General features: G+C 60.2%; 94 protein-coding genes and 8 pseudogenes (1 of these 102 running past the window's edge). 43 read left to right on the top strand and 59 right to left on the bottom strand.

The features are described from left to right. Positions 1–336: the 5' portion of an ABC transporter permease gene (locus FQ664_RS13555; protein WP_144172433.1), read on the bottom strand. Its footprint begins 516 nt before the window's first position; the window shows 336 of its 852 coding nt (coding positions 1–336); it begins with the start codon at positions 334–336; its stop codon lies beyond the left edge, outside the window. Between the two features lie 75 nt (positions 337–411). After that, a complete protein-coding gene (locus tag FQ664_RS13550) occupies positions 412–1,380 on the bottom strand; it encodes an ABC transporter substrate-binding protein (protein ID WP_144172431.1) in 969 nt (322 codons plus the stop codon). A gap of 164 nt (positions 1,381–1,544) precedes the next feature. Here FQ664_RS13550 and FQ664_RS13545 point away from each other — a divergent pair, with 164 nt between their 5' ends. From FQ664_RS13545 to FQ664_RS13525, 5 genes are all read left to right on the top strand, one after another. Then, positions 1,545–2,459, top strand: coding sequence for a LysR family transcriptional regulator (locus tag FQ664_RS13545; protein WP_144172429.1), 915 nt, complete (start codon positions 1,545–1,547; stop codon positions 2,457–2,459). A 264-nt stretch (positions 2,460–2,723) separates the two neighbouring features. After that, positions 2,724–4,565 carry a potassium transporter Kup gene (locus FQ664_RS13540; RefSeq protein ID WP_256675946.1) on the top strand — a complete coding sequence of 614 codons (1,842 nt, stop codon included), beginning with the start codon at positions 2,724–2,726 and terminating at the stop codon, positions 4,563–4,565. A 105-nt stretch (positions 4,566–4,670) separates the two neighbouring features. Beyond that, positions 4,671–5,126 (top strand): hypothetical protein, encoded by a 456-nt coding sequence (locus FQ664_RS27830; RefSeq protein WP_256675944.1) that lies wholly within the window; start codon positions 4,671–4,673, stop codon positions 5,124–5,126. Between the two features lie 132 nt (positions 5,127–5,258). Beyond that, positions 5,259–5,591: a hypothetical protein gene (locus tag FQ664_RS13530; protein WP_144172425.1), complete on the top strand. Its 333-nt coding sequence runs from the start codon at positions 5,259–5,261 to the stop codon at positions 5,589–5,591. A gap of 113 nt (positions 5,592–5,704) precedes the next feature. Next, positions 5,705–6,103 carry a tetratricopeptide repeat protein gene (locus FQ664_RS13525; protein WP_144172423.1) on the top strand — a complete coding sequence of 133 codons (399 nt, stop codon included), beginning with the start codon at positions 5,705–5,707 and terminating at the stop codon, positions 6,101–6,103. 6 nt (positions 6,104–6,109) lie between these two features. Here the strand turns inward: FQ664_RS13525 and FQ664_RS13520 are convergent, their stop codons facing one another. The 3 genes and pseudogenes from FQ664_RS13520 to pdxR form a co-directional block, all read right to left on the bottom strand. Next, positions 6,110–6,814 carry an SDR family oxidoreductase gene (locus FQ664_RS13520; RefSeq protein WP_144172422.1) on the bottom strand — a complete coding sequence of 235 codons (705 nt, stop codon included), beginning with the start codon at positions 6,812–6,814 and terminating at the stop codon, positions 6,110–6,112. An 89-nt stretch (positions 6,815–6,903) separates the two neighbouring features. Continuing rightward, a pseudogene (locus FQ664_RS13515) lies at positions 6,904–7,808 on the bottom strand (LysR substrate-binding domain-containing protein). A 325-nt stretch (positions 7,809–8,133) separates the two neighbouring features. After that, positions 8,134–9,633: a MocR-like pyridoxine biosynthesis transcription factor PdxR gene (gene pdxR, locus FQ664_RS13505; protein ID WP_144172418.1), complete on the bottom strand. Its 1,500-nt coding sequence runs from the start codon at positions 9,631–9,633 to the stop codon at positions 8,134–8,136. Positions 9,634–9,711: 78 nt separating this feature from the next. On the opposite strand from pdxR, the gene FQ664_RS13500 reads away from it, so the two are divergent. Continuing rightward, positions 9,712–11,400 carry a M24 family metallopeptidase gene (locus tag FQ664_RS13500; RefSeq protein ID WP_144172416.1) on the top strand — a complete coding sequence of 563 codons (1,689 nt, stop codon included), beginning with the start codon at positions 9,712–9,714 and terminating at the stop codon, positions 11,398–11,400. A gap of 8 nt (positions 11,401–11,408) precedes the next feature. Here the strand turns inward: FQ664_RS13500 and FQ664_RS13495 are convergent, their stop codons facing one another. Further along, positions 11,409–12,077: an alpha/beta fold hydrolase gene (locus FQ664_RS13495; protein WP_256675943.1), complete on the bottom strand. Its 669-nt coding sequence runs from the start codon at positions 12,075–12,077 to the stop codon at positions 11,409–11,411. 11 nt (positions 12,078–12,088) lie between these two features. Between FQ664_RS13495 and FQ664_RS13490 the strand changes: the two genes are divergently transcribed. Beyond that, positions 12,089–12,565, top strand: coding sequence for a GNAT family N-acetyltransferase (locus tag FQ664_RS13490; protein WP_144172414.1), 477 nt, complete (start codon positions 12,089–12,091; stop codon positions 12,563–12,565). Here the strand turns inward: FQ664_RS13490 and dapA are convergent. From dapA to FQ664_RS13435, 10 genes are all read right to left on the bottom strand, one after another. Further along, positions 12,551–13,417 (bottom strand): 4-hydroxy-tetrahydrodipicolinate synthase, encoded by an 867-nt coding sequence (gene dapA, locus FQ664_RS13485; protein WP_144172412.1) that lies wholly within the window; start codon positions 13,415–13,417, stop codon positions 12,551–12,553. The genes FQ664_RS13490 and dapA overlap by 15 nt on opposite strands. 642 nt (positions 13,418–14,059) lie before the next feature. Further along, a complete protein-coding gene (gene bcsC, locus FQ664_RS13475; protein WP_144172408.1) occupies positions 14,060–17,578 on the bottom strand; it encodes a cellulose synthase complex outer membrane protein BcsC in 3,519 nt (1,172 codons plus the stop codon). Beyond that, positions 17,566–18,681, bottom strand: a complete 1,116-nt coding sequence (bcsZ, locus tag FQ664_RS13470; protein WP_144172406.1) for a cellulose synthase complex periplasmic endoglucanase BcsZ — start codon at positions 18,679–18,681, stop codon at positions 17,566–17,568. The genes bcsC and bcsZ overlap by 13 nt, the downstream gene beginning before the upstream one ends. Continuing rightward, positions 18,681–20,963: a cellulose biosynthesis cyclic di-GMP-binding regulatory protein BcsB gene (gene bcsB / locus FQ664_RS13465; RefSeq protein WP_144172404.1), complete on the bottom strand. Its 2,283-nt coding sequence runs from the start codon at positions 20,961–20,963 to the stop codon at positions 18,681–18,683. Before bcsB ends, bcsZ begins: the two co-directional genes overlap by 1 nt. After that, positions 20,960–23,569, bottom strand: coding sequence for a UDP-forming cellulose synthase catalytic subunit (gene bcsA / locus FQ664_RS13460; protein ID WP_144172402.1), 2,610 nt, complete (start codon positions 23,567–23,569; stop codon positions 20,960–20,962). The genes bcsB and bcsA overlap by 4 nt, the downstream gene beginning before the upstream one ends. Then, positions 23,566–24,273: a cellulose biosynthesis protein BcsQ gene (gene bcsQ, locus FQ664_RS13455; protein ID WP_144172400.1), complete on the bottom strand. Its 708-nt coding sequence runs from the start codon at positions 24,271–24,273 to the stop codon at positions 23,566–23,568. Before bcsQ ends, bcsA begins: the two co-directional genes overlap by 4 nt. Continuing rightward, positions 24,270–24,488, bottom strand: a complete 219-nt coding sequence (gene bcsR / locus FQ664_RS13450; protein WP_144172398.1) for a cellulose biosynthesis protein BcsR — start codon at positions 24,486–24,488, stop codon at positions 24,270–24,272. Before bcsR ends, bcsQ begins: the two co-directional genes overlap by 4 nt. Beyond that, on the bottom strand, positions 24,485–26,104 hold the full coding sequence (gene bcsG, locus FQ664_RS13445) for a cellulose biosynthesis protein BcsG (protein ID WP_144172396.1): 1,620 nt from the start codon (positions 26,102–26,104) through the stop codon (positions 24,485–24,487). Before bcsG ends, bcsR begins: the two co-directional genes overlap by 4 nt. After that, positions 26,097–26,282 (bottom strand): cellulose biosynthesis protein BcsF, encoded by a 186-nt coding sequence (gene bcsF, locus FQ664_RS13440; protein ID WP_144172394.1) that lies wholly within the window; start codon positions 26,280–26,282, stop codon positions 26,097–26,099. The genes bcsG and bcsF overlap by 8 nt, the downstream gene beginning before the upstream one ends. Beyond that, entirely contained in the window at positions 26,279–27,769 is a 1,491-nt protein-coding gene (locus tag FQ664_RS13435; protein WP_144172392.1) for a BcsE family c-di-GMP-binding protein, read from the bottom strand. Before FQ664_RS13435 ends, bcsF begins: the two co-directional genes overlap by 4 nt. A 438-nt stretch (positions 27,770–28,207) precedes the next feature. Here FQ664_RS13435 and FQ664_RS13430 point away from each other — a divergent pair, with 438 nt between their 5' ends. The 4 genes and pseudogenes from FQ664_RS13430 to FQ664_RS13410 all read left to right on the top strand — a co-directional run bounded on the left by FQ664_RS13430 (position 28,208) and on the right by FQ664_RS13410 (position 31,519). Next, complete coding sequence (locus FQ664_RS13430) at positions 28,208–30,061, top strand: ABC transporter ATP-binding protein (protein ID WP_144172390.1); 1,854 nt, start codon at positions 28,208–28,210, stop codon at positions 30,059–30,061. Between the two features lie 75 nt (positions 30,062–30,136). Then, positions 30,137–30,226, top strand: a pseudogene (locus FQ664_RS28050) (helix-turn-helix domain-containing protein); the annotation flags it as partial. A 228-nt stretch (positions 30,227–30,454) separates the two neighbouring features. After that, complete coding sequence (locus tag FQ664_RS13415) at positions 30,455–30,850, top strand: hypothetical protein (protein ID WP_178090990.1); 396 nt, start codon at positions 30,455–30,457, stop codon at positions 30,848–30,850. 126 nt (positions 30,851–30,976) lie between these two features. Next, positions 30,977–31,519 (top strand): WYL domain-containing protein, encoded by a 543-nt coding sequence (locus tag FQ664_RS13410; protein WP_144172388.1) that lies wholly within the window; start codon positions 30,977–30,979, stop codon positions 31,517–31,519. A gap of 245 nt (positions 31,520–31,764) precedes the next feature. Here FQ664_RS13410 and FQ664_RS13405 read toward each other — a convergent pair whose 3' ends face one another. Together FQ664_RS13405 and FQ664_RS13400 are read right to left on the bottom strand one after the other, a co-directional pair. Next, a complete protein-coding gene (locus FQ664_RS13405; protein ID WP_144172386.1) occupies positions 31,765–32,487 on the bottom strand; it encodes a hypothetical protein in 723 nt (240 codons plus the stop codon). Between the two features lie 79 nt (positions 32,488–32,566). Beyond that, positions 32,567–32,869, bottom strand: coding sequence for a DUF3077 domain-containing protein (locus FQ664_RS13400; RefSeq protein ID WP_144172384.1), 303 nt, complete (start codon positions 32,867–32,869; stop codon positions 32,567–32,569). Between the two features lie 198 nt (positions 32,870–33,067). On the opposite strand from FQ664_RS13400, the gene FQ664_RS13395 reads away from it, so the two are divergent. After that, positions 33,068–33,691: a glutathione S-transferase family protein gene (locus FQ664_RS13395; protein ID WP_144172382.1), complete on the top strand. Its 624-nt coding sequence runs from the start codon at positions 33,068–33,070 to the stop codon at positions 33,689–33,691. Positions 33,692–33,774: 83 nt separating this feature from the next. Here the strand turns inward: FQ664_RS13395 and FQ664_RS13390 are convergent, their stop codons facing one another. Then, positions 33,775–34,950: an MFS transporter gene (locus tag FQ664_RS13390; RefSeq protein WP_144172380.1), complete on the bottom strand. Its 1,176-nt coding sequence runs from the start codon at positions 34,948–34,950 to the stop codon at positions 33,775–33,777. Between the two features lie 94 nt (positions 34,951–35,044). On the opposite strand from FQ664_RS13390, the gene FQ664_RS13385 reads away from it, so the two are divergent. The 3 genes from FQ664_RS13385 to FQ664_RS13375 all read left to right on the top strand — a co-directional run bounded on the left by FQ664_RS13385 (position 35,045) and on the right by FQ664_RS13375 (position 37,709). Then, a complete protein-coding gene (locus FQ664_RS13385; protein WP_144172378.1) occupies positions 35,045–35,959 on the top strand; it encodes a LysR family transcriptional regulator in 915 nt (304 codons plus the stop codon). 209 nt (positions 35,960–36,168) lie between these two features. Beyond that, entirely contained in the window at positions 36,169–36,660 is a 492-nt protein-coding gene (locus tag FQ664_RS13380) for a DUF1543 domain-containing protein (RefSeq protein WP_144172376.1), read from the top strand. A gap of 62 nt (positions 36,661–36,722) precedes the next feature. Then, positions 36,723–37,709 carry a 5'-nucleotidase gene (locus FQ664_RS13375; protein ID WP_144172374.1) on the top strand — a complete coding sequence of 329 codons (987 nt, stop codon included), beginning with the start codon at positions 36,723–36,725 and terminating at the stop codon, positions 37,707–37,709. 114 nt (positions 37,710–37,823) lie between these two features. Here FQ664_RS13375 and FQ664_RS13370 read toward each other — a convergent pair whose 3' ends face one another. The 3 genes from FQ664_RS13370 to FQ664_RS13360 are packed head-to-tail and all read right to left on the bottom strand — an operon-like array spanning position 37,824 to position 40,956. Then, positions 37,824–38,768, bottom strand: a complete 945-nt coding sequence (locus FQ664_RS13370; protein ID WP_144172372.1) for a hypothetical protein — start codon at positions 38,766–38,768, stop codon at positions 37,824–37,826. Between the two features lie 4 nt (positions 38,769–38,772). Then, positions 38,773–40,440, bottom strand: coding sequence for a hypothetical protein (locus FQ664_RS13365; protein WP_144172370.1), 1,668 nt, complete (start codon positions 40,438–40,440; stop codon positions 38,773–38,775). Between the two features lie 6 nt (positions 40,441–40,446). Further along, positions 40,447–40,956 carry an SMI1/KNR4 family protein gene (locus FQ664_RS13360; RefSeq protein ID WP_178090989.1) on the bottom strand — a complete coding sequence of 170 codons (510 nt, stop codon included), beginning with the start codon at positions 40,954–40,956 and terminating at the stop codon, positions 40,447–40,449. A 216-nt stretch (positions 40,957–41,172) separates the two neighbouring features. On the opposite strand from FQ664_RS13360, the pseudogene FQ664_RS13355 reads away from it, so the two are divergent. Next, a pseudogene (locus FQ664_RS13355) lies at positions 41,173–41,367 on the top strand (bifunctional O-acetylhomoserine aminocarboxypropyltransferase/cysteine synthase); the annotation flags it as partial. 277 nt (positions 41,368–41,644) lie between these two features. Here FQ664_RS13355 and FQ664_RS13350 read toward each other — a convergent pair. Further along, positions 41,645–42,463, bottom strand: coding sequence for a hypothetical protein (locus FQ664_RS13350; RefSeq protein WP_256675938.1), 819 nt, complete (start codon positions 42,461–42,463; stop codon positions 41,645–41,647). A gap of 417 nt (positions 42,464–42,880) precedes the next feature. Between FQ664_RS13350 and FQ664_RS13345 the strand changes: the two genes are divergently transcribed. The 8 genes from FQ664_RS13345 to FQ664_RS13310 all read left to right on the top strand — a co-directional run bounded on the left by FQ664_RS13345 (position 42,881) and on the right by FQ664_RS13310 (position 51,554). Then, complete coding sequence (locus FQ664_RS13345; protein WP_144172366.1) at positions 42,881–45,139, top strand: sigma-54-dependent transcriptional regulator; 2,259 nt, start codon at positions 42,881–42,883, stop codon at positions 45,137–45,139. A gap of 30 nt (positions 45,140–45,169) precedes the next feature. Continuing rightward, positions 45,170–46,366, top strand: a complete 1,197-nt coding sequence (locus tag FQ664_RS13340) for an S-methyl thiohydantoin desulfurase domain-containing protein (RefSeq protein WP_144172364.1) — start codon at positions 45,170–45,172, stop codon at positions 46,364–46,366. Then, a complete protein-coding gene (locus FQ664_RS13335; RefSeq protein ID WP_144172362.1) occupies positions 46,363–47,079 on the top strand; it encodes an aspartate/glutamate racemase family protein in 717 nt (238 codons plus the stop codon). Before FQ664_RS13340 ends, FQ664_RS13335 begins: the two co-directional genes overlap by 4 nt. 180 nt (positions 47,080–47,259) lie before the next feature. Beyond that, positions 47,260–47,949: a hypothetical protein gene (locus tag FQ664_RS13330; protein ID WP_144172360.1), complete on the top strand. Its 690-nt coding sequence runs from the start codon at positions 47,260–47,262 to the stop codon at positions 47,947–47,949. A gap of 63 nt (positions 47,950–48,012) precedes the next feature. Then, positions 48,013–48,450, top strand: coding sequence for a hypothetical protein (locus FQ664_RS13325; RefSeq protein WP_144172358.1), 438 nt, complete (start codon positions 48,013–48,015; stop codon positions 48,448–48,450). A 117-nt stretch (positions 48,451–48,567) separates the two neighbouring features. Continuing rightward, a complete protein-coding gene (locus FQ664_RS13320; protein ID WP_144172355.1) occupies positions 48,568–49,845 on the top strand; it encodes a bifunctional O-acetylhomoserine aminocarboxypropyltransferase/cysteine synthase in 1,278 nt (425 codons plus the stop codon). Between the two features lie 64 nt (positions 49,846–49,909). Next, the gene (locus tag FQ664_RS13315; RefSeq protein ID WP_144172353.1) at positions 49,910–50,674 is read left to right on the top strand and encodes a hypothetical protein; all 765 of its coding nucleotides are present in this window, start codon (positions 49,910–49,912) and stop codon (positions 50,672–50,674) included. A gap of 295 nt (positions 50,675–50,969) precedes the next feature. Next, entirely contained in the window at positions 50,970–51,554 is a 585-nt protein-coding gene (locus FQ664_RS13310; RefSeq protein WP_144172351.1) for a GNAT family N-acetyltransferase, read from the top strand. Here FQ664_RS13310 and FQ664_RS13305 read toward each other — a convergent pair. Continuing rightward, positions 51,529–52,167, bottom strand: coding sequence for a LysE family translocator (locus FQ664_RS13305; protein ID WP_144172349.1), 639 nt, complete (start codon positions 52,165–52,167; stop codon positions 51,529–51,531). The genes FQ664_RS13310 and FQ664_RS13305 overlap by 26 nt on opposite strands. Positions 52,168–52,280: 113 nt before the next feature. Between FQ664_RS13305 and FQ664_RS13300 the strand changes: the two genes are divergently transcribed. Further along, positions 52,281–52,724: an Lrp/AsnC family transcriptional regulator gene (locus FQ664_RS13300; RefSeq protein WP_144172347.1), complete on the top strand. Its 444-nt coding sequence runs from the start codon at positions 52,281–52,283 to the stop codon at positions 52,722–52,724. A gap of 210 nt (positions 52,725–52,934) precedes the next feature. Here the strand turns inward: FQ664_RS13300 and glsB are convergent, their stop codons facing one another. Continuing rightward, on the bottom strand, positions 52,935–53,843 hold the full coding sequence (gene glsB / locus FQ664_RS13290; RefSeq protein ID WP_144172345.1) for a glutaminase B: 909 nt from the start codon (positions 53,841–53,843) through the stop codon (positions 52,935–52,937). 215 nt (positions 53,844–54,058) lie between these two features. Between glsB and FQ664_RS13285 the strand changes: the two are divergent. Continuing rightward, positions 54,059–54,762 (top strand): annotated as a pseudogene (locus FQ664_RS13285) (GGDEF domain-containing protein). A gap of 52 nt (positions 54,763–54,814) precedes the next feature. Here FQ664_RS13285 and FQ664_RS13280 read toward each other — a convergent pair. Both FQ664_RS13280 and FQ664_RS28270 read right to left on the bottom strand, forming a co-directional pair. Then, the gene (locus tag FQ664_RS13280) at positions 54,815–55,609 is read right to left on the bottom strand and encodes an NYN domain-containing protein (RefSeq protein WP_144172343.1); all 795 of its coding nucleotides are present in this window, start codon (positions 55,607–55,609) and stop codon (positions 54,815–54,817) included. Positions 55,610–55,696: 87 nt separating this feature from the next. Then, on the bottom strand, positions 55,697–55,993 hold the full coding sequence (locus FQ664_RS28270) for a hypothetical protein (protein WP_256675936.1): 297 nt from the start codon (positions 55,991–55,993) through the stop codon (positions 55,697–55,699). A 264-nt stretch (positions 55,994–56,257) separates the two neighbouring features. Here FQ664_RS28270 and FQ664_RS13270 point away from each other — a divergent pair, with 264 nt between their 5' ends. Beyond that, a complete protein-coding gene (locus FQ664_RS13270) occupies positions 56,258–56,500 on the top strand; it encodes a hypothetical protein (RefSeq protein ID WP_144172341.1) in 243 nt (80 codons plus the stop codon). A gap of 165 nt (positions 56,501–56,665) precedes the next feature. Then, positions 56,666–56,929: a DUF3077 domain-containing protein gene (locus FQ664_RS13265; protein ID WP_039615163.1), complete on the top strand. Its 264-nt coding sequence runs from the start codon at positions 56,666–56,668 to the stop codon at positions 56,927–56,929. A 115-nt stretch (positions 56,930–57,044) separates the two neighbouring features. Here the strand turns inward: FQ664_RS13265 and FQ664_RS13260 are convergent, their stop codons facing one another. After that, positions 57,045–57,851: an HNH endonuclease gene (locus FQ664_RS13260; protein ID WP_144172339.1), complete on the bottom strand. Its 807-nt coding sequence runs from the start codon at positions 57,849–57,851 to the stop codon at positions 57,045–57,047. A gap of 408 nt (positions 57,852–58,259) precedes the next feature. Here FQ664_RS13260 and FQ664_RS13255 point away from each other — a divergent pair. The 3 genes and pseudogenes from FQ664_RS13255 to FQ664_RS13240 form a co-directional block, all read left to right on the top strand. Beyond that, positions 58,260–58,439: pseudogene (locus FQ664_RS13255) on the top strand (integrase arm-type DNA-binding domain-containing protein); the annotation flags it as partial. Between the two features lie 151 nt (positions 58,440–58,590). Beyond that, complete coding sequence (locus FQ664_RS13245) at positions 58,591–58,866, top strand: hypothetical protein (protein WP_144172337.1); 276 nt, start codon at positions 58,591–58,593, stop codon at positions 58,864–58,866. 259 nt (positions 58,867–59,125) lie between these two features. Further along, positions 59,126–61,186, top strand: coding sequence for a hypothetical protein (locus FQ664_RS13240; protein ID WP_144172335.1), 2,061 nt, complete (start codon positions 59,126–59,128; stop codon positions 61,184–61,186). Positions 61,187–61,282: 96 nt separating this feature from the next. Here FQ664_RS13240 and FQ664_RS28040 read toward each other — a convergent pair. Beyond that, positions 61,283–64,223: pseudogene (locus tag FQ664_RS28040) on the bottom strand (DEAD/DEAH box helicase). A 296-nt stretch (positions 64,224–64,519) separates the two neighbouring features. Between FQ664_RS28040 and FQ664_RS13230 the strand changes: the two are divergent. After that, positions 64,520–64,903, top strand: a complete 384-nt coding sequence (locus tag FQ664_RS13230; protein ID WP_144172333.1) for a nucleotide pyrophosphohydrolase — start codon at positions 64,520–64,522, stop codon at positions 64,901–64,903. A gap of 24 nt (positions 64,904–64,927) precedes the next feature. Then, a complete protein-coding gene (locus FQ664_RS13225) occupies positions 64,928–66,796 on the top strand; it encodes a DUF2075 domain-containing protein (RefSeq protein WP_144172331.1) in 1,869 nt (622 codons plus the stop codon). Between the two features lie 393 nt (positions 66,797–67,189). On the opposite strand, the gene FQ664_RS13220 is transcribed toward FQ664_RS13225, so the two are convergent. Genes FQ664_RS13220 through FQ664_RS13200 form a run of 5 tightly spaced genes read right to left on the bottom strand, consistent with a single transcriptional unit; the run spans position 67,190 to position 72,802 of the window. After that, positions 67,190–68,275: a hypothetical protein gene (locus FQ664_RS13220; RefSeq protein ID WP_144172329.1), complete on the bottom strand. Its 1,086-nt coding sequence runs from the start codon at positions 68,273–68,275 to the stop codon at positions 67,190–67,192. Between the two features lie 24 nt (positions 68,276–68,299). Then, positions 68,300–69,880, bottom strand: coding sequence for a methyl-accepting chemotaxis protein (locus FQ664_RS13215; RefSeq protein ID WP_144172327.1), 1,581 nt, complete (start codon positions 69,878–69,880; stop codon positions 68,300–68,302). A 3-nt stretch (positions 69,881–69,883) separates the two neighbouring features. Further along, positions 69,884–70,687 (bottom strand): hypothetical protein, encoded by an 804-nt coding sequence (locus tag FQ664_RS13210; protein WP_144172325.1) that lies wholly within the window; start codon positions 70,685–70,687, stop codon positions 69,884–69,886. 15 nt (positions 70,688–70,702) lie between these two features. Continuing rightward, the gene (locus FQ664_RS13205) at positions 70,703–72,139 is read right to left on the bottom strand and encodes a hypothetical protein (RefSeq protein ID WP_144172324.1); all 1,437 of its coding nucleotides are present in this window, start codon (positions 72,137–72,139) and stop codon (positions 70,703–70,705) included. 24 nt (positions 72,140–72,163) lie between these two features. Beyond that, positions 72,164–72,802, bottom strand: a complete 639-nt coding sequence (locus FQ664_RS13200; protein WP_178090988.1) for a thermonuclease family protein — start codon at positions 72,800–72,802, stop codon at positions 72,164–72,166. A gap of 810 nt (positions 72,803–73,612) precedes the next feature. Between FQ664_RS13200 and FQ664_RS13195 the strand changes: the two are divergent. Together FQ664_RS13195 and FQ664_RS13190 are read left to right on the top strand one after the other, a co-directional pair. Further along, positions 73,613–73,927 (top strand): annotated as a pseudogene (locus FQ664_RS13195) (Arm DNA-binding domain-containing protein); the annotation flags it as partial. Positions 73,928–73,975: 48 nt separating this feature from the next. Then, positions 73,976–74,482, top strand: coding sequence for a P-loop nucleotide/nucleoside kinase family protein (locus tag FQ664_RS13190; protein WP_144172319.1), 507 nt, complete (start codon positions 73,976–73,978; stop codon positions 74,480–74,482). Between the two features lie 475 nt (positions 74,483–74,957). On the opposite strand, the gene acs is transcribed toward FQ664_RS13190, so the two are convergent. The 4 genes from acs to gabT all read right to left on the bottom strand — a co-directional run bounded on the left by acs (position 74,958) and on the right by gabT (position 79,742). Then, positions 74,958–76,910: an acetate--CoA ligase gene (gene acs / locus FQ664_RS13185; protein ID WP_144172317.1), complete on the bottom strand. Its 1,953-nt coding sequence runs from the start codon at positions 76,908–76,910 to the stop codon at positions 74,958–74,960. Between the two features lie 255 nt (positions 76,911–77,165). Then, the gene (locus tag FQ664_RS13180) at positions 77,166–77,654 is read right to left on the bottom strand and encodes an Lrp/AsnC family transcriptional regulator (RefSeq protein WP_144172315.1); all 489 of its coding nucleotides are present in this window, start codon (positions 77,652–77,654) and stop codon (positions 77,166–77,168) included. 41 nt (positions 77,655–77,695) lie between these two features. Next, positions 77,696–78,352, bottom strand: a complete 657-nt coding sequence (locus FQ664_RS13175) for a 2-haloalkanoic acid dehalogenase (RefSeq protein WP_144172313.1) — start codon at positions 78,350–78,352, stop codon at positions 77,696–77,698. Between the two features lie 94 nt (positions 78,353–78,446). Further along, a complete protein-coding gene (gabT, locus tag FQ664_RS13170) occupies positions 78,447–79,742 on the bottom strand; it encodes a 4-aminobutyrate--2-oxoglutarate transaminase (RefSeq protein WP_144172312.1) in 1,296 nt (431 codons plus the stop codon). Positions 79,743–80,023: 281 nt separating this feature from the next. Here gabT and FQ664_RS13165 point away from each other — a divergent pair, with 281 nt between their 5' ends. After that, positions 80,024–80,950, top strand: coding sequence for a 2-hydroxyacid dehydrogenase (locus FQ664_RS13165; RefSeq protein WP_144172311.1), 927 nt, complete (start codon positions 80,024–80,026; stop codon positions 80,948–80,950). 25 nt (positions 80,951–80,975) lie between these two features. Here the strand turns inward: FQ664_RS13165 and FQ664_RS13160 are convergent, their stop codons facing one another. The 21 genes and pseudogenes from FQ664_RS13160 to FQ664_RS13055 form a co-directional block, all read right to left on the bottom strand. Further along, on the bottom strand, positions 80,976–81,821 hold the full coding sequence (locus tag FQ664_RS13160) for a substrate-binding periplasmic protein (protein ID WP_144172309.1): 846 nt from the start codon (positions 81,819–81,821) through the stop codon (positions 80,976–80,978). Positions 81,822–81,899: 78 nt separating this feature from the next. Further along, entirely contained in the window at positions 81,900–82,979 is a 1,080-nt protein-coding gene (locus FQ664_RS13155; protein WP_144172307.1) for a tartrate dehydrogenase, read from the bottom strand. Between the two features lie 51 nt (positions 82,980–83,030). Then, positions 83,031–84,488 (bottom strand): NAD-dependent succinate-semialdehyde dehydrogenase, encoded by a 1,458-nt coding sequence (locus tag FQ664_RS13150; RefSeq protein ID WP_144172305.1) that lies wholly within the window; start codon positions 84,486–84,488, stop codon positions 83,031–83,033. Between the two features lie 203 nt (positions 84,489–84,691). Continuing rightward, positions 84,692–85,555, bottom strand: a complete 864-nt coding sequence (locus FQ664_RS28265) for a methyl-accepting chemotaxis protein (RefSeq protein WP_409295512.1) — start codon at positions 85,553–85,555, stop codon at positions 84,692–84,694. After that, positions 85,550–85,921: pseudogene (locus FQ664_RS28260) on the bottom strand (HAMP domain-containing protein); the annotation flags it as partial. The pseudogene FQ664_RS28260 and the gene FQ664_RS28265, both read right to left, overlap by 6 nt. 1,014 nt (positions 85,922–86,935) lie before the next feature. Continuing rightward, positions 86,936–88,093, bottom strand: coding sequence for an acetylornithine deacetylase (gene argE, locus FQ664_RS13140; protein ID WP_144172301.1), 1,158 nt, complete (start codon positions 88,091–88,093; stop codon positions 86,936–86,938). Further along, positions 88,090–89,244 (bottom strand): NAD(P)/FAD-dependent oxidoreductase, encoded by a 1,155-nt coding sequence (locus tag FQ664_RS13135; protein WP_144172299.1) that lies wholly within the window; start codon positions 89,242–89,244, stop codon positions 88,090–88,092. Before FQ664_RS13135 ends, argE begins: the two co-directional genes overlap by 4 nt. Next, positions 89,241–90,665 (bottom strand): FAD/NAD(P)-dependent oxidoreductase, encoded by a 1,425-nt coding sequence (locus tag FQ664_RS13130; protein ID WP_144172297.1) that lies wholly within the window; start codon positions 90,663–90,665, stop codon positions 89,241–89,243. Before FQ664_RS13130 ends, FQ664_RS13135 begins: the two co-directional genes overlap by 4 nt. Continuing rightward, entirely contained in the window at positions 90,647–90,955 is a 309-nt protein-coding gene (locus FQ664_RS13125) for a (2Fe-2S)-binding protein (protein ID WP_144172295.1), read from the bottom strand. Before FQ664_RS13125 ends, FQ664_RS13130 begins: the two co-directional genes overlap by 19 nt. Further along, positions 90,952–92,784, bottom strand: coding sequence for an ABC transporter ATP-binding protein (locus FQ664_RS13120; protein ID WP_144172293.1), 1,833 nt, complete (start codon positions 92,782–92,784; stop codon positions 90,952–90,954). Before FQ664_RS13120 ends, FQ664_RS13125 begins: the two co-directional genes overlap by 4 nt. A 1-nt stretch (position 92,785) precedes the next feature. Beyond that, positions 92,786–93,691 (bottom strand): ABC transporter permease, encoded by a 906-nt coding sequence (locus FQ664_RS13115; RefSeq protein ID WP_218570405.1) that lies wholly within the window; start codon positions 93,689–93,691, stop codon positions 92,786–92,788. Then, complete coding sequence (locus FQ664_RS13110; RefSeq protein WP_144172291.1) at positions 93,688–94,641, bottom strand: ABC transporter permease; 954 nt, start codon at positions 94,639–94,641, stop codon at positions 93,688–93,690. Before FQ664_RS13110 ends, FQ664_RS13115 begins: the two co-directional genes overlap by 4 nt. An 82-nt stretch (positions 94,642–94,723) precedes the next feature. Continuing rightward, positions 94,724–96,379, bottom strand: a complete 1,656-nt coding sequence (locus tag FQ664_RS13105) for an ABC transporter substrate-binding protein (RefSeq protein ID WP_144172290.1) — start codon at positions 96,377–96,379, stop codon at positions 94,724–94,726. A gap of 148 nt (positions 96,380–96,527) precedes the next feature. Beyond that, positions 96,528–97,802 (bottom strand): NAD(P)/FAD-dependent oxidoreductase, encoded by a 1,275-nt coding sequence (locus FQ664_RS13100; RefSeq protein ID WP_144172288.1) that lies wholly within the window; start codon positions 97,800–97,802, stop codon positions 96,528–96,530. Positions 97,803–97,840: 38 nt separating this feature from the next. Then, positions 97,841–98,509 carry a haloacid dehalogenase type II gene (locus FQ664_RS13095; RefSeq protein ID WP_144172284.1) on the bottom strand — a complete coding sequence of 223 codons (669 nt, stop codon included), beginning with the start codon at positions 98,507–98,509 and terminating at the stop codon, positions 97,841–97,843. A 458-nt stretch (positions 98,510–98,967) separates the two neighbouring features. Then, the gene (locus tag FQ664_RS13090) at positions 98,968–99,894 is read right to left on the bottom strand and encodes a 2-hydroxyacid dehydrogenase (protein WP_144172286.1); all 927 of its coding nucleotides are present in this window, start codon (positions 99,892–99,894) and stop codon (positions 98,968–98,970) included. Between the two features lie 8 nt (positions 99,895–99,902). Then, positions 99,903–101,660, bottom strand: coding sequence for a dihydroxy-acid dehydratase (locus tag FQ664_RS13085; RefSeq protein ID WP_144172285.1), 1,758 nt, complete (start codon positions 101,658–101,660; stop codon positions 99,903–99,905). A gap of 115 nt (positions 101,661–101,775) precedes the next feature. Further along, on the bottom strand, positions 101,776–102,444 hold the full coding sequence (locus FQ664_RS13080; protein ID WP_144172284.1) for a haloacid dehalogenase type II: 669 nt from the start codon (positions 102,442–102,444) through the stop codon (positions 101,776–101,778). 258 nt (positions 102,445–102,702) lie between these two features. Further along, positions 102,703–104,172, bottom strand: coding sequence for an aldehyde dehydrogenase family protein (locus FQ664_RS13075; protein WP_144172283.1), 1,470 nt, complete (start codon positions 104,170–104,172; stop codon positions 102,703–102,705). 645 nt (positions 104,173–104,817) lie between these two features. After that, the gene (locus tag FQ664_RS13060) at positions 104,818–105,789 is read right to left on the bottom strand and encodes a threonine/serine dehydratase family protein (RefSeq protein WP_144172281.1); all 972 of its coding nucleotides are present in this window, start codon (positions 105,787–105,789) and stop codon (positions 104,818–104,820) included. Positions 105,790–105,824: 35 nt separating this feature from the next. Then, positions 105,825–106,814, bottom strand: coding sequence for an ornithine cyclodeaminase family protein (locus FQ664_RS13055; protein ID WP_144172280.1), 990 nt, complete (start codon positions 106,812–106,814; stop codon positions 105,825–105,827). A gap of 616 nt (positions 106,815–107,430) precedes the next feature. Here FQ664_RS13055 and FQ664_RS13050 point away from each other — a divergent pair. The 7 genes from FQ664_RS13050 to tatB form a co-directional block, all read left to right on the top strand. Then, entirely contained in the window at positions 107,431–108,756 is a 1,326-nt protein-coding gene (locus tag FQ664_RS13050; protein WP_144172279.1) for an NAD(P)/FAD-dependent oxidoreductase, read from the top strand. Between the two features lie 454 nt (positions 108,757–109,210). Then, positions 109,211–110,551, top strand: a complete 1,341-nt coding sequence (locus FQ664_RS13045; RefSeq protein WP_144172278.1) for an OprD family porin — start codon at positions 109,211–109,213, stop codon at positions 110,549–110,551. Between the two features lie 312 nt (positions 110,552–110,863). Then, positions 110,864–111,721 carry a GNAT family N-acetyltransferase gene (locus FQ664_RS13040; RefSeq protein WP_144172277.1) on the top strand — a complete coding sequence of 286 codons (858 nt, stop codon included), beginning with the start codon at positions 110,864–110,866 and terminating at the stop codon, positions 111,719–111,721. 46 nt (positions 111,722–111,767) lie between these two features. Next, on the top strand, positions 111,768–112,481 hold the full coding sequence (locus FQ664_RS13035) for a cupin domain-containing protein (RefSeq protein WP_144172276.1): 714 nt from the start codon (positions 111,768–111,770) through the stop codon (positions 112,479–112,481). A gap of 532 nt (positions 112,482–113,013) precedes the next feature. Then, entirely contained in the window at positions 113,014–114,474 is a 1,461-nt protein-coding gene (locus tag FQ664_RS13030) for an aldehyde dehydrogenase family protein (RefSeq protein ID WP_144172275.1), read from the top strand. Between the two features lie 216 nt (positions 114,475–114,690). Next, the gene (locus tag FQ664_RS13025; RefSeq protein ID WP_144172274.1) at positions 114,691–114,972 is read left to right on the top strand and encodes a twin-arginine translocase TatA/TatE family subunit; all 282 of its coding nucleotides are present in this window, start codon (positions 114,691–114,693) and stop codon (positions 114,970–114,972) included. Positions 114,973–114,975: 3 nt separating this feature from the next. Next, a partial coding sequence (gene tatB / locus FQ664_RS13020; protein WP_144172273.1) for a Sec-independent protein translocase protein TatB occupies positions 114,976–115,343 on the top strand: 368 nt, incomplete at its 3' end.

Below are 115,343 nucleotides of genomic sequence, written 5' to 3'. Positions count from 1 at the left end.
CGGAATGCCGACCAGGACCGATATCAGCGTTGCTACCAGCATCAGCGCCAGGGTCTGCATCAGCTTGTCCCACAGACCGACCGCACCGACCAGGAAGAGCAAGCCGACGATCACGGCAGTGGGCACGATTTTACGGGTGGCATGCCAGGCAATCGCAGCGACGATGGCCAGCATCAGCCACCAGGGTGTTGCGCGCAGCAGGCCTTCGAGGTTGACGATGGCCCACAACAGGGTGTCGGAGATGTGCCGGAACACGTCACCGTAGTTGGTTACCAGCGCATCGACCCAGCCATTGACCCAGTCGGCGATGGAAAACGTGAAGTTTTTGGGAAACATGGAATTCTCTCGAGCAAGTGTATGAAGCGGACTGTCGTGCAACTTGACCGCCAGGAGCCGGACGAGCCCATACGCTCAGAGTGCCGCGTCTACCTTTTTGGCTGCGTCCTCACTGACCCAGCTGTGCCAGACTTCAGGGTGCTCCTTGAGGAACAACTTGGCCAGCTCCGGCGACTCGATGCGATCTTTGGCCATGCGCCCCAGGTTCTGGTTCAGCAGATCGATCGGCAGATTGACCTTTTCCAGCACCGCCACCAGTTCCGGCGCCTGCTCGTGGAAGGCCTTCGACAGCCCCACTTTGATGGTCAGGGATTTATCCACGCCGGGTTTCTCGTCCAGCTTGACCAGGTCGACCTGGCCCATTAGCGGCGTCGGCGACCAGTAGTAGAACAGGATCGGCTCGCCACGCTTGTAGCTCGATAGTACGGCGGCATCCAGGGCCGGGCCGGTGCCCGGGCGGAAGTTGGTGTAGGTGCTTTCCAGGCCGTAGCGCTTGAGCATCTCGCTGTTGTCCAGCTCGCAGGTCCAGCCGGCCGGGCAATTGTAGAAGCGCCCCTTGTCCGGTTCTTCCGGGTCCTTGAATACCTGGGCGTATTGCCCCAGATCGGCGATGCTCTTGAGGTTCGGTGCCTTGGCTTCGAGTTGGCGTTTGGCGTCGCCTTCGATCACATAACGTGGCACATACCAGCCTTCGACCGCGCCAACGACCGGCGAGCCGACGCCGACAACCTTGCCGGCAGCCGCAGCCTTGTTCCAGACCTCGCTGCGCCCCACCCACTCTTCGGCAAACACCTGAATATCGTTGCTGCTCAGGGCGTTTTCCATGGAGATGGAGTTACCCGGCAGGCTATCGGTATCACAGCCATAACCATTTTTCAGCACGAACTGCATCAGGTCAGTGAGCAGCATCCCGCTTTCCCAATTCAAACCGGCGAATTTCACCGGTTTGCCGGATTCGCACCAACCGGCCGCCTGGCTGACGCCAGCGGACGTCAGCAGGCCGAAAGAAAGTGTCGTGGTCAGCAGAGCCTTTGTAATTTTCATTGTGACGCTCCCAAACAAGAACGTTGATTGCAGTAGTCGAGGGCATCCGGCCCGAAGAGGGTCGCCAGGCTGGCTGACGAGCCATGCCACAAGCAGAAGAAATATTTCACAACCTCAACAAAGGATAAAATAATATGTCCTGATGCATCACAAAGGAAAAACCTATGAAGTTCACACTGCGGCAACTTCGCTATGCACTCGCAGCGGCCAAGCACGGAAACCTGACGACTGCCGCCATGGAACTTCATGTTTCACAACCCTCCATCTCGGCGGCCATCACCGAATTGGAGGAGGTGCTGGGTCAATCGATTTTCATACGCCAACGTGGCCTGGGCATATCGCTGACCCCATTCGGTCGTACCGTCATGGTCCAGGCCCGTCGCGTGCTGGCAGAGGCTCGGACCTTTGCCGAGATCAATGCCAATGCAGGAGAGTGTGTCGGAGAGTTGGTGGTCGGATGTTTTGAAGATCTGGCGCCCTATTGTCTGCCTCAAATCGTGCGACGGATGCAGGAGTCCTGCCCAAGGGTCACTGTCGATATGCGCGATGGCAGCTTCGATTATGTTGGCAAGCGCCTGAGTGAGGGGGCTATAGAGTTGGCGATCACTTACGATCTGGGTTTACCGCCGAACACTCAATGCACTCAGCTGTGCCAGCTGACCGCTCAGGTACTGCTGGCGGCCAATCACCCGTTGGCCAAAGAGCCGCGCGTCAGTCTCAAAGCGCTATCGGAATACACCTTGGTCGTCACCGATCAGGCCCACAGTTGGCAGCATGTGCTGGATCTGTTCAGCTTTTACGATCTTGCACCCGCCATTGTGCACCGTGTGCGTACATTCGAGTTGCAGCGTAGCCTCGTCGCCAATGGGTTTGGAGTGGCACTGATTTATACCCGGCCATTTGGCGACCGCAGTTATGATGGCCAAGCGCTGGTATGTCGGCCGACTCAGGAGAAATTGCCAACGCATAGCATCGTCCTGGCGCATGATCAGCGCTATCCGCTGACGCCTTCGGCTGAGGCGTTCAAGGAGTTGGCGGTGGCATGGTTCGCGGAACGACCGTCGTTTGCATCCGAATGAACAATACGTGGGGCGAATGTCATAGAGATGCTGACCTGGTACTTGTCGGGTTCGCACTCACAGCTGCGACTCACGCGCCCGGGCATGGCGCATGCTGATTTTTTACACTCTTTTTACGACTGAGCCGACAACCAGAAGGAATACTGGGCGCGCGATGCCCAGGGATGGCATGCATTTCTACCCGCCAGTCCAGAGAAGCCCTTCGTGAGCCAGTCCGCCGTCATCACAAATCAATCCCTTCCCGGCAAGTCCAACCCCATCGGCATGCTCGTCGCCGCCGTCGGCGTGGTGTATGGCGACATCGGCACCAGCCCGCTGTACACCCTCAAGGAGGTGTTCGCCGGGCACTACGGCGTGCAGGCCAACACCACCGGTGTACTCGGTGTGCTGTCACTGGTGTTCTGGTCGTTGCTCTGGGTGGTGTCACTGAAGTACGTACTGTTCATCCTGCGTGCCGACAACCAGGGCGAGGGCGGCATCATGGCCCTGACCGCCTTGGCACATCGGGCGGCGGCGCCCTACCAGCGGCTGGGCAAGGTGTTGGTGCTGCTCGGCTTGTTCGGCGCTGCACTGTTCTACGGCGACAGCATGATCACGCCGGCGATCTCCGTGCTATCGGCCGTCGAGGGGCTGCAACTGGCCTTCGATGGCATCGAACACTGGGTCGTACCGCTGTCACTGGTGGTGCTGGTGGCACTGTTCCTGATCCAGAAGCACGGCACCGCGCGCATCGGTATCCTCTTCGGGCCGATCATGGTGCTGTGGTTCATCGTGCTGGGGGCGCTGGGCCTGCACGGCATCGTCCAGCGCCCGGAAGTGCTACAGGCGCTCAACCCGCTCTGGGCGGTGAAGTTCTTCCTGCTGCACCCGGGCATGGGGGTGGCGATTCTGGGCGCGGTGGTGCTGGCACTGACCGGCGCCGAAGCGCTCTACGCCGACATGGGGCACTTTGGTCGCAAGCCCATTGCCCGCGCCTGGTTCCTGCTGGTGTTGCCCGGCCTGGTACTGAACTACTTCGGCCAGGGCGCGTTGATCCTCGGCGACCCACAGTCGGTGCGCAACCCGTTCTATCTGCTGGCGCCCGAATGGGCCTTGTTGCCAATGGTCGGGCTGGCCACGCTGGCCACCATCATCGCGTCCCAGGCCGTGATCTCCGGTGCGTTCTCGCTGACGCGCCAGGCCATCCAGCTGGGATACGTACCGCGCATGTTCATCCAGCACACTTCCAGCGAGGAACAGGGGCAGATCTACATTGGCATGGTGAACTGGGCACTGATGGTCGGCGTGGTGTTGCTGGTGGTCGGCTTCGAGTCATCCGGGGCGCTTGCGGCAGCCTATGGTGTGGCCGTGACCGGGACCATGCTGATCACCACCCTGCTGGCCTCGGCAGTGGTGCTGTTGTTGTGGAAAGCTCCACGCTGGCTGGCAGTGCCGATGCTGCTGGCGTTCCTGCTGGTCGACAGCCTGTATTTTGCCGCCAATGCGCCGAAAATCCTTGAGGGTGGTGCATTTCCGGTGATTGCGGGCCTGGCGCTGTTCGTCCTGATGACCACCTGGAAGCGCGGACGAAGGATGATCGTCGAGCGGCTGGACGAGAGTTCGCTGCCGCTGGAGTTGTTCATTGACAGCCTCAGGGCCCAGCCGCCTCACCGCGTGGGCGGTACTGCCGTGTTCCTGTCTGCCAGGCCCGAAGCGGTGCCTCACGCCTTGCTGCATAACCTGCTGCATAACCAGGTACTGCATGAACAGGTGGTGCTGTTGACCGTCGTGTTCGCGGATGAACCGCGGGTCAGCGCCAGCAAGCGCTGTGAGGTCGAAGCCTTTGGTGACGGTTTCTTCCGTGTGAGCCTGCATTTCGGCTTCACGGAGGAGCCCGACGTGCCGTTGGCGTTAAGCCGCTGTCAGTATGCGGACCTGGAGTTCGGCCCCATGCGCACCACCTATTTTCTCAGCCGGGAGACGGTCATTGCAGGCAAGCAGATGGGCATGGCCCGCTGGCGGGAGCACCTGTTTGCCTTCCTGCTGAAGAATGCCAACAGCAACCTCAAATACTTCCAGCTGCCGCTGAACCGAGTGATCGAGCTTGGCACCCAGGTCGAGATCTGAGCAGGCATGGAGCACAGTTCTTCTGTCGGGACACCAGAACTTGCAAGGCAGCCACATGTCTTAGAAGCACCTGAGCTCTACCTGCGCCGTTGGAGGCGAAAAAACATGAAAAAAACCCTGGTGGCCGTCTTTGCCTGTGCTCTGGCATTCGGCGCAACGGCATTGTTACCTGCCGATATCTCGCCGATGGGTTCCGCGTATGCCAAAGGCGGTGGCGGTGGCGGTGGCGGTGGCGGTGGCGGTGGCGGTCATGGTGGTGGTCACGGCGGCGGCAATGGCGGTGGACATGGCGCCGGCATGGGTGGGCGCAATGGCAATGGCGCGGGCCTCGCGGGTGATCATGCCGGCAAGGCTACGCGCGATCATGGTCTGAGCGGCAATCATTATGGAAGTTCACGCAACCAGGATAGCGGCCATGGAACGACCACTTCAGGCATTGCCCAATCCAAGGATACTCGCGGCTTGACGAAATCTAGCGCTATCTCGGGGACTACGCCCGGTGATCATAATGCCAAGGGGCTGAGCGGCGCGGTACAAAACTCCACGAAGAATGATCGATGAGGTGAAGGCTGCCAGGTACTGAAGGGGCCTGGCAGCCACTTCGTCGAACGGCGGCGCACTGCGGAACTTAAAAGGCAACCTTATGTCGTATCCGCACCCAAGCTCCCCTGCGCCTTCTGGAGGCGAACAAACATGAACAACACCCTGGTAGCCGTCTTTACTTGTGCCCTGGCGCTCGGCGCAACCGCATTGTTGCCTGCCGATGTCTCGCCGATCGGTTCCGCGTATGCCAAAGGTGGTGGCAACGGCGGTGGACATGGTGGCGGTAAGGGTGGGTTCAACGGCAATGGCGCCGGCTACGAGAGTGATCATGCCGGCAAGGCCACGCGCAACCATGGCGAGAGCGGCAATCACTATGGAAGCTTGCGCAACGATGACAACGGCCGTGGTACCACCCGGTCAGCCATCGCCAACTCCAAGGAGCACAACAAGGCAGGGCGTTCCTCTTCGAAGCATGATCGATAACTGAAGGCGCGCGCCGGCCACTCCTACAACGACTTCGCACTCGCCAAGGGCGGCGTCATACCTTCGGTAAGACAGTTACTCCCCCCGCCCAAGCCCTGCCGAGTCTCCCGCCGATGCCCAGCACACCTGTTCTGTCAGCCTTGCTCCTGTTGTTCAGCGCAATCACGGCATCAGGCGCACTGGCCGGGGAGCGCTCCGCGCCCGCACGCAGCAACAATGCCTCGACCGTGCTGATCGAAACCGCCTCGCAACAGTATGCCGACGGCCAACTGGACCAGGCGGCGGCCACCCTGGAGCGCGCGCTGCACATTCAGCCGAACAACCCGGCAACCCTGCACTACCTTGGCGTCCTGCGCCTTCAGCAAGGGCAGTATGCACAGGCCGAAACCCTGGCGCTGCGCTCCAACCTGCGTGTTGGCAACAATCACGCACTGCGCAGCCGCAACCTGCAGCTGATAGAAGCCGCGCACAAGGCCCAGGGCTCCGGCATGCTGCCGACGGTCGCGCACTGACGGCGGTCAGACACTGCGCGTCAGGCCACCATCGACCTTGATGTTCTGCCCGGTGATATAAGCAGCCCCGTCGCTGGCCAGGAATGCAATGGTGGCGGCGATTTCCTCGCTGGAGCCATAGCGCTTGAGCGGTACGCTGTCACGACGCTGTTCGGTAGCCGGCAGGCTGTCGATCCAGCCCGGCAATACATTGTTGATACGCACGTTGTCCGCGGCATAGGTGTCGGCGAAGATTTTGCTGAACGCCGCCAGTCCCGCGCGGAACACTGCCGATGTGGGGAACATTTCGTTGGGTTCGAATGCCCAGGCGGTAGAGATGTTGATGATCACTCCGCCCTTCTGCCGTTGCATGATTGGCGCCACCAGGCGTGCCGGGCGGATGACATTGAGCAGGTAGGTGTCCATGCCCTTGTGCCAGTCTTCGTCGCTGATCTCCAGGATCGGCGCGCGCGGGCCGTGGCCGGCGCTGTTGACCAGCACATCGACGCGCCCCCACTTCCCGACCACGGCATCCACCAGGCGCTGCAGGTCCGCGACCGACTGGTTGCTACCGGTAACACCGATACCGCCCAGTTCCCTGGCCAGCGCTTCGCCCTTGCCCGAAGATGACAGGATGCCGACCTTGAAGCCGTCGGCAGCCAGACGACGTGCCGCTGCTGCGCCCATGCCGCTGCCACCGGCGGTGATGATGGCGACTTTTTCCACAGACATATTGCCTCCTTCGGCGATGGAACCCTGTGTTTGCAAGTGCATTCACACTAGCAGCCACGCAGATGCGGAGGGAGGCAGCCGGACTTCGCCTAGCCAGTAGATTTTCTTTCGTCAGCCTGAGCCTTGAGCCACGCCCTGACGATTTGCAGGGCCGCCGGCGGCTGCCCCTTGCGCGGCCATACCAGGTAGAACGCCTTGTCCTGCCACAGTTGCTGGGAGAACACCTGCACCAGCCGGCCAGCGGCGATATCGTCGCTGACGAAGGCATGGCTGGCCAAGGTGATGCCCTGCCTGCCAATGGCCGCTTCGATGGCCAGCGAGGTCTGGTTGAAACGCACGGTCTTGGCCGTGGGCGCCGGGTGGCCTGGGAACACCGCGGCGCAGAACTGCGGCCAGAAGTTGTGCGCATCGTGCACGCCACATAGCGCTGCAAGGCGGCGAAACCCTCTGGCCAGCCCACTTCTGCCAACAACGCCGGGCTTGCCACCGCGACCACCGGCTGCGCCATCAGCAACTCGGCGTTCAGCCCGGTACCGAACGGCGGCTGGCCATAACGCACGGCCAGGTCCACACCATCGGTATGAAAGTGCGAAAGCCGGTCGCTGGCCAGCACCCGCAGGTCAATCTCGGGGTTGCGCTCGGCAAAGTGCCCCAACTTGGGGATCAGCCATTTCGAAGCAAAGGTTGGCGTTACGCTGACCGTGAGATGGGATGGCGCCGGGCGCAGCAGCCGCGTGGCTTCGTCGATCATCGCCAAGGCGCTGCGCACGCTGGTGCTGTAGGCCTGCCCGGCATCGGTCAGGCCAAGGCCACGCGGCAAACGTTCGAACAGGCGAACGTCCAGGCCGGCCTCCAGCCCGCGAATCTGCTGGGCAACGGCCGCCTGGGTGACGCCGAGTTCCTCGGCAGCCAGGCGAAAGTTCAAGTGACGCGCTACCACTTCGAACACCCGTAGCGCATTGAGTGAGGGTAACCCGGGAAAACCTGCAGGCATGGCGATGATTTTTCTATTGTCTGATCAGCAGCTTTGCACCGAGGCTATCCTCATCGGCCGAGGAAGTCGATGCTTTGCCCCCGCTCGCATTACCCGGCAAAGTCGGCGCCGGGGCGCTCAGGGCCCCTGTGGGAGCGGCTTTAGCCGCGAACACCGGCGCAGCCGGTGCCATGCACCGCGTTGGATTGTTCGCGGCTAAAGCCGCTCACAGGATGCACGGACCGCTTGCGAATTCAGTTCTCTATGCGACAGCGCAGCCCAAAGGGCTGGGCCATCTCCCACAGGGATTGCGCTAGCTTTCAGAGCTTGAGCAAGACCGTTGCTCCTACAGGACCGATGTTGCAATCGCCTTCGCCGCTTGCGCCAAACGCTGTGTGGCCAGCCGGATTTCATCCAGGTCCAGCGAGGCGAACCCGAGGCGCAAGGCATTTTCCGCATGACCAAACGGCGAAAACTGCCGGCCACTGCGTACCACCAGGTCCAACTCCAACGCCTTGCCAACCAACTGATCCACATCGACCCCGTCAGCAAACCTCACCCACAGCGCCAGCCCACCTTCCGGCTCGCGCACGGTTACCTGCTCGCCAAAGGCATCGCGCAAGCAAGCCAACAGGGTCTGCCGACGCCGGCGATACTCCTTGGCAACCCTTCGCAAGTGTTTCTTCAGCTCGCCATCATTGATCAGGTCCGCCAGCATCTGCTGCATCACCGCATCGCCCTGCCCCAGGGTCAGCGTCGCCCTGCGCTCGAGCACCGCGACCACCTCCGCCGGCGCCACGATGAAACTGCAACGGAACGTACTGCCCAAGGACTTGGACAATGAACCAATGTAGATCACGTGCCGCTGCTGACGGTCGCTGGCCAACGGCAGGTAAGGCCGCCCGGCAAAGTGGTACTCATGGTCGTAGTCTTCCTCGACCACGCAAAAGTCGTGCTGCCGGGCCAGCTCCAGCAACTGCTGCCGGCGCCCGGCAGGCAGGCTGACCGTGGTCGGGAACTGGTGATGGGGGGTGATGTACAGCATGCGCACCTTGTGCAGCCGGCACAGTGCATCGATCTGGTCGACTTGGCAGCCCTCGTCATCCAGGCCCACGGTCACCAGCCGGGCGCCCAGCTGGCGGAAGATCTCCCACGCAGGCGGATAGCTCAGGCGCTCGACCAGCACGACGTCACCGGGCTCGAGCAGCACGCTGGCCACCAGGTACAGCGACATCTGCACGCCCTGGGTCAGGCAGATATGCTCGGCGCCAACGTTCAGGCTGCGATTGTGCCGCAGCATGTCGGCCAAGGCGCTGCGCAGGTAATGGCTGCTGCACGCGCTGCCATGGCGCACGGTGTTGGCGGCGAAGCTGTTGCGCAAGGCATTACGGTAATAACGGTGCAGAACGGTCTGCGGCAGCAGGCGGTGGTCACAGGCACCGTTGTCGAAGAACAGCGCACCCGGCCGATCCTGCTGCGCGGCAGCCTGTTCGTTGGCCGTGAAGTAGGCAACGCCAGGCTCCTCTCGCAGCTCCAGGGCAAAGGGCCGCGCGGCATCGGGCTCGGGCAGGGTGCCAATTGCCAGTTGCCGACTGACGAAGGTGCCACGGCGTTGCACGCTTTCCAGCCAGCCTTTGGTCTCGGCTTCCTCGTAGGCGAGGATTACCGTCTTGCGATTGACGTTCAGCAGTTGCGCCATTTCCCGCGTGCCGGGCAACGGCGTGCCGGGGCGCAGGCGGCCTTCGCTGATCGCCGCTACCAGGCCCTCGACAATCTGCCTGTACGAAGCCTGCGGCTGCGCCCCGTCGAGCTTGAGCAGCGGCTGCCATTTGCGGAGCTGGACCATGTGAATTAACCAAAACTGGAGGTTCTACTGGTCCTGGACTATAGCAACAATCGAACCTCCATTTGCCCCGAGGTGCGTATGCAAAACCGTCACGTCATTGAATTGTCGCCCTCGGGCAAAACCTTCGACGCCAGCCAGGAGTTGCTGCTCGATGCCATGCTCGCCAGCGGCCTGCCGGTGCCCTTCTCCTGCCGCCGCGGCGCCTGCGGGTCGTGCAAGGTCAAGGTGGTGTCGGGGCAGTATCGGGACAAGCAGCGGGCGGCAGATACGCCCGCGCCCTGCTACCCCCTGGCAGCCGACGAAATGCTGCTGTGCCAGAGCCACGCCTGCAGTGACATGTGCCTGGAAATCCCCGGCTGGTCCCTGGAAACCCCTGCACTGGAAATCCACGCACAGGTTCATGACAAACGCGAACTGAGCGCCGATATCGTCGAACTGGTGCTGCAGCCTGCACAGCCATTGGCGGTGCGGGCTGGCCAGTACGTACGCTTTCGGCTCGACAACGGCGACAGCCGCTGTTTTTCCATCGCCAACCTGCCCGCCCAGGACCAGGGGCGACTGGTGTTTCACATCCGCAAGGTCAATGGCGGCCTGTTTACCGAACGCCTGTTGCCAACCCTGCATGCCGGTGACACCTTGAAGCTAGAAGGGCCGGTGGGTGCCTGCACCTGGCAGCACGAGGACCAGCGCCCGCTGGTGCTGTTCGCCACCGGTACAGGTTACGCCGGCATCAAGCCATTGCTGCTGACCGCCCTGGCAGGTGATGCCGAGGTCACGTTGTACTGGGGCGGCAGATCGAGCGCCGACTTCTATGACCGTGAGTTTCTCGACCAGGCCAGCCGCGCGCACGCTCACTTCCGCTGGTACCCGGTGCTGTCGGACCAGGCGCGGGTGCAGCAGGTAGCGCTGGCCCAGGCCCATCGCTGGGCCGACACCCAGGTCTATGCCTGCGGCAATGCCGCGATGATCAGCCAGGCGCGCGAGCAGTGCCTCGCGGCAGGCTTGCAGCCCCATCGCTTTGTCGCAGAGGCTTTCGTTGCCAGCGGCGCGCTGGCGCCCGAGGCTTCAACAACCCGCCCATTGCACCCGCAGCTGGAAAAGGTCGGCCCGCGCTATGCGCTGGACGGCATGCTCGCGGCCCGCGAGCAGTCGGTACGGGCCGTGGCGGCGATCGCCAGCCAGCTCCAAGTCGGCATGACCACCGCCCAGGCGCTGGCGATGGCCGCGCAAACCTTGCAGGCGATGGGCGCATCGCACACCTGGCACCCGACCTACATCCGTTTTGGCGACGACACCGTGCGTACGCCGCGCCAAGGCATTGATCTGCAACGTGTATTACGTACCACGGATATCGTTGTAGTCGATGTCGGCCCGGTATGGGGCGGCTATGAGGGCGACTATGGCGACACCTTCGTGTTTGGCCAGCACGAGCTGCACCACGCCTGCGTCAAGGCACTGCATGAAGTGTTCGACGAAACCCGCCAGGCTTGGGGCCGTGGCCTGAACGGGCGCGAACTGTATGACTTCGCCGAGCGCAGTGCCCAGGCAAAAGGCTGGCAGCTGGAGCGCAACCTGGCCGGGCATCGCATCGCCGACTTCCCGCATGTGCTGTATGGGCAAGACAAACTGGCCGAAGTGGAAATCGTCCCGAGCGAGGTGGTGTGGGTGCTGGAGATCCAGTTGTGCCACCCTACCGAACCGGTCGGGGCGTTCTTTGAAGACATCCTGATTGGCGAAGCCAGGCCGGTCGTGGCTACGGCAGCTTGAAACGACCGTCAGGAAGCAAGGTGCGCGTCAATCAGGCGCGCGACCGCTGCGGCATGGCTATGGCCGAGGTCATGGCCAGCATCGGCGAACACCTCCAGGCTGGCGTTTGGTATCAACTGCATCAAGCACTCGCCAACAGCGACGGGGCTGATCGGGTCTGCGTCTCCCCATAGCAGTAGTACAGGCATGCCCAGCTCGGACAGGCGCGCCGTCAGATCAGTGCGGTCATCGAGGAACCAGCGTGGCAGCCTGGGGTTCTGCGCCTCGAATTCTGCACGCCAGTCAGCAGCAGCAAAGGCAGAAAGGTCCAGGCCGCCTGACGTCACGCTCAGGACCAGGTGCGTAATCAACTCTGGACGCTCCAGCGCGAGGAGCATCGCAACCACCCCACCCATGGACTGCGCCACCAAGGCCGTGGGCCTGTCGACTTCGCCAAGGGCAAGGGCTGCGAGGTGCTGCAGGCAGGCAACATTCGGCTTGGCTGGCTCGTTGCCGAAACCGGGCCAGCCCATGTGCCGGACGATTGCTGACGTTCTGATGGCTGCGGCCGCCGGGTGCCAGAAGGCAATGTCGCCAGAGGCGCCTGGCAGGAACAGGATTTTTTCCGGTGAAGTCGTCATGGCTCGGTCCTTGATCCAGTAACAGGTTAAAGTTGGCAACAGGACGATACCAGACACGGACGACTACCATGCACATACGCAAGCTCACCCCTGACGACCTCACCCACGCCAGCGCCGTATGCCTGGATGCCTTCATGCAGGCGGTCGCGCCCTCGCTGTCGGCACAAGGCATCGAAACCTTCACCAAGGTGGCCGCGCCCTTGGCGTTTGCCGAGCGCATGCAGGGCGACAACCTGATACTGGTCTGCGTCGTGGACGGTGCCATCGCGGGGTTGATCGAACTCAAGGAAGGCCGCCACGTGGCGATGCTGTTCATTGCACCAAGGTGGCAACGGCAAGGCATCGGCGCACGGCTCATGAGCGCCGCGCTTGAGCATGCCGGGGCTGAAGTCGTCACGGTCAGGGCATCGTTGTCTTCGGTGCCTGCCTACCAGCGCTACGGCTTCAGCCTGGCAGGCGAAGTGGGCGAGTTTGCCGGGCTGGTCTATCAGCCGATGGAAAAGCCCCTGCGGCCACGTGCAGCCGCCGCCTCAGGCGCCGAGTAGGTCCAGCACGCCTTGCAGCTTGCCCCGGGTCGTTTCCGTGCAGGCCTGCATGGGCTCGCGCAGCTCGTCAGCAATCAGGTTTTGCACCTGCAATGCCGCCTTGACCACGGCCGGATTAGGCTCGGCAAAGGCCATCTTTATCCACGGCAGCAACCGGTAGAACGTCCCTCGCGCGGCCACCCAGTCGCCATGGTCGACCTGCTGCAACATGCGCACGTACAGGTCGGCCCGCACATGCGCCGAAGCCGAAATGGCCCCCGCGCCACCCAGGCACAGGTTGTTGAAGATCTGAGCATCCTCACCGGCCAGCACCTGGGCGTGGCCGTCCTGGATCAGGGCCATGGTGGTCTCGCTGTCACCGCTGCAGTCCTTCACCGCCGCAATGCGCGGGTGGCGCACGATGCGGCGCAGGGTTTCACGCTCGATGCGGACCCCGGTGCGGTAGGGAATGTCGTAGACGATCACCGGCACGCTGGCGGCATCAGCCACGGTGCGAAAGAACGCCTCGATGCCGGCCTGCGAAGGCCGGATGTAGCACGGTGCGGGGACCAGAAGCCCGCCAAGGTCACGCTGCTGTATTTCGGCCTGGAAGGCCAACAGTTCGCGCAGGTTGTAACCCGACAGGCCCATCACCACCCTGCCCGGCTCCACCCAGGCCAGCACAGCGTCCAGCACAGCCAGTTGCTCGGCCTTGGACAGCGCCGCCGCCTCGCCCGTGGTACCGCACACAACAAAACCGGCCACACCGTCTTCGAGCAGCTTCTTCACCAGTTTTTCCAGGGCGGGGAAGTCGATTTCATTGGCACGCAATGGCGTGACGAGGGCGATCCAGATACCACGGAAATTCGACATGCAAAAAACTCCTGATGTTGACCGAAAGTCAGCGTCAGCAGGGCGAAGAGTCGAAGTGGTCTGGCAGGGATACCTGGCGCCTTCTGTCTCGTCAGCCCACCTGACGAGACAGCGCGCCTCGGTCAGATGAGCGGCTGTTTCTTGGATTTCTTGGCAACGGCAACGCACGCGCCTGCCTGGGCAATGAAGCCCGAAGCGGAAATGGCGTGGTTGAAGATGGACATGCTGGAAAGCCCGTTGCGTGGGTATGGCTGGATAATGGTGGCGTGGCGTACCCGCTGTCAACACCGAGATAGCAAACCCAGCGGGCTGCGCTGTCACGTAGAGAACTGAATTGCCAAGCGATCCGCTCCCACAGGTATAGCGTCAACTCGAAGCCAGCGCAGTCCCTGTGGGAGGTCACTCAGCCCTTCGGGCTGCGCTGTCGTGTAGAGAGCCGAGTTGGCAGGCTGTTCGCTTTCCCTGTGGGAGCGGGTTCACCCGCGAAGAATCCAACGCGGTGCTTGGCACCGGCTTTGCCGGTGTTCGCGGCGGTTCGACGCCTCGACTCGCCCGCTCCCACTAAAGCTGCGCAAGCTTTTAGATTTTGCACAAGACAGTAGCTCCCACAGGGTCCCCGCTCCTACAGGTGGCGCCTCTTCGTCAACGCCACTCGCTGTAGGGCTCCAGCGGTGTCACCGGCAGCGCCAGGTTGCCCCGCCACGGCTCGAACAGGTAGCGCAGGTAGAGCATGCCATGGCTAGGCGCATAGTCATCACTGTGCTGCCAGTCGAAGCCGGCGCCCAACACCCACTGGTCGCTCAGGCGCCGCTCCAACAGCCCACGCAGACGGTAGCCCAGCCCGCTGCTGTCGCTGGCGTCGTTCATGGCGTCGATGTTGGAGTCAACGTCATACTGCGCCAGCACCTTGCGGTTGACGTGCGCATCCGGGTACAGGCGGCTGCGGCCGCTATGGGCCTGGGACCAGCTGACGGAGCCTTCCAGCAATACCGACCAGTCGTAGTTGCGCCAGGCATAACTGACCGGCACGCCAATCGATGTGTAGCGCTGCGGGCTGTAGTAGCCGCCCTGCCCCAGGCTGTAGCCACCCAGGTCCTTGTCGTGGCGCCAGTGCATCAGCGTCAGGCCCACGCGCACACGCTCGTCGGCTTTTTCCACCACGCGGTGGTAATAGCCGGCCATGGCCCGGGTGCGCTGGTTGTCGGCGACGTTCTCGCCATACAGCCAGTGGTGCCCCAGGCTGGCCCAGACGCCGTTATCACCACCCTGGTCCCAGCTCAGGCCGAGCGTGGCGCCGTTGGCCGTGACCCCACCCCAGCGCACGCCCGTCGGGCGGTCACGTGCCCCCGCAAACGATAACAGCGAGTTACTCATCGGCCGCCGCGAAGCAGTCAACGACCAGCCAACCTGGCCGAGGTCGCCATTGACCGTTGCGCCACCCAACCAGTTGTTGATGGCGTAGCCCTGGGTGGTACCCAGGTCAAAGGCCCAGCGACGGCCCTGCCAACCCAGCGCCAGCACGCTACCGTCCGCCGTTTGCGAACCGCCCTCGCACGCAGGGAGCGACTTCCCGTCAGCGGTGCGGCCAGCAAACTGGCAGCTACCGAAATCCGGGGTGTAGCGCCCTTGGTCGTCCTGCTCGAATGAGCCCGCGTCCATGCCGATGCGCTCCACCCGCGCAAAGGCAGTGCCGTCCTGCCAAGGGGTATCGACATGCAGCAAGGTCGACTGGGTACTCAATTCGGACGTGCCCGGCGTACCGTCGTCCTCGCGCCAACCGTAGTCATGCATCAGCGTCACATGGGTATTGCGCTGGCGATACAGTGCATCGACGTCACTGCGCAGGCTGCGTGCCAGCCAGTCGTCGTCATCCTGCTCACGGCTGGCCAAGGTCAGTGCACGGTCATCCCGTGGCGACACGGCGGCACGCTCGAGCAACTGCGCATCGGCCATCGCTGCGGCGTAAAGGTCCAGCGCCCGTTGCGGGTCATCCTGCGCCACCAGGCGGGCAGCGTCACGCCGCAACAAGGGATCGGGGCGAGGCTGCTGCGCTGCGATCCGGTCGAGCATGCTGGCCGCCTGGTCGTGTTCGCCCAAGGCGACCCAGACAGCCGCCAGGCGCCGCTGGGCGTTGCTGTCATCAGCAGCCAGTGGTGGCACCTGCACAGCCAGCATGTGCCGGGCCTGTGCCAGGTTGCCTTCGGCCACCGCGCTTTCGATCAGGCCAAGGCGCGCTTGGGGTTGCCCAGGCTGCACGGCAAGCACGCGCTGGTAATAGCCGCGCGCTTTGCCAGGCTCACCGTTCGCCGCCGCCCAGTCAGCCAACAGCATCAGGTCGTCGGTGCTGCCTTCGCCACGCGCCAGGCTGGCCTCGAGCAGGCTGGTCGCTTCAGCCGTGCGGCCTTGCGCCTGCAGTTGCTGCGCCGAGGCCAGGGTCATGCGACGGCGGATACGCTGCTCCAGTGCATGCATGTCAGCGTTCCAGGCCGTTTGCGGCAGCGCGCTCAGGCTGTCCAGGGCCAGCGCATCGCGGTCGCTGGATTCCAGGAACAGGCCGTGGGCATAGCGGGTGGCGGGATCGCCCGGCTGGCGCAGCACGATCCTGGCGAATGCCGCATCGGCCTCGGCGGTGCGCCCCAGTTGGCGCAGGCTGTTGGCCAACTGGTAGACCAGCCACGGCTGGTCGGGCGCCAAGGCGGTGGCCTGGCCCAGCGCCTGGCTGGCCGCCGCCCAGTCTTCGCGCTGCAGGGCTTGGTCACCTTGCTGGCGCAGGCGGGCGAGTTCCAGGCTACGGCGCAGGCTGGCGAACTGCGCTTGCTGGCGGGGCGGCAGGCTGTCCAGGTACGCCCGCGCCTTGTCGGGCGATTGCGCCTGATACACGCGCATCAGGCCGCGCACGGCACTTTGGTTATCCGGTGCCATGCGCCGAACCTGCAGGAATTGCCGCTCGGCGGCCGCTGTATCGCCCTCGGCCAGCGAGACATCCGCCAGGCCCAGCAAGGCGTATTCCTCCTTCGGGCGCTGCTGGCGTGCCTGCTGGTAGAAGGCGCGCGCACCGCGCAGGTCTTTCGCTTGCAGGGCCCGTTCACCTTTGTTGAGCAGGGCCCAATACTGGCTGGACGACTCCAGGTCCTTCCACTGGCTGATCCAGTAGGTGTCCTGCTCCTTGGCACTTGCCACCCGGAACGCCGCATTGGCCTCCTCATGACGGCTTTGCCGCATCAGCGCATAACCCAGGGAGCCGTGCAAACGGGCATCGTCCGGGTACTGGCGCAGCGCCCGGCGCAATTGCGCCTCGGCGTCAGCGTTTCGGCCCTTGTCGAGCAATGCCATGCCCCGCTGGCCAGCCTGCCAGGACGGGTCGGCCAGCAGTTTGCGCTGCTGTTGCAGGGTCTCGCTGGCCTGCGCCAGCAACGGTGAGGCCGGGTAGCGCAGGAGGAACGCTTGCCAGGCCGCCGCACTGGCGGCACTCACCGCTTGCCCGGACAGGTAGTCGAACTCACGCTGGGCAGCGGCATCCCGTGCGCCAGGGTCGCGCGCCAGCTGATCGAGCAAAGCCAAGGCTTCGCGGTCGCGATCTTCGGCGAACAGCCAGCCGGCCAGGGTCTGGCGCAGCCCGGCACTGCCTGGGTACTGCTGGTCCAGTTGCTGCAACTGCCTGATCGCTTCAGGGCGCTGGCCTGGCAGGTTGCCGCGCACGCGCCAGTAGTCCAGGGCCAATTCAAGGCTTGGCGGTTCGCCAGCGAACAGCTGTTCATAGGCTACCAGCGCCTCTTCGTTGCGCCCGGTGACAGCCAGCAGGCGGGCCTGCTGCAATTGCCGCGCGCGCTCCGGTTGCTGCAGCTCGAGCAGGCGCCTGGCCTGGCGTGCCTGCAAGCTGCCAGGCGCAATGGCACTGATCCGGGCACTCAACTGCTCGGCCTCGGTGCTGTTCTTTTCGCGCAATGCCAGGCTCAAGGCGGCCAGCAACACATCCGGGTTGCGCGGTTCGAGCAATTGCAGCCGCCCCAGTGCATCGCGCACCAGGTCGTCACGATGCAGCGCCTCGCCGCGACGTACCTGGTCCAGCAGCCACTGGCGCTGTTCGCCGGCATCCTCGGGTTGCGCCGTAGCCTGGCAGGTCACCGCCGCCAGCATCAGCACGCCAATCATTCGCTGCATGGCGCACTCCAGGCCGGCAACAGGCGGCCGTGCGGGTCAAAACGGTAACGGCCTTGGTCCCAGCCCTGGCCAAACAGTGCCAGCACCTGGCTGTAATAGGCCTTGGCTTCGACTGGCTGCTCGCGCAAGCGCTGACGCTGGGCCGCCAGGCCTGCGACATACTCCGGCGATGCCGCCAGCAACGGCAGCAACGCCGCCGAGAAGCCTGCCGGGCCATCGCCACTGGCAACACCGCTGTGCGCATCCACATGCTCCGGCGGCAGCCCCTGGCGCGCGGTCAATGCCGCCATCGGAGCGTAGCGGGCCACCAGCTCGGCACGCTGCACCGCGTCCTTGGCCAGCATGCCGACCCACAGGTAGACGCGGATGGCGTCGTAGTCACCTTCACTGCCATGTTGCGGGTCGGCTGCCAACTCACCGGCTGGCGTCCACAACAGCCAGTCCGGGGCAAAGCCCTTGGGTGACGAAGCCAGCCATAAACGCCGCGTGTTGGCCGCCAGTTCGCCCCACACCGGGTCGACCAGGTTGAAGCGATCGAACAACTGCAGCGGCAAATAGCTGGGGTTCAAGCGCACGCCGCGGGCATCCTCGAAGCCGTAGTCCCCCGGCAGCAGCATCAGCCCAAGGCCCGGCAGCTTGCGCACGGTCTGCGCGGCGATTCGCCACAGCAGGCGCTGGCCCAGCTGCGTGTAGGCCGGCTCGTCCCACAGCCGCCCGGCTTCCAGCAGGCTGTAGGCAATCCACAGGTCGGCATCGCTGGCGTTGTTGGCATCCAGCACCTGCCACTGCTGCTGGCTGTTACGGCCCCACAGCCAGGCGGGCAGATGCCGGGCCAGGTCGCCCTGCGCCAGGTTGTTGCTGGTCCAGCGCAGCAACTGCGCGAAGGCTTGCCGGTCATTGCCCACCAGGGCGAAGAACAGCGCATAGCTCTGCCCTTCCGAGGTGGTGATCAGGCGCTCGTCGCTCGGGTCGATGACCCGACCGTCGACACTCACCAGTTCAGCCTTGAAGCGGTCCCAGGCAGGCCATGGGCAGGCCGGCGCGGCGTTGACGAACACGGGCAGGCCCAAGGTGACCAGCCCTACCAGCAACTGACGCACCATCACCCCGCCTCACCCAGGCGGCGCTTGCCTGCCCAGCGCAGTGCCCGCCACAACAGGAAGGCGAACAGCACCACGCAAATGGCCGCGATCGCCGCCAGCAGCACCGGGTGCTCGGACAGGTGGAACCACAGCAGCAGCCACCACGGCAGCGCGCCAACAAAGTAGTGCTCGCCGACGAACTGGCTGGTGACGCCGCTGCTACGCACCAGCGTCACCGAACCAGCCACCGCATCGAGCTTGCCCACATCGCCGAGCACATCGCGCAGCAACGCGTAGTCGCTATCGCTGTTGGCCAACAGGGCGACAACGCTGCGCTGCTCGTGGAACGGCGACTTCAGCCCGGTGATGGCCGCAATCGGTGCCTGCGCACTGACTGTCACCCGGCTGCTCGCGGCCACCGGTGCGGTGTCGAAGCGCAGACTGCCCGGCAGCCCCGCGCTACGGCCCTGCAGCAGCCAGTCCCGCTGGGCGCTGAGCAGCAGGCCAAGGTTGGGCGTATCCCCCAGGGCCTCGGGCAGACTACCGAGCAGCAGCAAATCGGCATCGGCCGCTGCGGCCTGCTTCCAGTCATCGACCAGTTGCAGGCCAAGCGCCGGGTAGCCGATCTGCCCGGCCAGCCCTCCGACCGCATCGAGCAAGGTGCCCACCTGCATCGCCGTGGGCTTGGCCGGCATGATGACCAGCGTTTCGGAAAGGTCGGCCATGCGGCTGAACGGGAAGCCGCTGCGGGCGAATGCGCGCAGGTCGGGCATGGCGATGTAATGGTGGTAACCGGACAGGTCGATGGTCGAGTTGTCGTCGATCGCCGCACGCACATCCACCGGCAACGAGGTCTGGCAGCGGTCGCGCTGGGCGCTGCCCAGGGTGCTGGCAAAGCTGAAATCGAAGCGCAGGCGGTTGCGATCGCCGATCTTCAACGCCGGTACCAGCGACTTCTCGGTCAATGCGGTGTTGTCACCGGATAGTACCGCCAGGCGCATTTCCTCCAGTGTACCGCCGCGCCGGTCATTGCCTACCAGCGGCATGCTGGTGATGTACTGGTCGTTGACGCTGATGCTCAGGCGCGATTCGTCGGTCACTGCCGGGGCCGTGTAGCGGTACAGCGTACGCAGCGGAATGCCCTGGTTGCGCCAGACGAACAGGTCAGGTGGCAGATTCAGTTCCAGCGTCACCGGCCGCGGTTGCAGGCCGCTGACCTGCAGCTGCTCGGGGTAATCGAGCAGTTCGGCGAAGCGTACCGGGCGGTCGGTACGTGTCCAGTTCGGCGCATCGTAGGGTTGGCGCGGTTGCAGTGCCGTCATTTGCTCGACCTTCACCCGGGCACCGCGGAACAGGTTGTTGCCAACCGCCAGCGCCGAGGCGGCCTTGACCAGGTCATCGTCGTTGCGGCCCAGCACCAGCAGCACCTTGCTGAAGCGGTCGTCCGGGTGGTCGATCATCTGCAGTACCGGGCCGTCGACCGGCGGGAACTGCTGCAGGTCGGCGAGGAAGGCCGGGCGCCGGTCGTTGCTGGCGAACACGATACTCGGTGTGGGTCTATCGCCACGCGCCGGCAGGCTGTTGTACAACACCGGGAAAGTCGCCTTGCGCCAGCCGGCCTGGCTGCCGAAATAGGACGCCAGGATCGCCGCTGCACGCTGCTCACCGAGGCTCGGCACGTCACTGAACACCACCGGCAGCGTTACCTTGCCGGTGTCGCGCACATCAAAGAACGGCAGCGGGAAGTACGCCAGGTCGTTATCCAGGGCCAGGGCCTGCTCGTGCAGCTGCACCTGGCTCTTGCGGTTCAGGTTCAGCCACAGGCCACTGTGCGCCGGGTCTTCGCAGATGTCGGTGTAATGCCCGACAAACTCCAGGCGTACCCGGTTGAAATCGCTGAGCAGCTTAGGGTCCAGCGGCAGTTGCCGACGCACGCGCTGGCCAAGCTGGTCCTTCTCCACCGGCACTACGCCCATCAGTTCGTCATTGAGGTACACGCGCAGGTGCGACAGGTTCGGCAACAGCGCGGGCGAAGGCGTGTAATCCAGCTGCAGGCTGGCTTCGGTGGCCAGGCGGTCGCGCCGCAGGCCGAATTCGATGTGCTCGCTGTTGCGCACCCCCAGCAGCAGGCTGTCGGACGCATGCCCGAGCTGTTCGAAGGTTTTCGCAACCGGCCAGTTCGGTACCGTGGGTACGGCTGGCTCGGCAAGCGGGGCTACGGAGGCGGCAGCGGCGCTCTGCGACAAGGCAGCAAACAGCGCCATCGCCAGGCCCCAGGTACGCGCGGGATAACCAGTCATCATGCGTCTCGATCAACAGGGTTCAAGGAAGGGACAGGCAGCGGTGTGCGGGGCCTGTAGCTGGCCAGCCAGTGCGCCAGCGCGTGCAGTGGGCGCAGCCACGCCCGCAGCCACGCCGGCAGGTGCTCGACCAGGCGCAGGTAACCGACACCGCCCAACTTCAGCACGTCGACCAGGCTGCGCAGCGGACGATCGACCTCGTGCTGCTGGTTCCAGCCAAGCCAGGCATCGGCACGGGCAAAGGTGCAGTGGACCAGGTCGATACGCTGTTGCTGGCTGAGGTCGTGGAACACCAGGCCCACGTGTTGCCCGACGGTACGGGTGACACAGGCCTGGAAGGCGAACTCGCGCTGGCCACGGTTGAGCAGCAGGCGCACCCGCTCACCCGCTTTCAACTCAAGGCCCTGGTGCAATTGCAGGCCGACACCGCCGTCGGAGTAATCAACCAGGGTACAGGGGTAGGCGTGACCGCTGGCCAGCACCAGCCCCGCCGGTAAACGCATCTGCACCCGGTGGGCGCGGCGCACCTGGCGCACTTCGGCGGCCACGGCGACGGCGGCGCCGATGATCAGCAGGTTGTAGATCACCCACAGGGAGCTGACGATCACCGTGCCGATTTCCGCCACCGGGCCGGTGAACAGGCGCCACACGGCAAAGCCCAGGCCGGCCACGTTGAGCGCCGCCAGCCACAGGTAAGGTTGGGCGATACGCCAGTCGAACTGTTCCTGCTCCATCAGGCCACCCTTGGCGGTGACGTTGAACTTGCCCTTCTTCGGTGCGAACAGCGCGACCGTGGTCGGGCGGGCGATGTACCAGGCCAGCACGGTCTCGTACACCTCGCCCCAGAAGGTCTGTCGGTACTTGCCCTGCATGCGCGAGTTGGTCAGGCTGGCGTGGATCATGTGCGGCAGCACGTACAGCAGGATCATCAACGCCGGTGCATAGATGATGTAGGCATGCAGCAACAGGAACGCCAGCGGCGCGGTCAGGAACACCAGCCTTGGCAGGCCGGCCAGGAAGTGCAGCATCGCATTGGCATAGCACACCCGCTGGAACAGGCTCAGCCCACGGCCGAACAGCGGGTTGTCGGTGCGGAAGATCTGCACCATGCCACGGGCCCAGCGAATGCGCTGGCCGATGTGCGCCGACAGGCTCTCGGTGGCCAGGCCGGCTGCCTGCGGAATGCTCAGGTAGGCCGACGACCAACCCTGGCGGTGCATGCGCAAGGCGGTATGGGCATCTTCGGTCACGGTTTCGACGGCAAAGCCGCCGATGCTCTCCAGCGCGGTACGGCGCAGCACGGCACACGAGCCGCAGAAGAACGCCGCGTTCCACATGTCGTTGCCGTCCTGGATCAGGCCGTAGAACAGCTCGCCTTCATTGGGGCGACGGCGGAACGAGCCGAGGTTGCGCTCGAACGGGTCGGGCGAGAAGAAATGGTGCGGCGTCTGCACCAGCGCCAGCTTCGGGTCCTTGAGGAACCAGCCCACGGTCATTTGCAGGAAGGAACGTACCGGCACGTGGTCGCAGTCGAAAATGGCGATCAGCTCGCTGTCGGTCACGCCCAGCGCATGGTTGAGGTTGCCGGCCTTGGCGTGCTTGCTGTCCGGCCGCACGATGTAGCCCACCCCCACTTCGTCGGCGAACGCACGGAACGCCTCGCGCCGGCCGTCGTCAAGGATATAGATGCGCAGGCACTCGCGTGGCCAATCCAGGCCCAGGGCCGCCAGCACCGTGGTGCGCACCACCGACAAGTCTTCGTTGTAGGTGGGGATCATCAGGTCGACGGTCGGCCAGTGCGCAGGATTTGCCGGCAGGTTCGCCGGCTTGCGCTGCAACGGCCAGCTGGTCTGGATGTAGCCCAGGATCAGCACGAACCACGAGTAGGTTTCTGCCGCCAGCAGGATCACCCCGCACACCAGGCCGGTGGTGTCGTTCCAGTTCAGGGTCGAGGTGTAGCGCCACCACAGGTAGCGGCAGGAAATGAGGGTCGACAGCACGATCAGCATCAGGGTCGGGAAGCGGCCCGGTATGTGCCGCACCAGCATGGCGATGCCCAGCAGCAGACAGATGAACACCAGCTGCGCCAGGTAGCCGAACGGTTCGGTCACGCACAGCACGGCCAGGCCGATGGCGCCCAGGGTCAGCACACTGTAGAACGCCCACCGGGCGAACACGCTCAAGCCGCGCAGGCGTGCCGAGGCTTGCTGCTTGAAAGCACTGGCGCGGTAGCGCGCAGGCAGCTGCTGCAGGCGGTCGATCAGCAGGCCACGGCAATGGCGCAGCACCTGCAGCACGCCACGCAGTTGCGCACACACTGCGCCCCAGGCACGCCGGGCAAACCCCGCTTCGCGTGGCCGCGGTTGGCGCCGGACCAGCAGCCACAGGCTCTGGATCAGCAGGCGCAGCGGGTCGCCCAGGCTTGGGCGCTTGCCCGCCAGTTGCGGGTACAGGCGCTGTCGCTCGGCCAACAGGGCCTGCCAGGCGGGCGACTCCAGGCGCAGGAACAGGAAGGCCAGCCACACGCCAAGGGTAAACAGCCAGGCGACCGGCTGCCGTGCGCCACGTGTGCTGAACCAGCGATAGGCCGAGAGGGGGGTCAGGGTCACGACTGGCGCCTCGTCAGGCAGCGCACCGCCAGGCTCTGCACGTCTCGGCAAGCCAGGCTCTGCGGCGCGTAATGGCCGAGCGGGGCCTTGCATGCCAGGGCCTCGAGGAATGCCTCGTCGCGGTGCACCACCTGGATCGGCAAGCGATCACGGAACAGGTCGCGCCACACCATCAGCAGGTCGCTCTGCAAGCGGCTGGCCGGGTCGTAGCGATTGACCAGCAGCAGGTCGTACTGCTCGACCGGCCGGCGCCCGAGCAGCAGATGGCTGGCCATTTCGGCCTCGGCCACCAACACCCGCACATCGGTCTCGACACTTTGCCCGGCAACATCGGCCGGCAGTTGCGGCAGGTCGAACAGCAACCAGTCGAAGTGTTCGGCCAGCTCGGTCTGGCGAGCGCGCCAGGCTTCAGCATCGGGCAACGGCTGTCGCGTGCCGGCAGGCAGATTACCGAACGGCATCAGGTTCAGGCCATCGAGCACCTCATACAGGGCATCGCTGAACGGCCGCCCTTCCCGCTCGGCAAGCGCCCAGCCCTCGCGCGTGTCGAGGGGCAGGTTGAAGTGCAGCCCGAGCAGGTTGCTTGGGCACAGGTCGATCAGCAGCACCCGCTCCCCTGCCCCCTGCAACGCATAGCCCAGCGCGGCCAGCAAGGCACTGCGCCCCAGGCCACCACGCACCCCATGCAACGCCAGGCTGGTCATGGCGACAGTACCTCGCGCTGTGGCGCCGCCGTGTACAACGTGCCCTGGGCGCTGGCCCGGCAGCTTTCGCCCAGCAGCGGCCAGCGCTGCAGGGCCTGCTGGACACCCACCAGCAAAGAGATGTCCTGATAGTTCAGGTCCGGCATGTCCAGATGCTGGCGCAACTGGGCGATATCGTCGCTGCGGTCGGCAGGGTCTGCCTTGCCAGTGATCATCGGCGCTCCTTCGGGATAGGCTGCCAGTCGGGCTGGCCTTGCAGGCGCATATAGGCGCGCCCCTGGTAGTTCAGTACCTGCGCACCTGCGGTTTCCGCGACCTGTTCGGTGGTCGGCAGGTCGCTCAACAGGCTGGGCACATCCAGCGCCTGCTGCTGGCCCAGGCCCGCATACACACGCGAGATCAGTTCGGACAGCGCCAGGTAGCTGGTGGGTGCCGAGACGTGCAGCGGCTCGCTGCGGGCAGGCTGGCCCATGCCGATGAACTTCAGGCCCACCGGCACATGGGTAATCGACGGTGTGGGGATTTCACGCATGCCCGACAGCTGCATGCGGTCGCCATGCAGCGCGGCGCCATGTTCCGGGACAATGGCCACGACCACGCGGCGGCCGCTGCGCTCCAGTTCATCGAAGAAGCTGCCCAGCTCGCCGAACAGGCGGTTGGCGCGAGTGGCGTAATCGGCCACATGGGTCCCGCCGTCGGCGGTGACGATACGGTTGCCGTCATGCAGGCTGATGCTGTTGTAGAACAGCGACACATGCTCGGCCGGCGCGCCTTTGCGCTGCCCCCACCAGCGGCGTAGCACCTCCAGGTCGCTGGCAATCGGCGAACCGTCGAAGCCGACCAGTGCCCGCGGAAAGTCGGTGTTGCGCAGGCCGGGTTGTGGCATATGCTGCTGGGTGATGTCGCCGATGAAGTTGTCGAAGCGGCCGCTGTGGTTGAGCAAGGTGTTGCTCTGGAAGCCGAGCCTGGCCAGGTTCTGGAACAACAGGCACTGCTCCGGGGCGGGCTGGTACAGACCGGCGTGGGACGACTGCCCGCAGCTGGCACGCAGCACGCGGATGGCGGCCGGCCCGCTGTAGGACGTGGCCGAGTTGAACTGGTCGAAGATCACGTCCAGGCGCGAGAACAGCGGGTTATCACGCAGCCCGACGGCGGACAGGTCAGCCCAGGCCAGCGAGCAGATGTTGATTACCAGCAGGTCGAACGGCTGCTCATCGGCCTTCATGGCCGGGAATGCAGTCACCCGTTCACGCTCACTGGCGAAGAACCGCTCGAGCCAGCTGTCGAGCGTGGCGTTGTCGGCAACCGCAGTGGCCTGCGCCTGCTCGGTGGGGCTGGCAGCTGCGGCGCCAGGTGCCTGGCCCGCGTTCAACCCCAGTGATGGCAGGCCGCCGACGGCCAGCCATGCCAACCCCAGCAGGCTCAGGGTACTCAGCCGCAGCCAATGGCGCAGGTACAGGTAGCCCACCAGCAATAGCGCCAGCGCACCCAGCAGGTTCCAGTTGATGAAACGGCCAAGCAGTTCGAGCAGGTAGTCCCACGAGAAATCGAACACCCCCGGCTGCGCCAGCAGGCGGCTGAAGGGCGGCAGCCAGGTGTCCTGGTAGAACAACGCGATGCCAATCGGTACTGCCGCCAGCTGCCGCGCAATACGCAGCCACTTGCCTGGCAATGGCACCAGCAGAAACGCGGCGAACAGCAGATTCGGCAGCGCCTGGAAGTCGAGCATGCCAAGGGCGACCAGCAGGAACTTGGCAAGGAAATAGAGGTTCCACCCTCCCAGCCCAGGCCAGCGGGCCAGTACCGGGAAGGTGGCGGATGGATTAGTCATTACGGGGGTCCTGGCGTGCAGCGCGGTGGCGTACACCCCGCGGTTTCAGGTAACGGGGTGGAAGGCGGTGGCGCAACCAGCCGCGCAGCGTGGCGCGCAGGCGCAACAGCAGCAGGGCCAGCGCCAAGGTGACCAGCGCCGTAATGCCGATCACTTGCAGCAGTTGCGCAAAGTTCATGCGGTACCCCGCTTGCCCTGGGCAACCCGGCGCGGCGCCAGGGCCGGCCGTGCCTGGGCGGACAGGTGCGCCGCCGCGTCGAGTCGAGGTGGCCGTGGCACACTGTCGTCGAGGAAGGCCGGGGTGGCCAGGCTATCGACACCGGCAAGCACCTCCTGGCTGATGAACAGCTCTTTCCACGACAACTGGAAGATGTGGTCAAGGGCTTGCTCGACGCCTTCGGAGCGGCAGGCGAACAGGAACAGGAACAGCACATCGCCCACCACACAGGCGATGTCACCGTCGCGGCGGAACACCGTGCGCGAGCAGGCTTGCAGCGGGGTCAGGCCAGGGGCCGGGCGCAACACCAGCAACTGGTGGACGATTTCGCCGTTGCGCACCCCGTGCCACATGGTCTGCACGGCTTCGGCGAACGCACGTGGCGCCACCAGCCCGCAGATGGCCAGCGGCCGCAGGCGTGCGAGCAAGGCATCGAAGTCGCTTGGCAGGTGCCGGCGCCAGAGATATCCCTGGATGCTCTCGACCATGGTCAGGAAGCGTGACAGGCTGGCGCCGAACGGCACGATCTGGCTGGCCCCGCAGGCCAGCAACAGCTGTTCATCCTGGTAGCGCAGGGTCGGCGCCATCTCGCGTACCACCAGCTTCAGGGCACTGCCACGCAACTGGCGCAAGCGGTGTAGCTGGCGCGCCAGGCTATCCAGCCGCTGCCCACCGTCCATGCCAAAGATGACCGTGGCGGAAACCGCCCGGCTGGCTTTGGCGCCCAGTTCCTCGAGGCTCTCGCAGACCTGCCAGTGCTCGGAAAATGCCGGCGCACCTTCCAGCACCGGGCGCTGGGCCAGACACAACAGCTCGTCGCCACCAGCGTCGGTGGGGGCTTGCGGCGCCCCGGCAGCGGTGAAGCCCGCGTCAAGCCGCGCCAGTTCCACGTCACGCGTACCGGTTTTGCCGAGCGGGTTGCTCCAGAAATGCTGCAGGTAGCGTACCCCGCCTTTGCCGCGGTACACCTGGGCCAGCCCATCGACGCCCTGGTTGAACGCGCGCAGGCGCTCTACCTGCCCGGCGCTCTGGCCGCTGCTGATGACCAGCAATAGCGCGGCCTCGGCCAACAACACCGGGCGCAGCGTATTGCACCAGCGTTCGACGTTGCCGGCACCCCAGGCGTCGGCGGGCGCCAGCAGCACCAGCACCCGCCCGGCGGCGTCGATACGCGGCAGGTCATCGACCAGGTGCTGGACGGCTTGCGGGTCGGCTTCGTACAGCGCCAGTTCAGCCGGGCCATGCGCGGCATCGAGCGCACCCAGCACGCAACCCATGGTTTGCGCATCGGCGACCAGGGCTGCCCGAACGTGCTCGGGCAGCCCTCCGACCATTTGGCGGCATAGCAAGGTGGCGTCTTCTGCGCTGTCGCAGGCCAACCAATACAGTCCTTGTAGATGAAGCTGACTGCTTTCGGCGCCTAAGCCGGAAATAGCCAACCACGGCATTCCATTCGTCAAAACACTGGCTCTGCAAAGTAAATTGAAACGGCTTGAAAGGTGACTGTGGCACATCCGCTGCTGAGGTTTTATGAGCTACGTCAAAAAAACGACTAAACAGCCATGAGTCACCAGAATCCGTCAATTATACAGCACCAAGGCAAAATGAAATCAACCTCAAATGTAATAAATTGCAAAACTTTGTTAACAACAGCCGTAGGGCCAATGCCGGTCAGTTATGGTTTCCGGTTTGGCGGCGGCTGCTTTGCAGCCTTTCGCGGCGGTTCGGCGCCCCGACTCGCCCGCTCCCTCAAGGTTCGCGCAAATCATCGGCCCAGCGACACTCCTCACTGATCCGGCAGTCCATGCCCGGCTTGTCGACAGGCGAATACCTCGCAGTGCGTTATGGTTACCGGCTAAGCAAAAATTGATTTTCCGGAGACAAGCATGCTTCGTATCTTTGAGCGCTGGCTCGACCCCTTCCCACCCGACGAAGTGCCACCGCCGCCGATGGGCCTGTTGCGCTTCATGTGGGCCTGTACCCGCGGCGCCCGTGGCTACATCCTGGTACTGGCATTGCTCAGTGCCGGGGTATCGATCTACGAAGCCTGGCTGTTCGCCTTCCTCGGCCAGGTGGTCGACCTGCTCTCGGCCTGGCAGGCCGGCGGCACCGTTGGCCCCGAAGAAACCCTTGTGCTATGGGGCATCGGCATCGTCCTGCTGGTCAGTATCGGGCTGGTAGCGCTGCGTACCATGGTTCAGCACCAGGTACTGGCCATCAACTTGCCGCTGCGGCTGCGTTGGGACTTTCACCGGCTGATGCTGCGCCAGAGCTTGTCGTTCTTCTCTGACGAGTTTTCCGGCCGGGTCACCACCAAGGTGATGCAGACGGCGCTGGCAGTACGCGATGTATTGTTCACCCTCATCGAAATCCTGCCTGGGATCGGCGTGTACTTCATCGCGATCATTGCCCTGGCCGGTGGCTTTGCCCTGAAACTGATGCTGCCATTCATTGCCTGGGTCGTGCTGTTCGGCCTGGCCATGCTGTATTTCGTCCCACGCCTGGGCAAGGTCGGCCAGGAGCAGGCCAATGCCCGATCGTCGATGACCGGGCGGGTTTCCGACGCCTACACCAACATCACCACGGTGAAACTGTTCTCGCACGCCAATCGCGAAGCGCACTTCGCGCGCGCTGCGATGGAGGACTTCAAGCAGACCGGCTTTCGTCAGATGCGTCTGGTCAGCCAGTTCGAAATCGTCAACCAGGCGCTGGTGGTGGGCTTGATCGTTGCCGCCGGCGGCTATGCGTTGTGGTTGTGGCACCACGGCCAGGTCGGTACCGGGGCGGTGGCGGCGATCACCGCCATGGCCTTGCGTATCAACGGCATGTCGCACTGGATCATGTGGGAGATCACCTCGCTGTTCGAAAACATCGGCACCGTGCAGGACGGCATGGCCACCCTTACCCGCGGCCCCAAGGTAAAGGATGCGCCGGATGCCGTGGAGCTAGTAACCACGGGGGGCGCGGTGAGCTTCGACAAGGTCAGCTTCAACTACAACGGCGAGCGCCAGGTGCTCGACGACCTGAGCCTGCACATCCGCCCGGGCGAAAAAGTCGGCCTGGTCGGCCGCTCCGGTGCCGGCAAGTCCACCTTGATCAACCTGCTGCTGCGCTTCTATGACGTGGACCGTGGTGAAATCCGCATCGACGGGCAGAACGTCGCCAAGGTCACCCAGGACAGCCTGCGCGGCGCCATCGGCATGGTCACCCAGGACACCTCGCTGCTGCACCGCTCGATTCGCGACAACATCGCCTATGGCCGCCCCGATGCGACCGAAGCGCAGATCCGCGCCGCTGCGGCCAATGCCCAGGCTGATGGCTTCATCAGCCAGCTCAGCGACCGCCAGGGCAACACCGGTTACGACACCCTGGTGGGTGAGCGCGGCATCAAGTTGTCTGGTGGTCAGCGCCAGCGCATCGCCATTGCCCGGGTGATGCTGAAGAACGCGCCGATCCTGCTGCTGGACGAAGCCACCAGTGCGCTGGACTCGGAAGTGGAGGTGGCCATTCAGGAGAGCCTGGATGAAATGATGCAAGGCAAGACCGTCATCGCCATCGCCCACCGGTTGTCGACGATTGCTGCCATGGACCGGCTGATCGTGATGGATGAAGGGCGCATCATCGAGCAAGGCACCCATGCCGAACTGCTGGCGAAGAACGGTACTTATGCGCGGTTGTGGCAGCACCAGAGCGGCGGATTCCTGGGTGAGGACCAGGGCGTGGCCGAGGCGATGGAGTAGGCAGAAGGTGGGCTCAGCCACCGCGTCGCCTGCTTCGCGGGCAAGCAGCCTTGCTTATTATCGAGCCCCGCCATGCCCGCCCGCCTGCACCTGACCCAACCGGCAGGGAGCCAGGCACTCAAGCGCCTGGAAGAACAGCTTGGGCGCCAGCTCATCGCCCGCCGCAGGATGGGATTGCCGATGTGGATATCCACCTGTTGTGGAACAGCGAGCAGCGCTTCAGCCGCGCGGAAGAGGTGTTTATCGAGGCGCTGCAGCAGGGCCTTGACTGAGCCAAATGCACCTTGGGTTGAACCACAGAGGTGCACCGGGCAGGAGGCCGGCAAGCACTGGACACAATAGTGGCCAATTAGTAGCATCCGCTCCAACTGAACATTACGGACAATCTCAGTCATGGATCGAACTGCCGGGGTCATTCAACGCCCTATTCATCACCCCATCCGCCCCTTGATCACCTGGGAAGAAGCATGGAGAGGGCCCGACGAGGGCTTGATCCGCTGCTGGGAGATTGGCCGTGAGCGGGCTCTGACTCAGCCAGAGCTTGCCCGGTACTGTGTCGATGGCGCACTCCCGGTGCTAGGTTGGAAAGGTGGCCATGATCGCGCATTGAAAAAACCGATGAAGTACGGTTCTTTCAAATATCTGGCGCAATGGCAGGGCCTTCGCGGCGAAGATCTGTACATTGATACACGAACAGAGCTCACCCTGACTTGTAATCACACCGGCATGCTGACCACCTTCACAGCGGACCAGGAAAAATACGCCAACGCAGTGATCCTGATGGAATAGCAATGAGGAGCAGGCCCTGGCCAAATGTGCGAGAACTTGGATCCCATTCTGTGACAAGGTATGCTGAGCAATAGCCAAACGCCACTACCCGGACAGGCTTCGTGCCTGCCTTCAAGGACGAGCCCTTTGCCCAGCCACCCTACCCGTCACACCATCGCCCGCCAGTGGCAGTTGCTCAAGCTGCTGCCCGGTCGTCACCCGGGGATGAGTTCCACCCAGTTACAGGCCGCCCTGACAACCGTGGGCTATACCACCAGCAAACGTACCGTCGAACGCGACCTGGTCGAGCTCGCGGCGCTGTTCCCGCTGCAGTGCAACAGCAAAGGCATGCCCTACGGCTGGTACTGGCAACCGGGCCTGAGCCTGGGCGAAGCGCAGCAGCTGCAGCCCGATGCGCTCACACACCCGGAGCAGGTTGAGTTGCACGCCTGGATCGATGATGCGCTGACCCGGCGCCTGGAAGCATCGCCACTGTCGACAGATATGCAACTGACGCCGCAAGCGGACGGCGGCGCCATGCTGGTAGCCACCGTCGACGACAACCGTGCGCTGATGGGCTGGCTGCTGTCCCAGGCCGGCTCGATCCGCGTGCAGGCGCCGCAGGCACTGCGCCAGGCCATGCTCGAACAGCAGCGCCAGAGCCTGGCGCTGCACGAGGGTGGTTGTTGACCGCCAGCCGCCCGCGGGGAACATACCCCCAAAACACGCATGCCCACGTTTCCTGTAGGAGATCACCCAGCCCTTTGGCTGCGCTGTCGCATAGAAAACTGCGTTCGCAAGCGGTGCGCGTACCGGCTGCGCCGGTGTTCGCGGCTAAAGCCGCTCCCACAGAGGCCCTGCCAGTTCAATGAGTGATGTGCAGCTCCATCAGAGCAGCCACTTCGCAGCACAGGGCTGCTCCTAGGGTGAAGCGTTTAGCGCGGGCTACGACGCGACAGGCAGGCATACCCCAGGCCCAGCACGCTGACCGCCAATACGCCCAGCAGCGCCATCAGCTCGCGGCTATAGCGGGCCACCCAGGCCGGGAAGCCGATGACCTCGCGGGACACCTGCACATCGGCCTCACCATCGGCGTGACTGATGCTGACCCCGCCCTGGCGGATCTGCGAGTAGTCCGCATCGAAGTACACCCATACCTTGCACACGCCACCCGGCTCGATGGCGGGGATATCCGCTTGCATCGTGGAGGTTTCCAGGATGGTGTCATTACCAGCAGCATCGCGCACCTGCACCAGGCCTTTCGCCGGCAGGCGGATTTTCACCTGGCGCACCTGCGCATCGCCACTGTTACGCAACTCGATAAGCAAACCGGTGCGGTGGTCGACCAGCCCGGCCTCGAAGGGCTTGGCGAACAGCTGGGCATACGGCGCCTGGGCCATTTCGATCAGCCGCTCGACCTGATCGTGGCTCAGTCCGCCCTCGCTGATGGTGTTGATACGCCCCTGCAACTGCTCGTACTTGAGCTGCTCGCTGGCCTTGCTGATGCGTTCGCTGAACTGGCTGGGATAGGTGAGGTAGGCATAGGTCAGCGATGCCTCCAGGCGCGGATTGCCCCTGAGCACCCCATAGACGGCCAGCAGGACCATCAGGCCAAGCAGCACGGCTACGAGAAGTTTCCCCACCTTGTCCCAGCTCAATGCGAACTTCCTTCTGTCGTAATACAGGCGAATCAAACTGATCAAGGGTGCCAAGTTCGCGGCCCCCAGGCAAGCCTGACTAAGGCTCTTGCTCGCCTGCCCGTGCCTGGCGCAACTGCTGCAACTGGCCGTCGATCAGCGCCTTGGCCATGCCTGCCAGGTAGTACGTGGCCTGCATCATCACCTTGCGGTCGCCGGGCCGGTCGATGGCCTTGCGGGTAAGTTCGGTATTACAGCCCATGATGCTCGAGGCCTCCATCAGCGCCGTGCGCATTGGCAGCTGCGCTTTCATCTGCACCAGTTCGGTACCGCCGTTGCCAAAACGGCCTGCTGCGGGCACGACATTAAGGTTGCTGCTTTCTTTCGGGGTATCTTTATCCATGTCCATTCCTCGGGGTTACCAGCGTGCCGAGACTAGGGCGCTGCCTGTCTCACCACAATCACCTTGGGGGTGGAAAGGCTTACTTTCGGAAATGGACTACAAGAACCCTACACAGGGGACGCTCTGCCAGCGCTCAGGCTCTTGACCGGCAACCGGCAGTGACGGACGATCAACTTCCCCCACACAAGGACGAACACCATGCTGCGGATACTGGGCAGAGCCTCTTCCATCAACGTACGAAAAGTCCTGTGGGCGTGCGCCGAGTTCGAGGTCCCGTTCCAGCGCGAAGACTGGGGATCGGGCTTCAAGCCCACGGACAGCGCCGAATTCCTTGCCTTGAACCCCAACGCCATGATCCCGGTGATCCAGGATGGCGACTTCACCCTTTGGGAATCCAACAGCATCATCCGCTACCTGGCCACGCGCTACGGCGCCACCGCGTTCTACCCGGGCGAGGTGCAGGCGCGGGCCAGGATCGACCAGTGGATCGACTGGCAGGCCTCGGACCTCAACCGTTCCTGGAGCTACGCGTTCATGTCACTGGTCAGGCACTCGCCCGTCCACCAGGACCCGCAGGCCCTCGCCGCCGGTTGCGCGGACTGGGCGCGCTACATGCACATTCTCGACCGCCAGCTGGCGGCCACCGGTGCCTATGTGGCCGGCAGCCAGTTCACCCTGGCCGACATCCCCATTGGCCTGTCGGTCAACCGCTGGTTCGAAACGCCGTTCGAGCACCCGCACCTGCCGGCCGTGCGCGATTATTACGAGCGGCTCAGCGAGCGCCCGGCCTATCACCTGCATGGCCGTAACGGTACGCCGTGATGGCGACAGATTGACGAACGGCGCAGGACCTTGGGCTACCTTGCGTCGCGAAAGGGGCGCAAAGCGCCCCACATTCTCGCCCCTCACACCGCTGCCCGCTCCCCCAACGCCACCGCCCGCCCACGCCAGGCAAACATCAAGACCATCACCAAGCCGACCGCTGCCATCGCCGCCCCCGCCAGGGAAACCGCCGAATACCCCAGCCCGGCATTGATCACCGCCCCACCCAGCGCCGCGCCAATCGCGTTACCCAGGTTGAACGCACCAATGTTGACCGCCGACGCCAGGTTGGGCGCATCCTTGGCCGCCTCCATCACCCGCATTTGCAGCGGCGGTACCAGGGCAAAGCTGGCAGCGCCCCACACCAGAATCGCCAGCGCAGTCGGCAGCGACCAGTCCATCACCAGCGGGAACACCAGCAACACCGCAATCAGCACGGCCAGTGACAGCATCAGGGTGCGGTCGATCGAGCGGTCGGCCGCCTTGCCCCCCCACACGTTACCCAAGGTCAGGCCGACACCGAACAACACCAGCATGGCCGTGACGAAGGTGGTGGAGGCTGCCGCCTCGCTCTGCAGGATCGGCGCGATGTAGGTGAATACCGTGAACATCGCACTGGAGCCCACCACGGTCAGCAGCAATGCCGCCAGTACCGGCCCGCGGCCCAGCACACGGATTTCGGCCATGGCCCCGTCACCCTGGGGCGACGGCACATTGGGCAATGCATACCAGAGGGTGGTCATTGCCACCAGGCCGAGCCCGGCGATGCCCCAGAATGCCGTGCGCCAGCCCAGCATTTCACCGAACCAGGTGGCCAGCGGCACACCGCCGATGGTGGCCAGGGTCAACCCCATGAACATGGCGGCCACCGCCCCGGCGCGCTTCTCGGGCGGCACCACGCTGGCCGCGACGATCGAGCCGATGCCAAAGAACGCGCCGTGGTTGAGCGAGGTGACCACGCGGGCGACCAGCAGACTGGCGTAGTCGCTGGCCAGGGCCGACATCAGGTTGCCCAGGGTGAAGATGGCCATCAGCCCGATCAACAGGTAACGCCGCGGCACCTTCACCGTGGCCAGGGTCATCAGCGGTGCGCCGATCAGCACACCGATCGCATAGGCACTGACCAGCAGCCCCGCAGCCGGGATGGAGACGCCAAGGTCGGTGGCGATGCTGGGCAACATGCCCATGGGGGCGAACTCGGTGACACCGATGCCAAAGGCACCGATGGCGAGTGCGACAAGAGGTGGATTGATACGCATGGCAAACTCCTTATCTGTGCTGCAAATGCTACGATCCGAAGCCAAGCCGCACTAGACTGCTTTTTTGCGAACCACCTTTGCTTCAGAGGCACAAATGGACTTCAGTGGAAGATCCGGAGAGATGGAAATATTCGCCAAGGTGGCCCAAGAGGGCAGCCTGTCCGCCGCCGCCCGGGTGCTGGGCCTGACGCCATCGGCGGTCAGCCGCATCCTTGCACGCACCGAACAGCGCCTGGGCACCCGCCTGCTGCTGCGCACCACCCGGGCGCTCACCCTCACGCCAGAGGGCGAAGCGTACCTGCGCGGTGCACGGCGGGTGCTGGCCGACATGCTCGAAGTGGAAGAGGCCATCACCGACCAAGGCGTGCCACGCGGGCGCTTGCGAGTCAGCGCAGCGCTGGGCCATGGCCGGCTGACCGTGGTGCCGTTGCTGGCAGCGTTCAGCGCGCGCTACCCGCAGGTGCTGGTCGACCTTACCCTCAGTGACGAAGTGGCCGACATTCTCGGTGGCCAGGCCGACGTGGCGCTGCGTTTCGGCCGCCTGCCGGACAGCTCGTTGAGCGCCCGCGCCATTGGCGAAACCGGCCAGGTAGTCGTTGCCTCGCCCGAGTACCTGGCGCGCTGTGGTACGCCGCTTGTGCCGGAGGACCTGGCCCGCCACAACTGCCTGCGCTTCAACTTCCGCCGCGCCGCCCCCGACTGGCCGTTCTGCCGCGACGGGCAGGTGTTCTCATTGAAGGTGACGGGCAATATCGAATGCAGCAGCGGCGAGGCCCTGGCGCAGTTGGCCAGGCTCGGCGCCGGCGTGGCGCGCATCGGTACCTTTACCGTGGCCGACGACCTGGCCAGCGGGCAGCTGGTGCCGTTGCTGGAGGCGTACAACCCTGGTGATCGCGAGCCGATTCATGCAGTGTTCGTCGGCGGCCCGGCGATGCCAGCGCGGGTACGGGTGTTCGTGGATTTTCTGGTGGAGCAACTGTCAGGCCTGCACTGTCGCGTAGAGAACTGAATTGGCAAACGGTCCGCGGACCCTGTGGGCTTTAGCCGCGAAGAATCCAACGCGGCGCATGGCACCGGCTGCGCCGGTGTTCGCGGCTAAAGCCGCTCCCACAGAGCCCCTGCTAATTCAAGGAGTCATGTGCAGTTCCATGAATGCGGGATCCGCTAATCAGGCAGTACAATGCCGCACTTTTACATCCGCCATGCAAAGGACCGCCCATGCTTTACGTCGTCATGCTCGGAGGCCGCCACCCCGGTGCCAAGATCGAAGTCCACGATGTGGTGTTCGCCCAGGCCGACACCTTCGAACAGGCCTACCCGCAGTTGCGCCAGGCCTGGTTCGGCAGCCCGAAAGGTTTGCACATCGATTCGTGGCTGGAAGTACATGGCGTCGACGGCCAGCGCATCGAGCTGCGTCCGGACGCCCCCGCCCCCGGTGCCCTGCGCCTGTACTTCATCAACCTCGGTGGCTACGAACGCGAGGTATTCGGCGAGGCCCACCGCTACCTGCTGGTCACCGCCCACAGCAAAGTCGAGGCCAAGGCCCTGGGCAAGCAACGCATGCAGGCGGACTGGCTGAAGCCGCATACCGATGCCTTGCTGGATGTCGACGATTGCCTGGCGATCGACCAGGTGGCAGGGCAGTTCGTGCACCTGGTCGAAGGCGCGCATGAGCCGGTGGTGGTGCGTAACGACTACCTCCTGATCTGACGCCGACAGCGCCGCGAAGCGCACGGTACACTTGCCTTCAGCTCACGCTCAGGAGTTGTTTCATGCCCTACCCCATCGAACAGAAACTGGTCATCGGCGTTGCTTCGAGTGCGCTGTTCGACCTCACCGTCTCGGACGACATCTACCAGACCCAGGGCGTCGAGGCTTACCGTCAGCACCAGCAGCAGAACTTGGACGAACCGTTCCCCAAGGGCGTGGCATTCCCGTTCATTCGCCGCTTCCTGAGTATCAACCAGGCCTTCCCCGAGCAGTTGCCGGTGGAGGTGGTGCTGCTGTCGCGCAACTCGCCGGAAACCGGCCTTCGGGTGTTCCGCTCGATCAGCCACTACCAGCTGGACATCAGCCGCGCGGCGTTCATGTCGGGCCGCTCGCCCTACGAGTACATCCCGGCGTTCAATGCCTCGCTGTTCCTCAGCGCCAACGAGGAGGATGTACAGAAAGCCATCGACGCCGACTACCCAGCCGGACGGGTACTGCCGACGCGCATCTACGATGACGAGATCGACACCGAATTGCGGGTGGCCTTCGACTTTGACGGGGTGATTGCCGATGACGAGGCGGAGCGCGTGTACAAGCGCGACGACAACCTGGACGCGTTTCAGGAGCACGAGCGGGCGCGCAAGGGCATCCCGCATTCGCCGGGGCCGTTGGCGGACCTGTACCGCAAGCTTTCGCTGATTCGCATGCTCGAGGACCGCAAGCTGGCCGAGGACCCGGCGTACAAACGGATTCTGCGGATTGCGATCGTGACCGCGCGCAATGCCCCGTCGCATGAACGGGTGGTGACGACGTTGAAGGACTGGGGCGTATCGCCGGACGAATGCTTCTTTCTGGGGGGGATGGAGAAGCCCAGGGTACTGTCGATCCTCAAGCCCCATGTGTTCTTTGATGACCAGCGCAGCCATTTGCAGTCGCCGGCGGGAGATTTGCCGATGGTGCATGTGCCGTTTGGGGTGGCGAATCGCGAGCGTTCAGCAGTGGACTCTCTACTCGGCGTGCCAGCTCCCACTTCGATCGCACCGATTTGATGTGATTGCAGCACCTGTGGGAGCGGGCAAGCCCGCGAAACGGCCTCAACTTGTTTAGCTGATGGGCAGTAGGGTTCACCCGCGAACACTGCCCCCCCTACTGGTCGGCTTACTTCAAAACCATACCACTGCCCCGCCGACTGCAAGGAGTGCAACACCGAGAACAGTTGAGCTGATCAGCAAGCGTTTGGCCAGGCGAGCCTGCTCGACCGTCTGTTGCTCCAGGCGCAATTCCAGCGCCTGAGTTTTCTCAATGCTGGGCTCCAAGTGTTGCTTGATCGCATGCTCAAGTCGAGCAGGCAAGGCCTGATTGAAGGCATCAAGCTTACCGTCAATCGCTTCGCTATGGCTGGCGAGTTTCTGCTTTTGGTCATGGGCGATGCGCAATAGCTGCTTGTCCCGTGCTTCCAGATTGTTGACTGCGGCTGCAAGAGAATCTGCAACATCCTTGCGCGCAACTTCGAGTTGACGACCAATTTCAGTCAGTAATTCCTGGTTGACCTGGCCAATACGCTTCTCGGCCGCCTCGACCCGCTGTACGCAACCAATCAAGTCACGCGCCTGGGCGGCGGTGAGGCCCTTGGCCTCCAGTAGCCCTTGGTTGGCCGCGCGAATCTCCTGCTGTTGGGACGCCAGTTGCTCTTGCTGATCAAGGATTTGAACATTCTGCGCCCGCAACTGGGCCGCTTGGGCCTCAAGACGCTGCTGCTGACTCAGTAAAATATCCTGCTGATCGCACAGCACTTTCGAAACAGCGGTGTTGAAAATGAGCAACTGCGATGAGTGCCGGTTGAGGTTAGCAATCTCGGTACTCAGGGTGAGTTGAGCATCCTTGATCTTGTCCTCGGTGTTGTTCCACCAATTGCTCAGGATATTCTGAGAGCTCTTTTCACTGCGCGCCTTTTGCAACGCATCGTTGGCGCTCTTGGCCTGATTCTGCGCATCAACGACTGCAGTAATCAGCTGTTTTACACAGCTGCCACCAATTACCGACTCTGACAAATCCGCTTGAGACAACGCGGTGACGATCTGGATTTCCTTGCCTTTCAAACTGCTCATTGCTTTACCTTGTCTTGAAAAAGTCATCCAGCAGCACCTGAGTTTCGTCCAGATAGGCCACCATCTCGCGGGTTTCGCTGACCTGCGCCTTGGCCGTCTCGATGCTTGCTGCAAGGCTGAACAATGTACTTTGGGCAGCCTGTGCCGCGTTGATAAATGAATGTTCGGTGGCCTCGTAGCTTTTGATGGACTCCGCATATTTACCGATGGACTGCAGCGAGACCTCAGCCTGCACCAGCAGGTCACCAGCCAGCCGTTCACTCAAGCGCCCATCAAGTATGATGGCGTCCAGAAGCTTTTCGTCGTAGGCATAACGGTAGCGCGCGAACAGGTTGTCCAGTTGGTAAGCCAGAAAGGCACTGAGCAAACCGGTGAGCATGCCTACCAGCACACTTGCGACGATGTCGGCAATCGGAAGCAGGAACGGCAGCGTCTTCAAAAACGTTGCCACACTTTCTTGCAACAGAAAGCCCACGCTTGTCACAACAACGGTGGCTAGAATCTTCAGGCCTTCCTGAAGAGCTTGGTCAGACGTCATGCCCTTGGGCGGAAACATGATCATCTTGATTGCCTTGACCAAACTCAGCAAACCGTCGCGGATGATAGTAACGAAACGCTTGGCGGTGGACAGGAAGTTGTTGATCAAAAACGTGATCAAATTGCTCATGAACCCGCTGGCACCCCCTTGAAGTGCCTGGGATGCAGCGTCCGGAATCTTCTTGATGACCGAGGCGATTACCCGTTGCAGGCGCACCTTGATTTCTTCAAAGAGGGTCTTTCCCACACTAGCCCCCGCTTTGATCAGCACCTTGAACTCGATAAACAGGCCATTGACCAACTCCGTCAAAAGAACTCCCAGCGCCTGCTTAAGGCCCATGGTCGCCGCTTGTTTGCCACCGGTGCTGAGCAACTCGCCCGCCTGCTTGTTGAACAGAGCACTGCTGGCAGTCTTGTCGACATGTGCCCTGGCTTTTTGGTAAGCCTCGTCGACCATGTTCTGGTTGAGCCCAAACTCCTCTGCATTGGTCGTCCCATCATTTCGTTCACGGTTTGACCATTCGTCAAGATCATGACCTTTCTTCGAACCGTTTGCGGGCTTGTTGGTCAAGGCAAGGTTGTTGTCATCATTGACCATCTTGCGCATACGCCCAGCGTCGACTTGCTGCTTGCCCGTTGTGGGGTCGACCACTACATCGCCTAAAGCAAGATGATTCTTGGGAGTACGGTGGACTTCACTGATGGACACCACATGATCCAGCTCTACGGTAACCGTCTCGCCTGTATGCATGACCGTGGTGCCATCAGCCGAAACCTTGGCACCGGTATAGTCGTCCCGGCCCTTCGCGATCCGCTCGTCACGTTTCTTGTCCCAAGTCTTGCCACCAGCCGCCTCAGCTTGTTTTTGAGTCTTGATCTCGTACTGGGAACGGACTTCTTCGCTGTACTCGGTTTTCGAATGCGCATGCAGCGCCTTGTCGGAGTCAGTGGCGATGTAATCGTCATCGCCACGGGAGAAGTTGTGCAGCGTGGTGACATTTCCGCCGCTCTTGTCCTCAAACATCGCCGTAGAAAGACCAAACGGCCCGATGATTTGCCCGATGACTTGTTGCTGGCAATCATCGAACAGTTTTTGCAGGCGCTGCTCGCGCATTTCGGTAAGGGTCATTTCCATGGAGGCTCAAGCACGCATGCGATTGACTAAAGTCTCGAACCAAACGGTGAAATTGGCTGCCTTCACCGATCGACGAGGGAATTCATGGGAATAGCTGATGATTTGACCGTGGGCTCCTGCGGCGGCTGGAGCAAGGTCGAGACAGAGGTTGTCACCGGCGCCGTTGGCAGCAAAAGGGATCCAGCACGGGTGCCACCATGTATGAAGTACAGCCGGATCGGGACTATCAAGTGGCTCGTCCAAGTCGCCGTGGTCGAGCAAACGGCGCAGCGCACACCATTCCAGAATGATCTTGCGGGACGAAAGAAATTCGTAGCCCTCGAACAGCCCTTCTGCTTTGCCCTGTTGACCGTCATGTCGCAGCAGGCATTGCACGAAGTCAGCCGGTAACGTCACGCCCAATTGGTCTTGCAGTGCTGATATTTGTGCAACCGACGCGCAAGTATTGAGGTCAGCGAATTGCCGCGGACTGTGCTTTTGCAGGAAGACTTCCAAGTCATGCCAGAGCTGCTGCATCTCACCCCCATGCGTGGAAGCCAATACAGGCTTCCGGTTATCCATACCTAGAGGCAATTAGCCATTACTCATATCCTGCCCGAACAGATACGGCTTGTCACCCAGGCAGCAACTCAGGCCAGCGGTCTCAGGCATTTACGTGGTAATACACCAAACTTTTTGTAGCCCGAAACTGCGCTCTTTTTTCCTTAAGTCCCCTCAGGCTGGATAGCAGATGGCGGTATCGTCATCGACTCCGGCACGTTCCCCTGAGCCCAGAACAAAGAGCGCTTCGCTCTGCTCAACACCCCCGATCCGTCCTACCAGGGCGTCACCCACACCGAAGCCTTCCGCCCCGCCGCCTTCATCGGCCGCTGCCGCGTGGTGCCATTGCGCAACACCGGTGCCGCGCTGTCGCCGTTCAACGCCTACGCAGAGGCACCGAAATGTCAGCTTACGAGCCACAGTAGTGTGACGTTTAGCGCACTCGAGCTGATTTGTCATCGCAGGCACCTGAAGAGCTGAATGCCGGGCAAGCACTTCGAGAAACTAGAGGTCAATCCCTTAGCGCAGCAGATGGTGAGGAGTTCGGCGTCCCGACTTGCCCGCTCCCAGGGGAACCGCGCACTTCTGGTTCCGGCACTACACCTGTGGAAGCGGGCAAGTCGGGGCGCCGAACCGTCGCGAAGGGCAGCAAAGCGGCCAGCCGTCAGTTTACGGCCGTGCCGCGCTCTTGCAGCAACTTGCGGGCTTCGCGGGCCAGCCTGTCGAGGCGGTCGACCAACTCGACCATCACCTCCAGCGTGTCGGCCTCATCATCCCGCTCGTGATCCTTCCTGACTGCAGCAATGCATTCACGCATGGCGGGCGACCAGCGCTCCTCGGCTTCCTCAGCCAGGGCAATAAGGGTGTTGATGCCACGCCGCGCACCCGAGGTAATGTCCTGTGCCTCGGCAGCGAAATCCGAGGGTGTTGCCGCTCGCACTTGCGGCTCATAGGCACTGTCCTCGACAGCGGCTTGCGCCTCTGCCTCATCCGCCGGGCAGGCGGCTTTGACCAGTGCATCGGTCAGCTCGCGAATGTCATCACTGAGAAACTGCACGGTAGCCAAGTGCGTATTGCGCCGCGGTGCCTGCGGCAGGAAGAACTGCACCTGCTCGCCTTCCCCCAGCACCGCGTCGCTCCATTCACGCAAGGTCTGCCCGTAGCTGAAGCGGGGGTAGTTGACCCGCGGATAGAGGCGTTCGATGGCTTCATCGCTGAGCGAGCTTGGGTCAACCATTACCCCGTATTTGTGCAACAGGTCGAGGGCGACTTTGTAGCGCGGGGCCAGAAGCTTGCGGTTGATCCCCTGGTGGAACGGCGCAGACAGCGTGCGCATGGCGTTGTTCAGGGTACGGTTATCCAGCACCCCGACGAGCTCACCCAATGTATCAGCATCACTGGCCCCTTCTGGAACGACCAAATCAGCCATCAAGGCGCGTGCTTCGTCCAGCGCCCGGGTGATCGTTTTTACAGCGTGCGGCATGGGCAATCCCTTTTGTCGAAGCGTCCATGCACAGGGCGTGGAGCACTGCATGATATCTTTTTGATATTACGCACAGATTGCCAATTTATGCCGGCTTCGGCAAGCGTAGGTAAGGGCTGCGATAGCAGCATTGGCAACGCTGAAGGGCTACCCTGCTTCGCTCGGCTCAGTGATAGTATTTTGCCGCACGAGCAACTTTGGCCCCTTCGACAACCGAGGCAATGGTGTCGTCACTTCCAGTGTAAGTGCTCTCAGATCACCTATTGCTAGCTTCAGGGCGTGAAGCCGGCATCCGAAGCAACCCGATAACCGCGCAATCTACAACGTTCTGACCGGTGGCCACCCGGTCACACAGCAGCGCTCGCGTCGTTCTGCTATACCTCATTGCCTGGCTCACCCCTACGAGGATGGATTCTCATGGAGCCACTGCTCACCACGCCCCCGGGCGGCGAGGACGGCGTGCCTGGCCGTTCGCCCGCCATGCAGGCGCTGCAAGCCTTGCTGCGGCGGGTGGCGCAGAGCGACCGGCCGGTGCTGATCTTCGGCCCGACGGGCGCCGGCAAGGAAGTCATCGCCCAGCAACTGCACCGCCTGAGCGCGCCAGGCAAACCGTTCATCGACCTCAACTGTGGGGCGATCCCCGAGCAATTGCTCGAGTCCGAGCTGTTTGGCCATGCCCGCGGCGCGTTCACCGGCGCGGTTGGCGAGCGCATTGGCCATCTGCAGATGGCCGGGACCGGGACGCTGTTCCTCGACGAAATCGGCGAATTGCCCCTGGCCCTGCAGCCGAAGCTGCTGCGGGTGCTGGAAACCGGGCAGTACCGGCCGCTCGGCAGCAGCGAGAGCCGGCACTTCCGCGGCAGGGTGGTGGCGGCCACCCACCGTGACCTCAAGCGCCTGGTGGCCGAGCAGCGCTTTCGCGAAGACCTGTACTACCGCTTGTCGGTGTTCGAACTCGAGCTCCCGGGGCTCAACGAGCGGCGTGAGGACATCCCGGACCTGATCGAACACTTTTGCCGTCAGCAACGGCGACCGCTGCGCTTCGATGCAGCAGCGCTGGAGCTGCTGTGCCAGCGAGACTGGCCCGGCAATGTGCGCGAGCTGCGCAATTCAATCGATCGCATCGGCACCTTGGCGCCGTCGCCACTGGTCGATCGGGAAACCCTCGAACAATTGCTGGCACCGCCCTCGCCCGCCACTGCGCTGGCCGGGGAGCTCGCCGAAGCCCTGCTCGGGCTTGCGGGGCCGGACAAACTGGCGGCAGTGGAGACCTTGCTGATTGAGCATGCGCTGCACCGTTGCAACGGCAACAAGAGTGCTGCGGCGCAGCTGTTGGGGGTCAACCGCAAGGTGATCGAGCGGCGGGTCAGGCTGCGCCAGGACTTGCGCCTGACCGTCGAGCGCTACCTGGCCGAAGGCCGCAAACTGATCGCCGGCGCCGACTTTCGCGGCGCCCTGGGCCCTTTGCAAAAGGGCCTGGAGGTGGCCGAGCGGGTCTACGAAAGCAAAGACCTGTGGCGGTTGCAATTCGAGTTGCACCGGCTGCTGGGAGTGAGCTTTCGCAGTATTGAAGGCTGGTTGAGCATCACCAGCCTGGCCAGCTACCGGGACGCCCAGGCCTTGGCCGCGCGCCAAGGCCAGGCGCAGGAAATGGCGTCGGTGTCGTTCGGGCTCTGGACCACCCTGTTGATGGGCCTGGAACTGGCCGAGGCCCGCGCTGCGGCACAACAGATGCTGCAGCAGGCGCAGATCGCCGGTAGCGAGGCACTGCGCATCGAGGCCCACCTGGCCATGGCCAACACCCTGTTCTGGCTCGGCGATTTCGAGGAAAGCCTGGCCTGCCTGACGCGCGGCAGGCTGCTGGAGGACGACCAGGCCAACTGGCCATCGAACCAAGGGCTGGACCTGGTCGGCCTGGCCCGCACGTTCGAAGGCCTGGCCGCCTTCGAGCTGGGCCTGTTCAGCCAGGCGCGCCAAGCGTTGGTCCGCTTGCAGGCTCGCGCCGAGCAGGCGGTGGACAACCCCTTCAACCGCGCGGTCGCCCTGCAGGGCGCGGCCTGGCTCGCCGCCGTGCTGGGCGAGCGCGATGCACTCGGGCGCCAGGCCCGCGAGCTGGAGCTGCTCAGTGCACGCCACGAGTTCTCCTTCTACCGGGGCGTGGGCATGATCCTGCGCGGCTATCACCAGGGCATATCGGGTGAGCACGAAGCCGGTGCACAGGCCATTGCCGAAGGCTACCAGCAGCATGTGCTGCGTAACGGCGGCCTGCTGTTCCATGGTTTCCAGGCCTGGAAGCGCGGCGAAGTGCTGCTGTTGGCCGGGCGTGCGCAGGCCTGCCTGGAGCTGGTGGATGTCGCCCTCGATCTGGCTCAGGACCATCAAGAGCGCGCCTACCTGTGCGAACTGATGCTGTTACGCGGCCGGGCGCTGCTGGCGCTTGGCGACGACCACGAAGCCGAGGCGACCCTGCGCGTCGCCTTGTCCACCGCGCTGACCCTCGGCGTGGTGCCGGCGCGGCTGCACGCCGCCGTGGAATTGGCCCGGTTGCTCGAACGCAGCGAGCGTGGCGCCCAGGTGCAGTCGATCCTGGTGCGTGCGCTACGCGGTCTCGACCCGCAACTGGACTACCCGCCCGCCAGCACTGTGCGTAGCTGGCTGGCACGATTGGCGAGCTGAACCCCTCAACCCGAGAGCAGGAGCAAGATCATGGCCTTTGAGCTGGAGCACAAGGATCTGCACGCGTTGATCGATGGTGGTTGTTTCTTTGGCAGTGGTGGTGGTGGCACCTTGGCGTCGGCCCGGCATTTGCTGGCCGCGTTCAAGGTCGGGGATTTCTACCCGCGCGACCGGGTCACGGTGGTCACGGTGGACGAAGCCTGTGCCGGTGACGCCGCAGTAGTGGCGTACATGGGGGCACCGGAGACGATCGGGCGTTGCGAGTACCCCCTCGGGCCGATCCAGGCCCTGCAATGCTTGCGCCAGCGCCTGCATGAGCAGGGCCGCCAGCTTGCCTATATCGTGCCACCGGAAAGCGGCGCGTTGGGCTTTCTGGTCGCGTGCCTGGCCGCCGCCAAGCTGGGGCTGGCGGTGGTGGATGCCGACGGCGCCGGGCGCGCGGTGCCCTCATTGCCGATGCTCACCTTCGCTGCTGCCGGCATATCGCCGCGGCCGGCGTTCGTGGTCAGCCAGGAGGGCTTGGTGGTGGAGTTGAATGTAACGCCGCCGGCCAGCACCCAGGGATACGCAGAAAACGCCAATGTGATCGCCGAGCAAATGTTGCGCCCGGTGGTCGGCTCACCGGCGTTCGGTGAGTTCGGCGGCCTGGCGTTATGGTGCATGAGCCCCGCCCAGCTGCCTTCCGCGCTGCCGCTGCGCGGCACCCTCAGCCGCGCGCTGGCGCTGGGCAGAGCCCTGGCTGCCGGGCAGTTGCACACATGCCAGGCCGTGCTCGACTGGCTTGGCCAGCACGGCCTGCCGGCCCGCTGCCTGTCTCGCAACGCGCGCCTGACGCACGCTGGCGTCACTACCCAGGGCGGCTTTGACATCGGCCGCATCGACCTGGACAGCGACGAAGGCAGTTTGCGCCTGTGCTACGAGAACGAGTCGCTGTTGCTGTGGGACAAGCACCAGCCGCAACCACTGGCCATGGCCCCGGACAGCATTGCCTGGTTCTTCGAAGGCGCGGGGCCGGCGCTGGCCTCCAACGGCGACCTGGTGCGTGCCGATGGCTCGCTGGACCCGGCCTATGCCGGGCGCGGTGCCTGCCTGATCGGCTGGCAGGCGGCGGCGCCGCTGCGCCAAGCGGGTGGGTTGATCGCGTGGAGCTTCGCGCAATTGCTGGCAGACCTGGGCTACCTGGGCGCCTACCGAAGCATCGAGCAACTGCAGGAGTTACGCCCATGAGCCTGCGCATTGCGGTGCTCGCGCCGGTCAACAGCAGCGCGTACAACGAAGGTCTGCTGGCCTCGATAGCCCCGGTGGTACCGCCGGATGTCGAGGTGCAGGTGTTCAACATCGACCAGGGCAACCCGTGTATCCAGAACCGGCTGAATCTCGCCGAGAACGCCCTGGCGGTAGTACACCTGGCGCAGCACCTTGAACAGCAGGGGTTCGACGGCATCTGGCTGAGCGATTTCGACATGTGCGGCGTGGAGCCTGCCCGCGAAGTGATCGACATCCCGATCATTGGCGGCTTTCCCACCTCCGCCTTCAGCGCCCTGGGGCTATGCCAGCGGTTTTCCATCATCACCATCCTGCAGAGTACCTTGGCCCTGCAACGCGGCCATGTGGCCAATTATGGCCAAAGCATCAATTTTGCCTCGATCCGCGCCATCGACTGCCCGGTGGCGCAGTTGGGTGATGTCGAGGTTGTGCTGATCAAGTCGTTGCAAGCTGGCCTGGCGGCGATCAACGAGGATGGAGCACAGGCGCTGTTGCTCGGCTGTACCGGCTTCATGGGGGTCGCTGAGCGCTTGTCGCAGCTTATCGAGCAGGACCTGGGCTGTTACGTACCGGTGCTGGACCCCAACCAGTGCGGGTTCGGTTTCCTGCTGTCACTGGTGCGGATGAAGGTGCGCCCGAGCCGCTTGTGCTACGCCAAGGCAACCCTTGGCTGAAACGGCCGGATGCGTCCGCCAGCAACACCCCGGGGTGGACGAAAACGTCCACCCCAACCGCTGCCGTCCGGGCTAACCGACTGAAAAGAAACAAATCATCCGCCTGGCATGATCGATGCTCCTGTCACTGGGCCGACCGCGTGACCCCTCACGCCCGGCCCACATGACAAGGAGAGCATCATGAGCACTGATTACTATGTAGACTTCGACAACCAGACCAACGATACCTGGACCCTCGCGGTCTACCAGACCTTGCCAAGCTCGGTAGGGCTCGACAGCGTGTCCTGGAAGCAGACCACTGTGCCCACCCAGGGTTTCAGCGGGGTGGAGTGGACCATCGACTACAACGTGGTGATCGCCAACTATCGGCAGGTTGGTGGCGTCGGGGTGTACAAGGCCAGCCAGACGCTGTCGACGCAGCTCGGTTCAGTCTGGGACTGCGTGTTCAAGGACAACGTCCAGCAACTGGTGCTGGGTAGCGGCTCGGCACCCGGTGACAGCATCCAGATCAACAACAAATCGAACTTGCCCGCCAACCTGGGTATCGGCATGAGCGGCCAGGGTTCGGTGTTCAAGCCGGATGTGGTCGGTGGTGGCCAGGCCCAGTTCAAGGTGACGCCCACTTATTACCTGGGGCTGTTCCAGAAGGTACAGCTGGGTGAAGTCATCAGCAGCAACGTCGTGGTCGGCCCGATGGAAATCCAGTTCCCTAGCGGCATGAACTGCGCAACAGCTACTGCGAGCATGGATGGCGCCAATATCAAGCTGACGCTCACCTACACCCAGGTGAGCAAGGTGTCCTACGAGGCTACCCAACGGTTGATCGCTGCCCGCCAGGAACGCCTTGGCAGGGTTCTCGAACACGCCTGAGCCCGCGGCCGGCGCGCAGCAGCGCGCCGGCCTGCTGTCGCCGGATTCGGCAAGGAGCTGAAAATGAACAAACCCATTGATATCGCCACCCTCTATGCCGGCCCGCTGGCGTTTGTCGCCGAGCCCAAGGTGAGTGGCGCCCAGTTACTGGACTTCATCCATACCGTGGATCGACAGATCGAAAGCGTCACCAAAGGGCTGGTCGAGCAGTTGAAGAAGGAGAAAATCAACGCCCGCGTGGTGCAGCAGGGCCGTGACTACCTGATCATCGAGGAGGGCCTCAGCCCAGCGTCGCTGTCGCCACGAGACGGCGTGGAGACCGATCCCGCCCCACAACCCTCGCGCATCCGCATCTTCGTCCGCAGCAGCGACGCACCACCCACCATCAATGCGATGCGACTGTTCTTCCGTGACTGGCGCGCAGTGGCGGGCCTGATCGCGGTAGGCGGCGCCTGGTATGCAGGCCAGTGGGTGATGCACGTGCGCCGGCAGGACGAGTAGGCGCGCCCGTCGATGCGATGGGCTGCTGCCGGGCAGCCCATCGCACGTTCACGCTTGACCCACACCCGCCCTGCGCCACATGCTCGATCGCTCCACCCACGCTCAAGGAACGATTGCATGAAGCTGGAAACCCTCGCCATCCACGCAGGCTTCAGCCACGACCCGGCCACCCGGGCAGTGGCCGTACCGATCTACCAGACCACCTCCTTCGCCTTCGACGACACCCAGCACGGCGCCGACCTGTTCGACCTGAAAGTGGCCGGCAACATCTACTCGCGCATCATGAACCCCACCAACGATGTGCTCGAGCAGCGCATGGCCGCCCTGGAGGGCGGGGTCGGTGCGCTGGCGGTGGCCTCGGGCATGGCCGCCATCACCTATGCCATCCAGACCGTCGCCGAGGCCGGCGACAACATTGTCTCGGTGGCCAAGCTGTACGGCGGCACCTACAACCTGCTGGCCCACACCCTGCCGCGCATGGGCATCCACACCCGCTTTGCCGCGCATGACGACATCGCCGCCCTGGAGGCACTGATCGATGAGCGCACCAAGGCGGTGTTCTGCGAGTCCATCGGCAACCCCGCCGGCAATATCGTCGATATCGCCGCGCTGGCCGAGGCCGCCCATCGTCACGGCGTGCCGCTGATCGTCGACAACACCGTGGCCACCCCGGTGCTGTGCCGGCCGTTCGAGCATGGCGCGGATATTGTCGTGCACTCGCTGACCAAGTACATCGGCGGCCACGGTACCAGCATCGGCGGCATCGTCATCGACTCCGGCAAATTCCCCTGGGCCGACAACAAAGAGCGCTTCGCCCTGCTCAACACCCCCGACCCGTCCTACCACGGCGTCACCTACACCGAAGCCTTCGGCCCCGCCGCCTTCATCGGCCGCTGCCGCGTAGTGCCGTTGCGCAACACCGGCGCGGCGCTGTCGCCGTTCAACGCCTTCCTGATCCTGCAAGGCCTGGAAACGTTGGCCCTGCGCATGGAGCGCCACACCGAGAACGCGCTGAAGGTCGCCCGCTACCTGCAAGCCCACGAACAGGTGGCGTGGGTGAAATACGCCGGGCTGCCCGACCACCCCGAGCATGAACTGGCCCAGCGTTACACCGGCGGCAAGCCGGCGTCGATCCTGTCGTTCGGCATCAAGGGCGGCCAGGCGGCCGGCGCGCGCTTCATCGATGCGCTGCAGCTGGTGGTGCGCCTGGTGAACATTGGCGATGCCAAGTCGCTGGCCTGCCACCCCGCCTCCACCACCCACCGCCAGCTCAACGACGAGGAACTGGAAAAGGCCGGCGTACCTCGGGACATGGTGCGCCTGTCGATCGGCATCGAGCACAGCGACGACATCATCGCCGACCTGGCCCAGGCCCTGGAGGCCAGCCGCGGCTGATTCACCTGCGCCCCATCCAGTGCCGACGGCGGGCGCACCTTCATCAAGCCTGGATACACCCGCAATGACCCTGTTCTACCTGAAACTCATCGTCACCCCCCTGCTGATGTGGGCCATCTCCCTCGCCTCGCGACGCTGGGGTGGCCTGCTGGGCGGGCTGCTGTCCGGCCTGCCGATCACCTCGGCGCTGGTAATGACCTTCCTGTGCCTGGAACAGGGCACGGCCTTCGCCCTGAGTGCGGTACCCGCCGCGCTGGGCGGCCTGGCGGCGGTGCAGGCTACGTATACCTTCTACCTGTTCGCCACACGCAGGCTCGGCATTGCCCCGGCCGTATTGCTGGCAATGCTGTTCTATGGCCTGGCGGCCTATGCGTTTACCCACGGGGGCAACCTGTACCTGTCGATTGCCGTGGCGCTGGTGCTGATAGGCGTGCTGATACGCGCCAGCGGCCGCGAGCCCAGGCCGGACACCCTGGCCCGGCCCCGGCATCGGTTTTGGGAGATCCCCTTGCGCATGGTGTCTGCCACGTCCCTGCTGATGGTGACTACCAGCCTGGCTAACTGGCTGGGCCCGGCGACCAGCGGGATGTTGGCGCCGATCCCGGTGATTGCCTGGCCGCTGGTGGTATTCGCCCATGTGCAGAACGGCCGGGCCGGGATGGCGGCGATGGTGCGGGGCAATGCGATCGGGGCGGTGGGGGTAATAGCGTTTTATCTGGTGTTGGCAGGGCTGCTCGATGCCTGGGGTGTCGCAATTGCCATCAGCCTGGCCATGCTTGGCGCGGTGGTATTGACTGTTGGGCTGGCTAGCGTATTGCGCCAGCGCTGATTCACCAGCCTGCGGGCTGTCTCCATTGGGGCTGCTTTGTCATGGAACTGCACATGACTCATTGGATTGGCAGGGACACTGTGGGAGCGGCTTTAGCCGCGAACACCGGCACAGCCGGTGCCATGCACCGCGTTGGATTGTTCGCGGCTAAAGCCGCTCCCACAGGGTACGCGAACTGCTTGGCAACTCGGTTCTCTACGCCACAGCGCAGGCCACAGGGCAGTGAACGCTCGACACGAACGGATCCATCACAGACCATTAAAAGCCCCAAAAAGGATGCCCAGGAACGAATGCCATGGATCGCCTTCCGACGCTGTTCACCGATCGTCTTGTTCTCACGCCACTCCAGTTGCAGGATGCACCCATCATCCAGGCGTTGTTCCCCCAATGGGAGGTAGTGCGCTACCTGGATCGTCGTGTGCCATGGCCGTACCCGGAAGATGGCGCGCTGGTCTATGTGCGCGATGTCGCCCTGCCGGCCATGGCAGCGGGTCGTGAATGGCACTGGATGATCCGCCTGCGCAACGACACCGAGTGCACCATTGGCAGCATCAGCCTGTTTGAACAGCCTGGTAACAACAGAGGCTTCTGGCTTGCGCCGCAGTGGTGGGGAAAAGGCTACATGCGTGAAGCGTGCCGGGTCATCAATGCGTATTGGTTCGAGACATTGTCGCGTCCGCTCATGCAGGTTCCCAAAGCGCTTGCCAACCACGCGTCCCGCAGGGTCTCAGAGTACGAGGGGATGCGCATGGTAGGCGTGCGAGACGGTGATTTTGTCTGCGGGCCGATGCGCGTCGAAATATGGGAGATGACACGCGCTGAGTGGCTTGCAGTCGGCATGGGTTCGACATCAGCTACAAGACCAGGCGCAACCCGCTGACCACCTGGGCAAAGCCGAAGGTGCCGATAGCGACTGCGGACATTGCAGAGATGGCCCGCATGAACGAGACCGGCATCTTCCTGCGCAAAGCCGCCGTTAGCCCACTCAGGCACAGCCACCACGCAGCAGAGCCCAAAAAAATTCCAGCCAGCATCGAGAAAGTGCCAACCCACATCGCGTTACCCGCCTGTGGCTCGCCGGCCAGCGGGTCGAGTGCCGCAAAAATGGCAATGAACGCCAATATTGTCATGGGGTTGGACAGGGTTAAGCCGAACGCGGTCAGGAAGTCGCGAGTGACTGCCGTAGAGGCTGCCACCTCTGCTGCATGCCTGGCTTTCCGCGCGTCGCGGGCAATACCCCAGGCCAGCCACATCAGAAACGCCCCACCAACCACCTTCAGAAAGGTTGCCAGCGACGGTGCAGACAGGGCTACCCCGGTAATGCCAATTGCCCCGAGCAACCCATAGAGGGTATCGGCGCTTGCAGCCCCTAACCCTGTCGCAAGCCCTGAACGAAAGCCACGCTTCAGGCTGCGCTGAACGCAGAGCAGGCCAATCGGGCCGACTGGTGCAGCGATGGAAAAACCAATGACAAGCGCCTTGATGAACAACATGAGCCCCCTCCATACGGTACGCATCGATCATGGAGGCATGGTAGGCATAGCTTGGGTGGGGCAGAATGGGTTTTCTAAGGAAGATTGGTCTTTTGCCTAAGGAATTAAGCCACATGGATGACATTGACTGGAAAATCCTTGATCGCCTGCAGGGCAATGGTCGCATGACCTATACAGAGCTTGCACGGCAGGTCCACCTCTCGGTGCCAGCCGTCACCGAGCGTGTCAGGCGCCTTGAGGAAGAGGGAGTGATCGAGGGCTATGCGGCGCGGGTCAACCCGATAAAAGCGGGCTATCTGGTTGGGGCCATGTTAGCCATGACAGTCCCCCAACCGGCCAAGGCAAAATTCCTCAAGCTGCTAGGTTCGATGCCGGAAGTGCTGGAGTGTCATCACATAACAGGAGCAGATTCCTACATTTTCCGTGTAGTCGCCGCCAGCATGAGCGATCTGGAGCAGCTAATCGAAAAGATCAACATCTATGGAGAGACGCGAACATCCATCGTGATGTCGACCCCGATCCCCGCACGGGCAATTGAACGCCCCACTCGATCGTAACCCCATGAGATGGAGGGGCCGCTTTGCGGCCCATCACCGGCAAGCGTGAACGCCCACAGGATCACCCCAGTCTTCAAGGCAGCCGCAGTACCTGTGGGAGCGGGTTTACCCGCGAACACCGGCGCAGCCGGTGCCATACACCACGTTGCATTCTTCGCAGGTAAACCGAACCGCCACACCGCCGCCTTGCCCAACGAGCAAGCCCGCCAATCAGAACACCGACCAGCCAATCCGCGAACTGAGCAGTTCAAGCGCCGCCATCCCGGCCAGAGAGTTACCCGCAGCATTCAACTCCGGCGACCACACGCACACCGTGAATTGCCCCGGCACGATGGCCACAATCCCGCCCCCTACCCCACTCTTGCCCGGCAACCCCACCCGGTAGGCGAAGTTCCCTGCTTCGTCATACAGCCCGCTGGTGGCCATGATCGAGTTCACCTGCTGGGTCTGGCGCGGGGTCAAAATCTGCTCACCGCTGTGCTTGCAGAAGCCATCGTTGGCCAGGAAACAGAACGCCCGGGCCAGGTCGAGGCAGTTCATTTGCAGCGCGCAATAGCTGAAATAGCTGCGCAGCACCGTCTCCACCTCGTTATGGAAGTTGCCGAACGACTGCATCAGGTAAGCCATGGCCGCGTTACGCGCGCGGAATTGGTACTCCGAATCGGCAACGCGGGCATCGATCGAGATGTGCGGATTGCCCGATAACCGCCGTACGAAATCGCGCATCGACAACGTGGGGGCAGCGAAGCGCGACTGGTTGATATCGCAGATCACCAGCGCCCCCGCGTTGATAAAGGGATTGCGTGGCCGCCCGCGCTCGAACTCCAGCTGCACCAGCGAGTTGAACGGCTGGCCGGAAGGTTCATGGCCAAGCCGCTGCCAAATGGCTTCCCCGGAGTGGCCAATCGCCTGAACCAGGCTGAACACCTTGGAAATACTCTGTACCGAAAACGGCACCAGCGCGTCGCCTGCGCAGTAATAGCTGCCATCGTTGCCATAGACTGCGATACCCAACTGGTTCGCAGGCACATCGGCCAACGCAGGAATGTAGTCAGCCACTTTGCCCTTGCCGATCAAGGGACGTACTTCTTCGAGAATCTCGTTCAACAGCGTTTGCATGGAAGGCCCTGTATCAGTCCCCCAGGCGACGGCTAAGGGGGTAGCATTCTTGACGAAGGTTGGCCGGGAGAAATCACACACTCGACAAGAAATTCCCGGCCAGCCCTGTAGCGCATGGCTTCTAGCCATCGCCTATGCTGTGCTTGTTTCGACGGATAGAGAACATGTAACTGCCAGGGTGCACAAGCAACTCACCAAGGAATGGAGAATCAACGATGCCAGCTTGCCCGTTACCCGCTGACGAAGCGCTGCGCCAGCGCACGCTCGATGACATGAACCTGGTCGATACGCCCGCCGAGCATTACCTCGATACTTTGGTACGGCTCACCCAGGATCTGGCCCACGTGGACACTGTGCTTATCAGCCTGATCGATCAGGACCGACAGTGGTTCAAGGCCCGCATAGGGCTTGAGGCAAGCGAGACGACGCGCAGTGTTTCCTTCTACTGTGGAACCGCGGCGCGCTGACGGCTTTTGATGAGCATGAACGGCGATTGGCAGAGGTAAACGGCTTACATCTGGGGGCGGTTTATGCCGACCTGGATCATTTCAAAGCCATCAACGACAAGTACGGCCATGGCGGTGGCGACAAGGTGCTGTGCGAAGCGGCCCGGCGCCTGCGTGCGGCACTTCGCCCCGACGACCTGCTGGTGCGCCATAGGGGTGAGGAGTTCGTCGCAATTTTGCAGGTTAAAGACAGCGAAGAGCTGACGCGGATTGCCGAGCGGGTTCGTGAACAGCTGGGGGCCAGGCCGATGCAGTTGCCCAGTGGTCAGTTGAAGGTAACCTTGAGCATAGGGTGCACCCTGTTCGCCAAGGGTGAAATGCTGGATGACGGACTGGAACGCGCCGATAAGGGGCTCTATACCGCCAAACAGAGCGGGCGGAACCGGGTTGTCTATGTAGCGCCGTCACTCTGAGCCGAGCACGATCCGGGCTGTACGGCATTTCTTCTTGCACATCAGCCCGAACCTAGCGGGAGGTTTTGTGGCGAACGTAAAGCGCAGCCGTGCCCCCGGAAACCGGCCGCGCCTGCAGCTCGAATACATGTGGATGTCCCTTGATCAAATCGCTCAGCTTCTTGAAACCATGCGTGCGCGAATCGAACTCAGGTCGGAGCTTGGTCATGTTGGCACCCAACGCCCCCAGGTTCGCCCAGCCCTCCTCGTCAGCGAGATCGTCCAGAATCTTGCTGATAAAGCTAACTGGAGCTTTGGGCTTTTTACGAGCGACTACTTCTGTGTTCGGCTTACCGGCCCCTGCAGTAGCATCAACCTCCACTGCCACTTCCTCGCTAGCAGAAGACAAGACCTCCTCCCGCAAAAGCTCGGTGTAGATAAACTTGTCGCAGGCAGCCACGAATGGTTTCGGTGTTTTTTCCTCCCCAAACCCATAAACGGTCAGACCTTCCTCACGCATGCGCGAAGCTAGCCGAGTGAAGTCGCTGTCGCTCGAAACCAGGCAAAAACCATCAAACCGTCGGGTGTAGAGCAGGTCCATCGCATCGATGATCAACGAGCTGTCGGTTGCGTTCTTCCCTTTTGTGTAGGCGAATTGCTGTATGGGTTGAATGGAGTAATCGAGAAGAACCTTTTTCCAGCCACCCAGTTGGGGGCCAGTCCAGTCGCCATAGATACGTTTCACGCTCGCCACACCGTACTTGGCAATTTCCTCGAACAGCCCCTCAACGATGGCGGCCGGGGCGTTGTCGGCATCAATCAGTACAGCGAGGTGTTTTTGTGAGTGGTTCACGCTGTAAGTGGCCATGATCCGTCCTTGAAAAGAATCAACCATATCGTCAGCGGCTCCAGAAATCTCCCCCTTTTCAATATTCAATCGGATCGTTCACGCGCTTCAGCCTGCACCGCCAGCTCCGATCTCATCCATGAAATCCGCAAGAAACACTTCAAGCCGAGCATGACGCTCAGCAGCCAGCCGAGCCCATGACCTGCCTTGGGCCAGATGCGAGCGGGTCAGTTTCAAGGCTTGGGTGGCGAAAGTCCATTCGGGACCGTTTGTTGGCATCGCGACATAATTGGATACAGGGATTCGGGAGGGAAACGCTTTTTGAGATCTACAGAGCAGCCAGCGTTGCATGCTGCTAGGGTGGACGGGCAAATAGTCAGAATTAACCCCTTTCTTGTAGGCCATTTCCCAAAGATAATCCCTGCGCCTGTTTTTCGTTGCACGTGGAAATCGTGAGTCCTAGTCTCGACCCGTCGCTGCCAATTCAGCGACCGGTTTTGACAGGCCGTCGATTGTTGTCCGTGTGCATACGCTTATGGCGGCTGTACGTGCGGGCACCCTCGTGTGCGCCGAGTGCCAACAATCTCGGTCTGTCAACCCGCGTACAGCTGCCACCCTCCCGTTTGACAGCGAGGTGGATAGCAGCTCAACCATTGTTGGAGCGTAAGCATGCTGAAGATAGTCCCAGATCCACCCCAAAATACTCTCTGCCTTGAAGACACCCTGATCCAAGCCACGGACTACGCGCTATGCGCGGCGACCGTCGTGCATCAGGCAATGCTGCTGCAGCCCAAATCGCCGGCGTCGATTCTGATGATGGCCTCGATGCATGAGCTGGAGACGCTGCGAGCCTTGCTTGAGTCCGCGCTGGTCCAAGTGCAGATGCCTACTGAGCCTCGGGCTGTGCACTAAGGCTTCATTGATGTGTCGCTTGGTCCGGCCCTATCGCCGTCAAACCGGGCTCCCACATAGATCTGAGCTGTGCCACAGCTCTCGAGGCCTGTGCAGTACCTGTGGGAGCTGGCTTGCCGGCGATGAGGCCAGACCAGGCACTAGAGATTTCGGGGAGATTGAACAATGGCCACAGAAGAAACCAAATTTACCGTCGGCAAAACCACCTTCTACCAAGGGGAAAACCAGACCCATCCCCTCTTCCGTATCGAAGCCGGCATCCCTTGCCAGAGCGCCCGCGAACAGGCCTCAGAATTGATGGGCTACGCAAGGGATATGACCTTGGACGGATTAATGGAAGACAAACCACAGCTGATCTGGGCCTCGCATTACCTCTGCGCATTAGCCAAGGCACTGATGGATGATGCCGAGCTGGGCATGATGCGCTGAATCACCCTTCCCTCACTGGATGCCTTCAAAACCTAAGTCCATCCTCAGTTTTGAAGGCGCTCCAGCTGCCCACCCCACCTGCACACCCAGGCGAAGTTAGCGTGCGCTTAGCTGTCTACTGGGACTCGATTACCCATCGCCCGCGCAACATTCCTTTCAATTCGTCAACACTCAGAGTCATATCTCTCTTGCGATGGACTACCGCGTGACAGTTGGCGCACAACGTCACGAGGTCTGTCTCAGGGTTCACGGTCTTCTCCCCACCAAAGTCCGAAATCGGTACTACGTGATGTACGTGAATGAAGCCCTTCGCGTGTTCGCCGTATGCCTGTTCGAAATCAAACCCGCATGCCTTGCAGTCCAACCCGTGGATAGCGATGGCTTGTACCCTTAGATCTTTCCGACGCTCGTAACGAGTTCCAAAGTAGCTTGTTTTGCTGCCTTCACTGTACGATTCAAAGGTAAGTGGATCACCTTCGGTATTCGGCGCAGCCGCGTCAGCACGCGAAGGCTGAAGCTTTGCATGGCCTAAGATGGCATCGTAATCGGATTGAGAAATTGGCCGAACGCCATCACGCCAGTAGTTACTCAGGCGGCGGGCGGGAATGGTCTCCAGGTACTCGCCGTCAATTTTCGAGGGGACAGCGTCTTCAAACCGCGTGAAGTCTTCAATCAGAGCAAACAGATCGCCCTTATCGCTCCTCCGGTCTGCGTAGACCTGGCCTATACGTGCCTTACCAAAATAATGCGGATCGGCGCTGAGGCGGACGGAAGCAAAGGCTTTATCCTTCATGCGCCCTTTGTAGTAGATCACTTCGGTTCCCTGAGCGAGCCACGTTTGGTAGCGCTTGGGGAAATGATAGACAGCTCCTGTCTCGTCTTCCCACTGCGATGTGTCGTTTTCAACGATGACGACGGGCATTTCATTTTCCTCTCGACTGATGGCAAAAGCCTACCAAAAAAGAGGAAATTTCCTACGACACAATGAGAAGCTGGCCCCGTTTCCGGAGGTTGTGGAACTGGCCATGCCCTACACCGCCGAAATTGCTCTTGGGGTTTGCGTTACCCACATTATTCCGCGAACCTCACTAGCTTATAGTTAGCGAGTTGCGGACGCAGGTTCAGTTCCCCCCGGCTCCACCAAATGATCAAACAAAGACGTCCACGGACGTCTTTTTTTGTGCCTGCGACCCAGCAAATACGCGGCCTCCAGCGCTTTTGCGGTCTTTTGAGAGTTTTTGAGTTCCAGCCGTTCGGGTATTCCAGACGGTATTCCAGCTCACCCGGTGCTAATCTTTGGAATACCAAATCAGTGCTTGAGGACAATCTCATGCCTGCTCAAAACCTCCGTCTCTCCGATCGACAACTCAAGGGAGTCAAACCCGCGTCCAAGGATTATGTCCTCACGGACGGTGACGGTTTGCAGCTCCGCGTACGCAGCAACGGCTCGTTGCTGTGGAATTTCAACTACCGCGAACCGGTGACCAAGAAGCGCATCAACATCGGCTTCCCGGCCGATAAAAATCCACGCACCCACGCCAATAGGGAATGGACTGTACCTGACTGACAGTCAGGCATGATCATGAGGCCCGGCGGCAAATCAGCTATGAGCTCGGGCACGGTCGGATTGATGTGGTCGCGGCCTACATTGGGGGGCGGACATGAGAAAGCCATTTGATATGGAGTTGTTCCTGGCTGGCGTGCTGACCGGATCTCACGCCAGCCGCCAACGCCATGTGCGACAGGCGAGAATCATCCAGGCTGAGATCGCAGAGCGCTGGCAGCGACAAGAGCCTTGGACTTGGCAGAAAAAGCACGTGGCTTGGTTTCTTGAGCAAAGACTAAATCGACGAAGCGATGCAACACGCTATTACTATCTGCTGACCGTGCGGCTGCTCGCTCGTCGCTTACAAAAAACATGGGTTTTCAATCTATGAGTAACACCGGCTGCTATCCACTCATAGCCACCGTTCGGCGCTGACAGCAGTCGGCCATTAGCTGCCCTTACTGAACGGCAACTTTGATTTGGGAGCAAACGCTCGGGGGCATTCAAAGACTTGTGCTCCCGGCTTTACGGGAATTTTGCCAGCGGTGACAGGGATGGCTTGATGTGAGCCGTACAAGGGAATATCGTCTGGCTGCGCTATCAGCTGCGAGGTAGACCATTTCCAACAATCGAGGCAGGGATTTCTCGCTATGAACCACTCCCAAACAACGCTGTTGAAACTAGCCCGTGATCGACAACTTCCCCATCCAGCTATGCTAGAGAAGTTTAATATTTCCAGCTGGCTTCAAGCCTATGAGTGGACTAGGGGCGAGCGAACCGAGGAGCGCGGTTTTCTCAATGGTGTTAGCTGGCTCAATGAGCATTTCCAGCGCGTACAAAATACTCGTCAGCAATTCACTTTCAGCCGAGAAGCTCCGCTAAGCGCGAACGAACTTATCCAAGCACACTTGGGTGCCGCCAATCACGCATTCTACCGGATTTCCGAGGAACAGATGGCGCTCATGACGGGACAGCCCGACGCGGCGATGGAACAGTATCTTGACCTTAAATCCACCCTTACTAATGGCGGCGTTGAGGTTGATCCTAATACCTTGAACGCGTTTCGGCTCGATAGCTTATGCGGGCCTTTCTGGGAGCTATTAATAAAGTATAGAGATGACATAGACCAGGTCTTTCCTGAAGCTCGTCCTCATCAACTGGACAAATTCATATTCTTTGAGAACGAAACCTCAATGGCCCAGATTTTTCATAGCTTCTCGCGAATCTGGCAGGATTTGCTCTACGGCGAGGTCAGATTTTTCCCGCATCCAAATGGAGTGGTACTAGCCTCCACCACACCTGACCCACATTTGATCAAGGCCGTCTCCAAATATCGTCGGGATCACCATAACGCCACCAATGCAATGCATATCGTCCGTGATTGGAAAAGCCGGCGCTTGATTGCTGAGTCATTGTTATACGAAGGTCAATACCTACATTACCAAAGCTCGGGTAACGTATTATCCTGCATTCGATGGCAGGATCTATCGGAGGAGGCGCAGATGTCGGCTTTCTATCATTGTGCCGCCCCGCACTACATGGTCGACGAGCACCTGCATCCCTTGCTAGACTCAGCATCCGGCAATACCAAGGATAAGGCAATCCGCAATGTTTTGAAGGTGTGGTTTCACTTAGCGATTCTTTCAATTCAGATTAAAGAGAGGGCTTTATCCAAGCCATCGCCAAGGCAGTGGGACGAGCTGCTGGACTTTGCCCCAAGAATTCGGCTGGACGATTTGATTGATAACCTAGTGCGTTGCACAAAGATGACTCCAGAAGACGTAACGATCATTATCGAGATGCTCTCCTACGACGCCCGCAGCATCCAAAACGACCTTTGGAGCCAACCCTTGCTGGTTCTTGATGAGTATGTATGTTTCCCAGTGAGCGCCCTGCTGACTGCTAGTATTGGGCGAAATTTCGACACTTGGCTGCAGCGGATAGACCCCAATTCCAAACGACGTGGCAAGTTATTCGAGCTAGACATGTTAAAAGTTATGCAAGAGTGCCGATCAAACAACCCAGTACTGGCTGAGCACCTCTACTGGACCGCGGCATTGAAATTCAAGTACGCGCCAAAAAAATTTGAAGAAATTGATCTGACATTTGCCCTAGGCAATTTGATAGTAATCGCTGAACTCAGAAGCCGGCGCACACCGATCACTCCGCTAGATTATCACAACGAGATCTTCGACAACAATGGAATAGAATACAAAACTACTCAAGCCAGCCGAAAAGCAGAGCGAGTCCGCGAAAATCTACAAGAATTCTGCGCAGCGCACTACCCGTCACTCATAGGCCGCAATGACATTACGGTTATGCCCTTAGTGATCATAAACGGCCAGTTTCATGCAGGGTATCCCCGCAACGGTGTGCCTGTGCTGGACCCCCACCTGCTCAAACACTTCCTCAAAGACGCGCAAGCGAGATTCTACGGGAACATAGATGAAACCACGGGCCACATGTACAGCATCCCCCTGTATAGCTCTCTGGACGAGGCGGTCCGAGTGTTTCCTCAATATGCTAGCTGCCCAACATTGATCAGTCTCTACAACGCACTGACCACGCAGGTTTCCGCAAAATACGAGGTTCCCGGCAAAGATCTCCCCCCCATTTTCACCAACACCTTAGAAATTTCTAAAGTAACATCTGAGCGCTACATGCAGATCTTGGAGAAAATCGCCAAAGGCAATCTTCGCAAAAACTTTTGACTCCTACTTATAGGCTATTACCAAAGGGAGCCTAGGAGGTGCGGATCAAACCATGACATCAGCGGAATCAGCTGCAATTCCGCTGATGCAAGTCAATCAAGGGCTAACAATGACCCTGATGTCCGAGCCAGAGATGCTCTTGATGTATGAGTAGCTCGTTCCCAAGACGGCCAGTTGCTCCTTCGATACCTTCTTCGCTGATATCGCAGGCTGCACGATCACAAACTTGAAGATCAGCTCATGGTCGTGGCATTTGTTGCGCAGGATCTCCAGCTGCTGAGGCGTGCCTTTCAGGATTCTGTCGAAGTCCTTCAGCAGTCCTTGCTGGTAGCGATCCATTAGCCGGTTGAAGAACTTGTCGCCGGTGTAAAGCCATTTCACCGACCTGGATGCCTGACCGCATACTTCATAGACATCGGCGACGCGCGCCCCAGGCGCAGCCACGCCATCCGTCATAGGACAGAATTTGCAGTGATACAGGTCGACGTAAATGGCATCCTGGTTTTCCCGAATTGCCACCAGGTCAGCGATTTCGCCTTTGCCGTCATCGTTGAACACGATTGAGTAATCGTCAGCGATCTTGTCGAAAGTGAACCCTTGTACTGAATCCTTGCGTCGTTCCGCACGCATGGACTCCTGATGGATTTTCGTCGTTCCCCAATCCCAGGCTTCGAGCAAACCGGCAGGTAGTTTTACATCCATGCTGTTGAGCGAGTATTGACGGTAGTTCCCCTGCACCATGGATCCGTCGACCTTGAGAAGTACCAGCGGCTCTCCATCCAGATAAGAATCCAGTGGCATTTCGTGGGGGTAAAGGATCTTCACACCTGGGCAAGAGGTCTTGTACCCATCCTCCAACAATTTGATGGCGATGGTGGTCAGCCGGCGCTCCTCACCCTCGTTACCCGCAACAATGACGGGGATCTCCAGCGTCCGTGCATCAATGTACTCAGGCTTACCAAGCTCGACATCGAGCAGGTTGAAAGTCTCTCCCTGAAAATACAGCGAGATCCTTTGCTCGTTTTCGATCGCGATCGACACAGGCCAGTCGGCGTAGAACAGCCCCTCTGGCCATTTGCCCTTGATTTGGTCGGCACGCATGACATTTTTGAGGACGTCACCAGGGTCAATGGTGTTGTCGTTGAGTTTGACCGCCATTCGCTTGCACCACTCGACCCAGTAGTTTATCGGAGAGGAGTTCATCTCCCAGATCTTGCCCTTGTGCGAGCAGCCTACGGTGGTTCGTTCTCCATCCTCAAAACCAGTGGCGAAGATGTTCGACTTTGTCGCATTGCCTTTCTCGATATCGCTGATCACCTGGTTGATGTCGCGCCCCACATGCATCGTAAACCGCAGGTCTTTCCGGGCGCGGGACAGGCCAACGTTCTGAAGCTTCATCAGCTTGATGTCGTGGAGCGTCCGGAACGCCGGCTCACCATTGATGCGACGGGAGTCTTTGGCCACAAGGTTCAGGAAGCGAGTTGCCTGAGTGTCGTCACCCGAGGTGTGAATGAAGAGGGTTTTCTGCGCTTTGTCATAGAACGCGATGTAAAGATTCCAGTTGGTATCGACGATTTCTTCGGTCTGAGCCCAGCCAACTAATGTCTCTCGCCGGGTTACCGCAATAACGGTATCGGCTTGCTCATTGATCGAGAAGTACTGCAGTACCTCTCTACGCCCGTCCAGACTCTGCGCCCGCTGCGGTGTCCAGTCTTTGGCAGAGACGTGATACGCCACGGCGCTGATTTTGGGGGTCGGGTTGAGCCCAAAGATCACCTGGGCATCGTCACCCTCAGCGAACTGTTCGTTGAAGTCCGCCTTCTCAATTTCCCGGCTGACCTTTTTCTCACTTACATTGCGAATGACTGCCCCCCCAGTCAGCACTCTCCTTATAGAGGTCAGCCATCTGATGGTCGGTCTTCTGGTTAGCGATGTTCGCCACGAACTTGGCATCGCCTAGGGCCGCATCAACCCGTGTCAGCCGGCCAATGAACTGGAGCGTCACTGCAGGGCTTTGGTGTTGGTCATGAATGGCAGCAATTTTGAGCTCGGGCAGATCGAAGCCCTCACCAAGCATATCGACGCACACGATGATCCGGTGCTTCTTCTTGATAATTTCAGCCATCACCCTAGCCTGATTCGGCACATTGCTATGAATCAGTACCGGCGTGAGGTCGGGGTGCTGCTTGTATATCTCAAACAGGTCCGACGCCCGCTTGTGCGACTTTGCCCGCACCATCATCAGATGGTTATACCCAGCCTTGAGGTCAGCCCTGAGCAGCTCAACAGCCTTGTCTGCGATGGCCTGATCGGACAGCTTGAGGTTATATTCTCGTACCGGATGGAACTCGATACCTTTGAAATAGCCGTCAAGCTGCGCATCCCGGAGCGGGTAGTTGTAGATAATCTTGCCAGCTAGAGCCAGACCATCCTCCCGGAATGGCGTTGCAGTGAACTGAATACATGGTTTACCCATGAAGGCGGTTTTGATCCGGTTCCAGCTGGCAGCGGCGACATGATGAGCCTCGTCGATCATCAGGTGGCTGCACATGTTGACCAACGCCTCCAAGGCGGCCTCTTTGAATAACAACAGAGCCTGGGGAGTGGCCACAATGATGTTGGCGCTAGCCAAATCAGCAACCTGGTCCTCTGACAGCTTTGAATCGATGGCTGCAACAATGGGGTTGCGCGCCGTGTCCGATACTGCCCCCACGGAGCGGAGCGTCTTCATCTCCGTACACTTGCCCACCAACTGCGTTCTTAGGGCATCCGAGGGAACCAAGATCAAGGTCCTGGGCATCCTCGCAGCGATGATCAGCGCGAGCATGGTGTCGGTCTTCCCTGTACCGGTCGGCATAACCACTGTGGCCGTCGAAGAGGGATCAACCACCAGATGTCCCAAGGTGGCATAGAGCGCAGCCAATTGCGGTTTGCGCAGCCCGGGTACGTTCGTCTTGGGATCGTCGAGACTGAATTTGAAGAGATGGTTTTGCCAGCTCTGGTACACATCCAAATGCGTTATGACTACGTCGTCCATGGTGATTACCTGATGGCAGAAGAGACGTCTCAGGAAAGAGGTGGCGATATAGTAGCACGCCCATTATTGCCTGCACGGCCTTAACCAATTAGACAAAAGGACAAACCCGTCGAGGCCCGCATAGGTTTGACGAATTGTCGTGCTCGCTTTTGGCCAAATGCTGAGCACTGGCATCAATCCGACCAGTAGCCGACAGGTGAGGCTAAACACAAAAAACTGCGAAAGCGGTAAAAACCCTTACAATCCAAGGCCGGATTTCCTACACATTGTCCCCATCGTTGCCAAAGAGATAGCCCGTGAGTGACTCAGAAAGCGCATCCGCGCCACTGGTTGACGTAGTGAAGCTTGCCGCGTCCCTCCAACGGTTCGCAGATGATCGCGACTGGCAGCAGTTCCATTCCCCCAAAAATCTCATCCTGGCGCTCACTGGTGAGGTAGGAGAACTGTGCGAGATTTTCCAATGGATGAGCGATGCCGATTCGCTCTCTGTAGCTAAAGATCCTGAAATCGGTCTGGCCGTAAAGGACGAACTGGCGGACGTACTGATGTACCTGGTTCGCCTTAGCAGCGTACTTGGTATTGACCTCAACGAAGCAGTGACGCAGAAGCTCGCCTCAAATGGCCGGAAGTATCCCGTCGATAAAGCCAGAAGCAACAGCAAAAAGTACGACCGACTCTGAACAACACGCATTTAAGGACAACCCGTGATCGTTTACGCTGCGACCAAACAGCAATTTCTTAAAGACAACGATAACGATGACATTGAGGAGGTGATCCTCAGGCATTACAAGGAAGCTACTGGCAAGAACGTTGGCTCCTCGGAAATCAGGTCGTGGCAAGGATCCCTGACGTACATGGCCAAGGTCCTTAGAGATGAGGGCCTGCCGAGCGATGCAGGCCTGGCCATTGAATTGCACATTCCGCAGTCGTCGAAGCGAATCGACTTTCTACTCACCGGTCGCGACGAAAACCAGGCAAAAAAGGCCGTACTGATTGAGCTGAAGCAATGGAGCAAGGCCAACGCCACAACCAAAGACGCCATCGTCAAAACGGCGTTGGGTGGCGGCCTCATTGAGACCATTCACCCGTCCTATCAGGTTTGGTCATATGCAGCGCTGCTGGAAGGCTTCAACGAGGCGGTGTATGACAAAAGCATCGAAATCCGTCCGTGTGCCTACCTTCATAATTACGTCAGCGACGGCGTCATAGATTCAGCTCACTACGAGCCCCACATCAGCAAGGCTCCGCTATTTCTGAAAGGTCCGGAAGAGCTCAGTAAACTCAGAAGCTTTCTGAAAAAGCACATAAGTCATGGCGACAACAAAGAGATTCTTTACGAGCTGTCCGAAGGAAAAATTCGCCCTTCCAAGGCGCTAGCCGAAGCGCTCGGGGGGTTGATGAAAGGCAAACCCGAGTTCGTATTGATTGACGATCAGAAAGCAATTTTTGAGTCGGCGCTGGCGGCGGCAAGCGAGGCCTCGGACGAAGCATCCAAGGTGATGATCATCGAAGGTGGACCGGGCACCGGGAAAACGGTTCTGGCTATCAATCTGCTGGTGAAGCTCACCGAATTGAAGCTGATGAGCAAATACGTCTCCAAGAATGCTGCCCCTCGCAAGGTCTACGAAAGCAAACTGGTTGGCACCATCAAGCGCAGCCATTTCTCGAATTTCTTCTCAGGCTCTGGGGCATTCATCGACACTGAGCCCAACACATTCGATGCGCTTATCGTGGACGAAGCTCACCGGCTGAATGAGAAAAGCGGGCTTTATGGAAACCTTGGGGAAAACCAGATCAAGGAGCTGATTGACTCAGCGAAATGCTCCATTTTCTTTATTGATGAGGACCAGCGTGTAACCTTGAGCGATATCGGCAGCAAGCAGGCGATACGCGCCTTTGCAAAAGCCAAGGGTGCAATGGTTGAAGAACACGTGCTGTCTTCGCAGTTTCGCTGCAGCGGTTCTGACGGTTACCTGGCATGGCTGGATGACACGCTAGGCATTCGCTCGACGGCAAATCCGACGCTTGAGACTCAAGAGTACGAGTTTAAGGTGTTCGACTCACCTCAGGCGATGCATGACGCAATCAACGACAAAAACCACGGAAACAAGGCTCGTGTGGTCGCGGGCTATTGCTGGCCTTGGTTGAGCAAGAAAGACCCCACCGCTGCTGATATCGTCATTGGTGACTACAAACGCCAATGGAACCTGGATCAGGATGGCAGCCTATGGATCATCGCTGAGAACTCCATCGAACAGGTTGGCTGCATTCATACCTGCCAAGGTTTGGAAGTCGACTACATCGGGGTGATCATCGGGCCAGACCTAGTCGTACGTGACGGTAAGGTAGTAACGTCCCCGGATGAGCGCGACAAGCACGATAAATCGATTCGCGGCTGGAAAAAAATGATGAAAGAGCAACCTACCCTCGCGAAAAATGAAACAGACCTGATCATCAAGAATACATACCGAACACTGATGACACGCGGGATGAAGGGTTGCTACCTGTACTGCACCGACAAAGAGACTGCGCATTACTTTGAGAGTCGGCTTAACCAACACAGCAATCATTGACGCTATCGTTCGGTAGAAGCCTCTGTTCATGCGAGTGCGGACATCGTACGCACAGGGGCGACGATCGTAAGCGTCCCCCCCAACTCACCTTACGTAAATCAGGTCGGCACACACTGATGCGGCAGCAATTGCCCGATCCCTCTGGCCCGCTGTGTCGGTATTGCCTCCTTGCTGGGCTGGGAGAGATAGCCAAAGGTCGAGGGTTTGCACCTCAACGATGCTGAACCCGCTAGAGGCGGTTGCGTGCTGCCGAGGGCAGATAATTTCGAAACGCTCGAGTTACCGCCCTCCATCATGCAATCGTACAGTGTCCAAATAGGGGGAATGAGCGACCGCCCGAAGGACGGCCGGGCAGGAGACCACATGGCCAGCCTGGCCCAAACGACGGCGTCGTTACCGACGCACCTCAATTTTGTAGAAATAACCTTCGATGCTCAGGCGCCGGCGATCCGAGGTGATTGCATCGTTGATCGCGTTTTTAAGTCGAACGTAGTGTCGGCAGTTCTGAGCACGACTGAGATCGGCAATAGGCTTTACCGCTCGCAGGAAATCGTTATAACTGCTCACTGGCCGACTCATTACCTGATCGATGTTAGGCAGGGCTTCGGCATCTGCCTGCCGGCTTTCAGGCCACGCAGACTCAAGGCTCAAGTCGCTCTCTCGCAGCTCCAGCGTGAAGAGCATTTGCACCTTTCCAGTCTTTTCGTCCGCCCAGCACGGGGGGAAGTCCATGCCACCATTAGCCTCCAAGCGGTGCTTGAGGTAGAGCACCTGGCCTTTAAGGTCAGCGTTTTCTTTCTTCACGGCAATAGGGTTGCCCGGATCAGCTTGCATCGCCGTGAAGTGCTGGTACTCCTCCGCCAGTTTCTGCATCTTCTCGAGGCTGCTCCTGCCTTCAAGGCTGGCGAGGTCCGGGGATTCATCCAGAAATTGCTCCAAGGCGTCGAGCTTGCCAAGCGATGCCTCGACTTGCTCTTTGAGAAACTTGACGTCATTGGCTTTGTCGACGTCCTGAGGATCCTTCAGCGACTTCTGCACCGCCTCTTTTAACGATGTTGCTAAGGCCATAGCATCTTCGACCCGTTTCTTCACGAGCTGACCGCCGTCGCCGCCCGCCGCCTCCACCATTTTCTGTAGCTCACCAAGGGCGGTAATCTTCTGTTCCTGCTCGTCCAGTAGCTGCTTCAATCGCACAACGTCCTGCTTTGCCTGACCCGCTTCGAGTAACTGGCTGATCACCTCGTCAGGATTGCGCGAGCTGTGGGCTTTGATCTCATCGATGAGCTGAGTCTTGGCCTTGTCCAGCTGCGCCATCTTGGTATCGATCCCATCGATGGCGTGGAGCTGCTCTTGCAGTTTCTGGTTCTCCTGAGTCTTTTGAAACACCATGAAGCCGAGCAGAAGCATCAGCATAAAGATAAGGGTCAGGGCGATCTCCGTCAGCGATAGCTGGAAGATTTGGTCATTGTTCGATGCCATTTCAGGCTGCTCCAGGACTCAGTGTCAGCTGCTGCTTGATTCCGGTTGAACCTGCCGATCATCAGTTCCGCCTGCTGGCGGGCTGAATGGCACCACGTTCTCGCCGCCCAGCGGCGTTTTCTCAAGATGATCACTGATGACGTCCAGCCTGCGCTGTACACTATCCAGTTGCTCAAGTCGGGCCAGACCACTATTGGACTCAAGGTGAGAAGAGCTGAGCTCCACCAGCCGGCTAAGACTTTGAAGAACCTGCTGACCCATAGCCTTGACCTGTTGGTGCTCGTGATTCGCTAACTCGGCGTGCTGGCTCGATTGACTGACCACCGTCAGCAGTTGCGGGACGCTGTGTTGGAGAGTTGCCACCAGTTCCTGGCTGGCCTTTTTGATCTCTTCAGTACTACTGCCTTGCTGCTCGGCTACCTGGTGGATCTTGGCAACCGATGCCACGGTCTGGCCCATCGCCTCAGCGAGCACTTGAATGGAACTGGTGAGTTGCGTGGTGGCCCCCAGTTGCGAGCCCAATTGGGCATTTAGCGACTCTTGTTGCGCATCCACGACGGCGATCAGGGACTGGGATTGCTGGCCCATCTCCTGAAGCACAGTTTCTTGCTGGGTTTGCAGCAACTTGGTCAGTACCTCCAAGCTGGCACCGACCTGGTGCACGTCGTCCAGCACGCTGCCCATGCTTTCCAGCTTTTCGTTGATGCGCTTGATGGAGTTGTTGACCAAGCGCGCAGAGCCTTGCACATCGAGAGTCACCGACTTGAGGCTGTCGGTTGCAGTTTCGGTGACTACGCCCAGCTGCGTCACGGCGCCCTCCAGTCGATTGGAGAACAGGTCATCCGGGAACTGTACCTCATCCAGACGGGTTACCAGCCCATCAACAAAAGTCACTACCGACTGATCGATTCGTTCAGTCGCATCTTTGGCGACTGCTTCATATTCCGTGATGATCTGAGTCATGCCCAGCGCAGTAGTGCGGACGTCTTGCATCAACCCCAGCATCATTTCCTTGTTGTGCTGAGTTATGGTTGCAAAGAATTCCGTGGTCTTGGCCTGATGCGCCTCCGACATCGCGAGGATCTGCTCCTTAACCGCTGTCACCGTCTCGTCGGTGGCGCGCATTACATCTGCGCGGAAGTCGACCAGCCGCTCAAGAGACTTCTGAAACTCATCAGCCAACTTCCGCGAGGCATTGATCACCTGATCCTCAACATTGCTTAGAGCATCGTCAGTACTCGGCCGGAAGCTCACCAGGGTCACGCGTACCGCTAAGCCCAGCACGGTACTCACCATGGCTGCGCCGAAGCGCACGGCAATGGTGGTCAGGTCGGTACCGATATTAGGCAGGTCGAAGAGCGAGAAGATGATTGAGGAGATAGTGAAGATGAAGCCCAGGTAGTAACACGAGTCCGCGAACTTCTCTGCCGAAATGTCGCTATCACGCAGCCGATAACCAATGAGCATGTACGCTGCCATGAAGCACAAGGGCAGCAGAAGGCCGAAGATCCAGGGCTCATGCAGATACCAACCAACAAATGAGCTACCGACTTTTAAGGCGCAAGTAAGGACGAACAGTCTCTTCAGGGAGATTTTTATTGGCATAACTCAGCCCTCCATTGGCGTCACAGCAATGAGTCGGGCGCCCGCTTTCTCGAAATAGCGTTCCCAGAAGGTCAGCTGCTTCCGTGTCTGCAATTTGGGGTAGTTCATTAGGTAATTCAGCTTGACCTGAACGCCTTCTAGACGGGTCTGTGTTTTCTGCCCATAAGCACTGGTAGCGAAGCCATCGAAGTCAGCTTGCCCTTTGAACATGCTGAAGTCGGCGGTATTGGCCAGCATGTCTGAATAGACAATGAGGGTCTTAGGGCCTTTGATGTTTTCCGCTTGAAAACTATTGATCGCGACCAGCTGAAGCATCTCAAAAATTGGTGATTTGTCGGCTGGCTTTTCCTGCATCAGGGCGTTTTCCAGCTGAATCACCGGCTCGCGAAACTCACGCTCGAAGCGCTCTTGAATGCGCGCGGGGTTGGAATCAAGTTCTGATTTTCCCGCAGCGGTACCCGGGTTGCACTTCTCAAATAGCGGTTTGGCGGTCTGAGTAAAGTCCTCACCGAGGGCATACACCGACAGTAGATAACCTTCAGGCACGACATTGTCTGCAAGGGCTTTCAAGCCTTGAGCGAAGGCTTGGCGCTGGATGAAGTTGTAAGGGTCGGTATTGTCGACCAGCACAACATAGTGGCCTAACGGGCCGGACGTGGGGCACAACGTGAGTTTATCTGTGGCTGTGGGCCTATGGAGGAAATACCAGCCTATTGCGCCCGCCATCGACAGGAGGGCAATCACCAATAGTGCAATCGTACGGAGTTCCTGACGGCGCTTTTTTTCCGCCATGCTCGTCTTGCGCATTCTGGGGTTCCTGTGTCAGATCTGTTGGCGGATGGGTTCAAGTTGACTGAATTTGACGTCGTAGGACGATTGAATTCGGCGACGGATGTCTTCGATTTGGTTCAGGAGGTCAGCTAGCAGTCCTTCCTGCTCCTGCAGAGCTCGCTCATCCGCAGTTGTGTTGAAGTCAGGCAAGGTCAATTGCCGTACCGGTACGGGCTGTCGGAAGTAAGCGGGAACCGGGACACCCGTGACCTTTCGAGATATCTCGTTTTCGGTTCGGAAGATTTTTACCAGTGCACTCATCATGTGCTCGGCCTTGTCTAGCGCTCGTTGTAGGCGCTCGGGCGCGATGCGCTTCTTATCGACTTCTGCACGAAAGGCGACAACGTCAACTTTGGCTTGCTCAAGGCCCCGCTCCAGCTTGTCGACATACTCTTCTTTCAGGTGCTCCAACTCGTCCCGAATCTGAGCAATCTCATGGTCGTAGAAGGCTTTGGCTTCATCGGCGACTCTCTGGACGCTGGCATATCCTGGGTAGGGATCTGATAGCTTGTAGCCTTCACAGAGTCCGGCAAGCGCGAATACGACGCTCACGATGCACAGAATTATTGAGAAGACGTCATGGAATCCGAGCGGGTTGCTTTGCAGAGCTTGGAGCGCGGCAGCGGCAATGACACTAATACCCACATCGCCAGCCTGCCCAAGCGCATCGCGGAAATGCGCGATTATCAGGCCGAGCCCTCCCATGATTACCCCCGCCACGATCACGCCTAGGTACCCGGCAATACGGCGGATGGGGCTGATGTGATTCATGTTCGGCACGAGGAAACGACCGAGCGCAAAGGCAATGCCGACGTTTGCCGCCGCCAAGGCTCCGGCAAAAAAGAAGCCCTGGAACAATCCGCCATCTAAACCGGCAGCAAAAAAACCGGCGTTTAGAATGCCTTCGACTGCCACGGTGAATATCGCCAGCAGGATGCAGATAGCTTTACGAGTGCCGGAAATCACCTGCGCATGGCGGGTGAGCTGATTCTCCTCGCGAAATTTGAGTAGCTCTTGTTCACGTTGGTGCGCCGAACCCCGCAGATTGCGCAACTCGATTTCACGATCGGAAACTCGGCGATTCGCCTCGCGCTCAAATTCATCGGCCAGATTGGCGGTGCGATTTACCGTCTTGGTGATGTCATAGGTCACCAGGCGCTCTTGAATGCGTTGAACATGGGTCGTTGCCCAGTTTTGGTAGCTGAGGCGAAAACCCTCCAGTTTCTGGCAGATCGACTCTTCAATGCCGGATAGGTGAGTTTCGTCGGGAGCAGGTGCGCCAGCGGCACCGAGACGCTGTGCTTGAGCTTCAATATCCAACTCTTTGAGCAGCTCATCCTTGTCGAGGACATGCAGGTCTGGATGCTCGGGATCACACTGCCGGCGCGGAGCCCTCAACCAACCAAACAGTATCTTAAATAGCTTCATCGAAACTTCCTTGAGAGCATTGCGTCAACGGCAGAGGCTTTCACAGGGAACGCCATCACGATCCCGATCCAGGCTGGAAACTCCGCATTGCTGCAGGTAGAAATTGGCTTCTTGGCAGTTGCTCATCTGTCCGCAGTAGCGCTTGGCGCCACAGACATAGTCGGCAGACATGGCGTCCCGAGTTTTGCGCTCGGCTACCAGAGAGTTGAGAGAACGCCCAGTACTCCTCCATTCCCAAGGGGGAATAATGTCAGACTCGGGAAGCGCCCAAAGGCCCAGGCGTGCTGCTCGGGCGGTTACTTGCAGAGCAGGCAAGGTGGTATCGCGGTTGTAGCGATCAAAGACCCAGGCGGCGCCACGGCTAACCATTTCTCGGTTGACGCTAACCCCGTTGACAGAGGCTTCGCCGATGTGCCGGCCGTACTTGTCTTCGCCACTTAAGGTGAGCTGGATGACTCGACCAAAGATCAATTTGGCGAGTTGATCCTTCGCCTGACGACCGTAGGGCTGGCCACTTTCGGGAGTGTCGATATTGGCCATCCTGACCTTTACCTGTTGGTTGGACTCCGTTAGGCAGGTGAAAGTGTCGCCGTCACTGATGGCCACCACGCGGCAATCTACATCGTCGGCCAACACCTTGAAGGTCACGGTGATTAGCAGCACAACTGTCCATGGGCTGAACCGCATTCGTCCCCGAAGCTCCGCGCAGAGGATCGTGAGGATCCCAAGAGATAGGTAATGCCAAAAGGCCATTGTTTGCGCGAAATCTTAACGGGATTTTTCAGAAAAAGCTCATTGATAGGATGACCGGACGGTATTTTCGTAGATGCGCTGCAGGCCTCTATGTCTTCAGCCAGCTGTCCGATTGGCGCCAAGGGCGTAAGGATCATTGTGTTGGATGATTTTCCGGTGCCAGTCTGTTAGCTGGCGCCCAGAAAAGTGCTCAAAAAGCACCGTCCATCGGAATCCAGACCACGCAGCGTTCCAACTGGTATTCCAAGCAAGTGGACCAAAAAATTATTTACCAGCCAAAACAGGTAGATACCGACCGGTTTCAAATTACCCCGGCAAATGAGAACGGCCTATGGAGCTGCCATCCCATGTGACCTAGACAGCATTCCTGAGATAAGCGCCCAGCACTCGAGCCATCAAAGCCAAGTTGCCTGCGCTACCCCGAAGACCGCCACCGATACCCCAGAAACAAAAAAGCCACCCGAAGGTGGCTTAGTTGTTTAAATAATAGTCGGGACGGAGTGATTCGAACACTCGACCCCTTGCACCCCATGCGCATTCTTCGTGGTTCTTCATGGATGTTAATGGCCACCGTTGGCAGGCCTAGTCCCCCGTAAACTCGGGCATAACAGCCCGACCGACTACCACCTCGATCCACCAGAATCTACCGACAGCCAAGTCACTCGGTGGGGTAAAAGTGGGGTAAAATTCGAGCTAACCGGTTCAAGCTGGGGGTGACACATGGCCAGGCTGACTGCCAAAAAATTGGAAGCTTTCACGGCTGACGATCACGGTACCGTTCTCCGAGAGGATGGTGGACTGGTCGCAAAAATCCGCGCCGGAGTGCGTGGCGTCACCATACTTTTCCGCTTCGAGTTCAAACACGAAGGCGTGAAACGCGACTTGAGCCTGGGCAGTTGGCCAAAAAAATCGCTAGCCCAGATTCGCGCCGAACGCGACGAAGTAAAGGCCGTTACCACCAAAGGCATTCTTCCCACAGCTGCTCGTAAGGCCGCCAACCTAGAAGCTCAGGCAGCCGTAGCCGCTACCATTGCTCTAACTGGCCAAGGCCAGTATGAGTTAACTCACGACTAAGGACAGATAATGCTTATCGTATTCAGCGGCCTTCCAGGAACCGGGAAAACCACTATTGCCAAAGGGCTGGTCGATACGATGGGCGCGCTCTACCTGCGGATCGATACTATTGAGCAAGCGATACGAAACTCTGGTGTACTTGCCCAAGGCGTAGGGCGCAGCGGTTACATGGTCGCTAATGAGCTTGCACTGAGTAATCTTGATCTAGGGCGCACCGTCGTCGTTGACTGTGTAAATCCGGTGATCGAAAGCCGACTGGCCTGGAGCGAAATCGCCTCAAGGGCTGGCGTTAGGTTGATGAATATTGAAGTGATTTGCTCGGATAAAAATGAACATCAGCGACGTGTAGAAACGAGACTGGGCGATATTCCCGGGCTGACTCCACCAACCTGGCAATCTGTACTGGCTCACGAATATGAAGCGTGGGCTGAAGCACCGTTTACGATAGACACGGCTGTGACTTTACCAGCTCAAGCCGTATCAATGCTCGCCGAGCGCCTACTGACCGGTGAGTAGGGTGCGCTAAGCGCGATGCGGCAAGATGTGATTGCGGGACGCTTACCCGGGAAGGTACTTTGAACAATGCGAAAGCATCTATTACCGAACGCCTCGACTGAGCTTCGGTAGTTGCTCCAGCGCGGTTTGTACGACCGTCGCGCTAGCAAGAGCACCTTGTTCCAATGTAGACTAACATCTCGGCAACTTGGGGGATGGGAAACGGCTGACAAGTCCGGACAAGTTACAGTATTCATTGACGGTAATCTTGGCGGTAGCACTGCAGGTGGAGAGTCGGAAGGGCGGCGGGATCAGGTCGATCAACAGCTCATCGCCGTCACTCCAGATGACATGACAGAATAACCCCTCCTAAAAGTCCAGAACCTATTAATATAGTGCACAAGAACGCCGGTTTGCGGTTGTATCTGCTAGGATGAACCTCATCCATAAAAGTGGCGTTCTTGTGCCTGTCTCTCCCTTAATTCCGTGAAACCTTTTAAGCGCTCATGAATTTGCGATTATCGATCAGATGCTGGACAACCCCGGGATCCGCCAAGGTCGAGATGTCCCCCAAACCCTCATATTCAGCCTCCGCAATCTTGCGCAGAATCCGACGCATGATCTTGCCCGAACGAGTCTTCGGCAGGCCAGGTGCCCACTGGATGACATCCGGCGAAGCGATCGGGCCGATCTCCTTTCGCACCCAGTTTTTCAGCTCAAGTCGCAATTGCTCGTTCGGCTCTTCGCCATTTTTAAGGGTTACATAGACATAAATGCCCTGCCCCTTGATGTCGTGCGGCACACCCACCACGGCGGCTTCGGCGACTTTTGGGTGAGCGACCATCGCGCTTTCGATCTCGGCGGTGCCCATGCGGTGGCCGGAAACGTTGAGCACATCGTCCACCCGCCCCGTGATCCAGTAGTAACCATCGGCATCACGACGAGCGCCGTCACCGGTGAAGTACATGCCGCGAAAGGTCTTGAAATAGGTATCGACGAAGCGGTCATGGTCACCAAACAGCGTACGCGCCTGGCCCGGCCACGAATCGAGAATCACCAGGTTGCCCTCGGCTTCGCCTTCGACGATGTTGCCCGAGTTGTCCACCAACGCTGGCATCACGCCAAAGAACGGACGCGCGGCAGATCCTGGCTTGAGCGCATGAGCGCCCGGTAGCGGGCTCATCATGTTGCCGCCAGTTTCGGTCTGCCACCAGGTGTCGACGATCGGGCAACGGGACTTACCGACATGTTTGTAGTACCAGTCCCAGGCTTCCGGGTTGATTGGCTCGCCCACCGACCCCAATAGGCGCAGGCTGCCGCCATCGGCACCCTCGACGGCGGCGGTGCCCGAGGCCATCATGGCGCGGATCGCGGTCGGCGCAGTGTAGAGGATATTGACCTTGTGCTTGTCGACGATCTTCGCCAGCCGGGTGATGTCCGGGTAGTTGGGCACACCTTCGAATAGCAGCGTTGTCGCGCCATTGGCCAGCGGCCCGTAGACAATGTAGCTGTGACCAGTGACCCAGCCGACGTCGGCGGTGCACCAGTAAATTTCACCCGGGCGGTAGTCGAACACGCGCTCGTGGGTCATGGCTGCGTACAACAGGTAGCCACCGGTTGTGTGCTGCACGCCCTTCGGTTTGCCAGTGGACCCGGAGGTGTAAAGGATGAACAGCGCTTCTTCGGCGCCCATCTCTTTCGGCGCACACACGGTATCAGCTACTTTCATCAACTCCTCGAACCAGATATCGCGATTCTGATTCCACTTGATGTCGCCACCGGTGCGCTTGCAGACGATGACTTTTTGGATGCTACTGGTTTCCGGGTTGGTCAGCGCGTCGTCGACGTTGGCCTTGAGTGGGATCCTCTTGCCTGCACGAATGCCTTCGTCAGCAGTGACCACAACTTTCGAGCGGCAGTCGATGATGCGACCAGCCAATGCTTCCGGCGAGAAACCACCGAACACCACCGAATGAATCGCGCCGATTCGGGCACAGGCCAGCATGGCGACCACGACTTCAGGGATCATCGGCATATAGATCGTCACTACGTCGCCGCGGCGCACGTCCTGACCACGCAGGGCGTTGGCGAACTTGCAGACTTGCTCGTACAGTTCGCGGTAAGTGATGTTCCGGCTTTCGGAAGGGTCATCGCCTTCCCAGATGATCGCGACCTGATCACCGCGCTCGGCCAGATGGCGGTCAAGGCAGTTTTGAGAAACGTTCAGTGTACCGTCGGCGAACCATTTGATGTCGACATGTTGATCGTCGAAAGAAGTTTGCTTCACCTTAGTAAAAGGGTTGATCCAATCGAGGCGTTTAGCTTGCTCGCGCCAGAAAGCGTCTGGGTTGACGACCGACTGCTGGTACATGGTCTTGTAGGTTGCCTCGTCAGTCAGAGTCTTGGCCAGAACCTCGGGACGAACGGGATACTGAGAAGCCGCAGTCATCTTTCTTACCTCGGGAAGTCATCTTGTTTGTTTAATATTGAATCTAATTGAACACGTTAAGCTAGGAGAATAAAGCAGACACTTCAGCCACCTACGATGTTGTGGCGCGCTGTAACGACCGGACACTTCCACTCGCGCTTAATTCAAAAGCCAGGTGAAAACTCTTTTTATAAAGGGCTATTGGGCTGCACAGAGAACATGATGATCCATGCTGCAGGGCCCTATGAAATAGGAAGGCGCTAAGTCTGCTATACCTCAGCGATGCAGCAACTTTCGCAACGGCACACCATCCTTCAGCACCGGCGATTTGATAACGATGTAGCTGAAGTACTTGGCGATACCGATGTTTTTATCCAACAAGCCCTCCATTACTTCCTGATAATGCGGAATGCTACGGGTCATGAAGCGTGCCAGGTAATCGTAGCCGCCACTGATCAAATGACATTCGAGCACCTCATCGACCAAACGAATATTGGACTCGAACTTAGCGAAATCTTCGCGTTTGTGGTCGTGCAGCGTGATCTCCGTGAACACCGTGACTGACTCAGTGATCTTGGCCAGGTTGAGATGCGCGTTGTATCCGGAAATATACCCGGCCGCCTCGAGCCGCTTGACCCGCTGCAGGCAGGGGCTGGCCGACAGGCCTACTGCATCGGCGAGACTGACGTTGGTAATGCGGCCATCTTTTTGCAGCTCAACCAAAATGTTGATATCAATGCGGTCAAGCTTGACTAACCCTTCCATCGCATACCTCGTGATTGTTCTATGCAATCATGCCGTCAGTATCAGCGCCTGAGAGATCGTTGATGCTGTGTCACTAGGTCCGCCATGCTGTCGATATCAAAGTCCGCAGGGCCCGCTGACCGATGTTCACCGCAACCGCGCTGGATCAGGCACACGCCACCTGCCAAAGATAGATCGGCAGGCGAACCGCACACCAACAAAAAATCTTTAGGTTCCAGGCCGTTGGTCAATAGCCAGTCTCGATCTTCCAGCGGCTTGCTGGCCAGCGACAGGAAATCTTCCGACGGTATTCCCAAACGTTCACAGAATGCCTCGCGATCCGCACTGTCACGGTCTCCGTAAATCAGCAGCCGGTAAAACTTGCGCAGATACAGCATTGCGCCAGGTGCATCCTCGTACAGGGGCCAGTCGTAAACCGAACGGGCAAATGTCATACCCTCCTCCCAGCTGGCCTTGAGCCCCAAACGCTCGGCCAACTGGCGATGTGCGAAACACAGCAGACCACTGAACCCCAATTCGGAGAAACGAGGATAAAGTCCGCGCACCACCTGATCGTATTCAGTCAACGCCTGCTCTCTACTCAGAGTATTCGGATAACTATCGAGCAGCGGTTGTAATGCCGTCCAGATGCCAGCGTCCCGATCGAACAGGACCTCATCGCAATTGATCAGCAGTGCACGGTAGTCAGTCAGCTCCATGGCCTTGATACCTCCAATAATAGCACTTCAAGAATTGCCCCTCGTGAGGGTGCTCGGTCGGCCACATGTGTCAATCGCCGACCGAGACCTGGCATCAGCTTGAAACGCGGGACAACGCCATTTCAAGAATATCCAACGCTTCATCGACCTGTGCGTCCTCGGCAACCAGCGGAGCGAGAAAACGCAGCACGTTACGGTACACACCACACTTGATCACCAGTAGGCCCCCCTTGCGAGCCTCATCGATCACTTGCTGGTTCAGCTCTGGGTCAGGGCTGCGGGCCGCATCGTCCTTGACCAACTCGATCGCCAGCATGAGCCCGGTACCGCGTACGTCACCAATTTGAGGAAAGCGCGCCTGCAGGCGCAACAAGCCCTGACGCAGGCGCTCACCTAGCTTCACACCGCGCGCCAGCAATTTTTCCTGTTCGTAGGTTTCGATCACTGCCAACGCTGCCGCGCAAGCCAGCGCGTTGCCCCCATAGGTACCGCCCAGGCCGCCAGGGGCTGGTGCGTCCATGATCTCTGCGCGACCAACCACACCCGAGATCGGCATCCCGGCAGCCAGGCTCTTGGCTACGGTAACCAGATCCGGCTGAATTCCGGCGTGCTGAAAACCGAACCAAGTGCCGGTACGGCCGAAACCAGTCTGTACTTCATCGGCAATCAACACGATGCCATGCTGTTCAGTCAGCGTGCGCAGCGCCTGGAGAAATTCGACCGGCGCGGCAAGGAAACCGCCGTCGCCCTGGACTGGTTCGATAATGATCGCAGCTACGCGATCTGGCGAGACCTGAGTGGCAAACAGCTCGTTCAGCGCTTGCAGTGCCATTTCGCTGGTGAAACCGCGATAAGCATTCGGATAAGGTGTGTGGAAAACCTCGGGCGCCATACCGAAGTTCTGCTTGTAGGGCTGGCTCATGCCAGTCAGGGTCGTACCGAGCAATGTGCGACCATGAAACCCCCCACGGAAAGAAATAACCGCCGGACGCTTGGTATGGGCGCGTGCAATCTTCACGGCGTTCTCCACGGCTTCCGCACCCGAAGTGAACAGCGCTGCCTTGTGCGCAATGCCGCTGGAGCCTGCAACCAGCTTACACAGAGACTGCACCAGGTCGAGGTAGGGCTTGTACGCCACCACTTGGAAACAGGCATGGGTGACCTTCTTCATCTGCGCCTGAACCGCCGCCGCCACCTTCGGATGATTGTGGCCGATGTTCATCACACCGATCCCGCCGACGAAGTCCAGGTAACGCTTACCACTTACATCCCACACTTCGGCCCCTTGGGCCCGATCGATGACCAGCGGGTGAGCAGTGACCAAACCCCGCGGCACGAACTGATCACGCTGCTGGAGCAGATAAGGGGTATCTTCGCATTTGCTGTTCATGGCATCTCCCATAGTGAGCCAGGCAACCAGGAGGCGGCTGCGATATGCCTTAGGTTAAGCCTTTGACGCAATGCTCTAAGCCGAACTTGGCCGCTGAGAAATTCGGATCGACTGTTTTCACCCCACCAAACGGCAGAATCCATCAAGCGCTGAAGCCCCCTTGGAAACTGTCGATTTATGCCGAGATACAACACCACCGCCCCTTTTGAACCAGACTTTCCGAAAGATTCTGCTCCGCCATTCAGGCATGCTCCATTCTTCGTTCAAAAGAGGAAACGCCCATGACCCTGCTCTACAAAGCCGACCCGGTACGCGGCGAACGATGGGAGGCGTTATTCGCTGAACGGGCCCCGGATATCGAATGGCGCGCTTGGCCAGATCTCGGCGACCCGCAGGATATCCGCTACCTGGCGGCTTGGCAGGCACCGGACAATCTCGAAAAGTTGCTGCCAAACCTGCAGGTGCTGTTCGCCCTGTCGGCCGGTGTCGATCAGCTCGACCTTGACCGCTTGCCGGCGCATTTGCCGGTGGTTCGCTTGCTTGATCCGGGCATTACCCAGGGCATGTGCGAATACGCCAGTTTCGCCGTACTCAGCCTCCACCGGGAGATGTTGCGATATCGCCAGCAACAGGCCGAAAAGCACTGGCAAGCCCACCGATTGCTCCCCGCATCGAGACGCCGGGTCGGGGTAATGGGCCTGGGCTTGCAAGCACAGCAGATACTCGCCACTTTGAGGCCCTATGGCTTCGCCTTGTCGGGTTGGGCACGCAGCCGGCACTGCATACCCGGGGTCGACTGTTTTGCCGGTGCCGAACAATTGCCGTCGTTCCTGGGTCAGTGCGACATCCTGCTTTGTGTCTTGCCGCTGACTGAGCAGACTGTGGGGATTCTCGACCATCAATTGTTCCAGCACCTGCCCAAAGGTGCCGCACTGGTCAACATGGGGCGAGGTGGGCACTTGGTGGAAGATGACCTGCTGGAGGCCCTAGCCAGTGGCCAAATCAGTGCTGCGGTGCTCGACGTACTAAGGGAAGAACCAGCTCGGCCCGAGCATCCATTCTGGCAGCACCCGCAGATTTTGCTGACCCCGCATATCGCCGCGATGACCCAGCCAGAAAGCGCATTTGACGTGCTGCTGGAGAATATTCGCCGGCACCAGCGTGGCGAACCTATGCTCGGCCAGGTTGACCGAAAACAGGGCTACTAGCCCTGGTTCACGAGACCCCAAGAACTTACTGGCTAGCGCCTTCGATACCCGCAGCCTGCAGGTTAAGCGGATAGAACGCATCGTTACGCCTCACAATGCGATAGATGACCCCCTCCCGTTCAAGATCGGACAGGATCGTATCGAGGCGTTTCTTGAAGTCGTCCTTGTAGGGGTAGGCCGACGTATTGATGCGGGTATAACCCAGATATCCCTCTTCGCCTGTAAGCCAGGGCCCTTCGACTATCCAGTTGAGAGAGTCGTCCTTAAAGACGCCGTCGCGCCGCATCTGCTCCAGCTCCCAAAGAACGGCCCGGCGGTCATTGATGTAGGCATCCAGTCGCCCCCGATAAAGCATCGCTAGGTTGGTGTGGTTGTCCTTGGAGTAAATCTGGCGCAACTCACCCTTGGCAAGCATGATCTGGTAGTCCTGATCGACAATGTTGATAAATCCTCTGTTCTGGCCGATGCGCAAGCCGCGATAGGCTTGCGGAAAATGTTCTCGCTCAAGTGCCCGGGCCACGTCGGCGCGCACAAAAACGACCAGCGTTTCCCGCACGATGGGGCGTGAGTAATCCATCCACGGCCGCTCCTCGGCTCGACGATAGGGCGGGTAGAGGGCCAAGGCCCGACCTTGGGACAATTCACTCAGGCCTCGTGCCCACGGTACCGGGCGAATATGCACCCGATATTCCGGCATACGGGTAAACGCCGCGCGCAGAATATCGGTATAAATCCCCTTGGCCTCGTCACCCTCGGCGTAGCTGTAGGGCGGGTATCCGGCGTCGCACAGAATGACCACATCTATCGGGGTGCCTGCCCAGCTGGTGGCGTGCCAGACGCAAGCGAATAGCAAGATCGACAATCTAGCCATAACAACCTTCCGGCCAAGAAAAAAGCCCGCAGTGTGAGCGGGCAAAAGGGTGATGCGCGATTGTGTTTCAAACTCGGTCTAGAGTGCGTCGAGAATCGCCTTGCCGACATCCTGGGTTGAACCCTGTCCGCCCAGGTCGGGCGTGTTGGGCCCTTCGGCGATCACCTGCTCGATAGCCTTGAGAATGCCATCATGGGCGGCACGGTAGCGCTCATCCCCATTGCCAAGGAAATCCAGCATCAGCGCGCCGGACCAGATCATCGCAATTGGGTTGGCGATGTTGCGTCCATAGATGTCCGGGGCCGAGCCGTGCACCGGCTCGAACAGCGACGGGAATCGTCGCTCGGGATCGAGGTTGGCCGAGGGCGCAATACCGATGGTACCGGCGCAGGCAGGGCCGAGATCGGAAAGGATATCGCCGAACAGGTTCGAGGCCACCACCACGTCGAAACGATCCGGCTGCAGCACGAAGCGCGCACAGAGAATATCGATGTGTTGCTTGTCCCAGCTGACGTCCGGGTACTGCTCCGCCATCAGCGCGGTGCGCTCGTCCCAGTAGGGCATGCTGATGGAAATGCCATTGGACTTGGTCGCAGCAGTCACATGCTTGCGCGGGCGGGTCTGGGCCAGGTCGAAGGCAAATTTGAGAATGCGATCCACACCCCGTCGGGTGAATACCGATTCCTGCAACACGAACTCATGCTCGCTACCTTCGAACATCTTGCCGCCAACCGAGGAATATTCGCCTTCGGTATTCTCGCGGATCACCACGAAATCGATATCACCAGCCTCGCGACCGGCCAACGGACATGGCACGCCGGGAAACAGGCGCACCGGCCGGATGTTTACGTACTGGTCAAAGTCGCGGCGGAATTTGAGCAGCGAGCCCCACAGGGAAATATGATCCGGCACCTTGTCCGGCCAACCCACCGCACCGAAGTAGATAGCATCGAAGCCTTTCAGTTGCTCGAACCAGTCGTTGGGCATCATTTGCCCGTGTTCCAGATAATAATCGCAGTGTGCCCAATCGAGCACTTCGATGCTCAAATCCAGATCCCACTTGCGGGCAGCCTGTTCCAACACCCGCAGCCCCTCGGGCAGTACTTCCTTACCGATGCCATCGCCGGCAATCGCGGCGATCTTGAATGTCTTGCTCATGTCATTACCTTCGCGGATTTGCATCAATCAAGCCTGTACAAACAAGTCGTCCTACAGTCCACCGATATGGAATGCTTTGACTTCCAGGTACTCGTCCAGACCATACTTGGAGCCTTCACGGCCAAGACCGGACTGCTTGACACCACCAAATGGAGCTACTTCCATGGAGATCAGCCCGGTATTAAGACCGATCATGCCGAACTCCAGTGCTTCGCCGAAGCGCCACGAGCGACGCAGGTCCTGGGTGAAGAAATAGGCACCCAGGCCATAGGGTGTGGCATTGGCAAGGGTCAGCGCCTCTTCTTCAGTGCTGAAGCGCATCAGTGGTGCGACCGGACCGAAGGTTTCTTCGTTAGCCAGCAACATCCCGGCATGAGCATCGGCGAGCACCGTCGGCTGGACGAATTGATCGTCCCCTGTGGGAATTGCGCCACAGAGCAGACGTGCACCATTGCCCAGGGCATCGTCGATATGCCGGGCGACCTTGCTTACAGCTGCTGCATTGATCAACGGGCCTATGGTCACGTCGGCCTCCAGGCCATTGCCGACCTTGAGCTTGCCCACCTCCTCCACCAGGCGCTGAGCGAAACGCTCGTAGATCCCGTCCTGTACCAGAATCCGGTTGGCGCAGACGCAAGTCTGCCCGGCGTTACGGAATTTGCTTTGCATGATGCCGGTCACCGCCTGCTCCAGATCCGCATCGTCGAACACGACGAAGGGAGCGTTGCCGCCCAGCTCCAGGCTCAGGCGCTTGATCTGTTCGGCACTCTGACGCATCAGCAAGCTCCCCACGGCAGTCGAGCCAGTGAAGGAAATCTTGCGCACTGTCGGGTTGCTGGTGAGTTCTTCGCCAATGCCCTTCGGCAAGCCGGTCACGACGTTGAACACTCCCGCCGGTATCCCGACTCGCTCGGCCAGCACTGCCAACGCCAGTGCCGAGAGTGGCGTCAGCTCCGAAGGCTTGACGATGACCGGACAACCGGCCGCAAGGGCCGGTGCACATTTGCGAGTGATCATCGCGTTGGGGAAGTTCCACGGAGTGATAGCGGCACAGACGCCGACCGGTTGCTTCAGAGTGAGCAGGCGTCGGTCACCGCTCGGGGCAGGAATGGTCTCGCCGTAAACGCGCCGTGCTTCCTCAGCGAACCATTTGACGAAGCTAGCGCCATAACGGATCTCGCCCTTGGCTTCGTTGAGCGGTTTGCCTTGCTCGCAGGTCATGATCAACGCCAAGTCGTCGAGATTGTCGAGCATGGCTTGATACCAGCGCTCCAGCAGAACCGCGCGCTCCGCAGCCGGCCGAGCCCGCCAGGCCGGCCAGGCGCGATCGGCAGCTTCGATGGCGAGACGGGTTTGTGCGCCTTGCATGGCAGGAACCTGGGCCAAGCACTCGCCCGTGGCAGGATCGAGGATATCCAGAGTGGCAGCGTTATCAGCCGCCACCCACTGGCCGTCTATGTACGCCAGTTCTACCAGCAGGCTGGGGTCTTGCAAACGATTCTTGAGCATGATCGAGTCCTGTTCCGAGACAGCCTTCAGTTTATTCAGGCGCTACAGGCCAGGATGCTGAAAGCATCGCATCAGCAGTGTTGGCTGCTGATTATCAGCCAACGGCAGCAGGCTCTACCGACGGCATATCGAGGTTGGTATGAACATCAAGCCGATCGACTCTGACACCCCGAGCGCGCAGCCCGGCGTATGCAAACCCGGGGTCAGACATTGAAATGCCTCACCCTTCCGCTCAGCTCGCTGGCCAGACTGGCAAGCTCCTGGCTGGAAACCTGGGTCTGATTGGCGCCTGCCGAGGTACGTGCGCAAACATCGCGGATATTCAAAAGATTACTGTCCACTTCACGGGCGACCTGGGACTGCTCCTCGGTGGCGCTGGCAATACTCGAATTGCGTTCGTTGATCTGACCGATAGCCTCGACGATGGCATTGAGTGCGTTACCCGCTTCACGCGCGAGGCCTAGAGTGGCGCAAGTTTTGTCATTGCTGCTGTGCATCGAGCTCAGGGCTCCTCGGCTGCCTTGCTGTACCGAGCCGATGATGCTTTCGATTTCTCGGGTGGAAGCCTGCGTCCTTTGAGCCAGAGCCCGCACCTCATCGGCCACCACTGCGAAGCCGCGGCCACTTTCTCCCGCACGGGCCGCCTCGATCGCGGCATTCAATGCCAGCAGGTTGGTTTGCTCGGCAATGCCACGAATCACATCGAGCACGGAGCCGATATCACCTATCTGCCCTGCCAGGTTCTGCAACGCATCAGCGGTCAGCGCCATATCACCGGTCAGCGACTCGATAGCGACGACAGTCCGGGTGACGCTGTCTTCGCCCTGCCGAGCCCGTTGATCGGCAACCTGCGATACCTGCGCGGCCAAAGCAGCATTGCGTGCTACCTCTTCGATGGCGCAGGTCAACTCGGTCACGGCTGTAACGGCCTGGTCGAGTTCCTCGCTCTGCCGTTGCAGTCCGCGGCTGGCATCTTCGGTAACAGCACTCAATATGTCGGAAGTCGAGCCCAGCTGTTGGGCGGAACTCACCACCTGAGCAACGGTACCTCGCAGGTCCGTTTGCATGTACTGCAATGCCTGCAGCAGGCGTGCCGCTTCATCCATGCCACTGACATCAAGCGCCTGAGTCAAGTCGCCCCTGGCGATCCGTTCGGCTGCTGCCATGGCGATAGCCAACTGTTCGAGCAAACGCAGCACGATCAAGATAGCCAAGGTGCCTCCAAGTAAAAGCAGCGCCAGCAAACCAACGGAGATCCACAGGGTGCCTTGTCGATAGTTGTCACACCTCGCCGTCAGCGCCTCACCGAGATGCGTCAAGGCAGTTTCTTCAAGTGCCCGCAGCGCACTGATCGGCCGATCGTATGCGGCCAGGTAATCTGCGACAGGGTAATCCAACTTCACGCCGTAACCGCCCTCGGCGGAAATGTCCATTTCGACGGCTGCAACCAGTTGCTTGTCGGTCAGTGCTAAGACCTTTTCGATCTGCGGGCGCAGCGCCGCCAGCGGCGCGTCCAGCTTCGATGCAAGCCCTGGATCTGTGGCCGTAGCCTTGGTGAAGGCCCGGCTCATCCTGTCTAGACTGGCCAAAGCTTGGGCGGTCAGCCCCATCACGGCGCCTTGTTGTTCGGGCATTATTCGTTCCTGCGCCAGATACATGCCACCCAAACCGCGCAACTGACCGAACAGCTCGGCGGTTTGCGGCAACTCGATCAGCACGGCGTACATCAACGAGTGGCTTTCCAGCACCGGATCCAGCGTCAGTTCGAAATGGTCGACCAACGCATCCTCGACCAACAAGATGGAGGCGATCAGTTGCGAATGCATTTGCAGGCTCTGCCGGGCGTTGATAGTGCCTTGATCGACCTGATCGGAAAGTGTTTGCCATTGTTCGCGCACCTGACGCCAAGCTGTCGAAAGCTCCGGTTTCACCTCGGCCACCTGCAACGCCAACTCGCTCGCAGCGAAGGCGCGCTGCAACTCCGCTCGCTTGACTTGCCGGGTTGGTTGTAGGGCATTGGCGCCAGCGAGCACGGCGGCTGCCAGATCACGATGTTGCTGGGTGAGCGAGACCAGCCGCAAAAGCGCCTGCACCGGTACGAGCCCGTGCACTTCGCGGTCGGCCTGACGGCCCGTTTGCAGCGCGCCAAGCACGTACAAGGTGCTCGGCACGGTAATCAGGATGATGACTAATAGACCGAGCAAGACGAACTTGGTTGAGAAGGAAAGACGTTCAAGGGCTTTCATGGACGGACTCCCTGTGTATTGTCGGGAACTTGCGAGAGTCCCGTTTTTTGGGGGGCTCGGTTAACGCGCCTGCCTCTTGCGGACACACGCACGCTTTGCTCAAGCGAGCATTCGACTGAGCATCAAAAGGGTGTAGGGTTGATATGGCACGCTCATAAAATGGCCCTCCCGAATTGGCAAAGGCCAAGAGAAACGCTAAGTCTATAGCTTCAAAGAGCCCCGCAGCCCGTCGAGAAAACGTTCCCCCGCCCGCATTTGGCTTAACGCGACGAATTCATCGGGCTTGTGCGCCTGTTCGATGGAGCCCGGTCCGCACACCACCACCGGTACATCCAGGCGCTGACTGAACAACCCGCCCTCGGTACCGAAGGAGACTTTTGCAGTGCCAGTATTTGCGGGCGCAAAGTTCTTCAGAAAGTGAACAGCTTCTACGCTGGGATGAGTGTCCAGGCCGGGGTACACATTCAGGGTCTGGATTTCGATATCGGCTGCGCCGGACATGCGTTTGGCCTCGCAAACGATCTGCTCGGCCTGATCGCGTATCTGCTCAAGGAACTGATCGAGGTCATCAGCCGGTAGATTGCGCACCTCGAAATCCAGCGTGCACAGGTTCGGCACGATATTCAGAGCTTTGCCCCCCGTGATCTGCCCGACATGCACGGTACTGTAAGGTACGTCGTAATCCGCGTCGTGCGCGCCGCACTGTTGCAGGTGCCGTTGGCCTTCACGCAGCGTGGCGATAAAGTCGCACGCCACATGAATGGCATTGACCGATCGCGGGGCCAAGGATGAGTGGGCTTCCTGTCCGCGGCAAACAGCACGGTAGGAACCTTTGCCCTTATGTCCGAGAACGAACTGCATGTTGGTCGGCTCGCCGACGATGCACAGCATCGGTCGCAACGGCGCCAGGTGCAGCACATCGAGCAGGCGACGCACGCCAACGCACCCAATTTCCTCGTCATGGGACAGGGCCAGTTGCAACGGGCGGCTCAACGAACAGTCAGCCGCCTCGAGCATGGCGTCGACCGCCAGCGCAATGAAACCCTTCATATCGCAGCTGCCGCGACCGTAAATCCGCTCGTCCTTCAGCGTCACCTGGAACGCTGGCACGCTCCAGGCCTGACCAGCGGCAGGTACGACGTCCGTATGCCCGGACAGCAAAACCCCCGGGCGATCTTGTGGGCCAACACTGGCGAACAGGTTGGCCTTGCGCCCGCTCTCGTCTTTGACGATCAACGAATCAATACCCTTGCTCGCCAGCAAGTTGCGCACGTAGTCGATCAGCGCCAGGTTCGATTCCGAGGAGACAGTCTCGAAAGCGATCAATCGCTTGAGGATTTCCAGCGCACGCGCTCTCATGATGCCTTGCTCCTTGGTTCGGCCATGCCAGCGAAGCGACTGATGTGAAAAGGACTGATAGCGGTACTGGTGCTACCGGTACTCATCAGTTCGGCCATCACGTCGCCAACCCCAGGGCCAAGCTGGAAGCCGTGGCCGCTGAAGCCGAATGCATAGTAGAGGCCATCGACCTGACCGCTAGGCCCCATTACCGGCAGGGAGTCCGCAACATAGCCCTCGATACCACTCCAGGTTCGAATAATGTTGAGGTTGGTCATTTGTGGCGCAAGCCGGCGCATCTGCTGCAACTGTTTGAGAACGCTCTGCGGATCGAAGTTGGCGCGGCGGTTGAGCATATCCGGCTGGGTGTGATGACAGCCACCGATGATGATATTGCCGCGAGGGATCTGGCGGAAGTACAGCACTTCCTCGGGGTGCTTGGTGTATACGCCGATCACCGTTTTCAGCGCATAGGGCACCGGCTCGGTGACCGACAACTGCGGCCCCTTGGCGATCAGTGGCACTGGCTCGCCGAATTGCACGGAAAGCTTCTCGCCCCAGGCACCGGCCGTGATCAGCAACTGCTCGGCGCGGTACCGGCGGCCATCGGCGGTATCCACCTGGAACTGCCCGCCAACCTTCTGTACATGCGTCACCTCGGTACGTTCCTCGATGCGCGCGCCTGCGCGCCGCGCGGCGCGGGCAAAGGCCGGTGCGGCGAGGCGCGGGTTGGCGTGGCCATCGTGCGGCGCATAGGAACCGCCCTTAACCTCCGGGCCGAGGAACGGAAAGCGCTCATGCAGCTCCCGGCCGCGATAGACTTTCAGGTCCAATTCCCGCGCTTCTGGAGCCGCCGCATAGGCCTCTAGCTCGGCTATCTCGTCCTCGCGATAGCACACGCGCATCTGACCGCTGGCAACGAACTCCAGATCGTCGTCGATCAGCTGTGGCAGGCGCTTCCATAACGCAAAGGAGCGGTTGGCCAGCTCCAGTTGGCCTAGGAAGCGACCCTGGCGGCGCACGTTGCCAAAATTCACTCCGCTGGCGTACTGGCCGATCATGTCCCGTTCCAGAAGCACCACCGAGCGCCCCCGCTGACGCAGGAAAAATGCCGAAGCCGCGCCCATCAGGCCACCGCCCACGATCAGTACATCGGTTTGTTCAACGCTCACGGAGCTACCTCATCAATCAACTTGATTTCCTCGGCCAGCATCGACAGCGGCTTGACCGGCGCCTGGCCGCGCTGACGGCCGACCTGCTCGACCGTCATGCCAGCCGCTGCGGCGATCACCTCGGCGCCGGCCTGCGAGCAGTAGCGACCCTGACAGCGGCCCATGCCAACCCGGCTGAAAGCCTTGGCACGATTGACCTCGCAGGCGCCCTTTTCGCGCACCGCGTCGCGCAGATCGCCGGCGGTGATCATCTCGCAACGGCAAACAATCGCGTCGTCCGCCAGCGCCTCGGCTTGCGCCGCCGGCCAGGGAAAGGCTTGGTACAGGCCCCGGCTGAACTGTTCCATCACCACCAAGGCGCATCGCTGCTGGTCCAGCGCCTTACTGCTCACCGGTTGCCGCAGATCCTGCAACAACGCCATGGCGGCTAGGCGCCCTGCGTGCTCGGCGGCGTCGGCGCCGCGGATTCGCGTACCGTCTCCGGCGGCATACACACCCTCGACCGAGGTGCGCCCCTCTTCGTCGGTGTCCAGCACCCACTGTTGCGAGGGGTCATGAAAACGCATGCGGCAGCCGGCGAGGTCGGCCAACTGGGTTTCCGGGCGCAGGTGATAGCCGAGGGCGACGGCATCGCAGTCGATCTCCAGGCTTTCGCCGCCTGCGGTGCGCACACGCACGCCGCTGACGCCTGTGCTCGCGTCGCCCACTAGTTGCTGCGGCTCGACACCCAGGCGCACCGGAATTCCCGCCACAAAGAGTTTGGCCAGCAACTGCAGGCCGGTGAGCAACATCCTTGGTCGAGCCAGCAGCTTGGGCAAGGCGAATAGACGCTTGCGCAGTGGCGAAGTATCGAGCACGGCGGCCACCTCGGCACCGGCCTTGAGGTATTGGCTGGCAACCAGGTACAACAGTGGCCCGCTACCCATGAACACCACGCGGCGGCCGATGGCAACCGCCTGCGCCTTTAGGGCGATCTGCGCACCGCCCAGGCTATAGCAACCGGCCAACTGCCAGCCGGCTACCGGCATCAAGCGGTCGGTTGCGCCCGTGCAGAGGATTAGCGCATCATAATCGACGGTGGTGTGCTTGCCCTGGCTGACGCAATACAGCTGCCCCGGACTTAGGCTCCACACCAGGGTGTCGGGCCGGTAATCGATCTGCGCGCGCAAGCGGTCGAAGCTATCGTGCAACGCCTTAGCCTTGTCCGCCTCGCTACCGTATAGGGTGGCGTAGTCGCGACCAAAACCCTCGGGTTGACGACGGTAAATCTGGCCGCCGTCGCGACGGTTTTCATCCAGCACAATCGGCTTGATACCGGCTGCCAACAAGGTCTCGGCACAGCGTGTGCCGGCCGGGCCGGCTCCGACTATGACCACGCGTATGCTGTCTTTCGATAAATCCTTCAGCCGCGCAGTGGCCATAGCGCCTCCGGTTGCTTAGTGATGATGTCCAGGCCCTCTCGGACTTCGCTGGAACAGGCGCGTAGGCGCTCGCCACTGCGGGTCCAGACCCAGCAGTCCTGGCACGCGCCCATCAGACAGAATCCGGCGCGACGCCCCGAATCGAACTCCGATTGCCGCAGCGCCGCCACTCGGGCCAACAGCGCGACCATCAGCGTGTCGCCCTGCAAAGCCTCGATGGGCTTACCATCGACCATCAATCTGACCGTTGGCCGATCATGCTCGGCCAAGCGTACAAAACGCGCACTCATGCGTGGGTCCTCACTAGTTTCAGGCTGCTCGGGCCTTGCTGTGCCGTGAGCAGCTCAGCGCTTTCGTGGTGACAAAGCACTTCGCTAGCGCCGGCGATTTGGCGGCGTGGCGGCGAGATGCGATTGCAAAGCCCGTCGATGCGCATCGGGCAGCGGTTGAGGAACGGGCACAAGTGTGCGGTCTTGTCGACTGTGCTGATCGGTGGCAGATCGCCATGTGAGGCTCGACAGCCCTCTAACCAACCCTGGCGCAGTTCCGGCACCGAGTTGATCAACAGGTCGGTATAGGGATGGAACGGCACCTGGACGAACGACTCATTGCTACCTGCCTCGACCTTGTGGCCGCTATACATCACTACGATGTCGTCACACAGCGCGCGGACGGTAGAGATGTCGTGGCTGATGAAGAGGTAGGAAACCCCCAAGTCGCGCCGCAGGTCACGCAGCAATTCGAGAATCGCGGCCCCCACCACGGTATCCAGCGCCGAGGTTACCTCGTCACACAGGATCAGGTCCGGCTCGGCAGCCAAGGCCCGCGCCAGGTTCACTCGCTGTTTTTGCCCGCCGGACAACTCGCCAGGACGGCGTTGTGCGATGCTTGTCGGCAGTTGCACCAACTCCAGCAACTCAGCTACTCGGCGCTGGCGCTGCGCGCCTTTCATGCCATGATAGAAGCGCAACGGACGGCTCAGGATATCCTCGATAGTGTGTCGTGGATTAAGCGCCGTATCCGCATTCTGGAATACGAATTGAATACGTCGGAATTGCTCTCGAGTCCGGCCGGACAACGTCTTGCTGAGCGGCTGGCCGTCCAGCAGGATCCGTCCGGCTGTCGGCTCAGCCAAGCCGGCGATAGCCTGAGCCAGCGTGGTTTTCCCCGACCCCGACTCACCGATTACACCGACCGCTGCACCCCTGCGGACCTGCAGGTCGACATCCTGCAGTACCTTCTTGGCGCCATAGCAAATTTCCAGGCCCCGGACGTCGAGCAGCAGATCCTTGTCCAACGGGGGAGCGTCCTGATGGGCCGTGTCGTGGCTCGCCGAGGGCTTCATCGCCGACAGCAGGCTACGGGTGTACGGATGTTCCGGTTCTTTGAGGATTTGTTCGGTACTGCTGTTCTCCTGGATCTGGCCATTGCGCAGCACCACGATACGGTCGGCCATCTGCGCCACCACCGCCAGGTCGTGCGAGACGTATACGGCCGTTGTGCCGAGCTCACGAACCACCCGCTTGAACGCCCGCAGCACTTCGATCTGTGTAGTAACGTCCAAAGCCGTGGTCGGCTCATCAAGGATCACCAATGCCGGATCGGTAATCAGTGCCATGGCGGCCATCAACCGTTGCAGCTGGCCACCCGAAACCTGATGCGGGTAGCGTGCCCCGATGCCTTCAGGGTCCGGCAGCGCCAGTGCGCGGAACAACTCGACGGCCTTGGCCTGCGCCTCGTGCCGTGACAGTGTGCCGTGGATCAACGCGCTTTCAATGACCTGTTCCATGATGCTCTTGGACGGATTGAATGCTGCTGCTGCACTCTGTGCTATGTAAGCCACGGTACGCCCGCGCAACTTCGCCAGCTCGGCATTCGACAGTTTGAGCACATCGACCTCGCCGATACGTACCGAGCCACCTACGATGCTGCACCCACTGCGGGCATAGCCCATCAAGGACAGCGCGATGGTGCTTTTGCCGGAACCGGACTCGCCGATCAGCGCCATGACTTCGCCTTTGTTCAGGCTGAAATCGGCACCATGTACGATCGGAACCTCGATACCCTCTTCATTTCGGGCGGCCACGCGCAGGCCACTTACCCTGACGATCTCGTTCATTTCACTTCTCCGTCCCACGCTTGGAGCGCCCACCGAAGCTGTCGATAAGCAGGTTAACCCCCATGGTCAGGGTGGCGATGGCAAGTGCCGGTACCAATACAGCCGGAGCCCCCTCCTCCAAGCCCTGGATGTTTTCTCGTACCAGTGAGCCCCAGTCAGCATCAGGCGGTTGTATGCCCAGCCCGAGGAAGCTCATCGCGCTCAGCAGTAGCACCACGTAGACAAAGCGCAGGCCAAAATCGGTCAGCACCGGACGCAGCATGTTCGGCAGCACCTCGATGAAAATGATGTAGGGCATGCCCTCACCTCGGGTACGAGCGACCCGGACGAAGTCCATCGTCATCACGTTCACCGCAACTGCACGTGCAATGCGGAAAGAGCCCGGCATGTAGGCGAACGCTGCCATCAACAACAACAGCGGTACGGAGGAGCCGAACGAGGCCACCATCAACAGCGCGAAAATTTTGTTCGGGATTGAGATCAATGCATCTTCGGTACGGCTTATGAGGGCATCGATCCAGCCACCAGAAGCAGCCGCCACCAGCCCAAGCACGACACCCGCCGTGCAGGCAAGCACGGTCGCCGCCAACGCCACACCGATGGTGTAGGGCGCGCCGTGCAACAACCGGCTGAGGATGTCCCGCCCCAGGTAGTCGGTGCCCAACGGAAACTGCCGACTGAGCGGGCCAAAGAAGCCTTCACTGGGCATCGCGTTGGCATCGTAGGGAGCCAGCAGCGGACCGGCGATGGCCATCAGCGCCCAAAAGCTAACGATCAGTAGGCCGATCAAGCCGCCCAGCGTCAGTCTGAGCCGGCGACGATGAGGAAGTGCAACGGTCTGCTTTGGACCATCCTGCTTGAAGCCATTTCCCGTGCCCGGCTTTGATGGAGTCATGTCAAGTTTCATTTGCGCAGCCTCGGGTTGGACAGAATTGCACAGAGGTCAGCCAGCAGTACCAGCACCAGAAAACCCAGGCAGAACAGCATTACGCACGCCTGAACCAGCGGCATGTCACGAGTGACCACACCGTTTACCATAAGGGTCGCTATACCCGGATAGTTGAAGATCGACTCGACGATGACCACACCCCCCAGCAGGTAGGACAGGCTCAGTGCGATGGCGTTAGCGATCGGTCCGATTGCGTTGGGTAGTGCATGGCGCAACACCACGCGTATCGGTCGAGCGCCTTTGAGCACGGCCATTTCGACATAAGGGCTGCTTAACTGGTCGATCAGCGCCGCCCGTGTCATGCGTGCCATCTGCGCCACCAATACACAGCACAGCGTTAGCACCGGCATCGCATAGACGCGCACCAGTTCGCCGAAGGACTCGACCTGGACATCACGCGACAGCGCCGACAGCCAGCCCAGCTTGACGGCGAAAATCAGTACCGCGACAGTGGCGATCAGAAACTCCGGCACGGACACGGCGAAGACCGCCAGCATGTTGCTGTAACGGTCAAAAACTGAGCCACGGTACATCGCTGACAAGATGCCTATCGTCAGCGCCAGCGGCACCGAGACCAACGCAGCGATCGATGCCAGGCGCAGAGTGTTGGGCAGACGGCTCGCGATCATTTCGTCGACCGCCATGCCATTGACCAAAGACACACCCGGATTGCCAGTGATCAAGCCGCCAAGCCAGTGTACGTACCTCAAGTACACAGGTTGGTCCAGGCCCAACAACGTACGCATCGCCGCCACCGCTTCAGGCGTTGCGTCCTGGCCCAGCTGTTCCTGGACTGCGTCACCCGGCAGCAGGCTGGTGAGAAAGAACACCACCAGCGACACGATTAGCAGCGTAAGCACGCCTACAGCCAGCCGACTGGAAACAAGGCGCACAATAGTGCTGTTCATAACGGATACCTTTACTTGATGACGACGCCTGCATCGACCCGCAGGCGCGCCTTGGTTATCGAGCTATCGTTGCGTTATTCGCTCAGGCATCCAGCCAAACGTGCTCTGCAAACATGTACCCCATCAAACCACCGAGTGGATGGGGAACCAGACCTTTCAACTTGGCATTGTGCCCATCGAGGCTGCTGGTGAATTGCGGGATGCCAATACCGCATTTTTCATGCACCAACACCTGCATGTCGGCGTACATCTGCTTGCGTTTGGCATCGTCGGTCTCGCCGCGCGCGGCCACGAGCAACTGGTCGAACTGCTCGTTTTTCCATCCCGATTCGTTCATCCCTGCGCTGGACTGGAAGAACAGGCTGAACATCAAATCAGCGGTTGGACGTGCACCAATGTTGCCGAAACCCAGTGGGTGCTTCATCCAGTGATTAGACCAGTAGCCATCCGCCGGCACCCGTTTGATGTCGAACTTGAGCCCGATCTGCTGAGCCGACAGCTGCATTAACTGGGCGATGTCCAACGAACCGGTGGCTGCCTCGGAAGCCACAAGCGGCAAGGTGCGTCCACTCATGCCGGACTTTTGCAGGTGGAATTTGGCCTTCTCCGGATCGAACTGGCGCTGTGGCAGATCAGCGAAGAAGTAGCGGTTGTTCGCCGCGATCGGCTGATCGTTGGCGATGGCGCCGTAACCACGGAAGGCGGCTCGGTTGATTTGTTTACGGTCAAGCAGATATTTCATCGCCAGCACGAAGTCTGGATTCTGGTTCGGGCCCAGTTCATCGCGCATTACCAGATTGGTATAGCCACCGGTGCGGGACTCCATCAACCCTACCTTGCTGCTCTCCAGGATGCGCGAAGTAGAACGAGGGTTGACCGGGTTGATGAGGTCCACATCACCGGCAAGCAAAGCACTGATGCGAGCGGCCTCGTCCGGAATCGAGAAGAACTCGACTTCATCCAAGTAAGGCAGGCCTGGTTTCCAGTAGCTGTCATTGCGTACGCCGATCGAGCGCACGCCCGGCTGGAACTCCGTACACTTGAACGGCCCGGTCCCATTGGCTTTGGCGAAATCGGTGGTGCCGTCACGCACGATGAGAAAGTGCGTAGTACCCAGAATGGCGGGCAAATCGGCGTTCGGGCTGGTCAGGCGGATCTGCACTTCATGCGGCCCGGTGGCTTTCACCTCATCGAACTGCTGTGCAGTGGTGAGCGCCTTTGAGCCGACCTGCGGGACCTTGTGGCGATTCAGCGAATAAATGACATCAGCCGAGGTGAAAGGCTTGCCATCGTGAAACACGACATCCTTGCGGAGCTTGATCGTCCAAGAAGTCGCGTCACTGGTATCGAAAGACTCGGCCAGCGCCATGCGCGGCACGAGTGCCTCATCTAGTGTTGTGAGGCCATTATAGAACATGTTGTGACGGCAGTAATCGGTGTAGTTCGAGCCCTTGGCCGGATCTAGCGTGTCGGCGGTCGAGCTGGTCGCACTGGCGACCTTGATGCGGCCGCCGCGCTTGCCTTTGCCCGCCGCGCCGACTGTCGCGCCAGCCTCTGCGGCAAACAACTTGCCGGCCGGACCGAACAGGCTGCTTGCCCCTGCGACGGCCACGCCGGCCATACCCAGCATACGCAACGCATCACGGCGTGACATACCCCGATTAAGCCCCTCAAAAACACGCAAGCTTTCTTCGCCGGTGATCAGGGAAGTTTCAGATTTATTCTTGTTGTCAGTCATATCGGTTCTACCTGTCGATAATGATTGGGCTCAAATGCTCACGGGCAAGCTTGAGCGGCCTGGTAACGCAAACGACGGTGAAGCAACAAACTCATTGATTCGAACAACGATTTCCGCGTACGCCAGCGCCCGCGAAGATCAAACAGCTTCAATGCAAGTAGTCCTGTAACCGGTAATACAGCCCCACTGCTGGCAAGAACCAAGGCTTGCCGAAATGACCAGGAATCGCCGGCCAATCCAGCTCCCACCAGGGATTGGCCTCGGCCTTACCGTCCATGACCTCGGCCATGACCTGGCCCATGTGCACCGACATCTGCACCCCGTGACCGCTGTAGCCCATGGAGTGGTAGACGCCGCCATGCTGACCAGCGCGCGGCAGGCGGTCGGAGGTCATGTCCACCAACCCACCCCAGCAGTAATCGATTTTCACCTTGGCCAATTGCGGGAACATCTGCACCAGCGCTGCCTGCAAGATCTTGCCGCTCTTCACGTCGGAGTTTCCGCCAGACATGGCGAATCGCGCCCGCCCCCCGAACAGCAATCGGTTATCGGGTGTTACGCGGAAGTAGTTGCCGATCATGCGACTGGTGACATACGAACGCTGTTGCGGTAACAGGCTGTTGATCAGTTTCTCGGGCAGCACCTCGGTGGCCACGATAAAACTGCCTACCGGTACGATTCGGCGCCGGTACCATCCCAGACCACCATGCTGACTTGCGCCGGTCGCCATCAGCACCTGGCGAGCATGCAGGTTTCCACGACTGGTACTGACCCGATACCCACCTGCCTCGGCCTTCCAGCCCTGCACGGTGGTCTGTTGGTAGATCAGCGCACCATGCCGAGCCGCCACTTCAGCCAGGCCAACACCGAAACGCCCGACATGCATCTGCACACCGTTGCGCTGCAACAAAGCTCCATGGAACTCGGCTGAGTCGACTTCGGCGCGGGCCTGTTCGGCGGAAAGCAGCTCGACCTCGGCGTCGACCTCCCGACGGATCAGCTCGCAGGTTCGCGCCAGCCCCTCGTAATGATGGGGCTTGGCGGCGAGCTTGAGCTTGCCACTGCGGCGCAGATCGCAAGCGATTCCCTCCTCCTCCACCAGCGTGACCACGCTTCCTACCGCGCTTTCATAAGCACGGTAATAGGCACGGGCCCGTTCAGCGCCGAGACTCGCGACGAGGCTGCCGTAATCCTGCGCAACCCCGGTATTGCAATGCCCACCGTTACGCCCAGAGGCCTCGCCGACCACACGACCGGCCTCCAGCACCGCCACACTCGCCCCCTTCAGAGCCAGCGCCCGGGCTGCCGACAGGCCGGTGAAACCGCCTCCGACCACTACAACATCGACCCGCGCCGGCAGCGCGCCGGTCTGAGCGCCGGTGAACACCGGAGCGGTATCGAGCCAGTATGATTCGCTGTGCATGTGCAACCTCTTGCGCCTTGAAGACCGACCGTTAAAGATTAGAGGCCGACGAGCCCGGCCAGCCCACCGATATCAGTGATCTGGCGGTAGTTGTAGCAAGCGTTACCCGGCTGTTCGTGGCCACGGGCGACGAACGCTTTGTTCTTGATCTTCATGTCCTCGGCCGGCATCAGGTCGTAGCGGAAGCTGGAGGATACGTGCAGCACGTCCTCTGGACCGCAGCCAAGGTTGTCGAGCATGAATTCGAAGGCTTGCAGGCGCGGCTTGTAGGCCTGGGCCTGTTGGGCGGTGAAGACCTTGTGGAAAGGCACGCCCAGCTTGTCGACGTTGGACATGATCTGTTCGTCCATCGCGTTCGAGAAGATCACCAGCGGGATCTTGTCAGCGATTTTCGCCAGGCCGGCCGTCACGTCGGGATGCGGCCCCCAGGTCGGTACGGCGTTGTAGTAGAGCTGTCCTTCGCCGCGGTATTCGATACCCCAGCGCTTGCACAGGCGCGACATGGCGGTATCAAGAATTTCATCATAAGGCCGCCAGTCACCCATCACCTGGTCCAGGCGATAAGCAGTGAAATCCTTGACGAACTGGTCCATCTGCTCGGGGCTGACGCGATCGGCGAACAGCTCGCGGGTCAGCGGGCCCATCTGGAAGTTGGTCAGGGTGCCGTAGCAGTCGAAGGTGATGTACTTGGGGCGCATGAGGCTCATAGGGACAGTCCTGAAGGTTAGTAGATAAAAGCGACGAAACGTCGCAGCACCACAACTTCATTACAGCACCATGAAACAAGCATATGGCGTTAAAAGCGCGAGTCACTCAACATAAATCACTGTTTTAATCCCCCCCCCCAGCAGACTTTGCGGGACGCTCCAAACCAGGGCGTTTGCAGGCTCCATGCATCCTCACGGAACGCAGGAAGCCTCTATCAAAGTCCGTTTCAGACGATTCTTCCGCAGAAAATGCGCCAGTTATAAACGGCAAACGGGCGTCCAAAGGAAACGCCCGTTTTAATGATGACTCTATTTGGCTCGCCGTCTACCGCAATCTCCACGCTGATCTTTATCCATGTCTCGATCCACCCAACTCCATCCCTGTCCAGGTTTACAAGGGTGAACCTTCTCCAACTCTGGAAAAGGCTCGCTCAGCGCTGTTGCAAGGGCCGCTCGCTTTAATAGCCGCGTGAGCGGTCGATGACGTCCTTGAGCGGCTCACCCCGTTGATGTCGACGAACGTTCTCCAGCAGGATCGGCGCGGCCGATTCGGGCTGAGTCATGCTCGCCACATGGGGTGTCAGAAATACTCGAGGATGAGCCCAGAAAGGATGTTCTGCAGGCAAAGGCTCAGGCTCAGTCACGTCAAGAATAGCGCGCGATAGCTGCCCCGCATCCAATGCCTCGAGCAGGTCCGCATCGACCAGGTGCGGACCGCGCCCAACATTGATCAGCGCTGCACCAACAGGTAGCAATGAAAACAGTTCGCGATTGAGAATGCCCTTGGTGGCTGGTGTGAGCGGCAACAGGCAGATCAGCACATCGCACCCGGCAAGAAAGGGTTGCAACTGATCTGGGCCGGCGAAACTCTCCACGCCATCCATTACTCGCAACGAACGGTTCCAGCCACGCAGGTCGAAGCCGTAACTCGCCAACCGCTCCAGCACAGCCCGTCCCAACGCGCCCATGCCCATCACACCAATTGTGCGGCTGGAGGCAGGCGGTACCTCCAGCGGATTCCAGACACGTGCAGCCTTCGCTGCCTGGTAATCGAAGAAGTCGCGATGCAGCGCCAACACTCCCAGGCTGACATACTCGACCATACCATCGATAATCCCTGGCTCGACCATCCTGACAATGGGCACATGCTCGGGCAACGCGGAAAAATCGACATGGTCTACACCGGCTCCCGAAGAGAAAAACACCTTCAGCCGAGGCAGTTTGGCAATAAACTCCGCTGGTGCCTGCCAAGCAATAAGGTATTCGACGTCGTCAAGGTCGCCAGCATCGGGCCAGACGCGAAAATCGAGGTCAGGTGCGAACTTGCGAAAATAGTGCGCCCAAGCTGCAGCACGAGGCGCATCAGATCGATAGAGAATGCTCATAGCTAGTTCTACCAGCCTCCTACCCAGCCATCGAAGAGCCCTTCAGGAAGTGTTTGCTCGTTCGCGCCACGGAGAAAATCGAAATCGCACCCCTGATGAGCCTGTTCGATGTGTTGGTTGTACAGACTGCGATAGCCACGCACATGCCGAGACAGGGGCGGTTGCCATGCCTGGCGTCGACGTTCGAGCTCTTCCGGCTCGACACAGAGCTCCAATCGCCGCTCAGCGACGTCCAGTTCAATGATGTCGCCGTCTTGCACCAGCGCCAGCGGACCGCCGATCGCAGCCTCGGGAGAGACATGCAGTACGGCTGCACCATAGGCGGTCCCACTCATCCGTGCATCCGAGATACGCAACATGTCGCGCACACCGCGTTCCATCAGATGGCGCGGCAGAGGTAGCATGCCCCACTCCGGCATCGCCGCGCCCACGGGCCCGGCATTACGAAGAATGAGCACGCTGTTCTCGTCGATGCCGAGTTCAGGGTTATCGATCTGGTCGGCAATGGCCTGCACATCTTCGAACACGACCGCAGGGCCTCGATGCTTGAACAGCTTAGGGTCTGCCGCGCAGGTTTTCATTACTGCACCATCTGGCGCCAGATTGCCTCTAACCACTACCATCGTCTCGCCAGGCTTGACCGGATTGTCTAGCGGACGGATCACATCGCTATCGAAGACCTCCGCCGCCTCGAGAATCTCGCCGACCGTACGGCCGTCGACAGTTCGCGCATCCAGGTGCATTAACGGTTCGAGTCTCTTGAGCAGAGCCGGTACGCCACCGGCGGCCATGAGTCGCTCTGTCAGGTGCTCGCCGGCAGGTTGGACGTTGGCAATCAGAGGTACGCGTCTGGCTATCTCGTCGAAACGCTCCAACGTCAGCGGTACGCCGATGCGGCCGGCGAGCGCCAAAAGGTGAATGATAACGTTGGTCGACCCGCCCACTGCGCACAGCAGGGTTATCGCATTGTCAAAGGCACGCGCATCGAGAATCTCATTCGGACGGGGGCTTCCTTCGGCGGCCATTCGGACGCTACGGCGTCCAACCTCGCGGGCGATCTGATGACGACGTCGGTCGACCGCCGGGACCAAGCTACTGCCGGGCAACGACACACCCAGGGCCTCGCAAATGACCGCCATCGAAGAAGCGGTACCCATTTCTGCGCAGTGGCCGGCTGTCCCCATCACGTTTCGTTCGAATGCTGCGAAATCGCCTTCGGAAAGTTCCCCTGCGCGCAGTTGATCAACTAGACGCCAGACGCCGGTGGCGTTTGCCAAATTGCCGCCAGTCGCCGAGCGAGGAGTCGCGGGGCCGCTGGCAAGGAATATGAACGGCACGCCTGCACTGGCGGCCCCCATCAGTAGCGCCGGCTGCGTCTTGTCACACCCACCAAGGAGCACTACTGCATCGAAGGGATAGCCGCGAATGGTCTCCTCGGCCTCCATAGCTAGCAGGTTTCGAAACGGGAAGGAGGTTGGTTTGATGATGTTCTCGCTGATCGACATCAACGGCACCTCCAACGGGATACCACCTGCCTCGTGAATCCCTACTTTCACCTCTTCGGCAAGCGCGCGCAGATTGAGATTGCACGGGTTGATATCGGACCAGGTGTTGAGAATGCCTACGACCGGGCGCTCCATCAGATCTTCGCGGCTCCAGCCAGCGGTCGACAAGGTCGAACGGTGCACGAAGCCAGGCAAGTCATCCTTGCGAAACCAGCGCGCGCTGCGTAGCGGCCTACCATCCTTTATTTCGTTATCACTCATGGGATCACCTTGTGGACGTATGTTCGGAAAATTCGTCAAGGCAGAGTTGCCACATGCCGGGGGATAGCGGACGGCGTCGCACCGCCTCTAGCGGAAGCGGTGCGACGCCGGCGGATTAAAGGCCGACGAGCCCGGCCAGCCCACCGATATCAGTAATCTGGCGGTAGTTGTAGCAAGCGTTACCCGGCTGTTCGTGGCCACGGGCGACGAACGCTTTGTTCTTGATCTTCATGTCCTCGGCCGGCATCAGGTCGTAGCGGAAGCTGGAGGATACGTGCAGCACGTCCTCTGGACCGCAGCCAAGGTTGTCGAGCATGAATTCGAAGGCTTGCAGGCGCGGCTTGTAGGCCTGGGCCTGTTGGGCGGTGAAGACCTTGTGGAAAGGCACGCCCAGCTTGTCGACGTTGGACATGATCTGTTCGTCCATCGCGTTCGAGAAGATCACCAGCGGGATCTTGTCAGCGATTTTCGCCAGGCCGGCCGTCACGTCGGGATGCGGCCCCCAGGTCGGTACGGCGTTGTAGTAGAGCTGTCCTTCGCCGCGGTATTCGATACCCCAGCGCTTGCACAGGCGCGACATGGCGGTATCAAGAATTTCATCATAAGGCCGCCAGTCACCCATCACCTGGTCCAGGCGATAAGCGGTGAAATCCTTGACGAACTGGTCCATCTGCTCGGGGCTGACGCGATCGGCGAACAGCTCGCGGGTCAGCGGGCCCATCTGGAAGTTGGTCAGGGTGCCGTAGCAGTCGAAGGTGATGTACTTGGGGCGCATGAGGCTCATAGGGACAGTCCTGAAGGTTAGTAGATAAAGGCGACGAAACGTCGCAGCACCACAAGGTCATTACAGCACCGAGCACTCAGCAGATGAGGCTAAAAGCTCAATCCGCTCGATACTAAAAGACAATCATTCAGGGCAATCTCAGCAGACTCTGCGGAGTGGCATCACATTACAAAATTGCGCCCGGCACGCATTTTTCGCAGGCTTGCACAAATATCAAGGGCGCCTATCGGGGCGCCCTTGATACTCAACGCAGCAGAATCAACCAATGTCGATAAGCACACTTTTGTGTCGCTGATTGGCTTCGAACGCCTCGCTGCCCAAATCCTTGCCGATGCCCGAACGCTTGTAGCCCCCGGTCGGCAGGACATGATCGTCGCTGCGCCCGTATCGGTTGACCCACACAGTGCCGACCTCAAGACTGCGGACCAGGCGTAAAGCACGATTGAGGTCGGATGTGTGCACTCCGGCTGCCAAGCCATAGGTGGGGTGTTCGGCCAGCTGTAGCGCCTGCTGCTCGAATTCGAACGACTGGATGGTCAGCACCGGACCGAACACCTCTTCGAGCACCGCCGGGTTGTGGCCGTCGGCAATGCTCAACAGGGTGGGCTGGTAATAAGCGCCGCCGAGGCCATCGATTGACCCGCCCCCCTCGAGCACTTCGGCGCCGGCCTGGCACGAACGCTGAACGATCTCATCGATGCGTTCGGCCTGCTGACGCGAGATGATCGGCGACAGGCTCGTATGTGCCGACCAGGTATGGCCGGGGCGCAGCTCTCGGAAATACTCCTGCAGGTACTCCACGAAAGGCTCGAGGATCGAGCGCTCGATAATCAGCCGAGAACCGGAGACGCAGACCTGCCCTGCGTTTCCGGTAATTCCTTTGGCCACGCTGAAGGCAGTCTTACGAAGATCCGAAACATCGGCGAACACCAGTTGCGGACTCTTGCCGCCAAGCTCAAGGGTAACTGGTTTTGGCCCGAATCTGGCGCAGGTCGACATGATGCTTGATCCAGTGGTGGTGGAACCCGTGAACGTCACTTTGCTGATTCGAGGGTGTCGGCACAACGCATCTCCAGTGAGCAGGCCGTCACCCTGGACCACATTGAAGATTCCCGGCGGGAGGCCCGCCTGCACTGCCAGCTCAGCGTAGCGGAGGACAGAAAATGGTGTCAGTTCAGACGGTTTGAGGACAACGGCGTTGCCGGCTGCCAGGGCGGGAGCGACCTTCCAGTTGGCCATGCTTAGCGGGAAGTTCCACGGGGCGATTGCACCGATCACCCCATAAGGTTCGGCGATCTGCATACCGAGGCGGTCGCGCTGGGTGGCCGCCAACTGGCCACCGTGCTTGTCCGCGAGCTCGGCAAAGAAGCGCAGCACTTCGGCTACGTAGGGAATATCCCAACCCAGTACATCCTTATGTGGACGGGTCGAGCCGACCGCCTCCAACGGTGCCAGCGTCGCCGCATCGGCTTCGATCAGATCGGCCCAGCGGCGCAGCACACGGCAGCGCTCGCGCGGCGGGCGGCTCGACCAGTCGCTGCGGCAGAAGGCCTGCCAGGCGTTCTCCACTGCCTCATCAACCAGTGCTACATCGGCGACCGGCAGCGGTGCGTAGTACTGGCCATCGGAGGGGCGCGCCACATCCAGCCGCGGAAGGCCGTCGCGGTATTTGCCACCGATGAAGTGAGCACTACGAACCTTGACGATGCTAGGATCGAAGCTGTTCATAAAGGACTCCAGAATGAAGAGTTGGCACCGGCTCGGTGCGTATGTGACCAGACCTCCATCCTAGGAAACTTTGCCCGATAGATGCTGCCGACCTTTCCCTTCATTTGAGCAGTAGCTGCGGCTTGTCGAGGCGCTATTTATGGAATCTGCCGAAACCCTCTTCGGGCCTGGCAGCAGCTGCGTCTAGACACCTTAGCTGCGCCATTACTGAAGGTCCATCCATGGTGGACGACAAGCTCGAACCTGCATCCAAATCGCTGCAAGAACCGCCGACATTGCACCCGATCAGCCCCGACTTGGCTTTCCGTTTGCGATGGAGCTCAGCGGATATCCACGCTGATCGAGCGGTTGTCGCAGTACGATCCGACTGGCAAATTTCTCGATGCTAATACCCTCCTCTAGCAACCGATTGTTCGCGTTGTGCGGTCCCCGACAAGCTCCACACCGACGAACATTCCCGCGCCGCGTACGTCGCCTAGCCGTCGCAGGCAGGCGTGTGACTGCGGTCGGCCATGAATCCGAGATCCGACGCAGTCATCAGGTCGTAACGGAAGCACGACGAGACGTGCATCATCTGTTCCGGCCCACAGCCAAGCTGATCGAACATGCCGCGCACTCTGCCCGCATCTTTAGCGTACCAACCGCTTAGTCGGCAGTGCCATATACCTCGGCCAGATCCCGCAGGTCCCAGTTGCCGCCGCTCAACACTACGCAGACCTTCTCATCCGGCCGCACCTTGACCACGCCCGCCAATAGGGCGCCGATGCCGATCGCAGCGGCGGGTTCGGCAATCAGCTTCGCGTCCTTGGCCAGGGCGCGCATGCCTTCGATGATGTGCTCGTCCTCGACCAGGACGATCTCGTCGACGTAGCGCTCGATGATCGGGAAGGGATTCCGACCCGGCACGCTTAAGCGCAAGCCGTCGGCAATGGTGTTCAGCAAGGGCAGCGAGGTGCGCTCTTTGTTCAACCGGCTGTGATAGTACTTGGGGGTCAAGGCAGGTTCGGCCCCGACCACCCGAACCGAAGGCTTGGTTTCCTTGATGGCGGTGGCAATGCCCGAGATCAAACCGCCGCCGCCCATGGGTACGATGACGGTATCCACGTCCGCCAGGTCTTCGAGGATCTCGCAGCCAATGGTGCCCTGGCCCGCCATGACCAGCGGGTCTTCGAAGGCATGGACAGGCACATAGCCGTTCTCCTCGGCGATTTCGTAGACCCTTTTCCAGCGGGCAGCGTTGTCGCCGTCAAAGAGGATCACTTCCGCACCGAGGGCTTCGGTATTGGCGATCTTGATCTTCGGGGTCGTCACCGGCAGCACCAGGATGGCTTTCACCCCTAGCATGCGCGCGGCGTAGGCAAGCCCCTGGGCGTGATTGCCGGAAGAGGTGGCAATGATGCCGTTGGCGATCTCTTCCCTGGGCAGCGAGAGCGTCTTGTTGAGCGCGCCGCGAATCTTGAACGCTCCGGTGATTTGCAGAGTTTCAGGCTTCAGATAGAGCTGGCATCCGGCGGCCTTCTCTATCTTCTCCGCGCGCAGCAGCGGCGTATGTCTGATATGGGGTTTCAGGCGCTCCTGGGCTTCTCGAATGTCCTGAATGGTTGGATGGTCGCGCATATGATGTACTCTCCCCTATTGCCAAAAATCACGTTTCAAAGGAAAACGAAGAAGGTTCCGGCGTTGCTTTCCAGCGCATTGCGATAGATTTTTTCGGCCGTGGTGTTGTCCTGGATGGCCATGCCGGTGGAGTCGAAGATGGTGATTTCCTCATCGTTCTCCCTACCCGGCTTGGTGCCCAGCAGAATCTCGCCGAGTTCACCGTGGATATCGTTCAGGCCGATGATCTTCGCGGTCAGCGGATGCCAGACCTCCCCTTTTTCGATGCACTGCGAGGTCGAGTCAGTGACGATCTTGGCGTTGCGGAATATCTCGGGCTCGAACTCCTGCTTGCCTTTCATATCCGTGCCGATGGCGATGATATGAGTGCCGGGCTTCACCCAGCTGGCTTCCACCAGCGAGCCCTTGCCACGGGTGGTGGTGATGAGGATGTCGGCCTGCTCGACCGCCGCCTTCTTTGAGTCGGCCAGGATCACCGGAATACCGAACTCCTCTTCGATGTCCACCTTGAAGTGCTCGCGCGTCTCCAGGCTTCTGCTCCAGGCATGGATCTCTCCGATCTGCATCACCAGACTAATGGCGCGAATCTGCATCCGCGCCTGGTTGCCAGTACCGATGCAGGTGATTTTCCGGGCGCTCTTTCTCGCCAGCGCCTTGACCGAGACGGCGCCCGAGGCGCCGGTCCTGAGGCCGGTAAGGAGGCTGCCATCCATCACGCAGATCAGCGCGCAGCTCCTGGCATCGAACAGCAGCACGCTGCCCATCCCATTGGGCACGCCATACGCGGTCGGGTTGTCGAGAAAGCCGCCGGAAGAGGCCTTCATCGAGATGATTTCATTGGTCTTGCAATAACCGACCTTGAAGTCGATCTCACCGCGCGGCTCAGGCAGATGTATGCCTATGTAATCGGGCTGTACCACCTGCCCGGCGCTGAAGGCCTTGTAGGCCTCCTCCACTGACCCGATAACCTCCTCCATGGATATCAATCTGCCGACTTCCGCTTTGTTAAGCAGCAGGGTTTTCATCTAGCGGACCTCACTGTTCTTTGATTAGGCGACCGTAATTGACCGGGCGTGTGCACGCGTCATCGATGTCGTGCTGCTCGCCCTGTTCGGCGCACGTAGTGCGACAATGCAATGCCGGCTTTCTGTAAGTATGCCGGTGAGCACTCGGCAGAAAGTTTCGAATGCAGGGCGAATACGCTATTCCCGCATCCTTTCCTCGCTATCGACAAAAGCTAACGCTTCGCTACTGCGCCCCACCTCGCGCCACGCCATGGCCTCTGTGGGATGGCGGGAAAGAGGTGCAGAGGCTTAAGAACGCGCTGTGTCGTACGCTGCAGCAGAAACTTCCAGCCCCCCCCTGGAAAACGCCCGATTCTGCGATCGCACACTGCCAATACAACAGCCCCTTTGGGGTGCGATGCCTAAAATAGGATCAGCGCAACGGTATGGCCGACTGCCGAACCCTGTCTGCCGTGCCGAATCGAGCGACGAGGCAGCAGATCCGAATCTCAGTTCTGATTATCCGACTGATTCGCGCCGATCCGCTCATCGGCGAGCGCCGACACAGCCTTGTCGCTCGCCAGCTTTGTTCGATGCAAAGCCCTAACAACAACAGGTTTCTGGCCAGGAGAACATAATGCCGGCTCCCTTGATCACCATGCAGTCCTGTCCGGAGCTGCCGAATAGCGCCGATGTCGTCGTTATTGGTGGCGGCATCATCGGTGTATGCGCCGCCTATTTCATGGCCCGTCACGGCATGAGCGTAGCCTTGCTGGAGAAAGGCCGGATCGGCGCCGAGCAGTCAAGCCGCAACTGGGGCTGGTGCCGCCAGCAGAACCGCGACGCGCGCGAACTGCCGCTATCGACCCAGAGCCTCAAGCTCTGGGAGGAAATCAGCGCCGACCTGGGCGAAGACCTTGGTTTTCGCCGTTGCGGGCTGTTCTATCTGTCGGATAACCAGGCCGAGCTCGATGGCTGGGCCAAATGGCGTGACTTCGCCATCACCCAGGGGGTCACCACCCATATGCTAAGCAGTGCCGAAGCCACCCAACGTGGCGCGGCGACCGGCAAGCCCTGGCTGGGCGGGGTGTTCTCACCATCCGATGGCATCGCCGATCCGTCGCGCGCTGCACCGCTGATCGCCAAGGGCATCATCAAGCATGGCGGAACGATCCATCAGTTTTGCGCCGCCCGCGGTGTTGAGACCGAGGCCGGCCGCGTATCGGGGGTTATCACAGAAAAAGGCGTGATCAAGACCCGCCAGGTGGTGATGGCCGGCGGTGCCTGGGCTTCCTCTTTCTGTGCGCAGCTGGGCATTCGCTTTCCGCAGGTCTCGGTGCGCTCATCCATCCTCTCGGTAATGCCGGGTGTAAAGGGCATTCCCGATGCGCTGCATACCAGTGAGGTGACCGTCACTCGGCGTGGCGACGGCGGCTACACCCTGGCTATTTCCGGACGTGCTTGTGTGGATCCGACGCCACAGCAACTACGCTTCTCCCCGTATTTTCTGCCAATGTTCGCAAAACGCTGGCAGATGCTCTCACCGGGTGACCTGCAGGGTTGGCAATACGGCCACGAAACGCGCAGCAAGTGGGCACTCGACCGCCCCACACCGATGGAGCGAGTGCGCATTCTCGATCCGCGCCCATCGGAATCGATACTGCGCGATACCTTGGCCCGCGCGCGTCGACTACTGCCAGCCCTGGGCAGCGTTCCGGTTCAGGCCGGCTGGGCCGGGTATATCGACAGTACCCCCGATGGCGTACCCGTCATCGATGAAGCGCAAAACCTGCCTGGCTTCATTCTGGCCGCAGGCTTTTCGGGTCATGGCTTCGGCATCGGCCCCGGTGCGGGGCGCCTGATTGCTGAACTGGCGACAGGTACAACGCCCTTTGTGGACCACACGCAATACACACTTGCCCGTCTGAACAAAGGGGTCTGGGGGAAGGTTTCCGAGTTCTGATCTTGTTTCTTCGTTATTTGGCGGGAGCTTTGCTCCCGCTTTTTTTGTCCGTTGTAAGCCCTCCTTCGGGAAGCCGCCACCTCCCCCCTTGCAGGCTTTTCCTCGCACTCGATTCGACAACGCTTGGGCAACCCTGAATTGTTTCCCGAAAACCTGGAAGACTCTTCCATGGCTCGCCAGCCACGCGTTCATCCCGAAAAAGTAGCCGAAATTTGCTGCCGGCATTGCCCTCGATTTGAGCCATAGATGCGGTCAACTGGGCGATCTTTTATGCAATCTACCGAATTGCGTTCGGCCTCTTGTCAGGCCTCGAAGCAGCTGCGATACAGCCGCTACCAGTGCAATAGAACGGACTCCCCCTCACTCAGTTGCCCTGGAGCAGTTCACTGGTCTGCCAAAAACGTTGTCCGCCGTAGGGGCAACGGACACTAATAAAAATTCGATGGAGTAACCCATGAACGTTGTGAAACATAGCTGTCTTGCCCTGGCAGTCACCGCCACGGCCTCGCAACTGGCTATCGCCAGCCAGCAAGAGGAAGCCAAGGGTTTTATCGAGGACAGCAGCTTGAACCTGCTCAACCGTAACTTCTACATGAACCGCGACTTGCGCAACGGCGGCAGCAACAGCCAGGGCAGTAACGGCGCCAAGCCGGCCAGCGAACGCAATGGGTACCGCGAAGAGTGGGCACAGGGCGCCATGTTGAACTTCGCTTCAGGTTTCACTCAAGGCACCATCGGCTTCGGCATTGATGCCTTCGCTTACGGCGGGGTCAAATTGGACAGCGGTCGGGGCCGGGTCGGTAATGGTCTACTGCCCATCAGCAACAATAGAACCTCCGATGCTAATGTGCCGGACTCATACGGTGAGATCGGCGGGGCAGTGAAAGTGCGGGTTTCCTCCACTGTGCTTAAGTTCGGCGAACAGCGCCCCACCGCACCTGTATTTGCTATGGGTGACAACCGCTTGTTGCCAGAAGTGGCCACCGGTTTCCAAGTGTCGAGCAAAGAGTTCGATGATCTTTTTCTCGAAGCTGGCCACTTCACTGCGTACAACGGGAGAAACTCCACTAACTCCAATGATAAGCTGATCACCACCTACGCAGGTGTCGAGGCGGACAGCGTCGACTTCCTTGGTGGCTCCTATATGGTCAGCGAAAACCTCCGACTGATGGCCTATACCAGCCGAGCCGAAGAGGTCTGGCGCCAGTATTTCGGCAGCGCCTCCTACACCCTTCCTTTGGCAGACAAGCAATCATTGAACTTCGGTTTGACCGCCTACAAGACCAGCGACGAGGGCGAGGCACGCGCCGGCAAGATCGACACCACCAGTTGGTCGGCCAAGGCAGCCTACACCATCGGGCCGCACAAGCTCACACTTGCCTATCAAAAGATTGATGGCGACGAGACCTTCGACTACATCGGCGTGGATTCGATCTGGTTGGCGAACTCGATTCAGTATTCGGATTTCAATAGCCCCAATGAGCGGTCCATGCAGGTCCGCTACGACATCGACATGGCCAGCTTCGGGGTACCTGGCCTCACCCTGATGACCCGCTACGTAAAAGGTGACCAGATCGACTTCACCAAGGCCGACCCCTCGGGCGCATACTTCCGCGCCGGTGCGGACGACGAGAAGCACTGGGAACGCGATATCGAGGCCAAGTACGTGGTCCAATCAGGTTCGGCCAAGGATCTGTCCTTGCGTCTGCGCCAGGCCACCCACCGCTCCAGCTCATATGAAAGCGACGTTGACGAAGTGCGTCTGATCATCGAGTACCCGCTGAGCATTCTGTGAAGGTAGTCTGCGCTCAGTTCTTCTGAAGACTTCATGCACCCTCCCCTGGTTTTAGGCGCCCATCCGGGCGCCTTTTTTCGTTCTATCTAATCTTGCAAAAGAGCTCTTCGTTGCCACTCACAAGAACAAACCTCCAAGTATTTATTGCTGCCAGGGAGCTTCATTCAAGTCAAAAATTGGGCCGTTGCAACTGTCACTTGGAGAATCTGCCGAATTGACTGCTGCCCCTTGTCAGGCCTTTGCGCAAGTGGGATACAAACCTCAACGTCGATGAATTTTTTTGCACCGATCAGCCATTCACGGAGACCTGCCATGTCCGTCTCGCAAAAACCCTCTTATCGCTTTCGCCCCTTTACCCCAGCCGATGTAACGGCGGCCCACGCATTGTCGGTCCAGTTGAAATGGCCTCACCGCCTGGAGGATTGGGCGATGTTGCAGCGCGTCGCCGAGGGCTTCGTCGCCGAAGACGGCGAACGTCTGATCGGTACCGCGTTCACCTGCCCACAGGGAGCCTACGCCACCATTGGCCTGGTTATTGTCAGTGACGATTACCAGGGGCAAGGCATTGGTCGCAAACTGATGGACCTGGCACTCGAGGCTGCCAAGCCACGCACGGCCATCCTCAACGCCACACTGGCCGGGGTCCCGCTCTATAGCAGCCAGGGGTTTGTCGAATTCGGTCAGCTCCAACAGCATCAGGGCCTGGCACAACCCGCCAACCTGCCTGCCCTGCCAGCCAATGAACGGTGCCGGCCATTGACCGTAGCCGACCGGCCCCGTCAACTCCAACTGGCCAACGCCGGCAGCGGTCTGGATCGTGCGAGCGTGCTCAACGACCTGTTCGATGTCATCGAGCACGCAGTCGGCATAGAGCGTGATGGTCAACTGTGCGCCTTCGCCATCCAACGCGCCTTCGGCCGCGGCCACTGCATCGGCCCGATCATCGCGCAGAACCCTCGACAAGCCCAACACCTGATAGCCGCGTTGGTGGCGCAGGTACCCGATGAATTCGTTCGCGTTGATATTCCGGCAGACTGCGGCCTGTCCGATTGGCTCGAAACTGCGGGCCTGAAACAGGTCGACAACGTCGCGCAGATGGCCCGTGGAACCCCACCTCAGGCTGTCGGTGGCTTTAAGCAGTTCGCGCTGGTTAGCCAGGCCATCGGCTGACCCACCCACACCTCTAGCCTTGACCACCCCTACCTGGAGAACCTTGATGTCACAACCCACCACCGTACTGTTGGCACGCGCCGACGGCAATCCTGTTTCAACCACGTTCACCGCTGGCCCCCTGGGCGCGGGAGACCCTTTCAGTGCGCAGCGAAAAACGGCCTATACGAATGCCGGAGAAATCGCTGCGGGCCTGGTCGAGGCCAGCGGACAATTCAGCATTGACGAGTACCCTTATGTCGAAATGATCGTGGTCCATTCTGGACGGGTCATCCTGCAGAGCCTGGGCACTAAGCTGGAACTCGGCCCAGGTGCCAGTGCCGTTATTGGCCGCGGTTCGCCACTTCACGTGCAAGCGCAGGCGAACTCCTGTTGGGCATTCTGTGCTGATCTCCAGGATGTCGGCGAGCACCGCCCGGGACTCACCGGACTCGACCCGCTCGCGGCACTCTCGCCCTCCCGGGGCCTGGACGCCGAGATTCTACTCAGCCCTGCGCCGCAATGCCGGTCGAACAATATGTTCATCGAAGAATCGGCCAATCTGAATATTGGTGTCTGGGACTCAACGCCCTACACCCGTCGGGAGCGCCCGCACAAAGTGCATGAGCTGATGCACTTGATCGAAGGCAGTGTCACCCTGCAAGCAGCCGACGGGTGCGAGCTGGCGATCAACACCGGCGATACGGTTTTCGTGCCAAAAGGCGTGCCATGTGCCTGGAAGAGCACTGTCTACGTTCGCAAATTCTACGTCGTTAAGTAAACGCAGACAGCATTGGGTGCCCAAGAACGCGATAAAACCGGTGCACCCTTTGCATTTGGCTATTGGCTCAAACGAGCTTGATGAATAGCGCTTCGCCAGGGATGTCTGCGTTCGCATCGTTCCTACGCCAGGACTCTTACCTCGTCAGCACAGGCACTGCCGATTACTCCAATTTGATTGTACTGCCAATGGTAATTGCAGCATTTACGCATAGATATCATGAACGGTTCGGGCTGGCCGTCTGCTTGGAAAATTCAGATTTACAGCACACCGAAACAGCATTGACACAAAGCTAGCTGTGCAGAAACAGCAGATTATCCTCCACAACCTTAAAGAACAGAAAATTTTCGTTGGATAGCTTTGGTATTTTATTGAAGAAGACAGTATCTCCGTGCGCAGCACGGCGGTACCCTGATGAAGTACACCTCCCAGGCCAGGTTCGGATATTTGCTCCAGCGACATACAAGTGTCGCAAGGCAGGCAACCCTATGCTGCTCGCAGTGCCTATTACTATTCTAATGGAGCTAGTTAGATGACAATACAACCTTCGAACACCTACAGCGTTAATCCTGAAACGTTTCACATGTTTTACATTAATGGTAATTGGTCATCCCCTGCAGTTCCCGCAAGTGTGCCGGTGGTGAATCCGGCAAACGAAACCGTTGCCGCGCAGGTCGCGAGCGGATCAGCCAAGGATGTCGATCGAGCCGTAGCTGCAGCGCGTGCAGCTTTTCCGGGTTGGTCTGCGACATCGGCAGAATCGCGCGCACTTGTCATAGGAAAAATTTATGATCTAATCCTTGAAAGAAAAGAAGCTCTTGCACAGGCCATTTCTCTCGAAATGGGATCAGCCATCAGTTCCGCAAGGGCCATGCAAGTTCCATTGGCGGCCGAACACGTTCGGGTCGCACGGGATCTGCTCTCTACCTATCGTTTCCAAACGGTTGAAGGCGGCACAGCGATCGAACGCGAACCCATAGGCGTCTGCGGCCTCATCACTCCGTGGAATTGGCCGCTTTATCAGATCACCGCCAAAGTCGCGCCCGCTATTGCGGCCGGATGCACAGTGGTTTTGAAACCAAGCGCACTGTCACCTCTGAGCGCGCTTCTTTTCGCACAACTGGTGCACGACGCAGGCCTTCCAGCAGGCGTGTTCAACCTAGTTAATGGTAGTGGCTCCGAAGTCGGCACAGCCATGGCGGCGCACCCCGATATCGATATGATTTCAATTACCGGTTCAAATCGCGCGGGCGCTCTGGTCGCACAGGCTGCCGCTCCTACGGTGAAGCGCGTCACTCAAGAGTTAGGAGGCAAGTCACCGAATCTGCTGCTTCCCGATGCAGACTTTGCCAAAGCCGTTCCGCTGGGAGTGATGTCTGCGTTTCGCAATGTCGGACAATCGTGCAGCGCCCCGACAAGAATGATCGTTCCGAAGGACCGGCTAGCGGAAGTTGAATCGCTGGCTGCTGCAACCGCCAATGCGATCATCGTTGGTGATCCGCAGTCGGAAGATACGGTACTCGGTCCTATTGCCAATGAGGCCCAGTTCAACCGCGTGCAGTCGATGATCGAGGCTGGCCTGAATGAAGGCGCAAAACTCGTTTGTGGTGGACCAGGACGTGTGCTGGGTTATAAAAAGGGCTTCTACACCCGTCCGACTGTGTTCTCGGAGGTCCACTCCGCCATGCGGATCGCTCAAGAGGAAATTTTTGGCCCGGTGCTGTGTATCATTCCGTATGAAACGATCGATGAAGCGGTCGCTATCGCTAACGACACGATATATGGGCTTGGAGCGCATGTTCAGGCGCAGGACCTTGATCTTGCACGAGCCATTGCATCTCGTATCCGCGCGGGACAAGTGCATCTGAATTACCCCGCTTGGAATCCAATGGCTCCGTTCGGGGGGTACAAGCAATCTGGTAATGGTCGTGAGTACGGTGTCTACGGCTTTGAAGAGTACCTGGAAACCAAAGCAATTATTGGATTTGGCTGATTATTTCCGCGACGATTGGCTGGACCGAGAGTCAACGTAAACAGTACGCCTTAAGCCACCAGCCTGCACGATGGCACTGTGTTGCTGGCCGCCAATGATGCACGCCATGGAGGCCAAACACAAAAGCTGCACGATATGTGAGCGTTTTTTTGTCAAGAAAGTCCGCGTAGCTAGCCTGGGCCATAAACAACTCACGTTATTCGGGAGTAATGAAAAATGGGTATTTTTGACTGGAAACACTGGATCGTCCTGCTGGTCGTCGTGGTCCTGGTGTTCGGCACCAAGAAACTGAAGAACTTCGGTGGTGACTTGGGCGAATCGATCAAGGGCTTTCGCAAAGCCATGAGCGAAGAAGAAAGCAAGCCGGCCGAGCAGCCCCCATTGTCCGCTCAGCCGGTGTCGCCAATGCAAGCCACACAACAGCCAACCACTGCGACACATCAGGGTCACATCATCGAAGGCCAGGCACAGCCAGCTCAAGAGCCGCGGAAAGACTGACCCATGTTCGGCATCAGTTTCAGCGAGCTTCTGCTCGTCGGTCTGCTCGCCCTGCTGGTGCTCGGCCCCGAGCGCCTGCCCGGTGTCGCGCGCACGGCAGGCCTGTGGATCGGCCGGCTCAAGCGCAGTTTCAACAGCATCAAGATGGAAGTGGAGCGCGAGATCGGCGCCGACGAAATCCGCCGCCAGCTGCACAACGAGCACATCCTGCAGATGGAAGAGCAAGCCAAGCGCACCCTCAACCCGATGACGCCACCGGCGCAGCCGCCTGTCACCACTGCCACCGTGCAGCCGCCCGCCGGGCTCGAAGCCAGGCCGGTCGAGACCGCTGCCGCCCCGGCCACGCCTTCTGAACCGCCTCAACCGCCGCG

This window comes from Pseudomonas persica (assembly GCF_900291015.1).
Classification (GTDB): Bacteria; Pseudomonadota; Gammaproteobacteria; order Pseudomonadales; family Pseudomonadaceae; genus Aquipseudomonas.
This window is presented reverse-complemented; position numbering and strand designations above follow the sequence as displayed.

Coding starts and splice junctions, on each gene's coding strand:
- FQ664_RS13550 (WP_144172431.1), bottom strand. CDS start 1,380: ATGAAAATTACAAAGGCTCTGCTGACCACGACACTTTCTTTCGGCCTG.
- FQ664_RS13545 (WP_144172429.1), top strand. CDS start 1,545: ATGAAGTTCACACTGCGGCAACTTCGCTATGCACTCGCAGCGGCCAAG.
- FQ664_RS13540 (WP_256675946.1), top strand. CDS start 2,724: ATGCTCGTCGCCGCCGTCGGCGTGGTGTATGGCGACATCGGCACCAGC.
- FQ664_RS27830 (WP_256675944.1), top strand. CDS start 4,671: ATGAAAAAAACCCTGGTGGCCGTCTTTGCCTGTGCTCTGGCATTCGGC.
- FQ664_RS13530 (WP_144172425.1), top strand. CDS start 5,259: ATGAACAACACCCTGGTAGCCGTCTTTACTTGTGCCCTGGCGCTCGGC.
- FQ664_RS13525 (WP_144172423.1), top strand. CDS start 5,705: ATGCCCAGCACACCTGTTCTGTCAGCCTTGCTCCTGTTGTTCAGCGCA.
- FQ664_RS13520 (WP_144172422.1), bottom strand. CDS start 6,814: ATGTCTGTGGAAAAAGTCGCCATCATCACCGCCGGTGGCAGCGGCATG.
- pdxR (WP_144172418.1), bottom strand. CDS start 9,633: ATGGTCCAGCTCCGCAAATGGCAGCCGCTGCTCAAGCTCGACGGGGCG.
- FQ664_RS13500 (WP_144172416.1), top strand. CDS start 9,712: ATGCAAAACCGTCACGTCATTGAATTGTCGCCCTCGGGCAAAACCTTC.
- FQ664_RS13490 (WP_144172414.1), top strand. CDS start 12,089: ATGCACATACGCAAGCTCACCCCTGACGACCTCACCCACGCCAGCGCC.
- dapA (WP_144172412.1), bottom strand. CDS start 13,417: ATGTCGAATTTCCGTGGTATCTGGATCGCCCTCGTCACGCCATTGCGT.
- bcsC (WP_144172408.1), bottom strand. CDS start 17,578: ATGCAGCGAATGATTGGCGTGCTGATGCTGGCGGCGGTGACCTGCCAG.
- bcsZ (WP_144172406.1), bottom strand. CDS start 18,681: ATGGTGCGTCAGTTGCTGGTAGGGCTGGTCACCTTGGGCCTGCCCGTG.
- bcsB (WP_144172404.1), bottom strand. CDS start 20,963: ATGATGACTGGTTATCCCGCGCGTACCTGGGGCCTGGCGATGGCGCTG.
- bcsQ (WP_144172400.1), bottom strand. CDS start 24,273: ATGACCAGCCTGGCGTTGCATGGGGTGCGTGGTGGCCTGGGGCGCAGT.
- bcsR (WP_144172398.1), bottom strand. CDS start 24,488: ATGATCACTGGCAAGGCAGACCCTGCCGACCGCAGCGACGATATCGCC.
- bcsG (WP_144172396.1), bottom strand. CDS start 26,104: ATGACTAATCCATCCGCCACCTTCCCGGTACTGGCCCGCTGGCCTGGG.
- bcsF (WP_144172394.1), bottom strand. CDS start 26,282: ATGAACTTTGCGCAACTGCTGCAAGTGATCGGCATTACGGCGCTGGTC.
- FQ664_RS13435 (WP_144172392.1), bottom strand. CDS start 27,769: ATGCCGTGGTTGGCTATTTCCGGCTTAGGCGCCGAAAGCAGTCAGCTT.
- FQ664_RS13430 (WP_144172390.1), top strand. CDS start 28,208: ATGCTTCGTATCTTTGAGCGCTGGCTCGACCCCTTCCCACCCGACGAA.
- FQ664_RS13415 (WP_178090990.1), top strand. CDS start 30,455: ATGGATCGAACTGCCGGGGTCATTCAACGCCCTATTCATCACCCCATC.
- FQ664_RS13400 (WP_144172384.1), bottom strand. CDS start 32,869: ATGGATAAAGATACCCCGAAAGAAAGCAGCAACCTTAATGTCGTGCCC.
- FQ664_RS13395 (WP_144172382.1), top strand. CDS start 33,068: ATGCTGCGGATACTGGGCAGAGCCTCTTCCATCAACGTACGAAAAGTC.
- FQ664_RS13390 (WP_144172380.1), bottom strand. CDS start 34,950: ATGCGTATCAATCCACCTCTTGTCGCACTCGCCATCGGTGCCTTTGGC.
- FQ664_RS13385 (WP_144172378.1), top strand. CDS start 35,045: ATGGACTTCAGTGGAAGATCCGGAGAGATGGAAATATTCGCCAAGGTG.
- FQ664_RS13380 (WP_144172376.1), top strand. CDS start 36,169: ATGCTTTACGTCGTCATGCTCGGAGGCCGCCACCCCGGTGCCAAGATC.
- FQ664_RS13375 (WP_144172374.1), top strand. CDS start 36,723: ATGCCCTACCCCATCGAACAGAAACTGGTCATCGGCGTTGCTTCGAGT.
- FQ664_RS13370 (WP_144172372.1), bottom strand. CDS start 38,768: ATGAGCAGTTTGAAAGGCAAGGAAATCCAGATCGTCACCGCGTTGTCT.
- FQ664_RS13365 (WP_144172370.1), bottom strand. CDS start 40,440: ATGGAAATGACCCTTACCGAAATGCGCGAGCAGCGCCTGCAAAAACTG.
- FQ664_RS13360 (WP_178090989.1), bottom strand. CDS start 40,956: ATGCAGCAGCTCTGGCATGACTTGGAAGTCTTCCTGCAAAAGCACAGT.
- FQ664_RS13350 (WP_256675938.1), bottom strand. CDS start 42,463: ATGCCGCACGCTGTAAAAACGATCACCCGGGCGCTGGACGAAGCACGC.
- FQ664_RS13345 (WP_144172366.1), top strand. CDS start 42,881: ATGGAGCCACTGCTCACCACGCCCCCGGGCGGCGAGGACGGCGTGCCT.
- FQ664_RS13340 (WP_144172364.1), top strand. CDS start 45,170: ATGGCCTTTGAGCTGGAGCACAAGGATCTGCACGCGTTGATCGATGGT.
- FQ664_RS13335 (WP_144172362.1), top strand. CDS start 46,363: ATGAGCCTGCGCATTGCGGTGCTCGCGCCGGTCAACAGCAGCGCGTAC.
- FQ664_RS13330 (WP_144172360.1), top strand. CDS start 47,260: ATGAGCACTGATTACTATGTAGACTTCGACAACCAGACCAACGATACC.
- FQ664_RS13325 (WP_144172358.1), top strand. CDS start 48,013: ATGAACAAACCCATTGATATCGCCACCCTCTATGCCGGCCCGCTGGCG.
- FQ664_RS13320 (WP_144172355.1), top strand. CDS start 48,568: ATGAAGCTGGAAACCCTCGCCATCCACGCAGGCTTCAGCCACGACCCG.
- FQ664_RS13315 (WP_144172353.1), top strand. CDS start 49,910: ATGACCCTGTTCTACCTGAAACTCATCGTCACCCCCCTGCTGATGTGG.
- FQ664_RS13310 (WP_144172351.1), top strand. CDS start 50,970: ATGGATCGCCTTCCGACGCTGTTCACCGATCGTCTTGTTCTCACGCCA.
- FQ664_RS13305 (WP_144172349.1), bottom strand. CDS start 52,167: ATGTTGTTCATCAAGGCGCTTGTCATTGGTTTTTCCATCGCTGCACCA.
- FQ664_RS13300 (WP_144172347.1), top strand. CDS start 52,281: ATGGATGACATTGACTGGAAAATCCTTGATCGCCTGCAGGGCAATGGT.
- glsB (WP_144172345.1), bottom strand. CDS start 53,843: ATGCAAACGCTGTTGAACGAGATTCTCGAAGAAGTACGTCCCTTGATC.
- FQ664_RS13280 (WP_144172343.1), bottom strand. CDS start 55,609: ATGGCCACTTACAGCGTGAACCACTCACAAAAACACCTCGCTGTACTG.
- FQ664_RS28270 (WP_256675936.1), bottom strand. CDS start 55,993: ATGGCCTACAAGAAAGGGGTTAATTCTGACTATTTGCCCGTCCACCCT.
- FQ664_RS13270 (WP_144172341.1), top strand. CDS start 56,258: ATGCTGAAGATAGTCCCAGATCCACCCCAAAATACTCTCTGCCTTGAA.
- FQ664_RS13265 (WP_039615163.1), top strand. CDS start 56,666: ATGGCCACAGAAGAAACCAAATTTACCGTCGGCAAAACCACCTTCTAC.
- FQ664_RS13260 (WP_144172339.1), bottom strand. CDS start 57,851: ATGCCCGTCGTCATCGTTGAAAACGACACATCGCAGTGGGAAGACGAG.
- FQ664_RS13245 (WP_144172337.1), top strand. CDS start 58,591: ATGAGAAAGCCATTTGATATGGAGTTGTTCCTGGCTGGCGTGCTGACC.
- FQ664_RS13240 (WP_144172335.1), top strand. CDS start 59,126: ATGAACCACTCCCAAACAACGCTGTTGAAACTAGCCCGTGATCGACAA.
- FQ664_RS13220 (WP_144172329.1), bottom strand. CDS start 68,275: ATGGCATCGAACAATGACCAAATCTTCCAGCTATCGCTGACGGAGATC.
- FQ664_RS13215 (WP_144172327.1), bottom strand. CDS start 69,880: ATGCCAATAAAAATCTCCCTGAAGAGACTGTTCGTCCTTACTTGCGCC.
- FQ664_RS13210 (WP_144172325.1), bottom strand. CDS start 70,687: ATGCGCAAGACGAGCATGGCGGAAAAAAAGCGCCGTCAGGAACTCCGT.
- FQ664_RS13205 (WP_144172324.1), bottom strand. CDS start 72,139: ATGAAGCTATTTAAGATACTGTTTGGTTGGTTGAGGGCTCCGCGCCGG.
- FQ664_RS13190 (WP_144172319.1), top strand. CDS start 73,976: ATGCTTATCGTATTCAGCGGCCTTCCAGGAACCGGGAAAACCACTATT.
- acs (WP_144172317.1), bottom strand. CDS start 76,910: ATGACTGCGGCTTCTCAGTATCCCGTTCGTCCCGAGGTTCTGGCCAAG.
- FQ664_RS13180 (WP_144172315.1), bottom strand. CDS start 77,654: ATGGAAGGGTTAGTCAAGCTTGACCGCATTGATATCAACATTTTGGTT.
- FQ664_RS13175 (WP_144172313.1), bottom strand. CDS start 78,352: ATGGAGCTGACTGACTACCGTGCACTGCTGATCAATTGCGATGAGGTC.
- gabT (WP_144172312.1), bottom strand. CDS start 79,742: ATGAACAGCAAATGCGAAGATACCCCTTATCTGCTCCAGCAGCGTGAT.
- FQ664_RS13165 (WP_144172311.1), top strand. CDS start 80,024: ATGACCCTGCTCTACAAAGCCGACCCGGTACGCGGCGAACGATGGGAG.
- FQ664_RS13160 (WP_144172309.1), bottom strand. CDS start 81,821: ATGGCTAGATTGTCGATCTTGCTATTCGCTTGCGTCTGGCACGCCACC.
- FQ664_RS13155 (WP_144172307.1), bottom strand. CDS start 82,979: ATGAGCAAGACATTCAAGATCGCCGCGATTGCCGGCGATGGCATCGGT.
- FQ664_RS13150 (WP_144172305.1), bottom strand. CDS start 84,488: ATGCTCAAGAATCGTTTGCAAGACCCCAGCCTGCTGGTAGAACTGGCG.
- FQ664_RS28265 (WP_409295512.1), bottom strand. CDS start 85,555: ATGCAAACGGACCTGCGAGGTACCGTTGCTCAGGTGGTGAGTTCCGCC.
- argE (WP_144172301.1), bottom strand. CDS start 88,093: ATGAGAGCGCGTGCGCTGGAAATCCTCAAGCGATTGATCGCTTTCGAG.
- FQ664_RS13130 (WP_144172297.1), bottom strand. CDS start 90,665: ATGGCCACTGCGCGGCTGAAGGATTTATCGAAAGACAGCATACGCGTG.
- FQ664_RS13125 (WP_144172295.1), bottom strand. CDS start 90,955: ATGAGTGCGCGTTTTGTACGCTTGGCCGAGCATGATCGGCCAACGGTC.
- FQ664_RS13120 (WP_144172293.1), bottom strand. CDS start 92,784: ATGAACGAGATCGTCAGGGTAAGTGGCCTGCGCGTGGCCGCCCGAAAT.
- FQ664_RS13115 (WP_218570405.1), bottom strand. CDS start 93,691: ATGAAACTTGACATGACTCCATCAAAGCCGGGCACGGGAAATGGCTTC.
- FQ664_RS13110 (WP_144172291.1), bottom strand. CDS start 94,641: ATGAACAGCACTATTGTGCGCCTTGTTTCCAGTCGGCTGGCTGTAGGC.
- FQ664_RS13105 (WP_144172290.1), bottom strand. CDS start 96,379: ATGACTGACAACAAGAATAAATCTGAAACTTCCCTGATCACCGGCGAA.
- FQ664_RS13100 (WP_144172288.1), bottom strand. CDS start 97,802: ATGCACAGCGAATCATACTGGCTCGATACCGCTCCGGTGTTCACCGGC.
- FQ664_RS13095 (WP_144172284.1), bottom strand. CDS start 98,509: ATGAGCCTCATGCGCCCCAAGTACATCACCTTCGACTGCTACGGCACC.
- FQ664_RS13090 (WP_144172286.1), bottom strand. CDS start 99,894: ATGAGCATTCTCTATCGATCTGATGCGCCTCGTGCTGCAGCTTGGGCG.
- FQ664_RS13085 (WP_144172285.1), bottom strand. CDS start 101,660: ATGAGTGATAACGAAATAAAGGATGGTAGGCCGCTACGCAGCGCGCGC.
- FQ664_RS13080 (WP_144172284.1), bottom strand. CDS start 102,444: ATGAGCCTCATGCGCCCCAAGTACATCACCTTCGACTGCTACGGCACC.
- FQ664_RS13075 (WP_144172283.1), bottom strand. CDS start 104,172: ATGAACAGCTTCGATCCTAGCATCGTCAAGGTTCGTAGTGCTCACTTC.
- FQ664_RS13060 (WP_144172281.1), bottom strand. CDS start 105,789: ATGCGCGACCATCCAACCATTCAGGACATTCGAGAAGCCCAGGAGCGC.
- FQ664_RS13055 (WP_144172280.1), bottom strand. CDS start 106,814: ATGAAAACCCTGCTGCTTAACAAAGCGGAAGTCGGCAGATTGATATCC.
- FQ664_RS13050 (WP_144172279.1), top strand. CDS start 107,431: ATGCCGGCTCCCTTGATCACCATGCAGTCCTGTCCGGAGCTGCCGAAT.
- FQ664_RS13045 (WP_144172278.1), top strand. CDS start 109,211: ATGAACGTTGTGAAACATAGCTGTCTTGCCCTGGCAGTCACCGCCACG.
- FQ664_RS13040 (WP_144172277.1), top strand. CDS start 110,864: ATGTCCGTCTCGCAAAAACCCTCTTATCGCTTTCGCCCCTTTACCCCA.
- FQ664_RS13035 (WP_144172276.1), top strand. CDS start 111,768: ATGTCACAACCCACCACCGTACTGTTGGCACGCGCCGACGGCAATCCT.
- FQ664_RS13030 (WP_144172275.1), top strand. CDS start 113,014: ATGACAATACAACCTTCGAACACCTACAGCGTTAATCCTGAAACGTTT.
- FQ664_RS13025 (WP_144172274.1), top strand. CDS start 114,691: ATGGGTATTTTTGACTGGAAACACTGGATCGTCCTGCTGGTCGTCGTG.